Consider the following 113529-nt stretch of genomic DNA (forward strand, 5'->3'; position numbering starts at 1 on the left):
GCGGCGAACGCTCGAGAGCGCTCCACTCCTTGTCCTTGTCGACGGCCCGCGGCCACAGCAACTCATCGTTCGCAATCAGCGCCTTCTCGATCTTGGCACGCAGCGGTTCAACGAGTGCGAAGTACAGTGCGCGGTCACTTAGCGTGAGCAATGCGGCGAGCCGTGTCGCGTAGTTCACTTTCGGGACTGGAACGTAAGTCACAGGACTGGCTTGATAATGGCCCTGCTCAAGGTCGCGGATCAGCGCGACCACGAACCGGTCCGCGACCTCTCCTCCAGCTTTGTCGTCCGGGCGCTTCGGCAAGAGGTCGTTGCGTGTCAGACCGCGGGCGACGGCATCCTTGATGTTGATGCTAGCGAGCGCTGATTGGTACGCCGTGGTGACAGTCATGCTGATGGGAACTCTCTTAGCGGGGCACGGACCCGGATCTTCGCAAGTGCCGTTCGCCGCTGTCACGGCGATCGGCAAAGTAGTCGCGCGGGAGACCGACAGCGGCGCTCAGCAGCGCCTCACCTCGAGCGTGACGAAGACCGCAGGTCGGCGCAGAGGGAGCGCGTGGATCCGCCGCATACCGTCCGGGGCGCGACATTGCGCCGCGTCTGGCTGACATCCGTCCTCAAGGGGCCGAGCCGGGCCTGGCGGAACGACGCACGATGCGATGTTGGGGCACCCTGGCTTTGCGCGCGCCGAAAGCTGGAGGTTGGAGCGGTGCGCCGGTTGGGTAGAGCCGGTACTCGGATCTCCTCCCGACAAGCACCTATCTCCTCAGGATCGGTACTACGTGGGCGGCGGCTGGCAGATACGGTTTGAGCAGTGTTGGCGAGAGAGGAAACGACATGCCAGAGGAGAAGGCTCGACTGAGGGTTGGATCGTACGGTCACCGTCCGGTGCTTGAGGTGCAGCTGTTTCTGCGAGCCGTCGAAGATTCCCATGACGGCTGTCTCGCCTTCCTGAATCTCTTAGATCGCCGGGCGGATTTCTACGGCAGCGCATCGGTCGATCCGCGCCGGGCGCTACGCCTGCTACAGAAGTCGGATCGCGAGGGACGATACGGCTTGGTGAATCAGGTCGTTGGCCCTGATGAGCGCTTGGTCGTTACCGAGGTGGCCATCGCCTCACCCGGATTTTGGGAGTTTCTCGGCGCGCTGAACCCGCTGACGTTCATCAATGACTATCTAGGGGGCCGACATGAGCGACGAAAGGACCGTGATTACCGCGAGGATGCGGAGCGGCGACGTATGGATCTTGAAAACCAACTCCTCGAAACCCGCGTCGTACGAGAGCGGCTCCAGCTCGCGGCTGCACTCGGGATGGACCCGCGCGAACAGGTCGATCTTCTCTCACGGCTGGCGATAGCACCGCTCCTTGAGCTGGGTGAGGTTGCTGCGCGCGGCATGGCCTTCCCGATGTCAGCGTTGCCTGACGAACTGCAGATCGACCGCCAAGAGGAGAGCCGCGCGCTCCCGCCCTCGAGCGAACCTCCCTTGCTGAACTAGATTTTGTTCTTGGGTCTCCAACGCTCCGGCGGGTTCGCGCCTAGATGCAGAGACATGAAGGTGGCCGTCCCGGCTGCAAATAGCCAGGCTTCGGTTGCCAGAACACTCATGGCTCCTGCCGGCGGTATGGTCTGGCAGTGCGTATCGAGACCTCCGGCGCAGGCTGGACCTACGACGAGGCACACGTCCTCGGCCGTGGGACGTTTGGGGTCGTGTATGGCGGGACTGACGATGCTGGGCGGGACATCGCCGTAAAAGTGATTGAGCTGGGTAACGACAGCCGAGCAGTTTCGCACAGGCGCCGGGAAGTGAGGCTCGCGACCGCGTTAGGTGCGGACCCCGGTCCGGGAGTGATGCGCTATCTGGCGGTCGCCGAAACCGACTCGCAATGCCTGCTCGTAATGCCGCGAGCCATGCGCAACCTCAATGTGACCAAGGGGCGCTGGGGAAAGGCCGCAGCTGTCCAAGTGCTTAGAGATGTACTCACAGGCCTCCACACTCTTGAGTGTCTTGGCGTGATTCACCGCGACTTGAAGCCAGCAAACGTCCTCGAACTGGAAGGGCGTTGGGTGTTAAGCGACTTCGGTCTTTCGAGATTGTCCTCGTCAGCGACGTCAGTTAACACACTGGCGGGGTTCGGGACGGAGGCGTATATGGCGCCGGAAACGTGGCTCGGAGAAGTACCTAGCGCTCGCAGCGACCTATATGCGTTGGGGTGCATGGCGTTCGAGATGGCGACCGGCTCAGCCTTCTTTGGCTCCTCGGACCCGCACTGGGGACACCTCAACGCCGCGGTGCCGTCTATAGGCGGCGAGTTCTCTGGGACATACGAACGACTCGTGCGCCGACTGCTAGCCAAGCACCCGCAGGCACGACCAGCATCAGCGAGTGCCTGTCTGTCCTGGCTCGATGACAGCCAAGACGAAGCGGTCGACACGGTTCTGGACCGCCTTGCCACCCATCACGATGAAAGAAGGGCCACGATCGCCGCAAACGAACGGCGACGGAGCGAGGAGATGGCGCTAGAGGAGGCGGCTCGCGACGCATTACACGAAATTGTTGACAGATCCGTTGCGGCACTTCGCCGGATCGACCCGGCTGCCGAGGCAAGCAACAGCTATGGCGAAGCCGGAAGCCGTCATCTGCGCGCCCTTGACCAAGAACTTGACATCAAGGTCGAAACAATTGGCACCCGTGTTGGCGTAGACCGAGCTCGGACTGTGCTCGCTGCTCACGTCCATCACGCGAAAACCAACAACCCACTCGCCTCACTACTTTGCACGGTCTCGGACGGCGACCTGCAGTGGAAGGTTTGGCAGTTCAAGTCGTCGCGGCCCGGAGCGGATGATGGGGCGCGTTTCGGGCTTAGTCTCGAAGCACTGCTAGCGGCCGTCCAGGGTCGGCTTCCTCAGCACGTCGAGACGGCGAAGGCGCATCCGTTAACCGTCTCGACCCTCTTAGAGCTCCTTGCCCACCGAGGGTCGGGATGGATCTGAGTCGCCCGCCGATATCGCCCTAGTCGCCGACGCTTTGGCACGTCATATCGCCGCTTTGGTGTGCCACCGGGCTCCGCCACTGACCACCAGTCGATGGCTCAGTCCCCGGCATTCTCCTCGAAGTCACTGTTCTTGAGGAGGAAGGAAGACCTGCCCTAGTTGGTCCAGCACGTGGAGTCCGAGGACAGATAGTTCAGGTGTCTGCGCACATGCGATCTGAAACTCCTCCTCGCTCTTCCAGCGAGGCGCATCGGTCCAGGTGATGTGGCGATCTTCAATACTCTCGACGACATACGCGTTCCAAACGCCGAGCGTGCCGAAGTGCGCGTAATCGGAGAGGTCCTTGTACACCAGACCCAACTGCGCCACCTCGTCCGTCACGGCGTGAAACAAGGACGAGAAACTCTTACGTGCTGGCCGTCCGTGCCCCGGACCGTAAAGCACGACTTCAGCGTTTGGCCTGCCCCGGGTTCCGCGGAGTCGAGATTCCTGGATCCTCATGCCGCGATGAGTGCGGCATTGCGCCGCGAGGCGGTGCCGTTCCCTCTCATCGGATCCTCGACGCCACAGACAGGGCACCCCTCGCGCTCTAGTCTGATCGGGTGCTCACAAACCGTTCGGCACCGCACGCGCGAGTGACTCCGGTACTCATCGTGGCCGACGTCAGATCAGCCGTCGCCTGGTACACCGAGGTCTTCGGCTTCGTCGAGCACGTCCGCATAGGCGAGGGGCATCGCTCGCAGCTCGGCTTGCCGGAGGGGCCGCCGGCCGAGCTGGTGATCGCAGAGGTTCGGCCGGGACGGCGAACGCCCGAGCGCCAACGCTCGCACCAAGTGATGTTGAAGGTCGCCGACGTGGCGAATGTTGTGGCGGCTGCGGTGGCCAGGGGCGCTCAGCTGGTCGATGAGATCCAAGACTGGGAGTACGGCGAGCGGCAGGCCGCCATCGATGACCCGTTCGGCCACCAGTGGGTCCTCAACCAGACGCTGAACGACGTCGAACCCGAGCAGTGGGGCGGGAACACCGTGACTCCACGGTCGCCGTACCGGTAAGTGGCTGCGTCAAACCGCCGCCTGTCGGCGTCTCGAGTCGTACCGCCGAGATCATCGCGCTCGTAGTGAGTTGTCCAACGCCTTCATGAGGATGCTGACCCGGCTCGGTCCGACCGCCGCCGGCGGATAGCGCCGCAGCACCTCGACCACCAACGGTGTCGCCCGATCGGTTGCATGGCCTACGTGTTGCAGGCCGACGCCGGGGTCGCCAGTCAGAAGCTCCAGCGCACAGGCGGCGTGAGCATCCGCGCGCAAGATGTGGCCTACCTGGTCAGCCTTGGCGAACGGATGCAGATAGGCGGAACCCGCCGCGTCGCCCGCCGCGTGCGCCGCGTGTTTGGCCGCGACTGCGGCAACGTCTTTCGCTGCTCGGTGGGCGCCGAAGGCCGTTGATCGCTGCAGCTTGGACCGCCTTGCGCCGTTGGCGAACTCCCAGGCAGCGTCAATAGCAGCTCGCGGGCGGCGGTCGGTTGGCGCTGCTTCCTCAAAGATGCCCACAACCTGCTGAGCGCCTGAGGCAGCGAATCCCGCAACCGCGCGCAAGTCACTCATGGTCAACTCGAAGTAGTCGCCCTGATCAACCGCCACGAGGAGCAGCGTACTTACGCAGTCGTCCTCTCTGCGAGGTCTCGACGGACTGTGACGACTGCGTCTATCCGCCGCCTGACGGCGCCCTCGCAAACACCCCGGTCATGCGATGTCCGGACGACATAAGGCAGGTCTCACTGCATTCGGCGGCTTCGATCTGGGCCTCCCGTCTGCCGAGCCACCGCGACCACGTTCTCGGCGGCAGTTCCTTGCGAAGATGCTCGGAGCCGCCGCCGCGATATCGTCGTCACAAGGTCATGCGCCTACTCAGGTTCGTCCTGCTGCCTGTGTTCGTCTTCGCGGCCATGCTGGTGCCTGTGGGCCCAGGGCCGGCGTACGCGTGTTCATGTGCGTACCAGCACACCGCTGACTTCGTGGAAGGTGCTGACGAGATCTTCGCGGGCACCCTGGTCAGCATGGCGGACCCACCGGAGCACGACGTCATGAGCAGCGCCGACCCGATCACCTACACCGTGGCAGTCGACGCGGTCTATCAAGGCGATGTCGCCTCTACCACCGTGTTCGAGTCACCCATATCCGGTGCTTCGTGCGGTCTGGAGGGCATGGTTGTCGACCGTCGCTACCTAGTTTTCGTGAGCACGGATGGCTCGGGGCGGACTGCGAGCCTTTGTGGCGGCACGGCGCCTGCTACGCCTGGACGGGTGAACGCCGTCGAACGGCTGACCGGAGCACCCGCGCAACCCGCGGTCGGGATGGGCGATGCAGCAGCGGCGTCGGGAGGTGTGGCTGGAGCCACCGATGACGATGAGCCTGCGCAGCCGGCCATCTCGCGGTGGACCATCAGCACCGCCGGCATCATCGGGGTTGCTGCGCTGCTGGGCGCAGGTCTCCAACTGCGTCGCCGCGCGACCCGAGGCGGAGCGCGCCAACGCTGATGCCCTGGGTTGGGCCCAGCGGGCGGGGGTCATGGACTTGCGGATCTCCCGCGACGATTGCGTCTTATCGCCGTCTGTACCGGTGGTTCTCTGCGTCTGGGCGACATCACGACTCGAGGGACAGAAGCGGGTCTAATCGAGGGACTCCCACAGGCCGTTCTCGACCTCGCCACGGGAAAACGACTCTGCCCAACCCGCCCGGTGCGCGGCGTTGGCCTGGAACCGAGCCGGCAACTGGTTCTGCAGGTTGTACACGTCGCCCCTGGCGAAGATGTCGTCCGCGGCCGCGTTGACCTCCGAGCTCGTGCCCGTCAGGGCCGTCAAGAAGCCCTTGGGCTGGCCAGTGCCGGACCCGGTGGACGCGGTCGCCTGCAGCTGGTCGGCGGCGTCTCGCAGGACGGCTGACAGCTCTTCGGTGAACCGGGCCGGGTCCATGCCGACTTCGAAGCTGTAGGGCACGAACACCTCACCGAAGTGCACCGGGATCGGCTGGTCGTCGATCGTCGGGGATTCGTCCGCGGCTTGGGCGGCCTCGGCCTTCCACTCCGCGGTCGCGCCGGCCGACGTGATGCCCGTCCAGCCCTCGGTCGCGGTCTGCACCACCCGGGCGACCTGCCGCAGCGGGTTGATGCTTCCCGACCAAGGGCCCGGTCCGCGACTACCGGCCTGACGCCGGGCGGGTCCGTCGGCCGTGATCCGCGGGCTTTGACCATGACCTTGAGCTCGGCATGGACCTCTTCATCGTCATTCGTCCGCGACCAGATCGGCGGCGGTGCTTCTCGCTCTGGGTCAGGTGCTTGACGGCGACGCGGATGGAGTCGGCGATGGCGTGCCAGCTCGGACGCAGTGATCGCGTGGAACCTCCAGCGAGCTCCACGGTGTCGATCGCTGCGGATCGCTCGGCCATGAACCTCAATACGACCTACATCATCCCAGCCTCTTATCGACCGGACCCGATTCGCCGCCGCTGCTCAGCTCGCGATCTGAACAGCGGCGGCGACTTCGGCCACAACAGCATCCCGGCATCAGGCCGAGAGCCGCCCGGCGGCGTGGTTCGCAGCGATGTAGCCAAACACCAGACCTTGGGCGATCGTCGCACCCGGTCCGGGGTAGACCCGGCCGAAGGCGTTGCCGGCCGCGTTACCAGCCGCGTACAGGCCCTCGATGACCGATCCGTCTGGGCGCAGGGCGCGGGCGAACTCGTCGGCCTTCACGCCGCCGCAGGTGCCCAGGTCGCCAGGGACGACCTTGACCGCGTAGAACGGGCCCTGGTCGATCGGACCCAGGCACGGGTTCGGCTTGACGGCGGGGTCGCCGTAGTAGCGGTCATAGGCGCTGTCGCCGCGGCCGAAGTCGTCATCGTGCCCCGTGGCACACAGGGTATTGAAGCGTTGGACGCTCTGAGGCAGCGCCGGCATGCCCATCTCCGCGGCCAACTTCTCCAATGAGTCGGCCTTCTTGACAACGCCGGCGTCGTACCACTCCTGCGGGAAGGACTGGCGCGGGAAGATCGAGCCGCCGAAGACGTACCGGTTGCGGTAGCGCTGGTCGAAGACCATCCACACCGGCAGATCCTGGCGGAGCAGTTCCTTGCCGGCCGACATGTAGTTGACGGCCTCATTCATGAAGCGCTCGCCCGCCTGGTTGACGATGATCTGGCCCGGCAGTGAACGCTCGGCCAGCAGCGTGCCGGGCATGGGGCCGGGAATCGGCACCGCCGGGAACCACCAGGCCTCCTCCATGAAGGCCAGGTCCGCGCCCACATCCTGGGCGGCGATGGTGATCGCGTCGCCGGTGTTCGCCGGGTTGCCCAACGCCCAGTCGGTGTCGAGCTTCTCGGACTGGTACGCGTGTCGCATCGCCTCATTGCGGTCGAAACCGCCCGCCGACAGGATCACGCCGCGCTTCGCCCGGACACTGATGTCCTTGCCGTCACGATGCACCACCACGCCGACGACGCGGTCGTCCTCGACGAGCAGCTCCTTCAGGGGCGAGTCAAGCCACACCGGGATGTTCCGGTCCCGGACCCCGGCGTACAGCCCTGCGGCCAAAGCACCGCCACCGGCGATGTACTCCCGGCGAATGGCCAGGCCGCCGACGCCCATGCCCAGCAGGCGCGCCGCGACGGCGATGCCGCGCGGGGTCCGGGCGACCAGGTTGAGCCACTTGTAACTGCTGCCGGTCACCGGCATCGGGAACGGCGCTTCCAGCGCGGGCGGACGCAACTTGTCACGGTCGGTACCCAGCTTGCGGGCGTTGAAGGGTTTTGGCTCCATGGCCCGCCCGACGGCCGACCCTCCCGGGAGCTCCGGGAAGTAGTCGGCGTAGTTGGCCATGTGGCCGAACTTCAGCGGCGTCAAGCGGCGCAACGCATTCACCGCCTCGGCCCCATGAGACAGGAACGACTTCCAGCGCGCTTCGGGTGCTTCCCCGCCCGTGACCGCAGTGAGGTACTCAGTCGCCTGAGACATCGAGTCCGGCGCTCCGGCCTCGGCCAGCATCGAGTTGCACGGCACCCAGAAACCACCCCCCGACAGGGCAGTCGACCCGCCCACATACTCCGACTTCTCCACGAGCAGCACCGACATGCCTGCCTCGGCCGCCGCCAGCGCGGCGAGCATCCCTGTTCCCGTCCCAACGACCACGATGTCGAACGACTTGTTGTCCATCTCACACTCCCTTGTTTCGCAAATCTAACCACATGGCAGGTTTTCGCAGCGCCGAACCCGCCCTACATCCCGCGAGTGGCGTGGCCGTGAGAGATAGTGGAGCCGTGACGAGGGTGGTGCGCGGGCCGTACAAGGTCGGATTGGCGAAACGAGCCGCGATCCTCGACGCGGCGCTGGAGGAGTTCTCGCGAGCGGGTTTCGAGGTCGCTTCACTACGGGCCATCGCCGCTCGGGTCGGGATCACCCACGCCGGCCTGCAGCACCACTTCGCGTCCAAGGACGACCTTCTGCTGGGCGTGCTCATCGCTCAGGAGGACGCCGACCGCCAGTTCTTCGACGAGGGCGCCCTGCTAGACATTGACGACCTCATCAGTGCGTACGCACGCGTCGCTGAGCGCCGCCGCTCCACCCCTGCCTGGACCCGGCTATGGATCAGCCTCAAGCTGAACGTCGCTGCGCAACCCGACCACGTCGCTGCCGACTTCGTCCGTCAGCGCGTCGCGGCATGGGATCAGGAACTGACCGAAGTGCTGAGTCGGGCTCAGAGCACCGGTGTCATCGCAGCCGACGTCGACTGCGTCGAGGCCGCCCGCGGCCTGCTCACCCTCCACGAGGGCCTGATGATCCGACAGATGCTCGACCCGAGCACCGACGTGGACAGCCCACTGCTCTGGACGCTGACCCAACTCCGCGCAAGCGCCCGTGAGTAGGCGGGTCTGCTGTACGAACCGCTGTCAGCTCGACGAAGGAGCCTGAGTGCCAGCCGTCTGGGGACCGCGACGCCAACATCGGGTGGGTGCGCTCCCCCGCTCAAAGCGCCCCTTAAAGCGGTCGCCGGCCAACATGCAATAGGGAGCGTGCAGGCAACTCGCGCACGCGGCGCCCGCCGGCGCGGTCAACCGGCCCGAGGCAGCCTGTCACCGGATCGCGCAGCAGACCCGAACGGCCGAACGGGCGTCCTCGAACTAGGTGAGTGACTCGGCGACCGCCCCGGTCTGGACGCCATGCAACTGTGCTGATCATGGACCCAGCTCCGAGTCACACCGAGCGCCGCCCGGCACACGGGACCCTTCGCTCGCACAGGACGACGACGGCAAGGACCGGCAGCCAGAGGTAGCCCGGCCAGAACGCCAGCCGCTCGAACAGACCACCGAGCTCGGCGCTGCCGGTGCGCGCCAGAAACGCGACCAGTCCGACGAGCGAGACCGCCCCGGCCACCAGCGCCGACCCCGACACCCCGCGTCGGTGGCGCAGGACGTAGGCGATGACGAGCAGGGCCAACGACTGCGCCACGAACGCTGGCAGCGCCACGAGACTGTGCAGGTCCAGGTCCTGGTCGAGCGGTACCAGCCCGGTCGCGACCGAGCTGAGCCCCGTGATGACCCACAACCCCACCGAGGTTGTAGCCGCAGCGCCCTTGGGGAGCCACCCTCGCAGCAGCACCGCACCAATAGCGAGCAGCAGGCCGAATACGATGAACGCACCGTTCACCAGCGGGTGCAGCGGTGAGCACACCGGGACGTCGCCGTAGGGGTAGGCGATGGTGGTGCACGTGGTCGCACCGAGGTCACTGATGGTGTTGTCGAGCAGGCTGTATGGAGCCGTGGCGGCCGCGGCGGCGATGAGCTCACAGACCACGTACAGAGGCTGAGGCACCCACATCAGTGCCCCGGCCGGGGCACGAGTCGATGAGGTGGCCGGCATCGTGGGAGTTGCGGTCATGGTGTGCGTCCTCCTGACGGGACGGTCCGATCGGCGCGAAGGACCTGGATGGTCAGCTGGTCGGCGTGCGTCGTCTGCGTCGCCACGCGAGCAGAACGACGAGACCGTAGATCACCACGCCGGCGGTGACCCCCGCAACGACCCATCCGATCTCCGACGCAGACCCGGTTCATGTCCGCACTCGCGCGTGAGGCGTTCCCCTCAGCGGGGGGGCGCCACTGCTAGCCCAGGAGGACGGTTGGGCCAGCAGTGGAGAAGGCGCGCACCGAGCGCACGTCCGCACAACCGTTGAACGGGGCACGGGCACAGGGCGCAGGTGTGAGTGACGACCATGGTCGGACCCGAGATGTGCCCCGGCACGTATGTCGGGACGCCGAGCGTGTCACCGCGGGGGCGCATAACGGCGGACGCCTAGACGGTATGGATTGACCGGCTCGTCCTGAGTTGGTCGTTGAACGCAGCCGGGATCCGCCGCGAGGTCGTGGCGCCGTCGAAGCTGCAACGGCCCAGCGGCGACAGGGTCAAGACCGACGCCAAGGACATCACCGCGGTGAGCGTTCCCAGCGTCGGCCAAGAGGCCGCACGTGACCTGGTCCGCGCCCGCGAGGACGCCCGGGGTGACCTGATGCCGGCCCGGCACCGGTCGTCGAAGCTCTTGCTGCGCCAGGGTTACGTCTACTCCGGCGCGAAGGCGTGAACCGGCGCCCACGACGTGTGGCTGCGCCGCGCCGGCGCCCAACTGGACTCCGCCGCGACCAGGCTGACCTTCGAGTCCGACTACGACGCCGTGCTCCACGTGAAGGCATGCCGCGACCGCCTCGACGACGCGATCACCACCACGGCCGCAGACTGCGAAGCTCACCCCGGTGCTGCGGCGGCTGGGCTGCCTGCGCGGAATCGGGCCCCTGACCGGGCTCGCGTTGGCGGGCGAGGTCGGCGACTGGGACCGATTCACCGGCAAGACCATCGGCTCGTTCATCGGGCTGGTGCCCAGCGAGTACTCCTCGGGCCAGTCACGGGTCCAGGGGTCGATCACCAAGACCGGCAACACCCACCTGCGGCGCCTGCTGGTCGAAGCCGCGTGGCACCACCGGCCCGCCTACCGCATCGGCAAGACCATGCGGGACCGGTGGGAGCTTGCCGGGCCTGCTGCTCGCGCCCGCTGCGACGAGGGCAACCGGCCACTCCACCACCGCTGGAGCACCATGCGCGCACGACCCAAGAGGCACACGATCGCCAACGTCGCGATCGCCCGCGAGCTGGCCGGCTGGTGCTGGTCGCTGGCCGTCCTCGAAGAATGAGGACCGATCCCTGAACTGCTTCGTCGACCCAGGCCCGCTGGCAGCAGCGCGAGGAGCGACCCGCGACACAGCTATGAGCAGCACCGAGAGCCACACCAGTGATCGGCGCGACGCTCGACCCTAGACACGCGATCCGCTCCAGCCGAACAGCCCGTCCTGCGGTAACCAACCCGCGCATATCAGCCTGACCGTGCGTCGCCAACGACACGCGACCAGCCGCCACACCCCGACGAAGCACGAGGCGCCCGCCCCACCATCAGTGGGACGGGCGCCTCAACCTGCCCTTGACAAGAGGTGCCTACATATCAGCTGACCGCCTGCCTTGCATTGGCCCCTGCGCGTGCGGGTGCCTACCTCTGGGTGCTGCACGTCACCCAGGATGCCGCAAGACGCGAGCGGAGGTGCTGGCACCGACGGTGTCAGCTCGGGACGAGTCAAGCGCTTGGCGTCTTGGAACGTAGGAACGAGGTCCGCGGTAGCCCGTCCGAGCCCCGAGTCGGGTATTCGCAGACCGGCGCACTCCCGAGGATCGTCGTCCTGCCAGCGCCGCTGGGTCCAATGATGCCGAAGATCTCCCTTCGTCAACGGTGAAGGAGACGTCGTTGACGGCAACGTGCTGTCCGTACAGCTTGTACAGATTTCGGACTTCCAAATGCCATCATGCGCGAAGTTGAGGGCCACCGAACCCCGTCACATCGACTGCAGCCTCTGAGCTTGGGTTGGTTCGTGCCTCCACCGTTCGGTGGGTGGGGCTGCATCGCAGTCCCGGGTCATCTCTTAGGCGAGCAGGGCGTAAAGCGCTGCGCGGTGGGCCCGGTAGGCACGATCGCCTGGGCGCGTCATGGTGTACGTCGTGGCCGAGCCCGGTCCGCGCCCGCGCTTGTTGACTTTGACGTAACCAGCCGACTCCAGCGCAGACATTTGTTTGGACAGGTCCGAGTCGGTCAGGTCGAGTTGTTCTTTGAGGAACCGGAATGTGGCGTACTCGGTGTTCGCCAGCACGGCCATCGCTATGAGCCGCTTCGGTGCGTGTAAGACAGGGTCGAGGTCGCCCAGGCTCATGGCAGCCGCTCCCGCACGACGGCCGCCGCACGCTCATAGCGGGCTTGGAACAGCCGCAGGCCCACGGTCACCAGAGCGAACGCGGCACCGGACGCTGCCGGGACCCCGGCCAACCACATCACGCCCGCCACAAGGACGGCGATGCCCACCGCTCCGATGGCGTAGCACCGGTACTCCCGCCGGATCTCCGGCGGAGGAGTGCCACGACCGGGCATGGGGAAGGCATCGTACCGCCGGGCACACCACCCCACGAACGCGCCGACGCCGGCGGCGAGCGTGATCATCGCCAAAACGAAGGCGAACTCGCTCTCGCTCCAGAACGCGAATGCTCCCACATAGGCGGCGAACCACACGCCAAAGAGTGGTGGCACCCACCAAGGCGAAGGCCGCATCCGGATGTAGGGCGCCGCCTCGCCGCGCTCCAGCTCACGGATGCGCTCGAACGGCCCCAAAGAACTTTCCATAGGCGCAAGCATAAGAGAAGTTGCCATTTATGCAAGTAACATTCCGGGAGTCGCCCCCGGATGCGAGGGCGAGCCCGGGGGCGCGGCTAGCAGCTCAGCGCTCCGCTGGGTCTTGCTGTCACCAGAGGATGCAGCAGTCCCTCCGGCCTACTACCGGCGGTTCGGTTTCGTGCCGGCGAGTGAACTTGGACTGGCCCCCCAGACGTCGGCTACGGCGACGAGTTCCAGGTCGGTCCTCAAATGGGGCTTACATCCGCGGGCGCTCCCAGTTCACGGCCCCCCGCTCGCCTCTAATGACCAACGGTGCCGCCGGTCATCGAGTCGCTGGTCGCGCCGCGGTCCGCGACGGGTCGGGCGCGCGCGCGGGGCCTTCAATGTGCGTTGCTCCTGAACGGGCCGCATGCGCCGAGCCAACGTGGGCGGCTCCGCACCGTGACGCTGCGGCCGAGCGTCCCGGTCCGGAGGCGCTGGTGACAAGAAGTTCGGCTGTTGTTGCATACACCGCACACCCGGGGGGTACCCCCCGCTGTCCCCAACAGCCCAGCAACGGCGATCACGGGGCATCCAAATCAGGACACCAACATGTCGCACCACGCCTCCTTGTTCCATTTCGCCGGTCCCGATCACCTCATCGCACCCGCTGAGCTGGACCTAGCCGCTGTCCCCGACCTCGTGCGCTCCGTCCAGCAGGCGCATCGCAACGCCACCGGTCGGTGCCTGACCGTAGATCTGTCCGGGGTCGTGCGGATGGACCCACGCCTGGTCCGCTCGCTCACCTGGGCCAGCCGATTCACACGATGCCACGGAGGACGGATGCGGATCGTCCCACCCCGAACCGGTGTCCTGACCCCGCTTGCAACACTGGCGTTGCTACGCCACTGCGCGCCCACAGTCGTACCTCGGCACGCCCAGGTGCTCGACGTCGCTTAGCGCGTCACGCGGACCAGACAGCACAGACTGGCGAAGAGGCTTGACTGACCTCTTCGGAGTGCTTCCTCCGCTTGAAGAACGGCTTCTCCATGAGCCTGGTGACCACCGAGTCCGGCCACCCATACATTGACCCCCCATAGGGCGCCGAGGCGACCGTGGCGGCACGACGAGCATCGCCCATGCGGCAACTCCGAAGATCGATCCTGCTGATACCGCCGCGAGTCGGCTCGACGGTTCAAGGCGCGGGTCTTCCTCGACGCAGGTCCCGCGGAATCACGGACCGATCCGTTGCAATCGCGTGCATGTGCTGTGCCAGCGCCGGGGTCAACGGTCGCGTAGTCTGGAGTCAGAACCGCCCACGGACCCGAGACCGTGGGCGGTTCTTTCATGCCCGGCGGAGAACTTCAGCATCCGTCCAGCACAGCGCCGCTTCAGGCAGGGCATCAACTGTGCTCAGGGCACGCAGCGCCTCCCGCGACGCATCGGCAGGTGCGTCCTCACACCGCCTGAAAGCGCACCGATGTGCGGATGGTGTGTGCCAACGGCGTTCGGACTGACCGCGACACGCCACTGCAGTTCACTCATGAGATTTCCCCGCAGACTTGTCCGGCGCGTTGCAGCAGGGGAATGAGATTGGCGACTGACGGGGCTGGGACGGTGCCTGCGCTGTTTCGGGATCTGCCGCGACGAGTGCGTCACTCCGCCGCCTTCGAGCTACTCGGCGGACGGCGCCGTGACCTATACCCGAGCCGCACGCGCTGGCACCTTGTCCCGCGGTCATACACCCACGCAGGTTGCAGCTCGAGCCCCAGTGCAGACCGACGCCTGACGGACCAACGGCGAGTAACGCTGTCGATCTGGGCGCCGCCCGTTCGACGTACGGGTGACACCACTCTGGAGGAGCCATGCGCGACGTGACCCTGTACGCCCTGCTGTCCTTGGACGGAGTCGCGGAGGAGCCGGGCGACTGGATGTTCGAGGCGGACGAGACCGTGTTCCGCAACCTCGCTGACGTCATCGGGGTCCAGGACGACGTCGTCCTCGGTCGCGGTACGTACGACTACTGGGCCGACTACTGGCCGACGTCGGACGTGCAACCGTTCGCAGACTTCATCAACACGACCACCAAGCACGTCGTGACCTCACATCCCCTGGACAAGGGCTGGGAGCAGTCGGTCGTCGTCGACTCCCCGCTCCCGTCCTACGTCAGACGGCTGAAGGCAGGGTCGGGAGGCGACATCGGCGTCCATGGCAGCATCGCCGTCGCCCAGACTCTGCTGGCCGAGGACCTGGTGGATCGTCTCGAGCTCGTCGTCGTCCCGACGTTGGCCGGCACTGGGCGGCGTCTCTTCGAGGACGGCTCAGATCCCCTCAGACTGACCCTGACGCGGGCTGAATCGTCGCCGACCGGTTCCGTGTTCCTGAGCTACCGGCGTCCTTCGTCCGATTGAGCTCAGACGCGCTACCGGGAGATCACGACCTTCAGCGCCTTGGTCTCCGCCGCCCGGCCGAAGGTGTCGTAGGCGTCCATCATCTCGTCGAGCGTGAAGTGGTGGGTCGCGAACTTCTCGACCGCCAGCTTGTGCTGGGCCACCAGCTTCAGGAGCATCGGCGTGGTCGAGGTGCTGACCAGGCCCGTGGTGATGGTGAGGTCCATGATCCACAGGTCCTGCAGCTGCAGCTCCACGGGTGATCCGTGCACGCCCACGTTGGCGATGGAGCCACCGGGTCGGACGATCGTGGTGCAGGCGTCGAACGTCGCCGGGATGCCGACGGCCTCGATCGCCACGTCGACGCCGAGCCCGTCGGTCATCGCGAGCACCTGCTCACGCCAGTCCGCGCTGCCGCTGTCGACGGTGTCGGTCGCCCCGAAGCCCAACGCCTGTTCCAGCCGGTTGGCGTCGAGGTCGAGCGCGATGATCCGGGCCGCGCCGTAGAGCGTGGCGGTCATCATCGCGGCCAGGCCGATCGGCCCGGAGCCGACCACCGCGACCACGTCGCCGGGCTTCACCCGGCCATACCTGACACCGATCTCGAACGAGGTCGGGATGATGTCGGACAGCATGACCGCGGCCTCGTCGCTCACCCCGTCGGGCAGCTTGTAGACGGAGTTGTCCGCGAACGGCACCCGGACCAGCTCGGCCTGGGTGCCGTCGATCAGGTGACCGAAGATCCAACCGATGCCGCTGGCGCCCTCCTCGGCCAGGCAGTGCGCGTAGAGGCCCTGGTGACAGTACGAGCAGGCGCCGCACGCGCTGACGCACGAGAGCAGCACGCGGTCGCCGACGGCCACCGTGGACACCGCCGAGCCCACCTCGGTGACGGTGCCGACGCCCTCGTGGCCGAGGATCCGACCGTCGGTCACCGCCGGCACGTCCCCCTTGAGGATGTGCAGGTCCGTGCCGCAGATCGTGGTCGTGTCGATCCGCACGATGATGTCGGTGGGTTGCTGGATCTGGGGATCGGGAACGTCCTCCCAAGCCTTGTTGCCCGGACCGTGGTAGACCAGTGCCTTCATCTGTCCTCCTGATGTGCGTCGGCTGCCCGGTGGCGATCGCGAGCTCAGCTGCTCGATCCACGGGTGGTCGCTCCACTGGGGGCAGATCGCGGGGCTTCCGGCGATCGAGCGTGGATTTCGACGGTACGCCGCACCCGGACTCCGCGCACGAGGCGTATGGCCCCGGTCTTCCGCGCGCCGCCGCCGAGCCCTACCGGGTCAGCCCTCGCAGCGACTCCCTACGCAGACGGCGCGTCGGCGACCTCACGCGCTCCTCGACCCTGCCGCTCGGTGCGCCGCTGCGCGCGGCGCTCCTTGCGCCGCTCGACGAGCACGTAGAGGGCCGGCACCAGGAGGAGGGTCAGGAACGTCGAGGACAGCAGGCCGCCGATGACCACGACCGCGAGCGGCTGGGAGATGAAGGCGCTGCCGCCGGTGACGCCGAACGCCATCGGCGTGAGGGCGAGGATCGTGGCGAGCGCGGTCATCACGATGGGACGTACGCGCTTCCCGCCGCCGTCGGCCAGCGCCTCGGCGATGCTGGCCCCGGCCTCGCGGCGCTGGTTGACGAGGTCGATGAGCACGATGGCGTTGGTGACCACGATGCCCACCAGCATGAGCGCGCCGATGAGCGACGGGACGCCGAGCGGGATGCCCGTGAGGACCAGCAGCAGCATCGCGCCGGTGGCCGCGAACGGCACCGAGACGAGCAGGATCAGCGGCTGCACGAGCGACTTGAAGGTCGCCACCATGACGACGTAGACGATCGCGATGGCGATGAGGAGCGCGAGGCCGAGCTGGCCGAACGCCTCGGCCTGGTCCTCCGACACGCCGCCGATGGAGACGTCGGTGCCCTCGGGGAGGTCGAGGTCGTCGACCAGGGCCTGCACGTCGGCGGTCACCGAGCCGAGGTCGTCGGCCGCGGGCTCGGCGGTGATGGTGACCGTGCGCTCGCCGTCGGAGCGGGTGATCGCGGTCGCGACGTCCTGCTCGACCAGCTCGGCGACCTGTCCCAGCGAGGTGCCGTCGCCGACGGGCAGCTGCCGCAGCTCGGCGATCGAGCTCGGCCGCGGGCCGCCGACCACGACGACGTCGAGCTGCTCGCCGTCGATGGTGGCCTGGCCGACGGGCGGCTGCGACAGGGCCTGGGCCAGCACGCCACCGAGGAACCCTGAGGTGAGGCCGGCGGCCTCGGCCTCGGGGCGGGCCCGGACCGACAGCACCGGCTGGGCCGCTGCGGCGTCCGAGGTCACCGTGCCGATGCCGTCGACGCCCTCCAGCTCGGTGGCCACGATCTCGGCGGCCTCGCCGAGTCGGGACTGGTCGGTCGCGGTCACCACGAGCTCGAGCGCCGAGGCGAAGCCGGCGTCGCCGGCGGTGACGGTGACGTCGCCGGTGGCGTCGGCCAGGGCCGCCTCGATCCGCTCAGCGGCCGCCTCGCTGTCGGCGTCCTCCGCCAGCGTGAGGGCGAAGGTCGTCGCGCCGCCGCCGAAGATGGCGGCCACGCCCTCCCCGGTGCCGACGGTGCTCTGGACCGTCTCGACCTCGTCGTCCTCGACGAGGACCGACTCGACCTCCCGCGCTGCGGCGTCCTGCCGGTCGAGCGTGGCGCCGGGCTCGAGCTCCTGGGTCACCGTGAGGGTGTTCTGGCCGCTGCTGCCCAGGAAGTTGGTCTTGATGAAGGGGGTCAGCCCCAGCGTCGCCACCAGGACGACGACGGCGACACCGACGGTGCGCCACGGGCGGCGGACCACCCAGCGCACGGTGGGGTCGTACGCGCGGCGCAGCCACGAGCGCTCCTCCTTGGCCTCGGCGTCCGCCTGCACCCGTGCCGGGTCGACGACCGTGTCGGGGCTCTTGAGGAACCAGTAGGCCAGCACCGGGATGATCGTGAGCGACACCAGGAGCGAGGCCAGCAGGGCGAGCGCCACGGTGACGGCGAAGGGGCGGAACAGCTCGCCGACCTGGCCGCCGACGACGCCGATCGGCAGGAACACCGCGGCCGTGGCGATCGTCGAGGAGGTGATGGCACCGCCGACCTCGCGCACCGCGGTGGTGATCGCGGCGACCTTGGACTCCCCGTAGGACAGGTGTCGCTTGATGTTCTCGATCACCACGATCGAGTCGTCGACCACGCGGCCGATCGCGACGGTCAGCGCGCCGAGGGTGAGGATGTTGAGCGTGTAGCCGCCCAGCCGCAGGCCGATCAGCGTCACCAGGAGCGACAGCGGGATCGACAGGGCCGTGACGAGCGTGGACCGGACGGAGAAGAGGAACAGCAGGATCACCAGGACCGCGAAGAAGAGCCCGAGGGCGCCCTCGGTGGTCAGGTCCTCCACCGACTTCTCGATGAAGGGTGCCTGGTCGAAGGCGACGGAGAACTCGGCACCGTCGCCCAGGTCGTCCTCGAGCTCGGGGATGAGCTCGGCGACCGCGTGGGAGATGTCGACGGTGTTGCCGTCGGGCGTCTTGGTGATCGCGACGGCGAGGCTCGTCTCGCCGTTGGTGCGGGAGTACGACGTCGGCGTCGCCTGCGCGGTGCGCACCTCGGCCACCTCGCCGAGCGGTCGCGTACCGCCCTCGGGCAGCGACACCGGCACCCGGCGCAGCTCGGCGAGGGTCGTCGGCGTGGCGCCGACCTGGACCGACAGGCTCGACCCGGCGTCGTCGACGGTGCCGGCAGGCACGAGCGAGGCGTTGGTCGACAGCGCGTCGGACACGTCCGCGGCGCTCACTCCGAGCTGGCGGGCCCCGGGCGTCAGGGTGACCTCGACGCGGTCGGTGGGGGCACCGGTGACGTCGACCTGGCGGACGCCCTCGACGTCCTCGAGGGCCGGCACGACGAGGCGGTCGATGCGCTCGGCGAGCTGCGCGGGGTCGGCGTCGGAGGTGACCGCGAGCTGCACCACGGGGAACTGGTCGAAGCTGCCGGCGAAGACGACCGGCTCGACGGACTCCGGCAGGCCCTGCGCACTGCTCATCGCGCTCTCGGCCTGCTGCTGGGCGCGCTGGAGGTCGGTGCCGTACTCGAGGGTGAGCAGGACCAGCGAGACGCCGCTCGACGACGTGGAGTCGACCTGCTCGAGCCCGTCGACCCCGGAGAGTGCCTGCTCGGCGGGCGCCGTGACCTCCTGCTCGACCGCCTCCGGGGAGGCGCCGGCGTAGGGCAGGACCACGCCAACGGCCGGGAACTCCAGGTTGGGGATCAGCTCCTGCTTCAGCGCCCCCGCGGACAGCACGCCGAAGATCGCCACCATGACCGTGGAGAGGGCGATGAGGGCTCGGTTGCGAAGCGAGAAGGACGCGAGATGACCCACGGGGTGCGGCTCCTGTGTCAGGGCGGACCGGAGGTCCACGAAATCGTTAGCGCGATGCTAACGATATGGTGGTGACCGTGAGCAATCGGGACGAGGACGTCCGCGAGGTGGAGGCGCTCTCCTGCCGGCTGCAGGAGGCCTTCGCCCACGTCCGGGTCGACGAGGTCGTCGCCACCGAGCTGTCGGTCCAGCAGCTCAAGGTGCTCATGCTCGTGCAGTACCGCGCCCCGATGACGGCCCACGCCGTCGCCGACGCCCTCTGCGTCAGCGCGGCGACCGTGTCGGGCCTCGTCTCGCGACTCGTGGCGGGCGGGTTCCTCGTCCAGGAGCCGGCCCCGGACGACCGGCGCGCCCTGCTCCTGCGTACGACCGCGGCGGGCAGCGAGGCGCTCGAGGACGTCGCCGCCATGCAGCTGCGGCACTGGCGCGACGTCGTGCCCGGGCTCACCGACGCCGAGGTCGCCGGCCTCCGGCTCGGGCTCGCCGGCATCGAGCGCGTGATGCGCGGCACCCCAGGCGGCACGCGCGAGGGGTGACGACCTCCTGACCGCGGGGACGCGTGCGTCAGGACGCGCCGCCTCGACCCCTAAGAGGCGTCAGGACGCGCCGCCTCGCGGCGGCGGCGGACGAGCACCCAGCCGCCCACCCCGACCAGCACGATCAGGAGCAGGACGTCGGCCGCGAGCCCGATGTCGTGCTCGAGCGCGCGGTAGGACGCGCCGACCAGGTAGCCCCCGACCGCGACCGCGCTCGCCCAGAGGACGCCACCGACGACGTTGAAGACGGTGAACCTGAGCCGCGCCATCCCGATCGCGCCGGCGGCACCGGGCAGCAGCGCGCGCACGACCGCGATCCAGCGTCCCAGCGCCACCGCCAGGCCCCCGCGACGCCGGAGCAGGTCGTAGGTGCGGTCGATGTCCCCGGGCCGGACGACGTGGCCCAGCAGGCGTCCCGCGAGCCGACCACCGTGGCGCCGGCCGAGCTCGTACCCGGCCTGGTCGCCGATCAACGCGCCCGACGACGCGGTGAGGATCACCGCCCACAGCGGCAGCTCGCCCTCGTGGGCGACGACACCGCCGATGAGCACGGCGATCTCCCCCGGGATGAAGACCCCGACCATCAGACCGGCCTCCGCAGCGGGGAGCGCGAAGACCACGAGCAGCACCAGCCACGGCGGCAGTGCGACCAGTGCGTCGACGATGCCCGTCACGAGCCCCTCTCCCCTCACCCTGGCGCGAGGTCCGCGCGACCCGCCGGGTACCGGGCACGCTACGAGGACCCCAGCCCCTCGGACAGTGCCGAAGGACCAGTGGGTTCCGGGGCCGGTGTGCTCCGCCGGCCGGCCCCCGCAGCGACGAGCATGGCGGTGTGCCGGCCCTGACCCCTCGCACCGCCTGGGCGATCGCCGTCGTGTCGGTGGCCTGCCGCCTGGCGCTGCGGGGCACCCACGGCGACCTCGTGCCCGACGTCATCGACCTCGCCGTCTACCGCGCCGAGGGCATGGCGCTCCGGCACGGGTGGGACCTCTACGGCGCCCTGCCGGGGGTGCGCGGCCTGATGACCTACCCGCCGTTCGCCGCGATCGTCTTCTCCCCGGTGAGCCTCCTGCCGATGGGCGTCCTCGCCCCGGCGTCCGTGCTGGCCAACGTGGCGCTGCTGGCGGTGGTGGGCCACCTCTCGCTCCGTCTCGCCGGCACCGAGGGCCGCCGGCTGAGCACGGGCACGGCCGTCGTGACCGCGGTCGCCGTGTGGTGCGAGCCGGTGCAGTCCACGATCGCGCTCGGCCAGGTCGACCTGCTGGTCGTCGCCCTCGTCCTGGCCGACCTGACCGTGCTGCGCGGCACCCGGTGGGCCGGGGTGGGCACCGGTCTGGCCGCCGGGCTCAAGGTGACCCCCGCGATCGTCGTCGGCTACCTGCTGCTGGCCGGCCCCCGGCGGACCGGGGTGAGAGCCGCCGTGACGGCGCTCGGCACGGTGGCGCTCTCCGCGATCGTGGACCGGCAGGCGACGTGGGACTACTGGACGCGCCACCTCTACGACGACCGACGGGTCGGGAGTCCGGAGAGGATCACCAACCAGTCGGTCCGAGGATGGCTGGTCCGTGCCTTCGGTGAGCGCGATCTCGCGGGTTGGCAGCTCGCCACGACGATGGTGGCCGTCCTCGCCGTGCTGCTGGTCGGGACGTACGTGGCCGTCCGGGCCGGGCGCGCCGGCGACGACCTGGGCGGCCTGGTGGCCATCGCCGCCACCGGGCTGATGGTCTCGCCGATCTCGTGGACCCATCACTGGGTCTGGTGCGTGCCGATGCTGGTGCTGGGCTGGCAGCGCTCCCGGCTGCTGCTCGTCACCGTGCTGGCGACCACCGCGACGTACGTCGTCCGACGGATCGACGACGACCGACCGGAGCTGTCGTGGGACGCGCTCCAGGTGGCGGCCTCCGGTCCCTACGTCGTGCTCGGGCTCGTGGCCCTGGCCGTCGTCGCGCGGGGCGTGCCGCTGGCCCGTCGTACGGCCGGGACCTCGCCGGCTCGCGCGGCCTGACGTCGCCTCAGCCGGGCAGGACCGACCGGGCCGCGGTCACGCCGCGCACGCCGCGACGGGGAGCCCGGACGTACGCCACTCCAGCATCCCGTCCTCGAGGCGCCGTGCCTCGACGCCGGCCCCGCCCAGGATGCGGACGGCGTCGTGCGCCATCACGCAGAAGCTGCCGCGGCAGTAGGCCACCACCGGCGGCGCGTGCCGCAAGGCGTCCGTCTCGCCGTCCAGCGTCTCGAGCGGCATGCTCCGGGCGCCCGGGATGTGGCCGGCGAGGTACTCCTCGGCGGGACGCACGTCGAGGAGGGTGACCTCGCCGGACGCCAGCAGCTGCTCGAGCTCGTCGCGCGTCACCAGGCCCACCTCCCCCGAGCCGGGCAGGTCGAGGTAGGCCTCGAGGGCCCGGCCGACGTCGGCGGAGCGGTCGCGGGCGACGGCGCGCATCGCGGCGTAGAGGTCGGCCACGTCGTCGCCCGCGAGGCGGTAGAACACCTTGGTCCCCTCGCGCCGGGTCAGCACCAGGTGGGCGAGCTTGAGGACCTGCAGGTGCGCCGAGACCGTGCTCACCCCCATCCCCGCGGCCCGGGCCAGCCCGTCGACCGTGCGCTCGCCCTGGGCGAGCAGGTCGACCAGCTCGAGCCGCTTGGCGCTGCCGAAGGCCTTGCCGACGACGGCGAGCTCGTCGAACAGGTGGTGGCGACGCTCTTCGTTCATCGTTCCTCCAATGATCTTTGGAAGATCGTAGGTTGTCTTGCTACGGTCCTCGCATACCCCCCAGGGTATCCATCGGACCTAGGAGGCCCCATGCCCATCCCCGTCACCGTCGTCCCGATCGACACCCCCGGCCTCGGCGACCGCACGTACGTGGCCCACGACGGCGCCGTCGCGCTCGTCGTCGACCCGCAGCGCGACATCGACCGCGTCCTGGCCGCCGCCGACGAGGCGGGCGTGCGGATCACCCACGTCTTCGAGACCCACATCCACAACGACTACGTCACGGGCGGGCTGGCCCTGGCCGAGGCGGTCGGCGCCGCCTACCTCGTCAACGTCGACGACCCGGTCGCCTTCGAGCGCACCCCCGTCCGCGACGGCGACGTCGTCGCCGTCGGCGACACCATGCGGGTGCGCGTGGTCCACACCCCCGGCCACACCCACACCCACCTGTCCTTTGCGCTCTCGGCCGGCGACGAGCCCGTCGCGGTGTTCACCGGCGGGTCGCTGCTCCACGGCTCCACCGGCCGTCCCGACCTGCTCGGCCCCGACCACACCGACGCCCTGGTCCACGCGCAGTGGCACTCCGCCCAACGCCTCGCCGACGAGCTGCCCGACGACACGTCGGTCTTCCCGACCCACGGCTTCGGCAGCTTCTGCTCGGCCACCCAGTCCGACGCGACCGCGAGCACCATCGGCGACGAGAAGCGGACCAACCCGGCCCTGACCAAGGACGAGGCGGACTACGTCGACGGCCTGCTCGCGGGCCTCGAGGAGTTCCCCGCCTACTACACCGAGATGGGCCCCGCGAACACCGCCGGCCCGCGGGCGGCCGACCTGTCCGACCCCGAGCTCGCCGACCCGGCCGAGCTGCGCCGCCGCATCGACGCCGGCGAGTGGGTCGTGGACCTGCGGACCCGGTCGGCGTTCGCCGCCGGTCACCTCAGCGGCAGCGTCAACTTCGGCCTCGACGGCCAGTTCGTCACCTACCTGGGCTGGATCCTCCCCTACGACGCGACCATCACGCTGCTCGGCGAGACCCCCGAGCAGGTGGCCGAGGCGCAGCGCGAGATGGTCCGCATCGGCATGGACCCGGCCGCGATGGCCACCGGCACGCCCGAGGACTGGGCCGACGGCGCCCCGCTCGGCAGCTTCCCGGTCACCGACTTCGCCGGGCTCGCCGCGGAGATCCGCGAGGACCCTGCCGGCGAGCGCGTGGTCCTCGACGTGCGCCGCCCGGCGGAGTACGACGCCGGCCACATCGCCGGCGCCGTCAACGTCCCCGTCCACGCCGTCCTGGCCCACCTCGAGTCGATCCCGCAGCAGAGGCTCTGGATCCACTGTGCCGGCGGCTACCGCGCCGGCGTCGTCGCCTCGGTCCTCGCCGCGCGCGGCCACGACGTCGTCGCCATCGACGACTCGTACGACGAGAGCGCTGCCGAGGCCGGGCTCACGCTCGTCTGAACCTCGCACTCCCCCACCCCCCGATCAGGAGACACCTGCCATGACCAGCACCCCCACCGAGGCCCGCACCCTCGACGCCCACACCCTCCAGGAGCGCCTCGCCGACGGCGAGCCGCCGCGCATCCTGGACGTCCGGACCCCGGCGGAGTTCGACACCTCACACATCCCCGGCGCCTACAACGTCCCGCTCGACACGCTCCGCGAGCACCGCGACGAGCTGCGCCGCCACCTCGACGAGGACGTCGTCCTGGTCTGCCGCTCGGGCGCCCGGGCGACGCAGGCCGAGGGCGCGCTGCGCGAGTCCGGGCTCCCCGGCGTCCGGGTGCTCGACGGCGGCATGACCAGCTGGGAGGCCATCGGCGCCCCGGTCAACCGTGGCCGTCAGACCTGGGAGCTCGAGCGCCAGGTCCGCCTCGTGGCGGGCACCATCGTCGCCGGCAGCGTCCTCGCGAGCACCGCCGTCCCGCGGCTCAAGTGGGTCGCCGCGGCCATCGGCACCGGACTCACCGGCGCGGCGCTGACCAACACCTGCGCCATGAGCGTCGCGCTGTCGAAGATGCCGTGGAACCGCACCGCCGACTCGTGCGACATCGACGAGATCGTCGCCGCGCTCTCCGGGGACGACGCCGCATGAGCCCCACCGTCGCCGTCGTCGTGGTGCTGGCCGTGCTCGTCGGCGTCTCGCTCGGGATGCTCGGCGGCGGCGGCTCGATCCTGACCGTCCCGCTGCTCGTGTACGTCGCCGGGCTGGACGCCAAGGTCGCCATCGCGGCCTCGCTCTTCGTCGTCGGCGTCACCTCCGTGGCGGGCCTGGTCAGCCACGCCCGCCACGGGCGGGTCAAGTGGCGCACCGGCCTGATCTTCGGACTGGCCGGCATGATCGGCGCCTACTCCGCCGGTCTCGTCGGCGGGCACCTGCCCGGCAACGTGCTGCTCATCGCGTTCGCGGCGATGATGGTCGCGACCTCGCTGGCCATGCTCCGTGGGCGCAAGAACCCGCCGGCCCACGCGTCGGACGGCGAGCTGCCGGTCAGGCGGATCGTCGTCGACGGCCTCGTGGTCGGCGTGGCCACCGGCCTGGTCGGAGCCGGCGGCGGGTTCCTCGTCGTGCCGGCCCTGGTCCTGCTCGGCGGGCTGCCCATGTCGGTCGCGGTCGGCACGTCGCTGCTGGTCATCTCGATGAAGTCGTTCGCCGGGCTGGCCGGCTACCTCAGCTCGGTCGAGCTGCCGTGGGGACTCGTCCTCAGCGTCACCGCCGCCGCGGTCGTCGGCAGCGTTCTCGGCGGCCGGCTCGCGGGCCGGGTGCCCGAGGCCCGGCTCCGGCGGGCGTTCGGCTGGTTCGTGCTCGTCATGGGCGGCTTCGTCCTGGTGCAGCAGGGCCCGGCCTGGGCCGCCCCCGCCGCGCTGACCGTCATCGTCACGGCAGGGCTCGCCGCCGGCGCGTGCTGGCAGTTCGTCCGGGCCTGCCCGCTGCGCCGCGTGGTCGCCGGATAGCTCCGGTCGGTCAGTCCTGCCGTCCGGAGCGGTGCGGGTGGTCGTCGTGGCGCGGGTCCTGCTCGGGATAGCCCGCCTTGGGCTCGACGCCCTCTGGCTGCGGCTCCTCACCGCCCGGGCTCTGCTCCGGAGGTGCGTCGACCGGGGACCCCTGGGCCGAGGTGTCGCGGAGGCCGTCCGCCCCCTGCTGTCCCGGGCCGGTGTGACCGACCCACTCGCTGCTCGAGCCCATGCCGCCCGCGGCGCCGTCGGGCCCCGAGCTGTTGGGGGTCGACTCCCGCTCGACCTGTTCCGGCTTGTCGTTTGTCATCGGCGCCTCTTCCTGTCGCGACGACCGGTCCGGGTCGTGCGTACGCGTGACGCCCGGACGCGGCCTGCCACCGGCGGTGGTGGTGACGCCCGGTACCCCCGCTCCCCCCTCGCATGTGCGGGCGCGTCGCCGATCCGGAGAGTCCACGGGGTCACGCCAGGGCGGAACGGCGCACGCCGGAACCGTGCACGTCGCACGCCCCGGACGTGCCACCCGAGCCGGCCGGGTTGCAGCCCCCGGCCGGCTCGGGAGCTCAGGTGGCCATGTCGAAGACCAGGCGCGCCGGGACCGCTCCCGACAGCACCTCCTCGAAGCAGGCGTTGACGTCTTCGAGGCGACGCGGCTCGGCGACCACGCGGGTGCGCCCGTTGGCGTGGAGGGCGAAGCAGTCGGCGAGGTCGTTGCGGGTGCCGACCAGCGACCCCGTCACCGAGATCCCCTTGAGCACCGTCTCGAACACCGGGAGCTCGAGCCGGTTGTCGGCGGGCAGGCCGACCAGCACGAGGCGGCCGTTGGGGTTGAGCGAGGCGTGGGCGGCACGCATCGCGGCGGGCGACGGGACGGTGACGACCGCGATGTCCACCCCGCCGAGGGCCTCGAGCTCCACGGCCTGGTTGCCCCGCCCGTCCACGACGTGGTCGGCGCCGAGCTTCTTGGCCAGGTCGAGCTTGGCGTCCTCGACGTCGACGGCCACCGTGGTGGTGCCGAACACCTTGGCGTACTGCAGCGCGAGGTGGCCCAGGCCGCCGATGCCGACGACCATCGCGGTCTCGTTGGGCTGCGGGTGCGCCACCTTGAGCGCCTTGTAGGTGGTGACTCCCGCACAGGTGAGCGGCGCGGCGTCGAAGGCCGACACGCCGTCGGGCACCGGCACGGCGTGGCTGGCGTAGCCGATCGCGTACTCGGCGTAGGAGCCGTCGATCGTGTAGCCGGTGAACTCCGGGGTCACGCAGTAGGTCTCCCACCCACTGACGCAGTAGCGGCACCGACCGCAGGCACGACCGAGCCACGGCAGGGCGACCCGCGTGCCGACGACGGGCGTGTCCACGTCCGGGCCGACCGCGACGACCTTGCCGACGCCCTCGTGACCCGGGATGAGCGGCATCTTGGGCTTGATCGGCCACTCGCCGCGCGCGGCGTGGATGTCGGTGTGGCACAGCCCGCTCGCCTCGATCTTGACCAGCACCTGCCCGGGGCCGGGCTCCGGCGTCGGGATGTCGCGGATCTCCAGCGGCGCGCCCATCTCCGGGACTACTGCTGCTCGCATGTCGTTCTCCTCAGGTCGGTGCTGCGTGGGTGCTGCGTGGGCGCTACGGCGGTGCTGCGGGTGCTACTTGTTGAGCTCTCCTGCGTCCTCCAGGACCAGGTCGGCGGTCGACAGCCCGCGGTCGGACGGCACGATCCGCACCGGGCAGTGCGCATTGGCCATCACGGCGCGCGCGGTCGGGCCCAGGTGCAGGGCGGCCGCGACCCCGCGCGGCCTGCGGACCAGCACGATCTCGTCGACCCGCTCCGAGGCGCTCACCAGGGCGTGGGCCGGCTGGTCGTGGACGACGCGCACCTCGACCTCGACGTCGGGGTAGACCGCCCGCCACTGCTCGAGCTCGCGGTCGACCTCCTCGTGGGCGCGCTCGGCCCAGTCGGTCTCGGCGACGCGGTGGGCCACCACGTCCTCGTAGAAGCTGGGCAGTCGCCACGCGTGCAGGACCACCAGCCGGGCTCCGCGGGCCTGCGCGGTGGCGAACGCCTCGGCCAGGAGCTCGGGCGAGCCGTCGGGCCGCTTGATGCCGACCAGGACGGTCCCGGTGGGCTCGCCCCCGGGCCACGTCTCGGGCACCGTGACGACGGGGGCCCGCGAGCTCGCCGCGACGGCGGTCGACACGTTGCCGGTGAAGATGCGGGCGGCCACCGGACGACGGTCGGCGCCGAGCACCACGAGCGGGGCGTCCTCGCTGACCGCCAGCAGCGCCGGCACCGCGCCCTCGCGGGAGAGGCTCGTCGCGAGCCGGGTCGACTCCGGGGCCCGGGCCTCGTCCACCGTCCTCTGCACCACGGCCTGTCCGGCGGTGGTCAGGTCATCGACCGGCAGGGGGTACATCGGCGTCATCGGCACGAAGATCGGCACGGCGTGCACGACGTGCACGCCCGCCCCGAGGCGCGCAGCCTCGGCGACGGCGTAGCGCAACGCCTGGACGCCTGCCCGGGACCCGTCGACGCCCACCACCACGTCGCCGTCCCCTGCAGCCGACCTCCGGTCCTTCGACATCTCCACGCCTCCTCGTCCCGGCGGGCACCTCCCGCCCACCACCATCCTTTCGGTGGACCGCGGCCGTTGGGGAGGGCCGACGGCCCGTCAGGACATGGGACCTTGTGCCCGGACGCCCTCAGCGGAGCGGGTCGAACGCGACGAGCTCGGCCGGCGTGGCTCCGGTCGCGATGCGCCGGGCGAGCAGCCTCCCGGTGAGCGGCCCGAGGGCGATGCCCCACATGCCGTGTCCCCCGGCGACGAAGACGTCCGGCGCGTCGGTCGCACCGATCAGCGGGAGCCCGTCCGGGGTGCACGGACGGGCGCCCACCCACTCGTCGCGCCGGTCGTCGAGGTCGATGCCGTCGAGCAGCGGGCGGGTCGCCTCGACGATCGCCTCGATCCGGCGCGGGTCGAGGGGGGCGTCGGTGTCGCGGAACTCCATCATCCCCGCGACCCTCAGCCGGGGCCCGTCGGCGGTGGGCAGCGGCGTGCACGCGACGCGCTGGGCTGGGAAGTAGACCGGCGTCTCGGGCAGCCGGTCACCGCCGACGCTGAACGAGTAGCCGCGGCCCGCCTGCACCGGCCGGCGCACGCCGAACCGGCGGGCCAGGGTGCCGATCCACGCGCCATTGGCCAGCACGACGGCGTCGTAGCGCAGCGGTCCGGCAGGGGGGTCGTCGGTGGTGACCAAGGCGCCCCCAGCGGTCTGGCGCACGTCCGTCACGGCGCTCGACTCGCGGATCTCGCCGCCTCGCGCGACGAACGAGTCGGCGAGGGCCGCCAGGAACGCCGGCGGGTCGAGGTAGCGCTGCCCGTGCAGGACGACGGCGCCGCCGATGGCTGCGGTCAGCGACGGCTCCAGCGCGCGGGCCTCGCTGCCCGACAGGACGTCGTACGTCACGTCCTGTCCGGCGCTGCGCACGTGCTCGAGCTCCTCGACGAGCACCGCCCGCTCCTCGGCGGTGCGGAAACAGGCGAGGAACGGGTCCGCGAGGCGCGTGGTCGCCTCGACTCCCCCGGTGGCCAGCTCGTCGAACGCCGCCAGCGCCTGGCGGTTCATCGGGGCGTAGGCGCGCATGCCGATGCCCCACCGGCGCGCCGTGCTGTGGCGGACGAACCCGGCGAGGAAGCGCGCGAGCCGCGGGTCGAGCCGCGGCGGCAGGTAGACCGGCGAGGACGGGCTGAGGACGGCCCGCACCCCGTAGGTGAGCACGGCCGGCTCGGGCAGGGGCGCGGTCAGGGAGGGGGTGAGCCAGCCGGCGTTGCCCCAGGAGGAGCCGCCGGCGACGTGGCGGCGTTCGTGGACGGTGACGTGGAAGCCGTGCTCCTGGAGGAACCAGCCGGTGGACAGGCCCACCATCCCGGCTCCGACGATGGCGACGCGCTTGGTCATGGCTCTGCTTTCTGCAAGGGGAGGTCGGGAGGAACGCCGACGGGGCCGTCGTCGTCGCGGGGTCGGCGGGACGAGCGGCCGGGGCAGCGTGGCGCGACCCGGTGCGGGCGCGCGAGGGCTGCGTGCGGCGGGTGGGCGCGACGGTGGGCGCACCCGGGGCGGTCAGGTCAGCGGGGCCGGAGGGGCGCGGTCGACACTGCGCCGCAGGACGTCGAGGCCGCGGACGCCGCGGGCCTCCTCGCTGAGCTCGAGCGCCAGCAGCGCGGCGCCCGACGGCACCCGCGACGGCCGGTGGACGCGGTCGGCCGACGCCGCCGCCACACCCGTGCCGTCCACCATGAGGCGACCCTAGCGGGAGGGCCCGGTCGGCCCGCACCGGCCCGGGAGGGCGCGGCGACGGGCCGACGTGGTGGGACTGCGCGGCTCAGCGCCGGACGGTGAACCGCCAGCCCTCCACGGTCCGGTTGCCCAGTGCGTCCTCGGCGACGAGACGCACGGTGTGACGCCCGGGAGACAGCGCCCGCCTGGGCGTCCAGCTCATCCGCCCGCTCCGCGCGTCGTAGCGCACCCCGCCGACCTTGGTGCCGTCGACGAAGAGGGTCAGATCGCCGGCGCGCACCCGGGAGTGCCGGTCGGAGACGACCGCGCCCACGGTGGGCGTCCGGTCGCGCGTGGTGCCGGTCGGGGTCGTCCTCCGCACCGTGGGCCCCGTGCGGTCGACCGTCCAGGTCGCCGTCGCCGGCGTGGCGTCGGTGCCGCCCGCTCCCACCGCCCGGACCCGCACCCGGTGCCGCCCGTCGTCGAGGTCGCGGTAGGTCTTCGGCGACGTGCACGCCCGCCAGGCCGACCCGTCGAGGGAGCACTCGAACCTCGCTCCCCCGGCGCCGGGACCGGTGGCGGTGAACCGGATGGTCGCCGTCCGCGCCCGGGTGGCGTCACGCGGGGCGCCCGTGATCCTCGTGTCCGGGACCGGCTGCTCGGCCCTGGTGACCGTCACCGTCACGGTGCCGGTGTCGGTGTCGGTGCCGTCGGTCACGACGTAGTCGAACGTGTCGGTCCCGAAGTGGCCGGCGTCGGGGGTGTAGGTCACCGTGCCGTCGGCTGCCGCGACGGCGGTGCCGTGTGCGGGCTTGGTCACCGACTGCACCGAGAGCTCGTCGCCCTCGTCGGCGTCGGTGTCGTTGGCCAGCACGGCGACCCTGACAGCGGTGCCCTGCGGAGTGGTCGCCGTGTCGTCGACCGCCTTCGGGGCGGCGTTGCCCGGGTCGACCGGGTCCTCGCCGTCGACGAGGAAGGTGTCGAAGGAGACCTCGTCACCCTCCTGCAGCACGCCCGCGGCGAACACACCGAACCGCGGGCCGGTCATCGGGTTGACGACCGCCCGGGGCATCTCCACCCAGGTCGCGCCCCCATCGAAGGACGCCTCCCCGGTGTAGGACGTGCCGGCCTTGGTGAGCCGGAACCGCATGTCGCTCAGGTCGGTGCCGTCGGGGATGGCGAGCTCGGGCTGCGGGTCGCCACCCACGATCCGGTCGTCGACCTCCGAGCGCAGCTCGACGCGGTTGGGCGCCGTCCGGCCATCGTCGGAGATCACTACGAGCTTCACGTAGTTGGCATCGTCGCCGTAGGCCATCAGGCCGGCCTGGCTGTAGCCGCCGTCGAGTCCCTCCACGTCGGCGTGTGCCTCGAGCGTCCAGTCGTCACCGGCGTGGTCGGGCGACTGCAGGATCAGGTTGGACTTGCCGGTGCCGCCCTGGTAGATCTCGCCCCGCGTCGTGGTGAGGAACAGCCGCCCGTCGGCCACCCGGCGCGTGGCCGGATCGTCGGCGACGATCGCGTCCCACCGGCAGGTGTCGAGCGCGTCCCCGTCGAACGTGTCGTCGGGGGTGTCGGTCTCACAGGTCTCGGCGACCGTGACGGTGACGGTGCCCGTGTCGGTGCCGCCGTTGCCGTCGCTGACCACGTAGTCGAACGTGTCGGTCCCGGAGTAGCCGGCGTCGGGCGTGTAGCGGACGGTGCCGTCGGTGTTGATCCTCGCCGTGCCGTGGGCGGGCGTGCTGACGGACTCGACGGTGAGGTCGTCGCCGTCGGGGTCGGTGTCACCGGCGAGCACCGAGATGGTGACCTCCCGCCCGGCCGTGGTGACGGCGGTGTCGTCGTCGGCGACGGGCGGACGGTTCTCCGCCGCTGCCGGGGTGAGCCGGAAGTAGTCGAACGACGCGGTCCGGCCCGGTTGCTGCACGCCGAGGGCGAACAGGCCGAGGTCCAGGTCGGCCGTGGGGTGGGTGACGGTGCCCACGGCCTGCCACTCGCCGCCGTCGACGGCGACCTCACCGGTGTAGCTCGACCCGTCCTTGGTCAGCCGCAGGCGGTACGACGTCACGTTGGCCGGCAGGTCGACCTGCGGCTGCGGGTCCTGGATGGCCCCACCCAGCTCGGAGCGCAGCTCGACCCGGTTGATCCGGCCCTGCCCGGTGTCGGAGATGACGTCGAGCTTGACGTAGTTGTCGTCGTCGCCGTAGGCGAGCAGGCCGCCCTGGGCGTAGCCGTCGGTGAACGTCGCCGACAGCCTGGTCTCCGCGACGTAGTCCGTCGGGAGGTTGGCGGCCGACTGCAGCACGAAGTTGGTCGCCCCCGCCGCGTTGGGCGTCTGGTAGATGTCACCCTCCGTGGTGGTGATGGTGAGCTCGCCGTCGGCCACCTCGTAGGTGGTCGGGTCCTCGCGGACGATGGCGTTCCAGCGGCACTCGTCGAGGGAGGTGCCGGTGAACTCGTCGCTCGGGTCGGTGGCGCCGCTCGTGCCGTCGGGCTCGAAGCGGATCCAGTCGAACGTCGCGGTCGGGCTCGTCGTCGCGCCGCCCGACACCGCGGCCGGACCGATCCGCGGCGTGGCGAACGTGCTCATCGGCGCGGGCCGCCCGACCGGGGAGAACGTCTCGCCGTCGGCGGAGTAGGACGCCCGAAGGTCGGTGCCGTCGGAGGTCAGCCGCACGTAGTAGGTCGACGGGAACCCGGCAGGCACGCCGCCGAGCTTGTCGGCCGCCTCGTTGCGCGGTGCGCCCTGCGCCTCGTAGATGAACTCCACGTCGCGGTTGCCGCCGGCGGAGATGAGGTGGACCGAGGCCCAGTTCTCGTCGTCGGAGTAGAGCCGCAGCCCGGCCTGGTGGTAGTTCTCGGTCACCTCGGCGGTGACCTTCGCGGTCACCTCGAACGCGCCGTCGGGCGCCTCCTGCACGATGATGTCCTTGGCGTTGCCGCCGATGCCGTAGAGGCTCCCGGTGTCGATCGGCAGCTGGAGACCGCCGTCGGCCACGCTCCAGGTGCCGCTGTCGCGGATGACGTCCCACTTGCCGTCGAGCGAGGTGCCGTCGAACTCGTCGGACTGCTGGACCCCGCAGGCGTTGAGCACCCGGATCGGGACCGTGGCCGAGCCCGACGCGCCGGACGGGTCGGTGGCGGTCAGCCGCGCGGTGTAGGAGCCCGGCTCGGTGTAGGTGTACTGGGCGTCGAGGCTGGTGGCCGTGTCGGCGTCACCCGGCACGCCGAAGTCCCAGCGGTAGGTCAGCTCGTCACCGTCGAAGTCGGACGCGGAGCCCTCGAAGTCGACGGTCAGCGGCGCGGTGCCCTGGCTGGGGGTGCCCTGCGCGCCCACCTGCGGACGTGAGTTGACCGAGACGCCCTTGCCGGCGGCGTCGAAGAAGTTGACGTTGAACAGCCCCGTGGCGGCGGGGTCGTCGTTGGTGAAGACCAGGAACAGCTCGTGCGAGCCCTCCCGCGCCGACTCGGCGATGTCCATGTCGACGAACTGCCACTGCTGCCAGCCCCCGGTCACCGGGACGTCGACCGAGCCGGCCAGCGGCCCGGTGGGGCTGTCGAGGTGGGCCTCGATGGTGCCTCCGACGCCTCCCGACGCGACCCGGAAGCGCAGGCGCGGCACCTGGTGGAGGCTGATCGGCGCGTAGGACACGTGGTCGCCCGCGTCGATGTTGGACAGGTTGCGCGAGCCGCCGAGGGGATCGGTCGTCGCCTCGGTGGCGACTCCCTGCTGGGTGTCGAAGTGCTCGGCCTGCTTGCGCTTGGGCTGCAGGACGACCTCGTCCTCACCGGTCAGCGTGCGGACGCCGCCCCCTCCCTCGTCGGTGTAGCTGGCGTTGATCACCCCGAAGATGTCGGCGGAGGCGTCGTGGCCCTCGTCGCGGACGGTCGGCAGGACGACGTCGCAGCCGGTGCGCGAGCTGAGCGGGTGGCCGTGGGAGTCGTGGCCGAGGATGTAGTCGATCTCGACCCGGTCGCAGTCGATCTCCCCGTCCTCGGGGTCGGTCACGGTGACCTTGACCCGCACGGAGTCGCCGAACTCGAAGAACGCGCCGTCGGGCGGCATCTCGATCTCGACCGTGGGCCGGGTGTTGCCGACCGTCACGACCGCGGTGGCCACGCCGGTGCGACCGGTGGTGTCGGTGACGGTCAGACGGGCGTCGTAGACGCCGTTCTCGGTGTAGACGAACGTCGGGTCGGCCTCCCTGGAGTCGACGGTGCCGTCGTTCTGGAAGTCCCAGGCGTAGGACACGATCGAGTCGCCCTCGTCGGGGTCGCTCGATCCGGCGCTGGAGAACCGCACGGTCAGCGGGGCGGTGCCCGAGTCGGGCGTCGCGGTGGCCGACGCCGACGGCGAGCGGGCGCCCTCGTTGATGGCGTTGATCTTGTAGACGGCCGAGTTCTCGTTGCCGGTGAAGTAGCCGCCGTTGCCGTAGTCGAGGACGTAGAGCGAGCCGTCGGGTCCGAACTCCATGTCCATCGCGGCGTAGAGGGTCGAGGAGTCGAAGAACGGGTCGATGCCGGCCACGTCGCCCTCGGCGTCCATGGCGATGTCGCGGATCCAGCCGCGGGTCCACTCGCCGGCGAAGAAGTGGTTGTCGAAGTACTCGGGGAACTTCACGTCGGAGTCGAGGTCGGGGTCGTAGTTGTAGACGGGGCCCGCCATCGGGCCCTCGCCACCGCCGCCGAACTCGTTGGTGGTGACGCCGCCGTAGGTGACGCTCCCCCCGTCGTACTTGATCCAGGCGGGCTGGGCCGGCGGGAGGTTGGTCAGGCCGGTGTTGTGCGGGCTGTTGTTGACCGGCGCCGTGCAGTCGAACTTGGGGCCGGTGGTGTTGGTCGCGAAGTCCCACTCGTTGTAGGTCTCGGCCGGGGTGTTGGTGCCGGTGCAGTAGGGCCAGCCGAAGTTGCCGGCCTCGCGGATCTGGTTGAACTCCACGATGCCCCCGGGGCCACGGTTGGGGTTGGCGCCGCCGGCGTCGGGTCCGTACTCACCGAGGTAGACGTAGCCGGTGCGCTTGTCGACCGTCATCCGGAACGGGTTGCGGAAGCCCATCGCGTAGATCTCCGGGCGGGTCTTGCCCTGGGCGTCGTCGGCCTCCGGGAACAGGTTGCCGTCGGGCACCGTGTAGCTCGCGGCGGTCGGGTCGGGCGTGATGCGCAGCACCTTGCCCCGCAGGTCGTTGGTGTTGGCCGAGCTGCGCTGCGCGTCGTAGGCCGGGTTGCGGGTGGCGCGCTCGTCGAGCGGCGCGTAGCCGTCGGAGGCGAACGGGTTGGAGTCGTCGCCGGTGGAGAGGTAGAGGTTGCCGTCGGCGTCGAAGTCGATCGCTCCGCCGGCGTGGCAGCAGATGCCGCGGTTGGCGTCGACGCGCAGCAGCTCCTGCTCGGTGGAGGGGTCGAGGTCGTCGTCGACCATCTTCATCCGGGTCAGGACGTTGTAGCCCTGCCACGTCGCGAACTGCTCGGCGGTGCCCTCGTTGGGGGCGTCGCCGGCCGGCGTGGCGAGCGGCGGTGCGTAGTAGAGGTAGACCCAGCCGTCGTCCTCGAAGTCGGGACTGACGGTGAGGCTCTGCAGGCCGTCCTCGTCGTGGGAGTAGATCGGGACGTCGTGGAGGAGGGTGGTGTTGCCCTCGAGGTCGGTGAGGAAGATGCGGCCGTCGCGCGCGTTGTGCAGCACGCGGCCGTCCGGCAGCACCGAGATGCTCATCGGCTCGCCGACCTTGTCGACGCCCTTGGCCAGGGTGACCTGCTCGAACGACGCGTCGGTGGGCGGCGGCGCCGTGCAGCCGTCGGGTGCCTCGCCCGCGGCGTACTGGATGCCGCCGAGCAGGTGCAGACGGAAGAGGGGCTCGGAGAAGGACGCGTCGGTGTGGCCGCCACCGGTGTAGAAGCTGCGGCCGCCGTCGAACTCCTGGTACCAGGCGATCGGGTGGTCGTCGTCGCCCGGAGCGCCGTCGTTCTCGTCGTAGGTCGACTCGTCGAGCGAGGCGATGACGTTGATGTCGCTGTTGGTGCGGGGGCTGTAGTCGGCGCCCCCGCCGTTGACGACGGGGTCGGTCGGCGACTGGAAGTTGTACCACTCGTCGGTGCGCGTCCACCGTGCCGGCAGCGCGCAGGACGACGGCGTGCTCCGGTCCTCGACGTTGATGGTGGCGGTGGGAGTGCCGGCGGGGTGGCTCTGGAAATAGGCGCCGACGAGCCGGCCGTACCAGGGCCAGGTGTACTCGGTGTCGGAGGCCGCGTGGATGCCGACGTAGCCGCCGCCGGCACGGATGTAGGCCTCGAACGCCGCCTGCTGGGCGTCGTCGAGCACGTCGCTGGTGGTGGACAGCCACACCACCGCCTCGTACTTCGCGAGGTTGGCCTCGGTGAACTGGGCGGGGTCCTCGGTGGCGTCGACGGTGAAGCCGTACTGCGCCCCGAGCCGCCTGACGGCCCGGACGCCCGCCGGGATCGAGTCGTGGCGGAACCCGGTGGTCCTGCTGAAGACGAGGACGTCGAAGGTCGGCTCCACCGCGGCGGCCACCGCAGCCGTGGGCGCCGCCGTCCGCTGGGTGGTGCCGGCCAGCGGTGGCGGGGCGGCGGCCGCGGCGGGGGCGGTGGCGATGCCCCCGGCGGCGACGGCCACCGCCACCAGTCCCGCGAGGGATGTCCTGACACGTGCCGCGGGTGAACGGAAGCTGCGCATGCTGTCCTGCCTTCTCATGGCCGTGCGGGGTTGCTGGCGCCGCTCGGGGACCGGGCGGCGAGGCCGGCTGCGAGGGCAGCGGCGCGGGAACGGGGCCGGAACGGGAGCCGCGACGAGCGCGGCGAGGACCCGGGGCGGGGCAGAGGGGAACTCGCCATGGCGACCGTGGCCCCTCTCCCGACGCGGGTGGCCGAGAGTCACCCGTGATGCTCGTCACACTAAGGATCCCATTTCGCCGGAGTCAACACACAAGTGCCCCCACTTCTCGCGACCGGCCGCCAGAACCCTCCCGACATCCGGCGGATTGGGGCGCGCGCAGGACGAGCCGGACGTCGGCCCGGTGAGGACCGACGCCCGGCTCGGCGTGGTGATCGACCCGGTCAGGGCAGGGGCGTCGGGTCGGTCGGGTCCGGCGGCACCGGCACCGATCCGCGGATCTGGTTCTGCGCCTGGCAGTGGCTGGTGCAGTTGGTGGCGCCGGCCGAGAGCTCGATGGCGTCCTCGCCGAGGACCCCGCCGAGCCGACCACCCGGCGCGACCGACCACCGGGTCGTGCGGCCGTCCTGGAACAGCTTCGTGGCGGCCTGGGGGCTGTCCTTGCCGAGCAGCATCTGGTGCGACCCCGGACCGGACGTCACCGCGTCGACGCCGTTGCCGAAGTTGATCTTCCCGGTGTAGCTGTTGACGAAGTAGAACAGGCCCGGGCCGAGCGTGTGCACGAGCTCGACGTTGCCGGCGAACTCCGGCTCCATCTGGAGGATCCCGCCCTGGGGAGCGTCCTTGGCCTGGACCTTGAGCTTGCCCGCGGCGGTGCTGAAGATCGCCTCGAACCGGTCCTCGCGGACCTCGAGCCGTTTGAGCACGGGCGCGCGGAGCTGCGCCGGCGTCAGCACCGGGACCTTGGAGGCGAAGACCACCGTCGGCTCCGTGACCATCCGCTCCGGCGACGCAGCGCCGGTGAGGGTGTAGTCCCGGACGCCGAACGTCGCCGCGTCGAGGGTGAACCGCGTGTGGGTGCCGACGACCGTCACGACGCCCGAGACCGGGAGGTCGCGCAGCCGGACGTCGCGCCCGGGAGCCGGGTCGTAGGTGCGGCCGTTGACGGTGACGGCGTAGTTGCCGGACGACGAGCCGCCGTGGTCGCGATCGTCGTCGCCCCCGTCGCCACCGCCCTTGGCGTGGGCGATGCCGGTGGTGGGGACGAGGAGCACGGCGCTCGCGAGGGCGGCAGTGGCGAGTCGGAGCTTGTTCATGGTGGCGGTTCCTCCCGGGACGTGCCGACCCGGTGGTCGGCTGGTGACCCCAGTCAAGGCCCGGCCGGGTCCCGGTCGACAGATGTCCGATGGTGCTAGTACCGCCTCGCCCGGGCGCGGATCAGCGCCGGCGACCTCGGGCCGCCAGGCCTACTCCCCGCCGGACGCGTCCTGCTCGCCGACGACGGCGAGCGCCTGCCGGGCGATCTCCCACTCCTCGTTGGTCGGCACCACCAGGACCGCGACGTCGGAGCCGTCGGCCGACACCGTGGCGGCCTCCTTGCGCCCCACGGCCGCGTTGCGCTCGGGGTCGAGGACGATGCCGAGCCGATCGAGGCCGCCGAGGGCCGCGGCCCTCACGTCGGGGCTGTACTGGCCGACCCCGCCGGTGCAGACGACGGCGTGCACCTCGCCGAGCGCGGCGTAGTAGGCGCCGACGTACTTGCGCACCCGGTAGGCGAAGACGTCGAAGGCCAGCGCCGCAGCGGCATCGCCGTCCTCGCGGCGCTGCTCGAGCACGCGGAAGTCGTTGACGCCGGAGAGGCCGAGGACGCCCGACTCGCGGGTCAGCGCGCGGTCGATGTCCTCCAGCGACCAGCCGAGCGTGCGCTGCAGGTGGCCGAGGATCGCCGGGTCGATGTCACCGGAGCGGGTGCCCATCACCAGGCCCTCGAGCGGGGTGAACCCCATCGAGGTGTCGATCGACCGACCGCCCCGGATCGCGGCGGCCGACGCCCCGTTGCCGAGGTGCAGCACGATGAGGTTGGTGTCCTCGACCGTGCGGCCCAGCATCTCGGCGGCACGACGGGAGACGAAGGCGTACGACGTGCCGTGGAAGCCGTAGCGCCGGACGCGGTGCTCGTCGCGCCAGGCCACCGGCACCGCGTAGGTGTAGGCGTGCTCGGGCATCGTCTGGTGGAAGGCGGTGTCGAAGACCGCGACCTGCGGCACGTCGGGGAAGAGCTCGCGCGCGACCCGTAGTCCCTCCAGGTTGGCGGGGTTGTGCAGCGGCGCGAGCGGCACCAGGTCCTCGAGGGTCGCGAGCACGCGGTCGTCGACCACCGCCGGCTCCGAGAAGGAGCTGCCGCCGTGCACCACCCGGTGGCCGACCGCGGCCAGCGCGTCGCGGTCGATGGCGGGCCCGTGCTGGCGGAAGGCCTCGACGGTCGAGCGGAGCGCGTCCTCGAAGTCGGCGACAGGCCGCTCCTCGACGTGGGCCCGGCCGTCGACGGAGTGGGTGAGCCGGCCGGACTCCTCCCCGATCCGCTCCACCGACCCGGTCGCCTCGGCCACACCGGTGATGCCGTCGAGGAGGCGGTACTTCAGCGAGGAAGAGCCGGCGTTGAGCACCAGCACCTGGGTGGTCATGAGAGCTCCTGTGCCTGGATGGCGGTGATCGCGACGGTGTTGACGATGTCGCGGACCAGCGCGCCGCGCGAGAGGTCGTTGACGGGTTTGCGCAGGCCCTGCAGCACCGGCCCCACCGCCAGCGCCCCGGCCGAGCGCTGCACGGCCTTGTAGGTGTTGTTGCCCGTGTTGAGGTCGGGGAAGACGAAGACGGTGGCCCGCCCGGCGACGGCGGAGTCGGGCAGCTTGGTGCGGGCGACGGCGGCGTCGATCGCGGCGTCGTACTGGATCGGGCCCTCGACCAGCAGGTCGGGCGCCCGCTCACGCACCCGCGCCGTGGCCTCGGTGACCTTGACGACGTCGGTGCCGCTGCCCGACGTGCCGGTCGAGTAGGACAGCATCGCCACCCGCGGCTCGATCCCGAACGCGGCGGCGGTGCGGGCGGAGGCGATCGCGATGTCGGCCAGCTGCTCGGCCGTGGGGTCGGGGTTGACGGCGCAGTCGCCGTAGACGAGCACCTGGTCGCGCAGGCACATGAAGAACACCGACGACACCACCGAGACCTCCGGCACCGTGCGGATCACCTCGAGCGCCGGGCGGATCGTGTGGGCCGTGGTGTGCACCGACCCCGAGACCATCCCGTCGGCCAGGCCGAGCTCGACCATCATCGTGCCGAAGTAGGAGACGTCGACCACGATGTCGCGTGCCGCCTCGAGCGTCACGCCCTTGTGCGCGCGCCGCTGGTGGTACTCCTGGGCGAACCTCTCGCGCAGCTCCTCGTCGTAGGGGCTGAGCAGCCGGGCGCCCGAGACGTCGATGCCGAGGTGGGCCGCCTTGGCCCGCACCGACATCGGGTCGCCGAGCAGGGTCAGGTCGGCGACGTTGCGCCGCAGCAGGACGTCGGCGGCGCGCAGGATGCGCTCCTCCTCCCCCTCCGGCAGCACGATGTGGCGCCGGTCGGCGATCGCATCGTCGAGGACCTGGTGCTCGAACATCAGCGGCGTGACGACCGACGTGCGGGCCACCTCCAGGCCGCTCATCAGCTCCTCGCCGTCGACGTGGTCGGCGAACATGGTCAGCGCGGTCGCGATCTTGCGCGGGGAGTCCTTGTCGAGGCGGCCGCGCCGGTTGGTCAGCGCGGTCGAGGTGGCGTGGGTGCCGAGGTCGGTGGCCACGATCGGCAGCGCCACGTCGATCCCGTCGAGCAGCCGGTCGATCTGCTCGGGCAGCGGCAACCCGCCGTTGAGCACGATGCCCGAGATCTGCGGGAAGCTGGCCGACTGGTGCGCGCTCAGCACGCCGAGCACCACCTCGGGGCGGTCGCCGGGGGTGACCACGAGGGCGCCGTCGAAGAGCCGGTCCAGCACGTTGGGCAGCGTCATCGCCGCGACCACGAGGCCCGGCACCTCGCGCGCCAGCTGCTCCTCCTCGCCCCGCACGAGGCGCCCGTCGCAGGCCGCCATCAGGTCGGCCACCGAGGGGGCGCTCAGCAGCGGCTGCTCGGGCAGCGCGAACGCCGGCACGCCGTCTTGGCGCAGGGCCGTCGCCGTGCGGTCGAGGGCGGCGGGGTCGACGCGGTTGGCGATGACCGCGAAGAGCGTCGCGTGGTTGGCCGCGAGCTCGGCCTGGGCCATCGCGGCCGCCGTGCGCAGCTGCTCGACGCCCCGCTCGTGGCCGTTGAGCACCAGCAGCACCGGGGACCCGAGGTTGGCCGCGACCCGCGCGTTGAACGCGAACTCGGCCGGGGCGCCGACGTCGGTGTAGTCGCTGCCGACCACCACGACGGCGTCGCTCTTCTCCGCGACCTGGTGGTAGCGCGCGACGATGCGCTCCATCGCCGCGTCCGGGTCGGCGTGCACGTCGTCGTAGCTGACCCCCGCGCACTCGTCGTACGTCAGCGCGACGGCGTCGTGCGAGACGAGCAGGTCCAGGACGTAGTCGTGGACCCCGCCGGCCGACGCCTCGGCACGGACCACGGGCCGGAAGACCGCGACCCGCGCCACCCGCCGCGAGAGCTGTTCGAGAACGCCGAGCGCCACCGCCGACTTGCCCGTGAATCCCTCGACCCCCGCCACGTACACGCTGCGTGCCATGTGTCGAGACTAGACCGCTCGCCGGTGGGCTCTCCGGGGGGTAGGAGAGCCCGACCGCCCGCGCCGCTCGGACGGAGGCGGCGGGGTGGCTCCGGACCCGCGCTGTGATCTTGTACACGGTCTGTCCATGGTTTTCGCTTTTCGGCTGTTGGGCAGACCGTGGGCACGTCAGGATTCTGGGAGCTCGTACCCGAGCCACGACGCCGACAGACACCCCCGCCGGAAGGAGAACTCGTGGCCACCCTCACGACGCCCCCGCGTCTTGCGCAGGTCACCGTCCAGCCCACCACGATCGAGCGTGAGGAGCGCGCGCGCCGCACGGCGTCGATCGTCGACGACCTCCGCCGTGCGAGCACCGAGGCCGAGCGCCAGGAGCTCGTCCACGAGCTGATCGAGGCCAACCTCGCTGTGGCCCGCTCGATGGCCGCCCGCTACCGCAACCGCGGGATCGACCTCGACGACCTCGAGCAGGTCGCCCTCGTGGGGCTCACCAAGGCGGCCCGCCGCTTCGACCCGGCCGCCGGCCACGACTTCCTGTCCTACGCCGTGCCCACCGTGCGAGGAGAGCTGCGCCGGCACTTCCGCGACTCCGGCTGGATGATCCGGGTGCCGCGACGCATCCAGGAGCTCCAGGCGCGCATCGGCGCGGTCCAGCACGAGCTCGAGGCCGAGCTCGGACGTTCCCCGCGCCCCTCCGAGGTGGCGACGCACCTCGGCGTCGACCTCGACGACGTGGTCGAGGCCCTGTCGGCCGACGGCTGCTTCCGCCCCACCTCCATCGACAGCAGCGACGACGAGGGCGCCGGGTCCATCGCCGACGTCCTCGGCTTCGAGGACCGCGGGTTCGCCTCGCTGGAGGCCCGGCTCGTGCTCGACTCGGCGGTCAGCCGGCTGCCCGAGCGCGACCGCAGGATCATCCACTGGCGCTTCGTCGACGAACGCACCCAGCAGGAGATCGCCGACCTCGTCGGGCTGACCCAGGCCCAGGTGTCACGGATCCTGGCCAAGGCCCTCGAGCGCCTGCGCGGCGACCTGTCCGACCTGGCCCCGGCCGCCTGAGCCACCGCGACGGGGCGGGCAGCCGGGCTACCAGGCGACCTGCTCGACGTCGGTGACGAGCGCCGCGCCCTCGCGCCTCAGGTCGTCGGGCGCGGCGTGCTCGCGCAGGCTCGCGAACGCGAGCCCGGTGCGCTGCTCGAGCAGGTCGAGCGGCACGAGGTAGGTGTCGAACTCGTCGAGGAAGTCGGGCACCGCGCGCTCGAGCCCACTGAGGTCCTGGGTGAGCACGAACGCCTTGGCCCGCAGCTGGTCGTCGGCGACGTAGACGACCACCTTCCAGTACTCGACGGGCAGCCGGACGCCCCGGTAGAGCGGGTCGGTCGGCGCCAGCACCGGCCCGGCGAACAGGCTCAACCGGCGGTCCTGGAGCCCGTCGAGGGCGAGCACGGCGTTCTCGAGCAGGCCCCACACCCCGCCGCGACCGGACTGGTTGAAGTCCTGGTGCTGCGGGGTGATGTTGGTGAAGAAGAACGAGTCGGAGTTGGCCTGCCGGGCCTCCGCGAGGGTGCCCCACAGCAGGTCGGAGCGGCGCGCCACGTGGCCGCGGTCGAGGTCGTTGTCGGCGTACGCCGCCTCGCCGACCTGGGCGTCGGCGGGCAGGCGCGGGTCGAGCCGGAAGCGCTCGCCCGAGCGGCTGATGCTCTCCCCCGGGAACAGGCGCAGGCCGTCGATGTTCCACGCCACCCACCAGGCGAGCCTGCGCTCGGGATGCATCCGGACGGTGAAGTGCGTGTAGTCCAGCGGGGACGCCGCCACGGGGTCGTCGTCCTCGCCCGGCGCGGGCGCCGTGGGCGGGGCGAGCTCCGCCCCCGCGCCGGGATCGGCGTCGGGGTCGGGACGCAGGAACCGCGCGTCGTACCCCAGTGCCATGGGTGCCGTGTCGCGCAGTCCGGGCGGTCGTGGCGGCGGCCGGCCCGCTCGCCGCGTCAGTCGGCCTCCCAGTAGGGCCCGGGCAGGTAGCGGTCGGGCTCGACCGTGGTGACCGGGCGGCGCACGGTGCGCCACACCGTGCGGGTGGTGCCGTCCGGGTCGACCACCGTGCGACGGACCCGGAAGTTGGCGTAGGTCGTGGTGTAGGCGTTGCGGGTGTTGCGCTTGTTGTTCCACTGGTAGTTGAAGTTCCTGAGGTACTTCTTCGCCACCTTCGCGCCCCGGATGGTGAACCACACCTCGTCGTTGGCCGTGCTCAGGCTGGACCAGTTGACCGAGCCGGTGAGCACCATCGAGGTGTTGGGCACGCCGTTGTAGGTGCCCTGGATGACGAGGTACTTCTGGTGGCTGTAGTAGTCGAGGATCAGGTCGTCCACGCCGTCGTTGTTGAGGTCGAAGTTGTCCTCGGTGTTGTAGTCCATCCCGGTGGAGCGCAGCGGGATCCGGCCCCGCCTGGTCGGGGCGCCGATGATGCCCTTGGTGCGATAGCCGATGAGCCCGTAGCTCACCCGCACGTCGCAGCCCTGGATCCACTTCTGGCGGATGGCCTCGGCCAGGTAGTCGCCGCGACTGCCGCGCATGGTGTGCATCGACAGGGCCAGGCGGGTGCGGGTGACCTTCCCGGTGACGGGGTCGACGTTGCGGCACCCGACCCGGTTGAGCAGGGTGACGACCAGGTCGTCCTTGAGGGGCGCGACCCGGGGGAAGGCGACGACGGTGTGCTTGTCGACGGAGTCGTCGCACACCGGCCCGACCGGGGTGCCGCAGAACGAGATCGGCGGCTGGCGGGTGTCGTAGTCGCGGCGCATGTCGTTGAAGAGGCCGACGAACTGGCGGTACAGCTCGTGGTCGCCCGAGGTGAAGTAGAGGTCGTTCCACTGGTGGATGGCGGCGTTGCGCGTCATGTTGGCCGAGCCCACCGCGATCACGTCCTCGCTCGCGCCGGCCTGGCTGAAGAGGTAGAACTTCGAGTGCAGGTTGTTGAACTCGTTGGCCGTCCCGCGGCAGCTCTGCTTGCACTTGTAGATGAAGCTGTTGCGACGCGGGTTCTTGCCGACCTCGGCCCGGATCAGCTTCATCGCCCTGGTCTCCCAGTGGTCGTTGAGCAGCATCTGGACCCGTACGCCGCGGCGGTGCGCCGCGACCAGCGCCTGGGCGACCGGCACCCGGTCGAGCGAGTAGATCGCGATCCGGATCGTCGACCCCTTCGGCGTGTGGTTGATCGTCTCGATCACCCGTCGCTCGATCTGGAAGTGCCCCTTGCGCAGGTGGGGGTCGTTGAAGAAGGGGCCCTTGAAGGCCTCCCAGCGCGCCGGTCTGGCCGACGTGCCGGCACTCGGACCGGCCTGGGCCGCGACCGTCCCTCCGGGCACTGCCCGACCGGGGGCGACCGGACCCAGCATCGCCACCACCAGGCCGACCAGCACCAGGCAGAGGCTCCCCACGAACCTTGACTTCATCGACACGACCCCCACCTCTCGACGCGCTGTGCCCTTCAGGATAAGCAGACCGGCCCGGCTCTGGGGGGCCTCTGCGGCCACGTCCTCGGACCGCTTCTAGCACCTCGCCCGCAAGTCCGGCAGGGCAGGTCGACTGGCTTGACTCGTTCGAACGCCTGTTCGATCATGAGGACATGTCGTCCGCCCGCTCCGTCGCCCTCGACCCGGGTCGCTCCGTGGTCGAGCAGCTGCGCGAGCGGGTGGCGGCCATGGAGAGCAGGATGGAGATCAAGGCGGCCGGGGAGCCCGTCCCCACCCTCCCCGGGCTGGCCGGCCTGATGTCCCTGCACGCGGGGGCAACCTACGCCGTCGACTCGGCGTCCCTGGCGCTGGCCCTCGCCGCCGGGGCCTCCCGGGCCGGGGAGTGGGTCGGCTTCGCCGGCTGGCCCGACTTCGGCGCCGAGGCCGCCGCCGAGCTCGGGATCGAGCTGTCCCGCACGGTGCTGGTGCCCGATCCCGGCGAGCACTGGCTCGAGGTGACGGCGGCGCTGGTCGACGTGCTCCGGGTCGTGGTGCTGCGCCCGCCGGCCACCGTCGACGAGCGCACGGCGGCGGTCCTCGACTCGCGGCTGCGCACCCGGTCGGCGGTGCTGGTCGTGCAGGGCGACTGGCCGCGCGTCGAGGCGCGGTTGAGCCTCGAGGGGTCGACGTGGAGCGGTCCCGCCGCGGGCGCCGGGCAGCTGGAGCAGCGCCGCGCGCACGTCGTCGTCCGCCGCGGGGCGCGGCCGGCCCGGCGTGTCGAGCTGGCCTGGCCGGGTGTGCGGCCGGTCGCCCCTGACGTCCCGCGGCGGGTGCGGGAGATCCACCGGGCCTCCGGATGAGCTCGCGGGTGGTGTCGCAGGTGAGGTCGCGGGCGGTGTCGCGGTGAGGGTGATGGTCGTGTGGTGCCCCGACTGGTCGGTGGTGGCCGCGCTCGACGAGGCGGGCAGGTCGCTGCGCTCCCCCGCTGCCGTGCTGGCGGCCAATGCCGTCGAGGTGTGCAACGGTCCGGCGCGCGCCGAGGGCGTACGCCGCGGGCAGCGCCGGCGCGACGCGCAGGCCAGGTGCCCGGAGCTGGTGCTGCTGCCGGCCAACCCCGACCGCGACGCCCGCGCCTTCGAGCCGGTGCTGGCCACCGTGGAGGACCTGCGTCCCGGGGTCGCGGCCCTGCGCCCCGGACTGCTGGCCGTCCGCGCCCCCGGCAGCTGGTACGGCAGCGAGACGGCCGCGGCCGCCACCGCCTGCCAGGCCATCGTGGAGGGCGGCGTGTGGGACGTGCGGGTGGGCATCGCCGACGACCTCTTCACCGCCGAGCAGGCCGCCCGCACGGCCGACGTGCAGGCGTGGACGGTCGTGCCGGCCGGCGGGTCGGCGGCGTTCCTGCGCGACCTGCCCGTGCAGGTGCTGGCCGACGACGGGGCGCGCGGGCGCGAGCTCGTCGGGCTGCTGCAGCGGCTCGGGCTGCCCACGCTCGGCGACCTCGCCGACCTGCCCGGCGACGCCGTCGAGCACCGGCTCGGCGCCTACGGGGCGAGCGTGCGCCGCCGGGCACGCGGCGAGGACCCCGCGCTGTTCGCCGCCCGGACGCCGCCCCCCGACCTCGACGCGGAGGTGGCGTTCGAGCCCGCCCTCGACTCGGTGGAGGCGATCACGTTCAGCGTGCGCACCACCGCCGAGCGCTTCGTCTCCCAGCTGGCGCACCACCAGCTGCTCGCGACGGGGGTGCGGGTCGAGGCAGAGTCCGACGGCGCCGTCTGCTCGTCGCGCACCTGGCTGCACCCCCGCCACTTCACCGCGCGCGACCTCGTCGACCGCGTGCACTGGCAGCTGCAGTCGGCGACCGTGGGCGGCTCGCTGCGGGCTCGCAAGCACGCCGGTGTCGTACACGCGCCCATCGACCGGGTCAGGTTCGTGCCCGACGTGGTCGAGCCCGCGGCGGCGCACGGCGAGGCGCTGTGGGGCAGCGCCTCCGACGACCTCGTCGAGCGCGGCGTGGCCAGGGTCCAGGGGATGGTCGGCTTCGACGCGGTGCGCCGACCGGTGCTCCAGGGCGGGCGCACCCCCGCCGCACGCCAGGCCCTGGTGCCGTGGGGCGAGCGGGCCGTCGACCTCCGACCCGTCGACCGGCCGTGGCCGGGCCGGGTGCCGGGGCCGGCGCCGGTGCGGGTCTTCGCCGCTCCCCCGGCGGCCGAGGTCGTCGACGAGGCGGGCCGCGAGGTGCGGGTCACCGACCGGGGCGTCGTCACCGGCGAGCCGCGACGCTTCCGGGTCGGCGGTGGCGTGCTGCCCTGGCAGCCGGTGACCGCGTGGGCCGGGCCGTGGCCGGTCGACGAGGGCTGGTGGTCGGGCGCGTCCGGGCCCACCGCCCGCTTCCAGGTCGTCGGGGCAGACGGCCGCGCCTGGCTGCTGGTGCGCGCCCCGGACGGGTGGGCCCTGGAGGCCGGCTATGACTGAGCGCCACGTGCACCACGTGCACCACGGCAGGCGTCGGCTCGGTCGTGGGTGTGGGACCGGAGGCGTGCGCTGATGGGCTGGAACAACCCCGCCATGCGGTGGAAGGAGCTCGAGCGCCGGCTGAGCGGGCTGCCGGGCGCCGACGACGCCCCCGTGTCGCGACGCAAGCGCGCCACCCCCGAGGCGCGGGCGATCGAGCGACCCGCCACGGTGACGCCCTACGCCGAGCTGCACTGCCACAGCCACTTCAGCTTCCTCGACGGCGCCAGCTCGCCGGCGGAGCTCGTCGAGGAGGCCGTGCGGCTGGGCCTGTCCGCGCTGGCGATCACCGACCACGACGGCTTCTACGGGGCCCCGATGCTGGCCGAGGCCGCCGCGGCCTACGACCTGCCCACCGTCTTCGGCGCCGAGCTGTCGCTCGGGCTGAGCGGTCCGCAGAACGGCGTTCCCGACCCCGAGGGCAGCCACCTGCTCGTGCTGGCGCGGGGCGTGGAGGGCTACCACCGCCTCGCCGCGGCCATGACCGACGCGCACCTGCGCGGCGACGAGAAGGGCCGGCCCGTCTACGACCTCGACGAGCTCGGCGAGCGCGGGCGCGGGCACTGGGTGGTGCTGACCGGCTGCCGCAAGGGCACCGTGCGGCAGGCGCTGGCCGCCGGCGGCGAGCCCGCGGCGGCCGCGGCGCTCGACCGGCTGACGTCGCTCTTCGGCCTCGACGACGTGCTCGTCGAGCTCTCCCCGCGACCGGGGTCCGACGCCACCAACGCCGCGCTCGCCGGGCTCGCGGCCGTCCACGGGCTCGACGTCGTCGCCGCCGGCAACGTCCACCACGCCACCCCCCAACGGCACCGGCTGGCCTCGGCGATGGCGGCGGTGCGGGCCCGCCGCAGCCTCGCCGAGCTCGACGGCTGGCTCGACCTGTCGGGCTCGGCCCACCTGCGCAGCGGCGCCGAGACCGCCGCCGCGCTGGCGTCCCACCCCGGGGCGGTCGAGCGCAGCGTCGCCCTGGCCGAGGAGCTGGCCTTCGACCTGCGCAAGGCCTCCCCCGCCCTGCCCAAGCGGCAGATCCCCGAGGGCCACACGGCCGACTCCTGGCTGCGGGTGCTCGCCGAGCGCGGCTTCGCCGAGCGCTACGCCGGGGTGCCCCACGAGCGCGAGGCCCGCGAGCGGCTCGAGCACGAGCTCCGGGTCATCGCCGAGAAGGACTTCGCCGGCTACTTCGTCATCGTCCACGACATCGTCGCCTTCGCCCGCGAGCGGCGCATCCTGTGCCAGGGCCGCGGCTCGGCCGCGAGCTCGGCGGTCTGCTACGCCCTGGGCATCACCGCCGTCGACGCGGTCTTCTACAAGCTGCCCTTCGAGCGCTTCATCTCCGCCCACCGCGACGAGGAGCCCGACATCGACGTCGACTTCGACTCCGACCGCCGCGAGGAGGTCATCCAGTGGGTCTACGACACCTACGGGCGGCGCAACGCCGCGCAGGTGGCCAACGTCATCGCCTACCGCCCCCGCATGGCCGTGCGCGACGCCGCCAAGGCGCTCGGCTTCTCCCCCGGCCAGCAGGACGCGTGGTCCAAGCAGATCGACGGGTGGAGCTCGGTCGTGTCCGGCGACCTGGGCGACCCGGCGGCCCACGACGTGCCCCCGGCGGTGGTCGCGCTCGCCGACGAGCTGATGGGCGCGCCGCGCCACCTCGGCATCCACTCCGGCGGCATGGTCCTCACCGAACGCCCGATCGGCGAGGTGTGCCCCATCGAGCGGGCCCGGATGGACCGGCGCACCGTGCTGCAGTGGGACAAGGACGCCTGCGAGTCGATGGGGCTGGTGAAGTTCGACCTGCTGGGCCTGGGCATGCTCGGCGCGCTCGACCACATGATGCGCCTGGTGGGCGAGCACCTCGGCGAGCACTGGGACCTCGCCACCATGCCCAAGGAGGAGCCGGCGGTCTACGACATGCTGTGCCGCGCCGACTCGATCGGGGTCTTCCAGGTGGAGAGCCGGGCCCAGATCGGCACGCTGCCCCGGCTGCGCCCGCGCGAGTTCTACGACCTCGCCATCGAGATCGCCCTCATCCGTCCCGGTCCGATCCAGGGTGGTGCCGTCCACCCCTACGTGCGCCGGGCCACCGGGCAGGAGCCGGTGACCTACGACCACCCCGAGCTGGTGCCGGTGCTCGAGCGCACCAAGGGCGTGCCGCTGTTCCAGGAGCAGCTGATGGCGATGGCGGTGACCCTCGGCGACTGCAGCCGCGACGACGCCGACCTGCTGCGCCGCGCCATGGGCTCCAAGCGCGGCGTCGAGCGCATCGAGTCGGTCAAGGCCAAGCTCTACGCCGGCATGCGGCGCCGCGGCATCACCGGCGAGCTCGCCGACTCGATCTACGTCAAGATCCTCTCCTTCGCCAACTTCGGCTTCGCCGAGTCGCACGCCCTGTCCTTCGCCCTGCTGGTCTACGCCTCGTCCTGGTTCAAGCTGCACTACCCCGCGGCGTTCCTCGCCGGCCTGCTGCGCAACCAGCCGATGGGCTTCTACTCCCCGCAGTCGCTGGTCCACGACGCCCGGCGCCACGACGTCGACGTACGCCGTCCCGACGTCACGTGCTCGGCCGCCCAGGCCGACCTCGAGCCCCTCGAGCCCACCGAGTCCACCGGTGCCGGGCCGGTGGCCGCGACCGGGCTCGACGCGTGCCGCCGGCCGCGCTTCGAGCGGGTCGAGTGGGTGCCCGGCACGCCCGACCCGGTGCCCGCCCACCGGCGCGACGGCGCGCTCGCCGTACGCCTGGGCCTCGACTCGGTGCGCGGCATCGGCCTCGACGTGGCGCGCCGCATCGTGGCCGCGCGTGAGGAGGCCCCCTTCACCGACATCACCGACCTCTCCCGGCGCGCCGGGCTGACGTCGGCCCAGCTCGAGGCCCTGGCCACCGCCGGCGCGTTCGAGGCGTGGGGGCTCGATCGTCGTTCGGCGCTCTGGGCGGCCGGCTTCGCCGAGGGTGCCGAGCACCTCCCCGGCACCACCCCTGCCCCGGCCGCGCCCACGCTGCCCGGGATGTCCGAGCCCGAGATCACCCTCGCCGACCTCTGGGCCACCGGCGTCTCCCCGGAGCGGCACCCCGTCGAGCACCTGCGCGCCCAGCTCCGGCGAGCCGGCGTGCGCTCGATCGCCGAGCTCGCCACCGCCGAGGCGGGGCGGCGCGTCCACGTCGGCGGCCTGATCACCCACCGGCAGCGTCCCGGCACCGCCATGGGGGTCACCTTCCTCAACCTCGAGGACGAGACGGGCATGCTCAACGTCGTCTGCTCGATCGGGGTGATGAAGGCCCACCGGCAGGCCGCCCGCAACTCGGTGGCCGTGGTCGTGCGCGGCCGCCTCGAGCGCAACGAGGGGGTCACCAACCTCGTCGCCGACCGGGTCGAGGGCATCGACGTCGTCGTCCCCGGCGCCGGCGCGGTGCTGCAGGCCCGCGCCTCGTCCCGCGACTTCCGCTGACCCGGATCCCGTGGTCGGTGCGACCACGAGGCGACGCTCCCCCACCGTGGGTCCACCGCCGGGCGTCCCATCGCTGAGCCCAGCGTGGCGCCGCGGTCTGTGGACGACGTCGAGCTTCGTGGGGTGGTCCGACACCTGGTGGGGGTTGCAACGGCCTCCAGGTGTCGGAGTCCCCGCTCGAGCGGGGACTCCGACCCGGGGACTCCGACCACGGGCGAAACGAGACGCGCCACGCCCGTCGTCGCCCCTATGCTCGACACGAGCCGACCGTCCGGGTCGTGTCGCCGAGGGAAGGGAAAGCGTGAGCCCCGCCCCCACCGACCCCACCGACTTCTCCTACTCCGTCGTCATCCCGGTCTACAACAGCCAGGACGTCGTCGGGCGCACCGTCGCCGCCGTGCTCGAGGTCTTCGAGGCCGCCGGCCTGCGCCACCAGGTCGTGCTGGTCAACGACGGCAGCCGCGACGGCAGCTGGGACGTCATCGCCGCCCTCGCCGCCCAGTCGCCCCACGTCGTCGCCCTCGACCTGCTGCGCAACTACGGCCAGCACCACGCCAACCTCGCCGGCATGCGGGAGGCGAGCGGCGACTACGTCATCACCCTCGACGACGACCTGCAGAACCCGCCCGACCAGGCGCTGCTGCTGATCGACAAGGCGATGGAGGGCCACGACGTGGTCTTCGGCCGCTTCGAGCGCAAGCAGGCCCGTGGCCACCGCCGGCTCGGCAGCAAGGTGATCAGCATGATCAACCGCCGCGTCTTCGACCAGCCTGCGGGCCTCGCGGTGTCCAACTTCCGGATCCTGCGCCGCGACGTGGTGGACCGGATCTGCGCCTCGCGCACCGCCCACCCCTACATCACCGGCCAGGCGCTGATGTATTCCAGCGACGCCGCCGACGTGCTGGTGCGCCACGACCCGCGCCCGGTCGGCACCAGCTCCTACGGCCTGCGCCGCATCGCCTCGCTCGTGCTGACCATCCTGTTCAGCTACTCCGTCTTCCCGCTGCGCCTCGCCGCCGGCGTGGGGTTCGCGGTCGCCGGGGGCAGCTTCCTGCTCGGGCTCTTCTACCTCGTCCGGTCGCTGTTCGTGGACTCCCCCGTGCCCGGCTGGACGACGATCGCGGTGCTGCTGGCGCTGCTCAACGGCTTCGTCATCATGCTGCTGTCGATGCTCGGCGAGTACGTCGTGCGCACCCTCAACGCCGTCAGCGCCGTCAGCACCTACCACGTCGCGCGCCGGGTCTCCTCGTGAGCGGGTGCACCCACCGGCACCTGCTCGTGGTCGGCGCGCAGCGGTGCGGCACGACCTACCTCGCCACCGCGCTCGACGCCCACCCCGACGTGGCGATGGCCCGCCCGTCGCCCCCCGAGCCCAAGGTCTTCTGCGACGCGGAGCTGTCGACGCGCGGTGCCGAGTGGTACGACCGGACGTGGTTCGCGCACGCCACCGACGAGGACCTGCTCGGCGACAAGAGCACCAGCTACCTCGAGGACCCGCACGCCCCCGCCCGCGCCGCGGCGATGCTCGGCGAGCCGCACGTGGTCGTGCTGCTGCGCGACCCGGTGCGCCGGGCGGTGTCGCACTGGCGCCTCAGCACTGCGCACGGGATCGAGACCCGCGGGCTCGAGGAGGCGCTGCTCGCCGACCTCGGCGACGACCAGCCGTGGGACCGGCGGCGCTCGTCGGTGTCCCCGTTCGCCTACCTGCGGCGCGGTCGCTACGCCGAGCAGCTGGTCCCGTGGACGACGACGTTCCCGGCGACGACCCACGTGCTGTTCCTCGAGGAGCTGCTCGCCGACCCCGCCGTCCTGCCCGCACTGGTGGGCGACCTGGGCCTCGACCCGGCCCGTACGCCTCCGCCGGCGGCCGGGCCGGTCAACGCGAGCGCCGGCGACCGGCCCGACCTCGACGCAGGCGTGAGCGAGGCCCTCGCGGGGTACTTCCGGGAGAGCAACGCCGACCTCGCGGCCCGGCTGCGGCGTCCGCTGCCGTGGTGAGCGGGAGCGGGATCGGCGACGACGAGAGGGAGGTGCCGGTGGTGGCACACGCACAGCAGCCGGGACCCGGCGGCACCGGCGGCCTGCCGGACATCGCCTTCAACGTGCCCGCGGTCGTGGGACGCGAGCTCGACTACGTCCAGGAGGCCGTGCTCGGCGGCCACCTGTCCTCGGGGGGCGAGTTCGCCCGCCGCGCGGCGGAGATCCTGGCCGCCGACACCGGGTCCCCCGAGGTGCTGATGACCACCTCCTGCACCGCGGCGCTCGAGCTCTCGGCGATGCTGATGGACCTCCAGGAGGGCGACACCGTCATCGTGCCGTCGTTCACCTTCACCAGCACCGGGCTGGCCTACGCCCGCCAGGGGGCCGGGCTGCTGTTCTGCGACATCGAGCGCCGCACCCTCGGCCTCGATCCCGAGCACCTCTCCACCCTGCTCGACGAGCACGTCCGGGCGGTCGTGGTGGTGCACTACGCCGGCGTCGCCTGCGACGTCGAGGCGATCCGCGAGGTCCTCGCCGAGTGGCCCGAGGTGCGCCTGGTCGAGGACAACGCCCACGGCCTGTTCGGCACCTGGCGCGGCGAGCCGCTCGGCAGCCTCGGGCGCTACGCGACGCTGAGCTTCCACGAGACCAAGAACTTCACCTGCGGCGAGGGCGGGGCGCTCGTCCTCAACGACGCACGCGACGTCGACCGGGCCCGGGTGCTCTACGACAAGGGCACCAACCGCCACGCCTTCATGCTCGGCCAGGTCGACAAGTACACCTGGAAGGACACCGGCTCCTCGTTCGGCCTCTCCGACGTGCTGGCCGCCTACCTCCTCGCCCAGCTCGAGCAGCGCGAGGCGGTGCAGGCCGTGCGGCGGCGCATCCACGACCACTACGAGGCCGCGCTCTCGCCCCACGGCGACGAGCTGGGCTTCGAGGTGATGCGGGTGCCGGAGGAGCGGGAGCCGGCCCACCACATGTACTACGTGCTGCTGTCCGACCACGGCCGCCGCAACGACGTCCTGGAGCTGATGCGCAAGTCGGGGGTGCAGGCGACCTTCCACTACCAGCCGCTGCACACCTCGGACGCCGGGCGGGCCTTCGCCGTCCGGGCGACGCAGTGCCCGGTCGCCGAGGACGTCAGCGGCCGGCTGCTGCGCCTGCCGTTCCACAACACCCTCACCGACGGGGACCTCGACCGGGTCGTCGCGGCCTTCCTCGAGGCGGGCGCGGCCACCGCCCCCGCCCGGTGAGACCCCGATGAGCACCTCGATGAGCGCCGAGACGCACGCGCAGCCCGGCTCCTCCTCGCTGCGCCGCGAGGGCTACTGGTGGCACCGGGCCCGCGCCGACCTGCTGGACGCCGTGATGGCGCCCCACCTGGGCACCCCGCGGCGCACCCTCGACGTCGGCAGCGCCGACGCGCCCAGCGTCGCGTGGATGCGCGGCGCGCAGCAGCACGTCGCGCTGGACCTGTTCCCCGACGGGCTGAGGCCGGGCGAGGGCGTGGTCGGCTCGGCCACCGAGCTGCCGTTCGCCGACGCCACCTTCGACGTGGTCTCGGCGTTCGACGTCGTCGAGCACTGCGCGGACGACGCCCGCGCGGTCGCCGAGCTGCTGCGCGTCCTGGCGCCCGGAGGCCGGATGCTGATCTCGGTGCCCGCCTACCAGTGGGCGTGGTCGGACCACGACGTCCAGGCCGGCCACCACCGGCGCTACACCAGGCGCTCGGTCGTCGCGCTGGTCGAGGGTGCGGGTGCGCGGGTGCTGCGCACAACCTACGCCTTCGGTGGGGTCTTCCCGCTCTTCGCCGCCGAGCGGCTGCGCCGCCGGGTCCGGCCCGCACCCGCGGGCGACTCGCGCCTGCCCGAGGTGTCGCCGGCGCTCGACCGGGTGCTGAGCGGCGTGTGCCGTGCGGAGGCGCGGGTGCTGCGCCGCGGCGACCTTCCCTTCGGCTCCTCGGTGTTCGTCGCCGCGGTCAGGCCGACGTCCTCCGACCCGGCCTGAGCGCGCCGGACGCCACCACCGCGAGGAGCGCCGTGGCCACGACCTCGGCGGCCAGGAAGGCGACGGCCACGCGCTCGAGGGGCGCCGCCGCGCCGGTCGTGAGCAGCACGAGCGCCCCGGCGACGACGGCCAGGCACCAGGCGCCGCTCACCCGGCCCGGACGCTCCAGCGCGAGGGCGACCACCATCAGCACCACGTTGACCAGGGCCAGGGCGCACCCCGCCGCCACGAGCGTCGCGACGCCCGGCCCGACCTCGACGGAGCGACCGAAGACGGCCCGCACGAGCGGCGACCCCGCGACGAGCCCGACGACGGCGCCGATCGCCACGGTCGCGACAGCGAGCACGGCCAGCCGCCCCGCGAGCGCGCGAAGCGCCTGCCGGTCCTCCGCCGCGACGAGCCCGGTCACGTGGTGGGTGAGCTGGGGCAGCGTGCCCAGCACGACCATGTAGGGCGCCCGGAACAGCGCCAGCGTCGCGAACATGACCGTCACCTCGGCCGGCGACCCGCCGACGAGGGCCACCACCACCGCTCCCCCGGTGAGCACGCCCTGGGCGAGCAGCTGGGCGGTGGCGGCGCCGCCCAGGAAGGCCAGCGACCCCGCCCGGCCCGCCTCGTCGTCGGCCGCGTGGAGGCGCCAGGCCGCCGGCCAGAGTGCGACCAGCGAGCCGGCGACGAGGGCCAGGCCGTGGGCGACCGGGTCGTGCACCCCCGCCAGCAGCAGCACGCCGACGAGCACGCACCGCAGCGCGTTCTCCGCGACCAGGCTCCACGCCACCGCCCCCATCCGGCCGCGGCCGGCCAGGCCGCCACGCAGCACGCCGACGCACGCAGAGCCCCCGAACACCAGCGCGACGAGCACCGGGAACCAGCCGTCGTCGCGGCCGAAGAGCCGCTCGCGCAGCAGCCACGACAGCACCCCGGCGGTCACCGAGACGAGCACCACCACCGTCGCGACGCCCCCGGCCGAGCGGCCTACGACGCCCTCACGCCCGGCGGCGACGCACCGGGTGATCCAGTGCTGGAGCGGGAACGTGAGGGCGGCGCCCGCCAGCGCCCACGCGGTCCACAGCACCGAGACCGGAGCCGCCGCGGTCGCCCCCAGGGCGCGGGTGACCAGGACGAAGACGAGGTAGGCCAGCAGCCCGCTGACCACCGAGCCGGCGGCGAGCAGGATCGGTGCCCGGCGGCTGCTCATCCGGCTGGCACCGGTGCGCGGGCGAGCGGACTGCTCGGGTCGTAGCCCGCCGCCGCCCGCAGGTCGGCGATGGTCGCCGGCCCGAGCGAGGCGCGGGCGTACCAGTCCCACAGCGGCGCGCTGCCGACGTAGACGTAGGCGGGCCGCAGCGACTCGCGCCACCCGGTCGAGACCGTCTCCCCCACCGCGACGAGGTCGGTGCCGTCGGCGACCAGGTCGCTGCGGAAGCCGGCCAGGCCTCCGGGCCAGGTGTCGTCCATGTAGTCCTGAAGGCCGCTGCGGAACATCTGGTAGCGGGTGGGGTTGGTGCGCCCGGCCAGGACGAGCGGCTGCGGTGCCTCGATCGAGGTGAGGGTGGCGCCGGGAGGCAGGGTCGCCAGCACGGCCTCCGTCGCCTCGCGCTGCTCGCGCAGCGTGTCGTCGCGCGAGGTCAGCGAATAGGTCAGGGCGAGCGCCACCCCGCCGACGGCCAGGGCGGCCGCCACCGCCGCCCGGCGCCGCGGCGCGAGCCCGTGCGCGGCCACCGCGTAGGCCGCGCCGAGACCGAGGGCGGCGAAGGGCAGCACCGCGAACAGGTCGGGCCAGGCGTCGTACTCCCGCCAGATCCAGGCCAGCCCGGCCACCAGGCCGGCCGCCATCGCGGGCAGCACCCGGAGCCCCGGCTCGGCGTCGCGGGCCCGGCGCGACACCGCGGCGAGGGAGACCAGCACCAGCAGCACCGTGCCGGCGAGGAGCAGCCACACCGTCACGCCGTAGGCCACCTGCAGGTCGTCCCACACCCGTTCCAGGTCCTCGGCGAGCGGATCGGGAACCGTGTAGCGGCGGTTGATCCCGTAGAAGCCGTCGTAGGCCTCGCGCAGCGAGCCGGCCAGGGCGAACCAGGCGGCGAGCACGGCGACGGGCACCAGCCCGCCCACGCCCACCTGCACCAGGGCGCGCACCCGTCGTCCGTGGGCGAGCAGCAGCGCCGCCGCGACCACGGCGGTGACGGTGCTGAAGAACGCCGTCTGCAGGCACAGGGTGGCGAGGCTGGTGAACAGCCCCGCGGTGAACCAGCGGCGCCGGGTCGCCGCCCACAGCGCGACGAGGACGAACAGCGTCATCGGGGTCTTCTCGCGCGGCCCGCTCGAGGCGTACTGGATGAAGCCGTGGAAGGCGAGCATCGCGCTCGCGGTGACGAGGCCCGCCGGGCGGGAGCCGAGCAGGTCGCGACCGAGCAGGTAGGACACGCACACCGCGGCCGTGGCGAGGAGCATGAACAGCACGCGCATGGTGACCACGTCGTCGAGGCCGCCGACGCGCGCCACGAGCGCCCCTGCCCCCGGCAGCACGTGCGCCAGCGGCCCGGCGCGGTTGAGCACCCCGAGATAGGGCGGCACCCCGTCCGCGACCTGCTGGCCGGCATAGCTGTAGATGCCCAGGTCACGGGTCAGCGCGCCGTGGAAGCCGTGGAGCACGTAGACGACGACCGCGACGATCCCGACCACCGGGACGAGCGGGTCGACGGCGCGCAGCCGGGATGCCCCGCCGCGCCGGACGCCGTCGGACCGGTCGGGACGAGGAGGCACGCCCGCCACCCTACGGGGGCGCCACCCTGATTCGGCGGTGGTCCGATCGGCCTCCTAGGATGGATGCCAGCAGAGGGTTCAACGCGTCCTTGGAGGTGGGTTCGGCGCGTCGTACCGACGCACCCTGAAGGATCCCGTGAGCCCCCTCGCCTCCTACCGCCGACTCCTGTCGATCGCCGGCCCCTCCTACGTCCTCGTGGCCTTCGTCGGCCGCCTGCCGTTGGCGATGAGCCAGCTCGGCACCCTCCTGCTCGTCTCGACGGCCACCGGCAGCTACGGCCTCGGCGGGCTGAGCGCCGGCGCCCTGGCCGTCGCCAACGCCGCGGGCGCGCCGGTCGCGGGGTCGCTCGCCGACCGCATCGGGCAACGCCCCGTCGTCCTCGTCCAGTCGCTGCTCGGCGCCGCCGGGCTGGCCCTGCTCGTCGCGGTCGTGGGCGCCGACGCCGCCGACGGGCTGGTCGTCCTCACCGCGGCCGCCACCGGACTGGTGCTCCCCCAGGTCGGGCCGCTGGCCCGGGTGAGGTGGCGCCCCCTGACGCGCGCGACCGGTGCCCACCAGCGCCGGCTCGTCGACGCCGCCTTCTCCTACGAGGGCGCCGCCGACGAGGCGTCGTTCGCGATCGGCCCGGCGCTGGTGGGCCTCTCGGTCGCCGTCGTCTCGCCGTCCGGGGCGCTCCTGCTCGCCGCGGTGCTGCTCGCCGTCTTCGGCTCCGCGTTCGCGCTCGACCCGTCCGCCCGCCTGACCCACGAGACGGAGCGGGCCGTCGGCTCGGGCCGGCTCATCGCGCCCGCCTTCGTCGTGCTGGCCGCCGCGCAGGTCTCGATCGGCATGCTGTTCGGCGCCACCCAGACCGGCGCCACCGTGCTCGCCACGGAGGCCGGGACGCCGGGCGCCGCCGGGCTGGTGCACGCGACCCTCGGCGTCGGCAGCGCGGTCGCCGGTCTCGCCACGGCCTTCGTCCCCGAGCGGATCGGTCACGAGCGCCGCGCCCTCGTCGCCGCCTGGGTGCTGCTCGTGCTGTCGCTGCCGCTGCTGGCCGTCGGCTCGTTGGGCACCGCGACCGCGACCGTGCTGGTCCTCGGCTGCGCCGTCGCGCCCTACATGATCGCCGTCTTCTCGCTCGCCGAGCGGGCCGTGCCGCCGGCCCAGGTCGGCGCGGCGATGACGACGCTGGCCAGCGCGACCGGGCTGGGCTACGCCCTCGGCTCGAGCCTCGCCGGCCGCCTCGCCGACGAGTCGGGCGCCACTGCCGCGTTCGCCGTCACCGTCGGCGCGACGGTGCTCGCGGTCGCGCTGATGTCGACGCAGCAGCGCCGTCTCCGCGCGGCAGCAGCCGACCGGAGCATCCCGCCGGCGACGCCCGGCGAGCACCGCGCGGACGTCCCGGTGGGCGGCAGCCGCTAGGTTGGACCCGTCCACCACGCGGAGGCACCGGGTCCCCGCCCCTGGCTGGACAGGTCGGACAAGCCATGGTGGAAGCATCAGGACGACAGCTCGATCCCGGCCGGCACGAGCAGCTGGCCGCGCTCCTCGACGACGTGCTCGTGGCCCGGCGCACGCTCGACCAGTCGCGGCACGCCACCCGGCTCGGCGAGCAGCAGCAGCTGCGCCAGGCGCTGCTCGACGCGCTGGAGGCCTACGCCGCGGCGCTGGCCGCGGCGGGCGCCCCGCTGCCACCGCGGCTGCGGTCGGAGATCGACCTCTACAAGGGCCTCCGCGGCCGGATGTGACCCACCCGGGGGCCGACGACGCACTCCGTGGGGAGGGCGACCCGGGTGCCCGCTTCTTGAGCACCCGGGTCTGGGGGCCGGTGACCTCCGGAGGTCACCCGCACCTGTGACTGGCGGTACCCCTGTGTCGACGACTCATGCCGCGTGCCGGCCGCGCGATGCCCGACCCGGATCGCGGCGCCGGTCACCGCGGGCGTCGGCGGCATGACGCCGCGCCTCGCGGGGTACGACACGAGCGTGGAACCGATCCCCGAGACGCTGCGCGCCCTGGACGACCTCGGTGCCCACGTCGACGACGACGCCGCACTGGCGACGAGCCTGTCGGCGGCCACCGAGACCGCGCGCCGCGTCGCGCCGGGGCTGGTCGGGGTGAGCCTGGCGTCCCGCGAGCTCGGCGTGACCTTCACCCTGGTCGCGTCCGACGACGAGATCGCGACCCTCGACGCGGTGCAGTACGTCGACAGCGGACCGTGCGTCGACGCCATCGACCTCGGCCACGGCATCACCACCTCCCCCGGCGGCCTGCTCAGTGAGTCGCGCTGGCACGACTTCGCCCGCGCGAGCGCCGCTGCCGGGGTGCAGAGCACCCTCACGCTCCCGGTCGTGCTCGACGACGAGGTGGTCGCGACGGTCAACCTCTACGGGGCCGCCACCGACACCTTCGCCGGCCGGCACCAGCAGCTGGCCGACGCCTTCGGGGCGTGGGCTCCCGGCGCGATCACCAACGCCGACCTCTCGTTCACCACCCGCACCCTGGCGCAGGAGGCCCCGGCGCGCCTCGAGGAGCTGGCGCTGCTCGACGCCGCCACCGGGCTCGTCGCGGCCCAGCGCGACATCCCGGTCGCGCAGGCCCGCGCCCACCTCGAGGACGCCGCCCGTCGCGCCGGCGTCCCCGCCGTCCGGTTGGCCCGCGTCATCGTCGGGCTCCACGACGGCTGACCCGCGCACGGGTCAGCCCGACCGGCCATCCGCAGGGACCGCGGCCCTACGCCGGCGTGACGTGGGTCTCGGGCGCGGGCGGCGAAGCGGAGGTCGGGGCCGCGGGCCGGTAGGTTCGCGCGGTGCCCGACACCCGCCCTCGCCGGACCTTCGCGGTCATCAGCCACCCCGACGCAGGCAAGTCCACGCTGACCGAGGCGCTCGCCCTGCACGCCCGGGTCATCACCGAGGCGGGCGCCGTGCACGGCAAGGGCGACCGGCGGGCCACCGTGTCGGACTGGATGGCGATGGAGAAGGCCCGCGGCATCTCGATCACCTCGGCCGCGCTCCAGTTCGTCTACCGCGACCACGTGGTCAACCTCGTCGACACCCCCGGTCACAGCGACTTCTCCGAGGACACCTACCGCGTGCTGTCGGCCGTGGACTCGGCGGTGATGCTGGTCGACGCCGGCAAGGGGCTCGAGCCGCAGACGCTCAAGCTCTTCAAGGTCTGCGCCCTGCGCGGCATCCCGGTGATGACGGTGATCAACAAGTGGGACCGTCCCGGCCTCTCCGCACTCGAGCTGATGGACCTGATCCAGGAGAAGATCGGGCTGCGGCCCACCCCTCTCACCTGGCCCGTCGGGGAGGCCGGCGACTTCCGCGGCGTGCTCGACCGGCGTACGGGTGAGTTCGTGAAGTACACCCGCACCGCGGGGGGCGCGACCCGCGCGCCCGAGCGGCGGATGGGCGCCGACGAGGTCGACGACGCCGACGCGGCGACCTGGGCGGCCGCCGTGGAGGAGCACGAGCTGCTCACCCTCGACGAGGCCGACCACGACCAGGACCGGTTCCTGGCCGGCGAGACCACGCCCGTGATGTTCGCCTCGGCGCTGCAGAACTTCGGCGTGGCCCAGCTCCTCGACCTGCTGCTCGACATCGCGCCCGACCCCAGCGCGACCGCCGGCGTCGACGGGTCGGTCCGCGAGACCGGCGACGACTTCAGCGCCTTCGTGTTCAAGGTGCAGTCGGGGATGAACAACGCCCACCGCGACCGCCTCGCCTACGCCCGCGTCGTGTCCGGCACGTTCGAGCGCGGCATGGTGGTCACCCACGCCGGCAGCGGCCGCCCCTTCGCGACCAAGTTCGCCCAGTCGGTCTTCGGCCGCGACACCGCGGCGGTCGAGACCGCCGAGCCCGGCGACATCATCGGCTTCGTCAACGCCCAGTCCCTCCGGGTGGGCGACACCGTCTACGTCGGCGACCCGATCGAGTACCCGCCCGTGCCGAGCTTCGCGCCGGAGCACTTCGTCACCGCCAGCGCCAGCGACATCGGCCGCTACAAGCAGTTCCGCCGCGGCATCGAGCAGCTCGACCAGGAGGGCGTGGTGCAGGTGCTGCGCTCGGACCTGCGCGGCGACCAGAACCCCGTCCTCGCCGCCGTCGGCCCGATGCAGTTCGAGGTCGTCGAGGACCGGATGACCAACGAGTTCAACTCGCCCATCCGGCTCTCCCGGCTCGACTACCAGGTCGCCCGCCGCACCGACGCCGACGGGGCGAGCGCCCTGGCCGGCAAGCGCGGCGTCGAGGTGCTCGAGCGCAGCGACGGCACCCGGCTCGCCCTCTTCGTCGACCAGTGGCGGGCCATGGTCACCGCCCGCGACAACCCCGACATCATGCTCGAGCCCCTGCCCGCCGGCGGCGGCTGACGCACGGGCCGTCCCCGCCGTCGGCGTACAGTCGAGGAGGTGACCTCGGCTCCCTCCCCGACCCTCGTCCTCGACGGCCGCTTCGCGCGCGAGCTGCCCGAGCTGGCCCTGCCGTGGCAGGCCGTCGCCACCCCGGATCCGCGGCTGCTCGCCCTCAACGCGCTGCTCGCCGCCGACCTCGGCCTCGACCCCGACTGGCTGCGCGCCGACGGCCTCGGGCTCCTCACCGGCACCCTCCTCCCCGAGGGCGCCACTCCTGTGGCCCAGGCCTACGCCGGCCACCAGTTCGGCGGCTACTCACCGCGCCTGGGCGACGGCCGCGCCCTCCTGCTCGGCGAGCTCGCCGACGACGACGGGCGGCTGCGCGACCTGCACCTCAAGGGCTCGGGCCGCACGCCGTTCTCCCGCGGCGGCGACGGTCTCGCCGCGGTCGGCCCGATGCTGCGCGAGTACGTCGTCAGCGAGGCCATGCACGCACTCGGGATCCCCACCACCCGCAGCCTCGCGGTCGTCGCCACCGGGCGTCCGGTGCAGCGCGAGACGGTGCTGCCGGGAGCCGTGCTGGCGCGGGTGGCGAGCAGCCACCTCCGGGTGGGCACGTTCCAGTACGCCCGCGCGAGCGACGACGTCGACCTGCTGCGCCGCCTCGCCGACCACGCGATCGCCCGCCACCACCCGGCCGCGGCCGAGGCAGACCACCCCCACCTCGCGCTCCTCGACTCCGTCGTCGCCGCCCAGGCCTCCCTGGTGGCGCAATGGATGCACGTCGGGTTCGTCCACGGCGTGATGAACACCGACAACATGACGATCTCCGGCGAGACGATCGACTACGGCCCGTGCGCGTTCATGGACGCCTTCGACCCCGCGACGGTCTACAGCTCCATCGACACCGGCGGGCGCTACGCCTACGGCAACCAGCCCGTCGTCGCCGAGTGGAACCTCGCCCGATTCGCCGAGTCGCTGCTCCCGCTGCTGGCCGACGAGCAGGACGCGGCGGTGGCGCTCGCGGTCGAGTCGCTCGGCAGGTTCCGCGACCTCTACTCCACCGCATGGTCGACCGGGATGCGCGCCAAGCTCGGCCTGCCCGACGACGTCGACCCGGCCGAGGCGTCGAGCATCGTCGCCGACCTGGTCGGCCTGCTCCAGGCCGAGCACGTCGACCACACGTCGTTCTTCCGCAGCCTCGGGGCCGCCGCCCGCGGGGACACCGAGCCCGCTCGCGGCCTGGTCCTCGACCTCGCCGCCTTCGACGCATGGGCCGCCCGCTGGCTGCGCCTGGGACCCGACGCGACCGCGATGGACCGGACCAACCCGGTCTACGTGCCGCGCAACCACCTCGTGGAGGAGGCGCTGGACGCCGCCACCGCGGGCGACCTCGCCCCGTTCGACCGGCTGGTCGAGGCCGTCACCTCGCCCTACGACGAGCGTCCGGGGCTGGAGCGCTACGCCGAGCCGGCTCCCGAGTCGTTCGCCGGCTACCAGACCTTCTGCGGCACGTGAAGGGCCCCGCGGACGTTCCGCGCTGAGCAGAACGCGTGAGGGCAACCGACCCCGAGGAGCTAGGTTCGAGCACATGGGAGACATCGTGCGGTTCCCCGATCCCGCGACCGGTCGCCTCGCCCGCCCGGCGGACGAGTCGGCAGACCAGGCGCCCGAGCCGCTGTGGCGCGAGCTCGTCGGACGCGAGCTGCACCGCGAGCGCCGGCGGCGCGGCGAGCGGCTCGTCGACGTCGCGGGCCGCGCGGGAGTGTCGGTGCAGTACCTCTCCGAGGTGGAGCGCGGCCTCAAGGACCCGTCGTCGGAGATGCTGCACGCCATCGCCGGCGCGCTCGAGCTGAGCGTGCGGCGGCTCGCGGTGCGTGCCGGCCGACCGGACGCCCTCGCCCTGGCCGCCTGACCCGCCCGGGCCCGCCCCGTCGGCGCCCTCCCCGCCCTCCCTGCCCGCCTGTCAGCCCAGCGCCGGGCCCTGCTCGTGCAGCACGGTGTCGACGATCCCGTAGTCCACGGCGGCCGCTCCCGGCAGCACGAGCGTCCGGTCGGTGTCCTGCCGGATCTGCTCCGCGGTGCGGCCCGTGTGCCGGGCCAGCACCTCCTCGAGCAGCAGCCGCACGCGTGCCACCTCGTCGGCCTCCAGGATCAGGTCGGGGATGGTGCCGCGTCCCTGGGTGGCGGGCTGGTGCAGCACGACCCGGCCGTGGGGCAGGATCGCGCGGCGACCGGGTGCTCCGCCGGCCAGCAGGACCGCGGCGGTCCACGCGGCCTGTCCGACGCAGACGGTCTCGACCGGCGGCCGCACGAACTGCATCGCGTCGTAGACGGCCAGCATCGCGGTGATCGACCCGCCGGGCGAGTTGACGTAGAGGCTGATCGGGAGCTCGGAGTTCTCCGAGGCGAGGTGGAGCAGCTGGGCGATGACCGTGTTGGCCACGCCGTCGTCGATCTCCGTGCCGAGGTAGACGATCCGCTCGGACAGCAGGCGGGAGTAGAGGTCGAGGGTGCGCTCGCCGCGCGGCGTCTGCTGCACGACGTACGGGATCGCGTAGCTGCTCATCGCACACCCGCCAGGCCGACGGTGCGGGCGCGCGCCGGCGTCACGTGGTCGACCGAGCTGATCACCTGGTCGACGAAGCCGTAGGCCAGGGCGTCGGGAGCGCTGAACCATCGGTCGCGGCGCGAGTCGCGCTCGACGGTCTCGCGGTCCTGCCCCGTGTGCTCGGAGATCAGCCCGAGCACGGTGTCGCGGGTGTGCCGCAGGTCGTCGGCCTGGATCTCGATGTCGACGGCCGTGCCGCCGATGCCCGCGGATCCCTGGTGGAGCAGGACCCGGGAGTGCGGCAGCGCGTAGCGCTTGCCGGGTGTGCCGGCGGAGAGCAGGAACTGCCCGGCGCTGGCGGCCATGCCCATCGCGAGCGTGCTGACGTCGTTGGGGATCAGCCGCATGACGTCGTGGACGGCGAGCATCGACGACACCGAGCCGCCCGGGGAGTTGATCCAGAGGCTGATGTCGGCGCGGGGATCCTCGGCCGACAGGAGCAGCAGCTGGTGCATGAGGCGGTTGCCGTTGTCCTCGCGCAACTCCTCGCCCAGGACGATGATCCGCTGGAGCATCAGGCGGCGGACGAGCTCGTCCTCGATGCCGGAGGTGGTGTGGGTGGTCATGCCGCCAGCCTGACGGGCGCCGGGCGTGCGCCACAGGGCGTTCCGCGGGGGGCGGATCCGCTCCGGGCGGAGCCGGCTCAGTCGATCGGTGCGGAGGTGTCGCACACGAGCGCCGCCGGCGCACGCGTCAACCGACGCGCACTCCGCTACGTTGCTGCTCCATGTCGACAGTCTCGGAGACCCAGGAAGAACGCGGCCTCGCCCGCCTCGCCCAGCGCAGCGCCGCATGGACCGAGAAGTGGTTCCCCGACGCCTACGTCTTCGCCCTCGCCGGCGTCGTGCTGGTGTCGGTCGCGGCGATGGTCAACGGCTCGAGCCCGGTCACGGTGGCGGAGACCTTCGGCGGCGGCTTCTGGGACCTCGCGACGTTCACGCTGCAGATGGCGATGGTCGTGCTGACCGGCTACGTCGTCGCCACGTCCCCGCCGGTCGCGCGGATCATCGAGCGCATCGCGCTCTACCCCTCGACGCCGCGCGGTGCCGTGGCGTTCGTCGCGCTGCTGTCGTGCGTGGTGTCGATGCTCAACTGGGGGCTCAGCCTGGTCTTCAGCGGCTTGCTGGCCCGGGCGATCGCGCGCCGCGCCGACCTGCGCGCCGACTACCGGGCGCTCGGCGCGGCGGCCTACCTCGGCCTCGGCGCGGTCTGGGCGCTCGGCCTGTCCTCGTCCGCCGCCCAGCTGCAGGCGACCCCGGCGTCGCTGCCGCCGGAGCTGCTCGAGATCACCGGTGTCCTCGACTTCGGCGCGACGATCCTCACCTGGCAGTCGCTCGTGATGGCGGTCGTCCTCATCGTCCTCAGCGTCGCCGTCGCCTGGGCGTCGGCGCCACAGGGCGACGCGGTCCGCACGGCCGAGGACATGGACGTCGACCTCTCCGACGAGGTCGAGCCGATGGCGCCGCGCACCCGTCCCGGCGAGCGCCTCGAGTACTCGCGGGTGTTGCCGGCCCTCGTCGGGCTGCTGACCCTCGGCTGGCTCGTCCACCAGCTCGCGACCCTGCCCTTCCTCACCGTGATCAGCAGCCTCAACGGCTACCTCATGGTGTTCCTGATCCTCGGCCTGGTCCTCCACGGCACCCCGCGCGGGTTCCTCAACGCGGTCACCAAGGCCGTGCCGACCACCGCCGGCGTGCTGGTGCAGTTCCCGCTGTACGCCGCGATGGCCGCCGTGCTGACCCGCGCCGAGGGCCGCGGCGGGATCACCGTCTCCGAGCACCTCGCCGACCTGTTCACCGACATCGGCGGCGGCGGCGCGTTCGCCGTCGTCATCGCGATCTACACGGCGCTGCTCGGGCTCCTCGTCCCGTCCGGTGGGGGCAAGTGGCTGGTGGAGGCGCCGTACGTCATGCAGTCGGCCACCGACGTCGGGATGAACCTCGGCTGGACGGTGCAGATCTACAACGCCGCCGAGGCGCTGCCCAACCTGGTCAACCCGTTCTTCATGCTGCCTCTGCTGGCGGTGCTCGGGGTGCGTGCCCGCGACCTCGTCGGATTCACCTTCCTGCAGTTCGTCTTCCACCTGCCGGTCGTGCTGATCCTGCTGTGGCTGCTCGGGATGACCTTTGAGTTCGTCCCGCCCGTGATGCCCTGACCGGGCGCCGACGCGTCAACGCCGCAGCCGGATGCGGATCGGTCCGGCGGCCGCGGCCGGGTCGACGACCCGGCCGCCCTGGGTGATCTCGACCCGGCCCCGGTCGACGAGGCGACGGGCCGCCCGGCGCGCCGGCTCCATCAGCTCGCGCCACGAGTCGGCGTCGCCGACGGCCCGCGCCGCGTCGGACGGGCAGATCGTCGAGGTGGGGCCGCGGCGGGCCAGCAGCTCGAGGATGCTCGCCTCGAGCCGCCGATCCACATCGGCCGTCGCGGGCCGGCCCGACGGCGCGTCGGGTGTCGGGTCGCCGGGCATGCCCCCAGCGTGCGCCGCTCGCGCCGCTCCGACCTCACCCCCATGGGCACGGTCCGGCATAGCCGGCCCGGATCGGTGGTTGTGCCCTCTGTCCGTTCGACCTTCATCCGAGAGGCAGTCCCATGCGCGCACTCGTCCAGCCCAGGTTCGGCGACCCCTCCGAGGTGCTCTCGGTCCAGGAGGTGCCCGACCCCGAGCCCGGCCCGGGCCAGGCCCTCGTGCGCGTGCTGCTCTCGCCGATCCACAACCACGACCTCTGGACCGTGCGTGGCAGCTACGGCTTCAAGCCCGAGATGCCGGCCCGTGCCGGCACCGAGCTGGTCGGCGTGGTGGAGGCGCTCGGCGAGGGCGTCGACGGTCTCACCGTCGGCCAGCGCGTCGCCACGGGCGGCACCTTCGGCGCCTGGGCCGAGCGGGTCGTCGCCCCGGCAGCCGGGCTGACCCCCGTGCCCGACGGCATCAGCGACGAGGCCGCCGCGCAGCTGGTCTCGATGCCGTTCAGCGCCATCGCGCTGCTCGACTTCCTCGAGGTCTCCGAGGGCGACTGGATCGTGCAGAACGCCGCCAACGGCGCGGTCGGCCGCCTGGTCGCCCAGCTGGCCGCGGCGCGCGGCGTCAACGTCCTCGGCCTCGTCCGCCGCTCCGACGGCGTCGGCGAGCTGCGCGAGCAGGGCATCGAGCGGGTCGTCGCGACCGACGACGACGGCTGGCGCGAGCGGGTGCGCGAGATCGTCGGCGAGGCGCCCGTCGTCGCCGGCGTCGACTCGGTCGGAGGCACCTCGGCCGGCGACGTCGTCTCCCTCCTGGCGGAGGACGGGGTGCTGGTGGTCTTCGGCGCCATGGCCTCGCCCACGATGGAGATCAGCTCGGGTGACGTGATCTTCAAGCAGGTCGTCATCAAGGGCTTCTGGGGCAGCAAGGTCTTCCCCGCCATGGCGCGCGACAAGCGGGCAGCGCTGATGGGTGAGCTGGTCACCGGCATCGCGTCCGGGACGCTGACGCTGCCGGTCGAGAAGGTCTACGGCCTCGACGAGATCGCCGACGCCGCGCGTGCCAGTGCGGCGCCGGGGCGACGCGGCAAGATCCTGCTGCGCCCGTGACACCACGCCGCGGGGTCACGCGCGCCCGACGCCGCGGCCCCTAGGCTGGGCGCACGGGGCGCGAGGAGCGACCCGACGGCCACCGAACGACGGGACGGGGACGATGATGAGGCGTGGTGTGGGAGCGGCACTCGCCGTGACGGCGGGCGGGCTGCTGCTGGCCGCGTGCGGCACCGGCGTCACGCCCACCGGGGTGAGCGCGACCGATCCGCCCGCCACCGAGCCCACCAGCGAGCCCACCGAGCCCAGCACCGAGCCGCCGAGCGAGCCCAGCACGGAGCCGGCGACCGAGCCCAGCACGGAGCCGCCGACCGAGCCCAGCACGGAGCCGCCGACCGAGCCGGCGACGCCCGACGGGCCCGCATTCGGTCCGGCCACCGAGGTGCAGCTCAGCGAGCCCTCCGGCGAGTGGGACCTGCAGCTGGCCGACGTGCGCCTCGGCGAGCACGACGGCTTCGACCGGCTGGTGCTGGAGCTCGCCGGCAGCGGTGCGCCGGGCTGGGCCGTGGAGTACGCCGACCAGGCAGTCGCCGAGGGCAGCGGTGAGGTCGTGCCGCTCGAGGGTGACCGCGTCCTGACGATCAGCGCGTCCGGCACCGCCATGCCCGAGCCGGGGTCCTACGAGACCCCCCGTCGCCTCGGCCCGTCCGGTGACCTGGCCGAGGTCCGCGTCGGCGGCTGGTTCGAGGGATACCTCCAGGTGTTCGTGGGCCTCGACGGCGACGCGCGCCCCTTCCGGGCGTTCGCGCTCACCGATCCGCCGCGCCTCGTCGTCGACGTCAGCCACCCGCCCTCCTGACCGGGCCGCGGCGCCTCACCCACCCACCGGTCAGCCGACCCGCATCTCGCCGAGCTCGTTCCAGCCGTCCTGGTCGACCTCGGTGCTCACGATGTCCGGGGTGCGGGTCAGGTACTGCGGGAGCTCGGCCTGGGCGGCCTTGAAGTGCTCCGAGCCGACGTGGGCAGCCCCGGCCGCACCGTCGCGGAAGGCCTCGACGAGGACGTACTCGTGGGGGTCGGCCAGGCTCCGCGACCAGTCGAACCACAGGCAGCCCTCCTCGGCGCGCGTCGCCTCGGTGAAGGCGCGCGAGATCTCGGGCCAGTCGTCGGCGTGATCGGGCTTCACGGAGAACTTCGCGGTGATGAAGATCAAGGTCTCACTCCTGGGGTGGACGGGGTTGTCACCCCCGAGCCTAGGACGCTGGCCGCTCGCTATCGTGGGCGCATGACCGGCCCGGCGCACCCCACCGCCCGATGACCCGGTCCCGTCGCCTGCTGCTCGTCGTCGACGCGCCGTCGCTGCTCCACCGCAACCACCACGCCCGCTCGCACACCGGGCTCCGCGACCGCCAGGGCCGGCCCATCTGGGCACTGCACGGGATGCTCCGCCAGATCCTCGAGTCGATCGACTCGTTCGCCCCCGACGCCGTGGTCTTCGGCCTCGACGACCGCACGGGCTCGCTGCGGCGCGACCGCTACCCCGACTACAAGGCCGGGCGGGCCGAGAAGGACCCCGAGCTCGTCGACCAGCTCGACCGGGCCGGTGCCCTCCTCGACGCGCTGGGGCTCGCGACCGTGACCCCGGCCGGGCTGGAGGCCGACGACGTGAACGCGTCAGGGGCCACCTGGGCCACCGCCAACGGCTGGGACTGCGTGATCATCACCTCCGACCGCGACGCCTTCGCGCACATCAGCCCCCACACCCGGGTGCTGCGCCTGATCGACGGCGGCATCCACGGCTCGCCGATGCTCACCCCCGCGCGGCTGTTCGACCTCTACGGGGTGCGCCCGGCCAACTACCTCGCGTTCGCGGCGCTGCGCGGCGACTCCAGCGACAACCTGCCGGGCGTGCAGGGCATCGGCGAGAAGACGGCCGCGATCCTGCTCGACGTCGCCGGGTCGATGGACGCCGCCTGGGCCGACGTCGACCACAACGACGGCGACGGGCTGCGTGCGGCCCTCGACGACTGGGCGGCCGAGACGGGCGGTCGCCGCGTCGGCAGCACCGTCGTACGCCGGCTGCGCGCCGACGGCGCCCGCGAGCGCTACGACTTCAACGTCGCGATGATGTCGGGCCGCGACGACCTCGACCTCGGGCTCACCCCCGACGTGCCCGGCTCGCGCGGGCTGCTGCCGCTCGACCTCGACCGGGTGACCAAGGTGGTCGGCTTGCTCGACAACGACTTCACCACCGACTTCGCGGTGCGGGTGCTCACCGGCCGGCCGGCGTCAGGCTGACTCCCGCCGCTCATCTCCCGACTCATCTCCCGACTCATCTCCCGACTCATCGCCCGACTCATCGCCCGACTCATCGCCCGCCTCGTCGAGCCGCGCCCGGAGCCGGTCGACCTCGTCCTCGAGGTCCAGCACCCGGGCGACGCCGGCGAGGTTGAGCCCGTCGGCCAGCAGGTCGCGGATCCGCGCGAGGCGCGCGACGTCGTCGGCGCTGTAGAGCCGGGTGCCGCCCTCCGTGCGGTCGGGGCGCAGCAGCCCGCGCCGCTCGTAGACGCGCAGGTTCTGGATCTCCATCGAGACCATCGAGGCCGCCACCGAGATGGCGTACACACCGTGGTCGTCAGCCGCCACGCGGGCACCTCCTCGGGTCGTCGGGATCGCGTCCCTCGTCGGTGTCGCGAGGGGCTTGCACCAAGTCTGACAGATGGGCTATAAGAAACCTATAACCATCAATACAGGTTGTGGACCCACGGTCCACCCGGCACCGAACCAGGAGGAGACGATGTTGCTTCGCACCACTGACCCGTTCCGTGACCTCGACCGGCTCACCCAGCAGCTGCTGGGCACGACCAACCGTCCCGCGGTGATGCCGATGGACGCCTGGCGCGAGGGTGACCGCTTCGTCATCGAGTTCGACCTGCCCGGCGTCAACGCCGACACCATCGACCTCGACGTCGAGCGCAACGTGCTCACCGTGCGCGCCGAGCGCGTCGCCCGCAACGGCGACTGGGAGCCGCTGGCCTCCGAGCGCCCGCGCGGCGCGTTCAGCCGCCAGCTCGTGCTGGGCGACAACCTCGACCTCGAGCGGATCGAGGCGTCCTACACCGACGGCGTGCTGCGGCTGATCGTTCCGGTCGCCGAGAAGGCCAAGCCCCGCAAGATCGAGATCACCCAGACGGGATCGGGGCGCGGCAGCGAGCACGCCGAGCTGAGCGCCTGATCCTCGCCCGATCCGTCGCCCGATCCCTCGCCCCTGGTCGCGGGACCGCAGCCCTTGCGCAGTGTGCTGCGGTCTCGCGACCGCTCCACGTCCGGACCCGGCAGACCACGGCGGCGCCGCGATCAGTTGCCGCTCGTCACCACGATCGGCACGACGACGGCGGTCATCATGGCCACGTTCATCGCCGCCACGGCCTTCGCCACCGCCTCGCCGGCGACGACGTCGGTGGAGATCTCCGCGATGCGCCGCTTGAGGCCCTTCCTGCCCAGGGCCCCCGACTCGTCCTCGAGCACCTTCGGCGCCACCTCGAGACCCTGCAGGATGCAGAGCAGGCTCGCGTCGGCGGGCGTCGGGGTGCTGCCCAGCAGGACCGCACGCAGCCGCTCGCGGACCCGTCGCTCCGGCTCGGGATCGCGCACGGGGTACTTCTCCGGCACCAGGCCGAGCGCGCGCTTCTCCTCGATGTCGATCGTCCCGGCCGCCTCGAGTGCCACCGCCACCTCGCGCTCGACGGCGAGCTTGCCGTCGGTCACCAGCGACGACAGCTTCTTGCCGTCCTTCTGCTCCAGGCGCGCCATCGCCGCGTCGAGCGCCGGGTGCCCGACCGGTCCCGGCACGAGCACCGTCATCCGGGGGTCCTTGTCGTCGCTCAGGGTGATCCGCCCCGCGACCACCAGGTCGGTGACGACGGCCGCGGCCAGGCCGTAGCCCCGGTGCGCCATGGCGCTCTCGGGCTTGCCGTCGTCGCGTCGCAGCAGCAGGAACAGCTCCTCGCAGATCAACATGGCGCTCAGACTAGGTCGCCCGCTGATCGGCGGGATCCGCCTCCTGGTGGAGATCCAGCGACAGGATCCGCGCCGTGAGGTCCACCGCTGGACCGAGGAGCAGGATCACCGCGAGCGTCCCCACCCCCACGGTCGCGCCGAGCAGCCAGCCGCCCAGCGCTCCCCCGCCCTGCACGACGCTGTAGCTCCACCGGAAGGGCACCGGCGGGTCCCACGCGAGAGCTGCCGCCTCCGCCGGACCGGCGCCGGTGTAGCTGCCGAGGTAGAGCGCGATGCCCACCGCGAGCACCGGGAACGCCGCGACGAGCAGCGCCACGCGCCACCCCAGCGCGTCCGGCGTCGCCAGCAGGTCGAGCACCGCCGACACGACGATGCCCACGAGCACCACCTGCACGACGGTGCCCACCCCCGGGCGGACCCCGCGCAGCATCGCCAGCAGCACCAGCACCACGCCGACCACCAGGTTGACGATCCAGAAGGCCACCCCGGAGGTGAGGGTGAGGCCGTTGACGAACGTCGAGTACCCGTCGGAGCCCAGGTCGGCCGCCAGCAGCAGCGCGACGCCGGTGCCGAGCACGACGCACCCGACGAGGAGCATGGCCGTACGCCGGGGGCTGGGGATCACGGGCGACAGCATCGCAGGGCCCGTCGTGGGGTCGGTGCCCTGGCAGCGATGTGGACGGCCGCACCCGTCTTCCACGACCGGGCGGCTGCGTCGTACGTTGGCGACCCCCTGACTCGGAAGGCACCCACCCCCATGCGCTCTCGGCACGCCCGCCTCGCCCTCGCCGCCGTCGCGGCCCTCACCGTCGCCGGACTCGGCGGGCCCGCGCTCGCCTCGCCGGCCGCAGGGCCGGGCGGCACAGCCAGCGCCAAACCCGGCAATCCCACCAAGCCCGGCAAGCCCGGCAAGCCGCCCCGGTCCACCGAGGTCCGCTTCGCCACCTTCAACGCCTCGCTCAACCGCGGCACCGAGGGCGGGCTGGTCGCCGACCTCTCGACGCCCGGCAACCCGCAGGCCGCCGGAGCCGCGGAGACGATCCAGCGCGCCGACGCCGACGTGGTGCTGGTCAACGAGTTCGACTACGCGCCGGACGGTGAGGCGGCCGAGCTGTTCCGCGACAACTACCTCGCCGTGGGCCAGAACGGCGCCGCCCCGGTGGACTACCCCTACTACTACGTCGCGCCGAGCAACACCGGCGTGCCGAGCGGCTACGACCTCGACAACAACGGCGTCGTCGGCGTCCCCGGCACCCAAGCCGGCGGCGACGACTCCCTGGGGTTCGGGCTGTTCCCCGGCCAGTACGGCATGGTCGTCTACTCGAAGTACCCGATCGCCACCGACGAGGTGCGCACCTTCCAGCGATTCCTGTGGAAGGACATGCCGGGCGCGGTGCTGCCCGACGGCTGGTACTCCCCCGCCGAGCTCGACGTCCTCCGGCTGTCCTCGAAGTCGCACTGGGACGTGCCGATCCGCATCCCGGGGCGCAAGCCGGTCCACTTCCTCGTCTCCCACCCGACGCCGCCGAGCTTCGACGGCCCGGAGGACCGCAACGGGCGGCGCAACCACGACGAGATCCGCTTCTGGGCCGACTACGTCAGCGGCGGCCGGGCTGCGTCCTACATCTACGACGACGAGGGCGCCACGGGTGGCCTCGGTCGCGGCCAGGACTTCGTGGTCGCCGGAGACCAGAACGCCGACCCGTTCGACGGCGACTCCTACGCCGACGCGATCCTCCAGCTGCTCGACCACCCGGGCATCCAGGATCCCCACCCCACCTCGGCCGGCGCGGTCGAGGCCACCGCACGCGACCGGGGCGCCAACCTCACCCACACCGGCCCGGCGGCCGAGGACACCGCCGACTTCGCCGACAACGCCCCCGGCAACCTGCGCGTCGACTACGTGCTGCCGAGCAGCCGCCTCGCGGTCGCGGGCGCCGGCGTGTTCTGGCCGGTCGCGGCCGACCCCCTGTTCCGCCTCGTCGGCACCTACCCGTTCCCGGTCACCGACCACCGCCTGGTCTGGCTCGACGTGCGGACCGGGCACGGGCACGGGCACAGCAACGGGCACGGGTACGGGCACTGACGGTCCCCGAGGGGCCGGCGGACGTTCACGCACTGTCCACCCGCCGGTCCCTCGAGGCGTCACCCCGGATGAGGAGAGTCGGGCCGTCCGCCCGTCCCACTCCTCCGGAGGCCGCCATGCCCGAGCGCCCCACGCAGCACCCCACCCCGAGCCCCACCCGTGCCCCGCTGCCGATGGCGGGGCTCACCCACGGTGCCCGCAGCGCGGTGACCTGCCACCTGCGGTGCGGTGACGCCTGCGCGGCCCCGGCGCCCAACACCACCGAGACCACCTACTTCCGCGACATCGCCGCGACCGTCCTCAGCCGCCGCTCGGTGCTCGGCACCGGCCTGTCCGTCGCGGCGCTCACCGCCGTGCCCGTGGCGCACGCCGCAGCCACCCCGCGCCCGCCCGCCGGCCCGACTCCGGGCAAGGGCGGGCACGGCAGGCCCGGCCGGCTTGCCTTCACCCCCATTGCGCCCGCCGCGACCACCGTCGACGACGTCACGGTGCCCGCCGGATACCGCTGGAACGCCATCGTGCGGTGGGGCGACCCGATCCTCCCTGGCGCCCCGGCGTTCGACGGCAGCCGCCAGACGCCCGAGGCGCAGGCCGGCCAGTTCGGCTACAACAACGACTACCTCGACATCATCGAGACCAACCGCGCCGGCACCGAGGCGCTCCTGGTGTGCAACCACGAGTACACCAACGAGGCCATCATGTTCCCGCCCGGCACCGACCAGCAGACCGTGGTGCGCACGGCGTGGGCCGCGCACGGCATGTCCGTCGTGCAGCTGCGCCGTCGCCGCCGCGGGGACGTGTGGACCTACGTCCCCGGGGCGCCGCTGAACCGGCGCATCACCCTCGAGACCCCGTTCGCGGTCGACGGTCCCGCCGCCGGGTCCGACCTGCTGAGGACCGCGGCCGACCCGTCCGGGCGCACCGTGCGCGGCACCATGAACAACTGCGCGGGTGGGACGACGCCGTGGGGCACCGTCCTGTCCGGCGAGGAGAACGTCAACCAGTACTTCCGCGCCACCGGCACCGACCCGCGGGAGACCCGCTACGGCCTCTCCCCCACCCAGGACTCGCGCAACTGGCGCTCGGTCGACCCGCGGTGGGACGCGACCACGGCCGACTACCGCAACGAGCCCAACCGGTTCGGCTGGATCGTCGAGGTCGACCCGACCGACCCGAGCTCGACGCCCGTCAAGCACACCGCGATGGGTCGCTTCAAGCACGAGGGCGCCAGCGTGGTCGTCAGCTCCGACGGGCACGTCGTGGCCTACATGGGCGACGACGAGCGCTTCGACTACGTCTACCGGTTCGTCTCGCGCGACACCATGCGCCGCGGCGCCGGGACGAAGGCCCGGCGGCACAACCTCCGGCTGCTGTCCGAGGGCGACCTGTCGGTGGCCCGGTTCAGCGGCGACGGCCTCGCCGACGGGGTGAGCGACGGCACCGGGGAATGGATCCCCCTCACCCGCGGCGGCCGCTCGATGGTGCCCGGCTTCTCGATCGAGGAGGTGCTCGTCTACACCCGCCTCGCCGCCGACACCGTGCAGCCGACGAAGATGGACCGTCCCGAGGACGTCGAGCCCAACCCGCACAACGGCCGCGTCTACGTCGCCTGCACCAACAACACCGACCGCGGCAAGGTCGGCAAGGAGGGACCGACCGAGCCCAACCCGCGCGCGGCCAACAAGGACGGCCACGTGGTGGAGATGATCCCCACCGGCGGCGACCACACGGCCGACACGTTCGGCTGGAACCTGTTCCTCATCTGCGGCGACGCCTCCTCGGCCGGGCGCTACTTCGGCGGCTGGACCGGGCCGGTCTCACCCATCTCCTGCCCCGACAACGTCGCCTTCGACAGCCGCGGCAACCTGTGGGTCTCCACGGACGGCCAGCCCAGCGCCATCGGGCTCGGCGACGGGCTGTTCAAGGTGCCGGTCGAGGGCCCCGAACGCGGTCGCGTGCAGCAGTTCCTGGCAGTGCCGACGGGGGCGGAGACGTGCGGCCCGGTGATCCGCGACCGGGACGACTCGGTGTTCGTCGCCGTGCAGCACCCCGGCGAGGACGGCTCGTGGGCGGCGCCGCAGTCCCGCTTCCCCGACTACGTGCCCGTCGGCGCGCGGCCCGTGGCCGGGACGTTCGCCGGCCCGCGGCCGGCCGTCGTGCAGGTCACCCGCGCCTGAGGACTGCGGGCGGGCTCCCCACGAGCGCCCGCGGCCCGCACGTGCGCGACGGCTCGCGGGGCAGGTCAGACGTAGTCCTTGGCCACGTAGCGGCCGTCGGGGGTGATCGGGTCGTCGACGTTGATCGCCTCGACGGCCTCGGTGAGCTCGGCCTCCGCCAGCGGCGGGCGCCGGTCGAGGTGGATGCCGGCGATCATGCACCGCACCGACCCGCCGGCCAGCTCGATGGTCGGGATCTCGACCGAGACGATCTCGCACGTCTCCTCGATGGCGGCCACCTGCGCGGGGCGCAGCGAGCGTCGGGCGCGGCCCGACATCGCCATCACGTAGCGACGCCTGCCGTCGGGCGTACGGCCGCACAGCTCGACGGCGTTGCCGGCGAACTCGCGCACCTGCGCCTCGGTGAGCTCGACGATGGTCCGCCCGGTGACGGCGAGCCGCTCGCGCACCTGCTCGCGGCGGTGCTCGTCGGGGATCATCTCCAGGGCGATCAGCGCGACGTCGGTGCCGATGCAGGCCAGCACGTTGGTGTGGTAGACCGGCACGCCGTCGGAGTCGACGGCGTCGAAGGCCATCGGCTCGTAGTTGAAGTCGGTGCAGAAGCGCTCGAGCACGGCGACATCGGCGCGGTGGCTGCGCGCGGTGTAGGCCACCCGCGAGACGTGGTCGAGCACCATGGCGCCGGTGCCCTCGAGGAAGACGCCGTCGGGCTCCAGGCCGGAGTAGTCGATGATCGCCTGCACGCGGTACTCCGACTTCAGCAGCTCCAGGACGTCGGCACGCCGCTCGTGGCGGCGGTTGGAGGCGTACATCGGGTAGACCGCCACGGTGCCACCGGCGTGGGTGGACACCCAGTTGTTGGGGAACACGCTGTCGGGGCGGGTGTGGTCGTCGTCGTCGAAGACGTGCACCCGTACGCCGACGTCGCGCAGCGCCGCGGCCAGCGCGTCCATCTCGGCCAGCGCCTTCTCGGCCGTCGTGTAGTCGGTCTGCCCCGCGGGGGCCTCGGACTGGAACGCGTTGTCGGCCGCGGTCGCGGGGTTGGGGACGAAGCTGGTCGCGCGGACGAGGATCACCGCGGTTGGGGCCTGGGCACTCACGGGAGGAATGTAGGCCACGGCCCCGCGACGCCCGGAGGCGCGGCGACCACGCCGGGCTAGGGGTGAGCCGCGCCCAGCCCGACGGCCGCGGCCATGGTGTCGGCCACCTCGGCCGGGTCGCGCCGGGACGCCGACTCGTAGCAGGTCAGCTCCGTCTGCACCCAGCCCGGCACGTCGGCGCCGCTCCACAGCCCGCACGGGACGAGGCCACGCTCCTCGACGAAGGCGATGACGCGCTCGTTGACCTCCTCGGCCGTGCCGGGCGCGTAGGCCAGGAAGGTGGCGATGTGGGGCTCGTCGGGCACGGTGCGGAAGCCGCGCTCGCGCAGCGCCACCGCCAGCGCGACCGCCCAGGCCCGATGCTCTGCGAAGTCGGACAGGTGCTCGTCGAGGCCCTTCAGCCCGCCGAGCGCCGCCGTCGTCATGGAGTAGATCGTGCCGCCCATCCGCTGCCGCCACGACCGCAGCTCGCCGGCGAGGTCCTCGGGGCAGGCGACCAGTGCCCCGCTCGAGCCGCCGAGCCCCTTGTAGAGCGAGACGTAGACCGAGTCGAACAGCTCGGCCACCTCGGCCAGGTCGCGGCCCCAGTAGGAGACCGACTCCCAGATCCGGGCCCCGTCGGCGTGCAGCCGCACCCCGCGCTCGCGGGCGGCGGCGGAGAGGGCGACGAGCTCGTCCCACGGCGGCAGCAGACAGCCGGCGTCGCGCAGCGGCAGCTCGACCAGCGCCGCCCCGAGCCGGCCGCCGACGGCGGCGAGGTCCTCGTCGGTGGCGGTGCGGGGGCCGGTGGTGAGCCACTCCAGCTCCAGGCCGAGCACCCGCCGGGGACCGTCCTGCTCGTGCCGCACGAGGTGCGACAGGTCGGGCAGGGCGACGCGGCGTGAGCCCGCACGGTCGCACCACGCGCGCAGGGTGGCCTGCTGGGCCATCACGCCGCTGGGGAACATCACCGCCGCCGGCTTGCCGAGCAGGCCGGCGACCCGCGCCTCGAGCTCGGCGACGGCCCCGCGCTCGCCGTAGCGGTCCCACCCGATGTCGTGGGCCTCGGCGAAGTCGGCGAGGTCGCGCAGCATCGCCGCGGGCGTCGACGGCGGACGGTGGAAGATCCACTCGGCGCCCGCCGACGCCGACCGGAAGCGGTCGTGGACCTCGCTCACGCCGGGATCAGGACTGGCGCTTGAACCAGTAGGTGGTCTCGACGCCCGGGATGACCTGCACCAGCTCCCAGCCGCTGAGGCCGAGGGTGGACAGCAGGTCCTCCCACGACTCGGTGTCCTCCACGAGGGCCTCGGGGTCGGCGTTGTAGCCGCCGACCTCCACGTTGCCCTGGTCGTCGACGGTGATCTCGAGGTGTGCCCAGGTAGCCATGCGGTGATCCTCGCACGTCCGGTCACCGACCGAGCGGCCACTCCGCCAGCACATGGCAGCGGTCGGTCTCCCACCAGGCGAGCTGGAGCCGGTCGAGCACGACGTCGACGGGCACGACGTCGGCGAGCAGCGCGGCGGTGGAGGCCAGGTCGACGTCGTCGGAGGCCGCGTCCACGGTCAGGTGGGGGCGCACGTCGCTGCCGAACTCCCCGCCGTACGGCGGCCACGCGGGGAACGCCGCGACAAGGCGCGCGGTCAGGTCTCGGAGCGCCTCGTCGGGCTCCGGCACGAGGTGGATGATCCCGCTGGGGAACTGGTCCAGCCGCGCCAGCCTGACCGCGACCGGCGGGGTCGCGGCCGCGATCGCCGCGACCGTGCCGAGGTCCGCGTCGGTAGGGCTGGGCGCGAAGGGACCGAGCGCGGTGATGTGCGCGTGCCCGAAGCGCGCGTCGGTCGAGACGAAACCGGCGTCGTAGTGGGCGGTGCGCTCGCGCACCCACTCCTCGAGCGCCGGCACCGGGAGCTGCAGGACGGAGTGGCCGGTCACCCGGGCAAGACTCGCAGGCCGTCCGGGCGCGCGCCTCACTAGGCTGGTGGCGCCATGACCCAGTCGCCGCGCATCGCCCCGCCCCCGTCCGAGATCGCCACCCTCGCCCGCGATCGCGTCGCCGCACTCGCCACCCCACCGGGGGCGCTCGGCCGCCTCGGCGAGCTCGGGGCGTGGCTGTGCGCCGCGCAGGGCGTCGTGCCCCCGCGCCCGCTGACCGACGTACGCCTCGTGGTGCTGGCGGGCGACCACGGCGTCGCCGCCCACGGCGTGTCCGCCTACCCGGCGGCCGTGACCGAGGCGATGGTGCGCACCCTCGTGGCGGGGAGCGCGGGCGTGAGCGCGCTGGCGCGTGCGCACGGCGTCGCGGTGAGCGTGGTCGACGTCGCCGTCGACGCCGACCTCGACGACCTGCCCGACGCGGTCACCGCCCGCAAGGTGCGCCGCGGCTCCGAGCCCATCCACCTGGCCGACGCCCTCACGCGCGACGAGGCCGAGCGCTCGCTCGCCCTCGGCGCCGAGCTCGCCGCGGAGCAGATCGACGACGGCGCCCAGCTGCTCATGACCGGCGACCTCGGCATCGGCAACACCACGGCCGCGGCGGCGCTCGTCGCGGCCGTGCTCGGGCTGCCCGCCGACGAGGTGACCGGTCGCGGCACCGGCATCGACGACGACGGGTGGCGCCGCAAGCGCGACGTGATCGAGCAGGCGCTGGCCCGCGCGCAGGGCCGCACGTCCGACCCGGTCGAGGTGCTCGCCGCGCTCGGCAGCGCCGACCTGGCCGCCACCGTCGGCTTCCTGGTCGAGGCGTCCACGCGGGGCGTCCCGGTCCTCCTCGACGGCCTGATGTCGCTCGCCTGCGCGGTCGTGGCCGAGGCGCACGCGCCGGGCGCCGCGGCGTGGTGGCTGGCCGGGCACCGCTCGACCGAGCCGGCGCAGGCGCACGCCCTGAAGTCCCTGGGACTGGAGCCGGTCCTCGACCTCGGCATGCGGCTGGGCGAGGGGTCCGGTGCGGTCGCCGCCGTCCCGGTGCTGCGCTCGGCGATCGCCGTCCTGCGCGACGTGGCGCTGCTGTCGGAGATCATGCCTTCGTGATCGTGCGCGACGCCTGGCTGCTCGCGACCGGGACCCTCACCGCCGTGCGGGTCCCGCCCCCGAGCCGGGTCGACCGCGGGGTCGCCGGGCTGGCGATGGCTCTCGCGCCGCTGGCCGTGCTGCCGCTCGCGGCCGCCGCGGCGGTCGTGGTGCTGGTCGGCGGCTGGATCGGCCTGCCTCCGCTCGCGACGGCGTACGTCGTGGTGCTGACGCTGGCCCTCGGCACCCGGGCGTTCCACTGGGACGGGCTCGCCGACACCGCCGACGGGCTCACCGCCTCCTACTCCCCCGCCCGCTCGCTGGAGGTGATGCGCACCGGCCCGGTCGGCCCGGCCGGGGTGGTCGCCGTGGTGCTCGTCGCCGGGCTCCAGGCGGCCGGGCTGACGGCCGTGGTGCGCGACGACCGGGGCTGGTGGGTCGTCGGGCTGCTGGTGTGCGTCTCGCGCGTCGCGCTGACCGTCTCGTGCGTGCGCGGTGTGCCCGCGGCACGCCCGGACGGCCTGGGAGCGACGCACGTCGGCTCGGTGCCGGTCGTCGCGGCCGTCGCGTCGCTCCTGGTCTGCGGCGCGGCCGCGGCCCTCGCGGGCCACGGGCTCGGCTCGGCCGCATCGACCGTGGTGGGACTGGCGGCTGCGGTGGCCGTCGTGCTGGCCCTGCTGCTGCGGTGCGTACGCCGCCTCGGCGGCATCACCGGCGACGTGCTCGGCGCGGCCGTGGAGGTCACCTTCGCCGTGCTGGTCCTGGCCGCCGCCACTGGCTGACGGCTGCTGCGCGCGGCCCTCTCCCGGGGTCGGTCAGTCGCCGGAGCCCGGCTCGGCCATCCTGCGGTGCATCGCCGCCTTGAGCTTGTCGGGCATCGCCTTGCCGGCGGCCTCCTGCACCTTGGTCTTCAGTCCGCCGCCGACCACCCGGGCCTTGCCGTCCATCAGCGCCTCGAAGCCCTGGCGGGCCACCTGCGCGGGGTCGTCCTTCTTCGACGTGCCGACCGCGGTGTCGTCGGCCATGTCGGCGCGCTCGAAGAAGTCGGTGTCCGTCGGTCCGGGCATCAGCGAAGTCAGCGTGACGCCGGTGTCCTTGAGCTCGTCCTGCAGCGCCTCGGTGAAGGACTGGAGGAACGACTTCGACGCGTTGTAGACCGCCTGGAACGAGCCCGGCATCGTCGCGGCGATCGACGACGTCACCAGCACCCGGCCCGCGTCGGCGGCCACCATGTCGCGGAGCACGAGCTTGGCCAGGCGCACGGTCGAGACGACGTTGAGGTCGATGATCGAGAGCTCGTCGGCGAGGTCCGTGTCGACGAACGCGCCGCCCTGGCCGTGGCCGGCGTTGAGCGCGATGGCGGCCACGGGGCGACCGTCCGCACGGATGGCGGTGTAGAGGGCGGCCACTCCCTGCTCGTTGCGCAGGTCGACCTGCACCGCCTCGACTTCCCCGTCGCCCTCGGCCCGCAGGACGGCCGCGGCGACCGTGATCTCGTCGTCCTCGGCCGCGACGAGGAGGTCGAAGCCGTGCTCGGCGAACTGCTTGGCGAGCTCGAGACCGATGCCGCTCGAGGCGCCCGTCACGACCGCGAGCGGACGACCGCCTCCCGAGGCGGTGTCGCCGGTCGTGTCGCCGGTGGTGTCGCCGGTCGTCTCTGCGGTGGCGTCGGCGGGACTGGACGGGGTCGGGTCGTCGGCGGTCATGTCGACCCGTACCCATGCGGCTGCGTCCGATCCGCGGCGACCTGACAGGATCGCGCCATGCGGATCCTGGTCACCGGCGGCGTGCGGTCGGGCAAGTCCACCCACGCGGAGGACCTGATCGGAGGCGCACCGGCCACCTACGTCGCCACCGGGACGCCCCCCGACCGCGAGCAGGACCCCGACTGGGCGGCCCGGATCGACGCCCACCGCGCCCGGCGCCCCGACTCCTGGGGCACCCTCGAGACGCAGGACCTGGCCGGGGCGCTCACCGCGGCCCGCGACCCCCTCCTCGTCGACTGCCTCGGCACCTGGCTGACCGCGATCATCGACACCCACGACGCGTGGGAGGACGACTCCGACGCCGTCCACGACCTCGTGCTGGCGCGCACCGACGAGGTCGTCGAGGCGCTGGTGCGGTGCGAGCAGGACGTCGTCCTGGTCACCAACGAGGTCGGCCTCGGCGTGGTGCCCGAGCACCGCTCCGGTCGCCTCTTCCGCGACCTGCTCGGCGTGGTCAACCAACGCGTCGCCGCCGCCTGCGACGAGGTGCACCTCGTCGTCGCCGGGCGCGTGCTGCGACTCTGATCGGACCCGTCCCTGCGTGACGACCGCGATGACCACCGCAGGTTCGTCCGCGCTGTGGTGCAATCGCGCCATGGTGAACATGCTGGCCGTCCCCGCAGGGCTCTACCGAGGGACGGTGACCGGGCCGGAGAGCGGGGACTGCGAGTGCCGCATCGATGTACGCCGACTGACCGAGCACGCGATGAGCGTCGACTACGAGGCCGTCGGTGTCTCCGGACTCCAGCACGTCGAGCACACCATCGTGACGGCATCGGCTCTGCACGTCGCCGCCAGCGAGTTCCCCACTGTCGTCACATTCCAGCGAACGGGTCCCGAGCGCTACGTCGCGGACGCTGAGGGACCTGCCATGGAGATCCACCCCGGCTGGGACGGCGCGTCCCTGACGTGGGCGTGGCACTGGGCTCCTCCGGGGGAGGAGCCACGCGAGCAGTCGCGCGCAGTCGCGCGCCAAGTGCGCTGACGCCAGGAGCGGGCTCATCTGCCTGCGGGTTCAGGCTTCGGGAGATCGCCGAATGAGCGTGCGTGTGCACCGCTCAGCCAACCGTCGTCGCCGCCGCGGTTGCAGAACGGACTGGTTCTGCGGCTCGCCGCCTTCAGGTGACGGCGCCCGCCGGATGGTTGGGCTTGATCATCGCGCACCGCAAGGAGCCGTCGATCCCCGGAAGCGACGCCTCGTGCGCCATCGTCCGGGCCAGTTCCGGGCCGACGTGGTTGCTTGCGAGAACCTGATAGCCGAGACGGAGGTAGTAGGGGCCGTTCCACGGGACGTCTCTGAAGGTCGTCAACGTGGTGGCAGGAAGCCCGGCGTCGCGACCCCACGCTTCCACGAACTCGAGCAAGGCCCGACCGATACGTCGACCGGCGTACGCGGGTGCTACCGACACCTGGGCCACGTGCGCGTTCCCGTCGAGCACCTCCGCGGTGATGTAGGCCGCGACCTCCGCGCCGATCTGCGCCACCCAGACCTGCCCTCGCTCGATGGCCTCGCGCAGATCGTCCCTGTCCGGCACGTCCTCAGCGACCAGTGGCATGCCGACGGTGTGGAACAGCTGCCCGGCCTCGACCTCCACCTCGACCAGACGCTCCATGTCGGCCTCATGAGCAGGACGAATGGTCGGGACGGTCACGGCTCCCACGCTCCCACACGTCGTGGACGGGCCCTCCACCTCGGGTGACCGGGGCGTCCGCACCTACGTCGGCGCGTACGTCAGGGCGGCCGGCTACAGGGGCGAGGATCAGGTGTTGCCCACGTTCGACCTTCACGGTGGTCCGGGGATGCGGAGTCTGGTGGCCTCCGACGACGTGGAAGGTTCGCTGAGGCTGGGTCTGGTCCCCGGGGCGAGTCGTCCGTGCGGGTCCAGTCAGTCAGCGCGCGAGCCAGATCTCGGTGCTGTCGCAGTAGGACGGGACGACCAGCCCGCCGACCCGACCCGTGGTGCTCCTGTCCACGCCTCCGTCGACGGAGACCTTCTCGCCGACAGCGATCTCGCCAACGCCGGGGAGCTCGATGGTGGTGGGGGCGTCGCTCGTCACCTCGGTGCCGTGCGGCCATACGACGACCGTGTCGCGATACGTAGTGACATCAGTGATGCCCAAGCACCCATCGACGACCGCAAGGGTTCCCTCGAGGCGTGCGTCCATGCCTCCACCAGTTCGTTCGGCAACCAGCACGGTCGCGTCACCGCCGTCGACGGCTCGTGCCCCGCCGCACGCGCTGAGCGAAATCACGACACAGGCAAGAGATACGGCTCTCCCCATCCGCCCGGCGCTCACTGAGGCAGTGTGGCGCACTCGCGCGACGCCTGCAGGGAGGTCGCTTGAAACTCCGGACCCGCCGCGAACCGAGCGCCCGCTCATCCCGGTGCTCTCAAGGGGTCAGCGCAACACTTCCTTAACTCGAGGAGGTTGCGGTGGGACGTGGTGACTACGAGAAGCTGACGCCAGAGACGATCGACGCGCTGTGGGCGAGGCTGCGTGAGGGGCAGGCAGCGAAGCCGACAGCGCGGCAACTGGGTCTGTCACCGAGCACGGTGCGTACCTACCTGCTGCGCTGTGGTGGGGTCAGACCCGATCCTCGGCGTCGATCACGTTGTCGCCTGTCGATGGCGGAGCGCGAGGAGATCTCTCGGGGCTTGGCGGCCCAGGAGTCGATCCGAGCCATCGCGACTCGATTGGGTCGAGCGCCCTCGACGGTTAGCCGAGAGATCAACACCAACGGCGGGCCCAGGCGATACAGAGCAGCCAGAGCCGATCGTGAGGCGTGGTCGCGTGCGACCCGTCCCAAGGCGTGCAAGCTGGCTCTGAACCCGGTGCTGGCTGGCATCGTGGCCGAGAAGCTTCAGCGACGATGGTCACCCCAGCAGATCGCAGGCTGGCTCAAGTCCACCTACCCCGACGACCCGGAGATGCACGTGTCCCACGAGAGCATCTACCGCACCCTGTTCGTCCAGTCCCGCGGCGCGCTGCGCAAAGAACTGACCGCTCACCTGCGCACCGGGCGGGTGATCCGGCGACCCAAGGGAGTTCGGTTGCCCGACGGTCGTGGCGGCCGGCCCAACACGCTGCACATCTCCGAGCGACCGGCCGAGGTAGAGGACCGGGCGGTACCCGGCCACTGGGAAGGCGACCTGGTGTTCGGCAAAGGGATGAGCCCCGTTGCCACCTTGGTGGAGCGCTCGACCCGGTTCCTGATGCTGGTCGCGCTACCTGGTGGCAATCACAAGGCTGACGCGGTCGCCGATGCGCTGGCTGCCGCAGTCACGACGCTGCCGCAGCAACTGACGAAATCCCTGACCTGGGACCTCGGCCACGAGATGGCCCAACACCAGCGGTTCACCGTCGCCACCGGTGTGCAGGTCTACTTCTGCGATCCGAAGTCGCCGTGGCAGCGTGGCAGCAACGAGAACACCAACGGACTTCTGCGTCAGTACCTGCCCCGCCGGGTCGACTTCCGCACCTTGACCCAAGACGACTTCGATGCCATCGCTCAAGAGCTCAACGAACGCCCTCGACAGACCCTCGGCTTCAAGACACCATCACAAGCACTAGCCGAGGTGTTGCGCTGACCGCCTGAACCCGCACCGAGATGCGCGCGTAGAGGCGCCATGTCCTGAGGTGTTTTCGGAGGTCGCCGCCCACTGAGGGACGGCGCCTCCTGGGGCCTGGTCCGACTCGAACGGTGCCGTCATCCTTGGGTTCAGTGACGCCCAGTACCAGCGCTGGGCGTTGAGCAGGCTGGCCGCTAACGATAAGGCAGGGTGCCAGAGTCGTCATCCGTGATGCACCCGGATCTGGCACCCCTCTGTGTCAAGGAGCGGCTTCGGCGTGGGTCTTCCGGGTGGCTGGGGGTGGGCGTCGACACACCCCCCGGATCGCCCCCTACCTTGGGTCGCGTGACCTTCTGGCAGCTGGCCTTCGACGCGAACGACCCGCGGCGGCTCGCGCGGTTCTGGGCAGCCGCGCTGGGCTACCAGCCGTCCCCGCCTCCCGGCTCGGCCACCACCTGGGACCGGCACTACCGATCGCGCCTCGGTGACGACGACGCCTTCGACGACCGGATCTTCGACCCGGCAGGTCTCCGCCCGCCCATCTGGTTCCAGAAGGTCCCCGAGCCGACGACGGGCAAGAACCGACTCCACCTCGACCTCTATCCAACGGGTCGTGACGACACGATGTCCATGGAGCGGCGAGTCGAGCTGGTCGAGGCACGTGTGGTCGAGCTGGTCGGCCTCGGAGCAGCTGTGGAGCGAAGGACGCAAGGCCTCGGCCCCGGTGAGTCGTTCTACTGCGTCGTCATGCGCGACCCCGAGGGCAACGAGTTCTGCGTCAGTTGAGGCCTGTACCAAGGCGAGGCAGTGCGATGCGGTCGTAGCGTCGACCTCTCCATCTGCCGGAGCCGGGGAACGAACCCGGGCCTGCAGCAGATCCGGTGCTGCGTCGCCGTGAGGGACGAACCCCGTGAGGTCTCCCGCTCGGCTGCGGACGTCAGCCCGGGCCGTGGGGGTGGGCGAGGTCGTAGGCGCGCGAGACCTTCTGCGGCACGACCAGGCGCCAGGCGTCGACGACGAGCTCGCGGGCCTCGGCAGGGTCCAGCGTCGCAAGGTCGGCGTGGACCCAGTGGAAGCGCAGGTCGGCCTGCGGGGGCAGGTGGAACCTGTGCGGCTCGCTCTCCACGAGTGCGGCGCGCTCCTCCTTGGGGAACCCGAACCCCATCACGCGCTCGTCGAGGGAGAACGCGACGTAGACGATCTGCTTGACCCGGAACTTCAGGCGCCCTCGTACGTAGACCTCGTAGGAACGTTCGAGCTCCGACCCGAGCGCGCGGACGTCGTCGATCACCGCCACTCTCGCACCACCACCGCACCGGCCCCTCAGGACGCGGCCGCGGGGATCGCGAGTCGGCCCATCGAGACATCGTCCTCCCTCGTTGACCGGGTGTCACCGGCTCCTGCTCGCCCGATGACCGACCGAAACTGTCCCGCCCGTGCCTCCTATCTGCGTCGATGGAAGCGGAGGTCGCCGTTGGGGAGCCGGTCGACCCGGTGTCCGGCGTCGTGGACGCGGTGATGGTGGTGGGTGCAGAGCAGGAGGCCGTTGGCGAGGTCGGTGGGTCCGCCGTGGTGCCAGGGCTCGAGGTGGTGGGCCTCGCACCAGGTGGCGGGGATCTCGCAGCCCTCGGCACGGCAGGTGCGGTCGCGGACCAGGAGCGCCTTGCGCTGCGCGGGGGTGAAGAGGCGCCGGACACGGCCGAGGTCGATCGGCGGGCCCTCGCCGCCGAGGACCACCGGAAGGATCCTGGCGCTGCACGCCAGGCGGCGCGCCTCGGCGGCGGTGATCCGGTCCCCCGTGAGCTCGTCGCCCGGCACCAGTCCCGAGCCGAGCAGGTCCGCCGTGGCGAGCTCGGCCCTGAGCGACTCCAACGAGATGGTGACGACCACGGTGGTCGCGTCGCCGCCGTGGACCGGCAGCCGACCGGCGTCGAGGGTCTCGAGGAGCTGGATCCACGCCTCGCCCATCCGGCGCGGGTGGGGAAGCCGCTCGGCGACGTCGCCCCCGGCGGGACCAGCCAGTCGCGGGTTGGTCAAGGCCTCCAGGTAGGTCACCCACCGTGTCGCCGCGGCGTCGGGGAGCCGGCCGGAGATGCGGGTCGTGCCGTCGCCGAGCCGACGCATCGTCAGCCGGGTGTGCTCGCGGGCGTGGGCCTCGAGGTCGGCGAGCCGAGCGGCTTCGGCTCGCTCGGCGACCTCGGGCGCGACGACGTCGAGGATGCGGCGCCCGATGCGACCGAGCTCCTTGGGACCGAACTCCCCCGCCCGGTCGACGAGGTGCGCCTCGGCCAGCGACACGGTCTCGGCGGCGACGGCACCGGGCAGCGCGGTGAGCGCACGATCGATCACCCGCGCCTGCGCCAGGCTCGCGGCGCCCTCCCGCATGGCGGCCGCGAGGACCGGCCGGTGGCGGTCCAACGACTCGGCCAGGCGCAGGTCGGACCGCGCGTCCGCGAACGACGTGCGGGTCTGCTGCGCCAGCCAGCCGGCGGCGTCCCGGGCCGCGGTGTCGGCAGCGAGGTCGCCGGCCTCGGCGAGGATCCGCAACCGCAGCTCGGCCAGCTGTCCCTCGGCCCGACCCAGCTCACGCAACGCGCTCGCCTTCTCGGCGGTGGTCATGAACGTCGGGTTGGCCCCGGACACCGACTTGAGGCGCGCGCGGACGTCGCAGGCGGCGGCGATGATCGGGTGCACCACCACGGACCTCCTCCACGTCGACGACGAGCCGATCGCGCACGCGCGCGATCGATCGATGGTCGTCGCTCCTGGAGGCCCGGGTCCCCGGACTATTACGTCACCCTCGCAACTCGCTCCACTCAGCCATGGCCCGGGCGACGCCCTGGAGCCATGGACCTATGGTGCGTCCGATCAGACTACGCGCTCTTGCGCATATTCGCAAGCGTGTTCGATCGCGGACGAGCGGCGCGGAGCCCACCGTCGCGGGGACGGACGCCGCAGCGCCGCACCCGCCCGGGCGTCTCCCCCTCCGCAGGGAGCGGCTGCTGCTCGTACCGCCCGCGGGGCGGCCCGCCCCGACCTGAGGTCCCCGCTCGCCGCCCGAGGCAGACACTCGCGCGGGGTGCGCCTATCGTCACAGGGTGACGGCACGGGTGGCAGAGGTGATGCTGCGGTCCCCGATCGTCCTGGACGGGGAGGCGACCGTGGCCGACGTACAGGAGGTCCTCGCCAGCCCCCACGTCCACATGGTGCTGCTCACCGGCACGGGCCGGGTCGGCGAGCAGCTGCTCGGCACGCTCGTGCGCCGGGACCTCGCCGCCGCCGGGTCCGGGGAGCAGCCCGCTCTCGCGCATGCCGTGCTCGAGGGGCGCACCATCGGCGCCGACCTGCCCGCGGAGCAGGTACGCCGGGCGATGCGCGCCGTGGGCGAGCGGCGCGTCGCCGTGGTCGACCGCCAGGGGCTGCTGGTCGGGCTGCTCTGCCTCAAGCGCCACGGAGGTGGCTTCTGCACCGACGCCGGCGTCGCCTCGCGGCGCGCCGAGCGCACCGACGGCCCCGGCGCTCAGGCCAGCAGGACGTAGGAGCCCAGGGCCACCAGCCACGACACGAACGACCCCAGCAGGAAGTACTCGGTGAGCTGGTGGATCCGGTCCTGGTCGCGCCGCGACGAGAGCTCGGGGAAGCGCAGCAGCCCCTTGGCGGCGACGACCACGCTGGCCGCCGTCACCTGCCCGCCGAGGGCGAGGGCGAGGATGAAGACGCGCTCGAGCGGACCCAGCAGGCGCCCGCCCTTGAGCCGGGTGGGCGGCATCGCGCCGTCGGCCCGCGGGTTGATGGTGCCGGTCGCCTTGAGCACCAGCCGGACCAGCACGTTGCCGGTGGAGAGCTGGATCGCGAACGCGCCGAGAAGCAGCAGGAACCGGTCGGGACCGACGCCGTCGAGATCGCCCACGGCGAGGGAGTCGAGCCACCGGGCCAGCGGGCCGGAGGCCTCCGGCGCCAGCCCGGAGCAGGCGATCGCGCCCACCAGCGCCACCAGGAACACGCCGAGCGGCAGCCGGGCCGCCTTCGGTCCCGGGTGGCCGAAGCCCCACGTGACCGTCAGGCCCCACAGCAGCACCACGACCGCGATGCCCAGGAGCGCCGCCACGTCCCGCCCCGACGTCAGCCCGGCCAGCAGGCCGGTGCACAGCGCCACCAGCGCCCCGACGCACTCGGGCAGGTAGCGCGTGCGGCGCACGGCGTGGATCAGGTCGGTGACCGCGAACCCGATCAGCAGGATCCCGAGCCAGCTCATCGGTCTCCTTCCTCCGGGTCGTCGCCCCCACTGGCGGGCGCGAGCAGGTCGTGGGCCGCGACGATCGCCGCGAGCCCGTCGGCGCGCACCCGCTGCGACACCGCGGACGCGCTGATCCCCAGGGCGTCGGCGACGTCGCGCTGGGTCTCGTGGGACAGCAGACCACGCAGCACCGACACCGAGCGCGCCGACAGGCCGCTGACCCGCTCGTCACGCAGCACCAGCCCGGCGTTGACCAGGGCGGGGTCCGCTCCCCCGGCGGCGCCGTCGGCCACGACGTACGCCGTGCGCAGCCACCGCTGGGCCGGGCTGTGCTCCGCGCTGGCGGCGGCCTCGATCGCCACCCGGGCCGCCCACCACCCGGGTCCGTCCTCGATGCCGGTGTCCGCGTCGAGGACGGTCGTCGCCCCCCAGCCGATGCCGTGGCGCACGTCGTGGTCCGGGAGCAGCCGCGTCCGGACCAGCAGCGTGGCCCGCACGGCCTCCGCGACCGTCGCGAAGGCACCCTGGTACTCGTCCCCGACGGTGACCCACAGCGGCCGGAGCGGGTGCATCAGGTCGTTGACCTCGCCCAGCGCCGACTCGAGGCGCTGGTGGAGGTCGGCGCGGTCGTGGGAGGCTCGAGACCCCACGAGGTCGCCGATCAGCGTCGCGACGGCAGTCCTGGGCACTCCTCGATAATGAAGGTAATTGCTTCATTTGTCCATCGATGAAGCATATCGCTTCATTCCCAGAAGACCCGCTCGACCACGGCGTGGGCGCGGCGGGTGGTGCGCAGGTAGTCGTTGACCATCTCGTCCGACGCGCCCTGCGGGTAGCCCAGCACCCGCGCGACCGCGGCGCGCTCGCGGGCGTCGCTGGGCAGCTGGTCGGCCGGTCTGCCGCGCACGAGCGTGACGGCGTTGCGCACCCGGCTCACCAGCCGCCAGGCCTCCGCCAGCGTCGCCGCGTCGGCCTCGGCGACCAGCCCCGCCCCGGCCGCCGCCTCCAGGGCGGGCAGCGTCTGCGTCGTGCGCAGCCCCTCGACCCGCCCCGCGTGCCGCATCTGCAGCAGCTGCACGGTCCACTCGACGTCGGCCAGCCCGCCGCGACCGAGCTTGAGGTGGGTGTGCCGGTCCGCGCCGCGCGGCAGGCGCTCGTCGTCGACGCGTGCCTTGATCCGACGCACCTCGAGCACGGCGGACTCCGCGATGCCGTCGAGGGGGAAGCGCAGCGGGTCGATGAGCTCGGTGAAGCGGGCGCGCAGGTCGGGGTCGCCGACCACCGCGTCGGCTCGCAGCAGGGCCTGGAACTCCCACACGTCCGACCACTTCGCGTAGTAGGCGGCGTAGGACTCCACGGTGCGCACCATCGGGCCGTTCTTGCCCTCCGGGCGCAGGTCGGCGTCGATCTCCAGCGGCGGGTCGCTGGCCGGCAGCGAGAGCAGGCGACGTACCTCCGAGACGACCGCGGTCGCGAACGACGCCGAGGCCTGGGTGTCCGCACCGTGGGCGGCCTCGTGCACGAACATCACGTCGGCGTCGCTGCCGTACGACAGCTCGAACCCGCCGTAGCGACCCATCGCGACCACGGCGATCCGGCTCGGCGGCGCGTCCAGGCCACGCTGGCGCCGCACCGCCTCGATCGCGATGTCGAGCGTCGCCTGCAAGGTGGCGTCGGTGAGCCGGGTCAGCCCCTGGCCGACCACTGCCACGTCCGTGCCCGCGACGAGGTCGCCGCAGGCGATGCGGAGCAGCTCGCGCCGGCGCACCGAGCGCACAGCGGCGACCGCGGCCTCGGGCGAGTCGGCGCGCTCGGCGACCGCCTGCATCTCCGCCAGCGCCGCCTCGGCGGTCAGCGGCACCAGCGACTCCCCCAGCATCCTCACGCCCTGCGGCTCGCGCTCGAGCAGGTCGGTGGCGTAGCGCGAGGTGCCGAGGACGACGGCGAGCCGCTGGGCGACCTCGCCCTCGTCGCGCAGCATCGTGAGGTACCACGGGGTGCGGCCGAGGCTCTCGCTGATCCGCCGGAAGCCGAACAGCCCTGCGTCGGGGTCGGGCGAGTCGGCGAACCACCCCAGCAGCACCGGCAGCAGGGTGCGCTGGATGTCGGAGGTGCGCGAGACCCCGCTCGTCAGCGCCTCGAGGTGGCGCAGCGCGGCCCGCGGGTCGGCGTAGCCCAGGGCGGACAGCCGGGCCTCCGCGGCCTCCAGCGACAGCCGTGCCTCCGAGCCGGGGAGCTTGGCGACGGCCCCGAGCAGCGGTCGGTAGAACAGCTTCTCGTGGAGCCGGCGCACCTCGCGGCGGTGGTGGCGCCAGCGCCGGTCGACCTGGGTGGCCGGCTCGGAGAAGATGCCGATGGAGCGGCCGAGACGACGCAGCGACGCCTCATCCTCGGGCAGCACGTGCGTGCGCCGCAGCTGGTAGAGCTGGATCCGGTGCTCGAGGGTGCGGAGGAACGTGTAGGCCTCGTGCAGCTTCTCGCCGTCCTCGCGACCGACATAGCCGCCGTCGGTGAGGCGGCTCAGCGCGCTCAGCGTCGCGCCCTCGCGCAACGACGGGTCGGCCCGGCCGTGGACGAGTTGGAGCAGCTGCACCGCGAACTCGACGTCGCGCAGGCCGCCGGAGCCGAGCTTGAGCTGCCGCTCGGCCTCGTGCGCCGGGATGTGGTCGACGACTCGTCGGCGCATCGCCCGCACGTCCTCGACGAAGCCGTCGCGACCCGCGGCGCTCCACACCATCGGGGCCACCATCTCGCGGTAGCGACGGCCCAGGTCGGCGTCCCCCGCGACCGGTCGCGCCTTGAGCAACGCCTGGAACTCCCAGGTCTTGGCCCACTTCTCGTAGTAGCCCTGGTGGCTGGCGAGGGTGCGCACCAGCGGGCCCTGGCTGCCCTCGGGTCGGAGGTTGGCGTCGACCGGCCAGATCGTCCCCTCGCGCGTGTGGTCGGAGCAGATCCGCATCAGGTGCGAGGCCAGCTGGGTGGCCGCGCGCAGGGCGGCGCCCTCGTCGGCCCCGGGTGCCGGCTCGTGGACGAAGACGACGTCGACGTCGGAGATGTAGTTGAGCTCGTGGCCGCCGCACTTGCCCATCGCGACGACCGCGAGCCGCACCGTGCGGGCGCCGTCGCCGACCCGCGCGCGGGCCACGGCCAGCGCGCCCTCCAGGGTGGCCGCGGCGAGGTCGGAGATCTCGGCCGCCGCGTCGTCGAGCGCCACGTGGTGGGAGAGGTCGCGCGAGGCCAGCCGCAGCAGGTGCCTGCGGTACTCCACGCGCAGCGCGTCGACGGCCTCGGCGTCGGGGAGTCCGGCCACCGGCTCCCCAGCGTGCGGGTCGGCGCCCACCGCGCGCAGCATCGCCTCGCGCAGGGCGTACGCGGCGGCCCGGGTGGTGCCGAGGGTGGGGTCGGTCAGCTCGCGCCAGTGCTCCGGGTGGCGGACCAGGTGCAGGGTCAGGGCGGCGCTCGCGCCGAGCACGCTGCACAGTCGCATCGCGGTGCCCTCGTCGTCGGCCACCTCGGTGAGCATCTCCGCGCCGGTGCCCTCGGCCTGCTCGTCGAGGGCCTCGGCGAGCCGGAGCAGGCCCTCGAGCGCGGCGTCCGGGTCGGCCGACGCGGCGAGCTCGTCGGTCAGCGGCGGACCCGCCTCGCCGAGCCGCGCGATCCCGCGGGCAGCGGCGGCGCCGTCGACGAAGCCCTTGCGGACGTACGACCCCGGCGTGTCCCCCATCTGCGTCAGTCCGCCGGGCTCAGAGGACCGGCAGCATCCGGTCGCGCTCGTAGGCGGAGACCTGGGTGCGGTACTCCTCCCACTCGGCGCGCTTGTTGCGCAGGAAGAAGTCGAAGACGTGCTCGCCGAGCGTCTCGGCCAGCAGCTCGGAGTCCTCGGCGATCCCGATGGCGTCCCACAGGCTGCGCGGCAGCGGCGCGATGCCGAGTGCCCTGCGCTCCCGCTCGGTCAGCGACCAGACGTCGTCCTCGGCCTCGCGGGGCAGCTCGTAGCCCTCCTCGATGCCCTTCATGCCCGCGGCCAGGACGACCGCGAAGGCGAGGTAGGGGTTGCAGGCCGGGTCGATCGTGCGCAGCTCGATGCGGGTGGACTGGCCCTTGTTGGGCTTGTACATCGGCACCCGGATCATGGCGGACCGGTTGTTGTGGCCCCAGCACACGCCGGACGGGGCCTCGCCCCCACCGAGCAGGCGCTTGTAGGAGTTGACCCACTGGTTGGTGACCACGCTGATCTCGCCCGCGTGGCGCAGGATCCCGGCGATGAACTGCCGGCCGGTCTTGGAGAGCTGGTACTGCGCGCCGGCCTCGAAGAAGGCGTTGCGATCGCCCTCGAAGAGCGACACGTGGGTGTGCATGCCCGACCCAGGGTGGGTGGTGAACGGCTTGGGCATGAAGGACGCCCAGATCCCGTGGCCGAGGGCGACCTCCCGGATGACCGTGCGGAAGGTCATGATGTTGTCGGCGGTGGTCAGCGCGTCGGCGTAGCGCAGGTCGATCTCCTGCTGGCCCGGGCCGCCCTCGTGGTGGCTGAACTCGACCGAGATGCCCATCGCCTCGAGCATCGTGATGGCGTCGCGGCGGAAGTCGGCGCCTCGCGACTGGGCGGTGTGGTCGAAGAAGCCGCTGCGGTCGACCGGCTCCGGCTCGTCGCCCTTCCCCGGCACGTCCTTGAACAGGTAGAACTCGATCTCGGGGTGGGTGTAGAAGGTGAAGCCCTTGTCGGCGGCGGTGCTCAGGGTCCGCTTCAGCACATGGCGCGGGTCGGCGTAGGACGGGCTGCCGTCGGGCATCACGATGTCGCAGAACATCCGCGCGGTGGCCGGGCCGCCCTCGTCGCCGGTGCGCCATGGCAGGATCTGGAACGTCGAGGCGTCGGGGTGCGCGAGCATGTCGGACTCGTAGACGCGGGCGAATCCCTCGATGGCCGAGCCGTCGAACCCGATGCCCTCCTCGAACGCGTTCTCGAGCTCGGCCGGTGCGACGCTCACGCTCTTGAGGAAGCCCAGCACGTCGGTGAACCACAGCCGCACGAACCGGACGTCACGCTCCTCGAGCGCCCGGATCACGAAGTCCTCTTGCTTGCCCATGCCACCAGCCTAGGGCCAGCGCGACACGAGGGTCGGAGGGTGTCAGCAGCCGAGTCAGAAACCCGCGTCCGACGGCATCCCGCCGCCGATCAGCGCCTCGCGCCGGGCCCTGTCGGCGATGTGCAGCTCGCGAAGCAGGCGCCGCAGCTCGGCCTCTTCGGCCACCAGCCCGACGCGCAGGTGGATGCCCGGCGGGTCGGGCTCGCGGTCGAGGGGAAGCAGTAGCCGGCTCGGTCGCCACCGGTACGACGGCGCGCCCGCCGCGGCGGTCAGCACCAGCGCGGCCCAGCGGGTGCCGAGGCTGTCGGGCACCACGGCGCCGACGTCGTCCCACGCCAGCTCGCTGTCGATGCCAATGCCGTGCAGCTCGACGAGGTCGGCCGAGATCCGCAGCTCGGGTCGCCGCGACCACGCACGCCACATCTCGGCGGCCAGCACCAGCACGAGCAGCGCCGGGACGCCGGCCACCACACGCACCCCGGTGCGCTCGTCGAGCACGGCCGCCAGCCCCAGGCCGATGCCGAGCGTCGTCAGCACGACGGCGACCGCGGGGGCCTGGCCGCGCTCGCCGAGCGCCAGCGCCCACGCGGGGCGTCCGCGCAGCTCGGTGCGCCGCCACGTCGAGGTGCTGCGCCGTTGGCCGAGGCCGACCATCGCGGCCACCGACACCATGAACGCGCCGAGCACGAGGTTGAGCAGGCGCTGCTCCGCGCGCGTCGCGGCCAGGTAGAGGGCGCCGACGCCGATCACGCCCGTGACCACGACGGTGAAGACACCGACGGGGCGCGAGGTGAACGCGTGGCGCCCGCTCATGCGCTCGGACGCTAGCACCACCGTCAGCGGCAGATGTTGATGTCTTGCGACCCGAGGACGCCGTCCCAGACCTCGCGCATCGGCGCGAGCCAGCTCTGGGTGGTGGGCACGAAGGCGATGCTGCCGTTGACCTCCTCGTGCACGCCGCCCACCCGCACCTTCTCCACGACGAGCGGCACGGTGACCCTCCGGCTGCGGACGCCCTCCCAGCACGCCGACGCGCGCCGCTTGGTCACGGCCTCCTCCACGGTGACGGGGTCGCCGACGCGCTTGCCGTTGTAGCGCCACGCCACGGTGGCGAGATAGCCGGTGTGGCCCTCCCAGGGCGCGACGACGGTGGCCGACATCCCCCACGTGCGCCGGGTCGCGACGCGGAAGGTCACCGATCCGTCGCGCACCTTCCTGGTGCGCGACTGCCACACGTGGACCACGTGGGCGTCCAGCGTGCGCCGGGCGTTGACGAGCTGGATCCGGCAGCCCTCGCAGTCCTCGACGGTGAAGGTCAGGGTCGTACGAGCGGCAGCGCGCTCGGCGGGCTCAGCGGGGGCCGGCCGGGCGTGGGCGGGCGCGGACGCCAGCGAGCCGGCGAGCAGCGCGACGCCCGCGAGCGCGGTGGCCAGCGACCGGAGGGCGCCGGATGGGACGGTGGGACGGGCGGTGGATCGGTGGGTCATCTCTGTCTCCCCGTGAGGTGGTGTCAGCGATGGGGACGCGGGCTGCGGTCCATCGGGTGACACCGAGACTGGCACAAGGATCAGTCGTCGCCCAGCGTGTTTCGCTCGAGGTCGCCGAGCGTGGGCCGTCCGCGGTTGCAGAAGACGTCGAGCTCGACCGAGCTGCGACCGTCGCTGAAGACCGCCTCGACGTCGTCGTCCGGGCCCTGCTCCCAGCTCACGGCGCGCCAGCCCGCCTGCTTGTCCGCGCGCACACCGACGCCGTACGCCCAGGTGTCGCGGCACTCGACGAGGAAGGCCCCCCACTCCCCCGTGATCTCGTCGGACACGGCCGGACCGTCGGGCTCGGGCACGGTGGGGGACGGCACAGAGGCGTCGCGGGCGACCTCGTCGCCCACGGGACCGCGGTCGCGGATGGTGGCGCCCACGGTCGACACCGCGAACACGCCGGCGACCACGGCGAGGAGCGTGGCCGCGACCCACAGGCCCACGAGCAGCATCCGACGTCTCACGGGGCGCATCTTGCCGGTTCGCCGGTCAGCGTGGGGTGAGGAGCCGGTTAAGGCGCGGCTAAGGCCGCGGTGGCGCGCGTCGGGGACGGTACGGTCGATGGGTGGCCGAGGTGCTGATCATCGAGGACGACGACCGGATCAGGCCGTTGCTGGTGCGGGGCCTGCGCGAGTGCGGCCATACGGTCACCTCGGCGCCGACCGGGATGGGCGGGCTGCAGCTCGCCGTCGACTCCTCCCCCGACCTGGTCGTGCTCGACCTCGGCCTGCCCGACGTCGACGGCACCCAGGTGCTGTCGATGCTGCGGGCGGTGAGCGAGGTGCCGGTGATCATCGCCAGTGCCCGCGCCGACGACCCGTCGCTCGTCGGGGCCCTCGACGCCGGCGCCGACGACTACGTCGTCAAGCCCTTCACCAGCGCCCAGCTCGACGCCCGCGTCCGCGCGGTGCTGCGCCGCGCCGCGTCCGGCCGGCGGCGGCCCACGACCCTCACCGTCGGCGGCCTGTCCGTCGACCTGGCCGGTCGCCGCGTGCAGCTCGACGGCCGGGCGATCGACCTGACGCCGCGCGAGTTCGACCTGCTCGCCCACCTCGCCGAGCGACCCGGCGAGGTGGTGACCAAGCGTGACCTGCTGGTCGACGTGTGGCGCCAGCCGTGGGGCGGCTCGGACAAGACCGTCGACGTGCACCTGTCGTGGCTGCGCCGCAAGCTCGGCGAGACCGCCGGCTCGCCCCGCTACCTGACCACCGTGCGCGGCGTCGGCGTACGACTCGCCGCGCCCGGGCCCGACCAGGCCGAGGACGACTGAGGTGCGCCGCAGCCTCCTCGTGACGGCGGCGGCCGCGATCTCCATGGTCCTGCTCGCGATGCTCGTGCCGATGATGATCCTGGTGCGCAGCTACGCCCTGGAGGACCGGCTGGCCCGCGCCGCGCTGGAGGTCCAGGCGGTGGAGACCGTCGTGTCGGGCCAGGACGCGGGCGCGGTCGCGCAGTACGTCGACCGCGTCAACGACAGCGACCGCGACGCACGGGTGACCGTGCTCTACCCCGACGGGCCGGAGATCGGCCCCGACCCCGGACAGGGCGCGCTGGTCCTCGACGCCCGCAACACCGGTCGGGCGCGCGTGGACGACGTGCCCGGTGGGTCGCAGCTCCTCGTGCCGGTCTCGCGGGGCGGCAACTCCGCGCTCCCGTCGCAGACCCCGGTGATCCGTGTCGTCGTGGACGAGCCCGGCCTCGACTCGGCCGTCGGGGCGGCGTGGGGGCTCCTCGCGCTGCTCGCGCTCGTGCTCCTGGCCGGCTCGCTCGCCGTGGTCGACCGCCTGGGGCGCTCGTTCGTGCTTCCGATCCGGCAGCTCGCCCGGCACACCCGCTCGCTCGGCGGCACCGGCGTCGTCACCCCGCTCCCTGCGGTGTCGGGCCCGCCCGAGGTGCAGGAGCTCGCCAGCGCGGTGGACCGGCTGGTCGGGCGCATCCAGCTGCTCCTCGCGCGCGAGCGGGCCAACGTCGCCGACCTCTCCCACCGCCTGCGGACGCCGGTCACCGCCCTGCGGCTGCGGGTCGAGGCGGTCGAGGACCCGTTGCTGCGCCACCGGCTCGGCGGCGACCTCGACGCCCTGCAGGCCACCGTCGACGAGATCGTCCGCGAGGCCCGGCGCTCCGAGCGCGAGGGGCTGGACCCCCGCACCGACGCGGTCGCGGTGATCACCGAGCGCGTACGCCACTGGGAGCCGCTGGCCGAGGACCAGGGCCGCCCCTACGAGGTCCACCTCGCACCGGCGGGGCCGCTCCTGCGGGCCAGCCGCGCCGACCTGGAGGCGCTGGTCGACGTGCTGCTCGACAACGTCTTCTCCCACACCCCCGACGACGCGGCCGTGCGGATCACCCTCGACGCGCAGGACGACGTGGTCGAGCTGGTCGTCGAGGACGCCGGCCCGGGCCTGCCGCCCGGGCTCGACGCCACCGGCCGCGGGTCGAGCGGAGGCGGCTCCACCGGGCTCGGCCTCTCGATCGCGGCCCGCACGGCCGAGAGCTGCGGCGGCGCGTTGGAGGCGGGCACCTCGGACATGGGAGGAGCCCGGGTCGCCGTCACGTTGCGGACGGCCTGACCCGGGCCCCTGCGGAGCCGTCGCTCAGCGCACGGTGACCTTCAGCGAGCAGGACTTCCCGCCGGCGGGCGTCACCGTCAGCTTGAAGGTGTCCTTGCCGGGGGTGTTGCGGCGGAACGTGTCGAGGCTGAGCTCGCCCTCGTCGTCCGCGCGCAGCACGCGGGACACCGCCAGCTTGCCGTCGTGACGGATGGCCACGCGCCACTGGCTGCCCGGGCGGGCCCGGTCGATGTCGGCGTCGACCTCGAAGCCGCGGCGGCCCTCGCGGTCGACGTTGAGCTCGAAGGTCGCGCCGGCGCAGGTGCCGCGCCGCTCGACGTCGGCGCTGGCGGGCGACGCGACGAGGACGGTGGTGCCGGCCGCGGCGGTGGCGACCAGGGCGGTGGTGGCGATGAGCGTCTTCTTCATGGGGTACTCCTCAGGTCGGGTGGCCCGGACGGGCCGCGCTTCGTGGTGGGTCAGGAGCCGATCGTGGCCGTGCAGGGCTCCCCGTCGGCGGGGGTGAAGGTGACGGAGTAGGACGCGTCGCCCGAGTCGCCGGAGCTGAAGGCGTCGACGTCGATCTCGCCGTCCTCGTCGGTCGTGCGGACGCCGCTGAGCAGGGACGTGTCGTCGCGGGTCAGCTCGACCTGCCACTCCTCGCCCGGTCCGGCCGACTGCAGCTCGGCGCTGACCTCGGTGCCGCCGTCCTCCCGCTCGGTCGTGAGCTCCCAGGTGGCGCCGCCGCACGTGCCGCGCTCGGTGGCGCTCTTGTCGGCCGCGTCGTCCACGGCCCACCACACGCCCAGCCCGATCGCGACCGCCACGACCACGACCACGGCGATGACCACGTTCCTCCGCACATTTCCTCCTTCGTCGTCGGACGCCCGGGTGGCGTCCGTCGACCACGAGGTTGGCGGGCGGGGGGCTAAGCGCGCTCCAGCCGGCCGTTAAGGGCAGGCAAAGACCTCAGGAGGTCGGCACGTCCCGCTCGATCTCGGCGAGCCACGCGGTGCCCTTGGCGTCGCTGGGCATCCGCCAGTCGCCGCGCGGGCTCATGGTGCCGCTCGGGCTGACCTTCGGCCCGTTGGGCAGCGCCGAGCGCTTGAATTGGTTGGCGAAGAAGCGCTTGACGAAGACCTGCAGCCAGGTGCGGACCTCCTCGAGCGAGTACGCCACCCGCGCGTCCTCGGGGAACCCGGGCGGCCACTCCCCCGCCGCGGCGTCCTGCCACGCGTGCCAGGCCAGGAAGGCGATCTTGCGGGGCCGGAAGCCGTGGCGCACGACGAGCGCGAGCGTGAAGTCCTGCAGGTTGTAGGGACCGACGGTGTCCTGCGTGGCCTGCGGCCGCTGTCCCTCCTCGACCGGGATCAGCTCGGGGGTGATCTCCTGCTCCAGGATCTCCGCGAGGACCTCGTTGGCCTCCTCGAGCTCCCCGTGGCTGATCACCCAGCGGATGAGGTGCTGCACGAGCGTCTTGGGCACGCCGGCGTTGACGCTGTAGTGCGACATCTGGTCGCCGACGCCGTAGGTGCACCAGCCGAGCGCGAGCTCGGAGAGGTCGCCGGTGCCGACGACGATGCCCCCGCGCTGGTTGGCCAGCCGGAAGAGGTAGTCGTAGCGAAGCCCGGCCTGGACGTTCTCGAACGTGACGTCGTAGACCTTCTCCCCCTCGCTGTAGGGGTGGCCCATGTCGGCGAGCATCTGCTCGGCGGCGGGCCGGATGTCGAGCTCCTCGAACGTCACCCCGAGCGCCTGCGAGAGCCGGGTGGCGTACGACTTGGTGGTCGAGCCGGTCGCGAAGCCGGGCATCGTGAAGGCCAGCACGTCGCTGCGCGGGCGCCCGAGCCGGTCCATCGCCTTGCACGCGACGATCAGCGCGTGGGTGGAGTCGAGACCGCCGCTCACGCCGATCACGGCCTTCGGCGCGCCGATCGCGGTGAGCCGCTGCTCGAGCCCGGAGACCTGGATGTTGTAGGCCTCGTAGCAGTCGAGCTCGAGGCGCTCGGGGTCGTCGGGGACGAACGGGAAGCGGTCGACCTTGCGCATCAGCCCGATGTCGCCGACGGGCGGCTCGAGCTCCCACTCGACGGTGCGGAAGCGGTTGACCCGCTCGTGGTGGGTGCGCCGGTTGTCGTCGAAGGTGACCTGCCGCATCCGCTCCTGCCGGATCAGGTCGAGGTCGACGTCGACCACTGTGCGGCGCGGGCCGTCGGGGAACCGCTCGCTCTCGCCGAGGAGCGAGCCGCACTCGTAGACCATCGTCTGGCCGTCCCAGCTCAGGTCGGTCGTCGACTCGCCCTGGCCGGCGGCGGCGTAGACGTACGCCGCGGCGCACCGCGCGCTGGCGCTGCGCACCAGGAGCCGGCGGTCCTCGGCGCGGGCGATGGTGATCGGCGAGCCGCTGAGGTTGGCCAGCACGGTGGCGCCGGCCAGCGCGGCCTCCGCGCTCGGCGGCACCGGCACCCACAGGTCCTCGCAGACCTCGACGTGCAGGTCGAGGCTTGGCACGTCGAGGCACCGGAAGATCAGGTCGGGCCCGAAGCGGACCTCCTGGCCGGCGACCGTGATCCACTCCAGCTCGCGGTCGTCGCCCGGGGCGAACCAGCGGCGCTCGTAGAACTCGCGGTAGTTGGGCAGGTACGACTTCGGCGCCACCCCGAGCACCGACCCGCGCTGCACCACGACCGCGCAGTTGAAGACCCGGTTGCCGTGCACGACCGGGGCCCCGATGACGAGCATCGTCATCAGGTCGGCGCTCGCCGCCACGATGTCGGCGATCGCCTCCTCGACCGCGGCGAGCAGGGTGTCCTGGAGGAAGAGGTCGTCGACCGAGTAGCCCGTCAGGCCCAGCTCGGGGAACACCGCGATCGCGACCGAGTCGTCGTGGCAGGCCCGCGCCTGCTCGATCACCTCGGCGGCGTTGGCGGCCGGGTCGGCCAGGTGCACGGGCACGGTGACGGCGGCGATGCGGGCGAAGCCCTGGGCGTAGGCGGAGTAGAAGTCCACGCCGCCACTCTAGGGAGGCGGGCCGGGCCGAGATCCCACCCCTCGGGGCACGCGGGCCGGCAAATGGGTGGGAGGACCGGGCCGGCACGTCCTACGGTGCGGTCATGGCCCTCGTCATCACCCCGTGTGCCTCCGACGAGGACCTCGAGGCGTGGCGACAGGTGCGGATCGCGGTCGTGCCCTACGAGCGCGCCCAGTCGGTGGAGGAGATGCGCGCGCACGCCGGGCCCGATCGGCTGATGGTGCTGGCCCGTGAGGACGGCGTGGTGGTCGGCTCCGGCCTGGCCGACCGCTCGGAGACCAGCGGCGGCGGCTCGGTCGTGCCGCGCGTGCTCCCCCAGCACCGCAGGCGCGGCGTGGGCACGGCCCTGCTCGACCGGCTCGTCGCGCACGTCGCCGGCCTCGGCGTCCCGACGCTGCGCGCGGGCGCGGACGACGAGGGCTCGCTCGCCTTCGCACAGCGCTTCGGGTTCGAGGAGGTCAACCGCGAGGTCGAGCAGACCTTCCGCATCGACGCCCCGATCGCGGTGGCGCCGGCTCCTGATGGGATCGAGGTCGTCACCGCCCAGGAGCGGCCCGGGCTGTGGGAGGCGGCGTACGACGGCCTCGGGCTCGAGGCGCTGGCGGACTTCGCCGTCGACACCCCGCTCGACGTGACGCCGGAGCGCTGGGCGACGTCCTGGCTCGCCGACCCGATGTTCCTCGCGCTGCACGAGGGGGAGGTCGTCGGCTGCGCGGGCCTGGGCCGCGACCCCGACCAGCCGACCCGCGCCGAGAACGGCCTGACCGCCGTGCGCCGTGCCTGGCGCGGGCGCGGCCTGGCAGTCCACCTCAAGCAGCGCGCCCTCGCCTGGGCGGCCGACCACGGGATCCACGAGGTCTACACCTGGACCCAGGACGGCAACGCAGCGATGCGCGCCCTCAACACCCGGCTCGGCTACGCCACCACCCGGGTCGGCATCCAGCTCGCCCGTCCCCTGCCGCCCGGCGAGCCACCCTTTACCGGCGCCCTCGCGCAGTCGTAGCGTCGGCGCCGTGCGCCAGCCCCTCCGCAGCACCCGGTGGTCCCTGTCCGTCGCCCTCGCCGCGCTCGTCGCCGGGCTCGTCACCCTTCCGCCGCCGGCGACCGGGGCCGGCGAACGTGCCGCCCCTCGCGACGAGCGAGCCCCACAGCTGCGGGTCCGCACCGTCGTCCGCGGGCTCCAGCACCCCTGGGACGTCCAGCAGGGACCGGGTGGCCGGCTGCTCGTCTCCGAGCGCGACCGCGCCCGGCTCAGCGTCGTACGGAAGGGAAAGCGCCGGACCCTCGCCGACCTCTCGACGCAGGTCTGGGTCTCCGGCGAGACCGGCCTGCTGTCGATCGCGGTGGACGCCGGCTCGCGGACGCTGTGGGCGTGCCACGGCGCCTCGACCCGGCGCGGCACGGAGGTGCGGGTGACGCGGTGGCGGGTCGACCCGCGGTGGCGCAGGCTCTCGCAGCCGCGCCTCGTGGTCGGCGACTTCCCGGCGACGTCGGGACGCCACGGTGGCTGCCGGCTGCTGCTCGACCGCGACAGCGACGCCCTGTTCGTCGGCACCGGCGACGCCGCCGTCGGCACCAACCCGCGCTCCCTCGACTCCCTCGGCGGCAAGGTGCTGCGGGTACACCGCCGCACCGGCGCGCCGATGCCCGGCAACCCGTTCGCGGACGCGAGCGGTGCCCGCCCGCTCGTGTGGACCTACGGCCACCGCAACGTCCAGGGCCTGGCCCAGCGCGACGACGGGACCCTCTGGTCGGTCGAGCACGGCAGCGACCGCGACGACGAGGTCAACCTGCTCGTCCCGGGCGGTGACTACGGCTGGAACCCGGTCCCGGGCTACGACGAGACCGTGCCGATGACCGACCAGTCGCTCCCGGGCCAGCAGCAGGAGGCCGCGTGGTCCTCCGGTACCCCGACGATCGCGACCTCCGGCGCCGCCTGGGTGCGCGGCTCCCAGTGGGGACCGCTCGAGGGGACGCTCGCCGTCGCCGCGCTCAAGGGATCCGAGGTCCTGTTCCTCCGCTTCGACGCCGCCGGTCGGCTCACCTCCGTCACCCGTCCGCCCCGGCTGCAGCGCCTGGGCCGACTGCGCTCGGTCACCGCGGCGCGCGACGGCGACCTCCTCCTCACCACCGACAACGGCGCGCGCGACCGGGTCGTCCGCGTCTCGCCGCGCTGACGTCCGCCGCCGAGCGTGACGGCCGCCACAGCGCCCTACCGACCGGTCGCCACTAGCCTGACGAGTGGTCCGTGGACTCCAGCAGGGAGCCGCGAGATGACGAGGAGCGAGCATGCCCGAAGAGACTGCCCCCTACGGCTCCGGCCCGGCACCGTCGGCGCCCGTGAAGCGCGTACGCACCCATCACCTGCGGGAGATGAAGGAGCGCGGCGAGAAGATCACCATGCTCACGGTCTACGACATGTACACCGCGGCGGTCTTCGACGAGGCCGGCATCGACATCCTGTTCATCGGTGACTCCGCGGCCAACAACGTCCTCGGCTACGAGACGACGCTGCCCGTGACGGTCGACGAGCTCATCCCCCTCGTCCGCGCCGTCTCGCGCGCCGCGCGGCGCGGACTGGTCCTCGCGGACCTGCCGTTCGGCTCCTACCAGGCGTCGCCGGAGCAGGCCTTCCACACGGCCGTCCGCTTCATGAAGGAGGCCGACGCGCACGCCGTCAAGCTCGAGGGCGGCGTCGAGGTGGCGCCCCAGGTGGAGAAGCTGTCGACCAACGGCATCCCCGTCATGGCCCACATCGGCTTCACCCCGCAGAGCGAGCACGCCCTCGGCGGCTACCGGGTCCAGGGGCGCGGCGAGGCGGCCGACCGGATCCTGGCCGCCGCGCACGCGATGGAGGACGCGGGCGCGTTCGCCGTGGTGATGGAGATGGTGCCCGGCGACGTCGCCGAGCAGGTCAGCAAGGAGCTGACCATCCCCACCATCGGCATCGGCGCCGGTCCGGCGTGCGACGGCCAGGTGCTCGTGTGGCAGGACGCGTTCGGCCTGCGCACGGGCCGGATGGCGCGCTTCGTCAAGCAGTACGCCGACGTCCACGGCGTGCTGCTCGAGGCGGCGCGGGCCTACGCCGACGACGTCCGCGGGGGCACGTTCCCCGGCCCCGAGCACACCTTCTGAGGTCCCCGGTCCGGCCCGCCGCGCTGCCGCCGGCGGGCCGGTGGCGGTGACAAGTCGGCCCCGGCACGGAAGGATCGAGGTCCCGACGACGCGAGGAGCCCGACGTGAGCGAGACCCCGGCCGGCAGGACGGCAGCCAAGAAGTCCCCGGCGAAGAAGTCGACCGCCACCAAGTCCGCGGCGAAGAAGTCCGCCACCACCAAGTCCGCGGCGAAGAAGTCGACCGCCACCAAGTCCGCGGCGAAGAAGTCCGCCACCACCAAGTCCGCGGCGAAGAAGTCCCCCGCGAAGTCGACGGCCAAGAAGTCGACCGCGACGAAGACCCCCGCCACCAAGTCTGCGGCGAAGAAGTCACCGGCCACGAAGTCCGCCGCGAAGTCCGCCACGAAGAAGTCGACAGCCACGAAGAAGTCGACAGCCACGAAGACCACAGGCACGAAGTCGTCGTCGGCCACGGCGCCGGCGCGCCCGTCGGCCTCCCCGCCCGCTGGGCGGTCGGCCCAGCAGTCGACGCCGAGGCCAACGGCCAAGCCCATCGCGTCGTCGGCGCGGCGCTCGCCCGCCGAGCGCGCGGTCGACGTCGGCGCCCAGGCCATCAGCACCGCCGCGGTGATCCAGAAGGTCGCGCAGGAGACCGCCGAGCGGGTCGCGGCCGAGACCGCAGCGCGGGTGAGCAAGCAGTACGAGGCGGCGATCGCCGACCTCACCCGCACCCTCGACAAGAACACCAAGCGCGCCCTCAAGAGCGTCCGCGCCGCGGCCGACCTGGCTCAGGCGGCCAACCCCGTCACCGGCAAGAAGGGCAGGAAGAAGTGATCACCTGTCGGGAGTCGCGTCGCTGACGCCGTCCCCCGGGCTTGCGGCGTCGTCGTTCCAGGCCGGGTCGTTGTCCCACTCCTCGTTGCGCTCCTCGACCTTCTCGAGCGCGCGCGAGGCCTCGGCGGCCGAGGCGTAGGGGCCGAGGCGGTCGCTGTTCTTGCAGCCGTCTCGTCCCTCGACCGTGCGGTGGGTCAGGCAGAACCAGTATTCGTTCTCGCTCATGGGCCGAAACTACACTCGGGCCGTGCCAGCCGTATCCCCCGCAGAGGTATCCGCACGCCGTCCCGTGCCCGCCCACATCGTCCGCCCGGAGTACGTCGACCAGCCGGCGCCGCAGCGCTTCACCGGCGAGGAGGTCAAGGACGCCGAGACGATCGAGCGGATGCGGGTCGCCGGCCGGCTCGCGGCCCAGGCGCGCGAGCTCGTCGGCTCGCACGTCGTGCCCGGCGTGACCACCGACGAGCTCGACCGGATCGGCCACGAGTTCCTCTGCGACCACGGCGCGTACCCGTCGACCCTCGGCTACCGCGGCTTCCCCAAGTCGCTGTGCGCCAGCGTCAACGAGGTCATCTGCCACGGCATCCCCGACAGCCGGGTCGTCGAGGACGGAGACATCGTCAACATCGACATCACCGCCTTCCTCGACGGCGTGCACGGCGACACCAACGCCACCTTCCTCGCCGGCGACGTCGACGAGGAGTCGCGGCTGCTCGTCGAGCGGACGAAGGAGGCGCTCGACCGGGCGATCAAGGCCGTCAAGCCCGGTCGCCGCGTCAACGTCATCGGCCGGGTGATCGAGGCCTACGCCAAGCGCTTCGGCTACGGCGTCGTGCGCGACTTCACCGGCCACGGCATCGGCACGGCGTTCCACTCCGGCCTGATCATCCCCCACTACGACGACGCGCGCTTCGACGACGAGATCCGGGTCGGGATGACCTTCACCATCGAGCCGATGCTCAACCTCGGCACCCCCGACTACGACATCTGGGACGACGGCTGGACGGCCGTAACCAAGGACGGGCTCCGCTCCGCGCAGTTCGAGCACACCTTGGTCGTCACCGACGATGGCGCCGAGGTGCTCACGCACCCCTAGACTTCCCCCTGAGTGGGTCGGCCGGGCGGCCGCGGTCCACCGCCTCGGTGAGAGCCGGGGTGGCGGGTCGAGGAAGGTCCGGGCTCCACAGGGCAGGGTGGTGGCCAACAGCCACCCGGGGCAACCCGCGGGATCAGTGCCACAGAGAACAGACCGCCTCCCTCTCCGGAGGGCGGTAAGGGTGAAACGGTGGTGCAAGAGACCACCAGTGCGCCGGGCGACCGGCGCAGCTAGGCAAACCCCACCCGGAGCAAGATCAGACAGGATGCGTTTGAGGGCGGCCCGCCCGAGCATCCGGGTAGATCGCACCAGGCGGCCGGCAACGGTCGTCGCAGATGGATGGTCGCCCCCGCGCGAGCGGGACAGAACCCGGCCTACAGGCCGACCCACTCCTCACCCCATCTGCCCCTCGGCAACGCCCGAGGCGATCAGCGGTTCGGCTTCACCAGCGGGAACAGGATGGTGTCGCGGATGCTGTGCCCGGTGAGGTTCATCACCAGGCGGTCGATGCCCAACCCCATGCCGCCGGTCGGCGGCATGCCGTACTCGAGTGCGGCGAGGAAGTCCTCGTCGACCTGCATGGCCTCCACGTCGCCGGCAGCGGCGAGCAGCGACTGCGCCACCAGCCGCGCCCGTTGGTCGACCGGGTCCACCAGCTCGGAGTAGGCCGTGCCCTGCTCCGCGCCGAACATCACGAGGTCCCACTTCTCGGCCAGCCGCGGGTCGTCGCGGTGCGCGCGCGTCAGCGGGGCGTTCTCCTTGGGGAAGTCGGTGTAGAAGACGGGAGTGGTGGTCCGGGCCTCGCAGAGCTCCTCGTAGATCGCCTCGAGCACCGGGCCCCAGGAGGGCTCGAGGTCGACCTCGAGCCCGATCCGCTCGGCGTGCCGGACGAGCTCGGCCAGGGGGGTGTCCGCGGTGACCTCCTCCCCCAGGGCCCCGGACACGGCCTCGCACACGGTGCGAGCCGGCCACTGGCCCGAGAGGTCGATCTCCACGATCGTGCCGTCCGCGTCCGCGCGCCGGGCGACCGGTGAGCCGTAGACGGCCGTCGCGGCCTCCTGGACGAGCTCCTGGGTCAGGACCCGCATGCTGTCGTAGTCGCCGTAGGTCTCGTACACCTCGAGCGAGGTGAACTCCGGGTTGTGCTTGACGTCGGCGCCCTCGTTGCGGAACTGCCGACCGATCTCGAAGACCCGCTCCATCCCACCCACCACCAGCCGCTTGAGGTGCAGCTCGGTCGCGATGCGCAGGTAGAGGTCGAGGTCGTAGGCGTTGATGTGGGTCTCGAACGGCCGCGCGTTGGCCCCGCCGTGGATCGTCTGGAGGATCGGCGTCTCGACCTCGGTGAAGCCCCGCTCGTGCAGGCTGTCGCGGACGCTGCGGACGATGGCGGCGCGCCGGTAGGCCATCGTGCGGGAGTCCGGCCGCACGATCAGGTCGACGTAGCGCATCCGCACGCGAGCGTCCGGGTCGGTGAGCCCCCTGTGCTTGTCGGGCAGCGGGCGCAGCGCCTTGCCCGCCAGCAGGACCGACGTCGCCCGCACGCTGAGCTCGCCCGCGTGCGTCGTGACGACCTCGCCCGTGACGCTCACGTGGTCGCCGAGGTCGACGGAGTGCTCCCAGAACGCGAGCTGCTCGCGCCCGCCGTGGTCGGCGTCGACCATCACCTGGAGGTCACCGCTGCCGTCGCGCAGGGTCGCGAACCCCACCCCTCCCATGTCTCGCTTGAGCAGCACCCGGCCGGCCACCGAGACCCGGTGGCCGGTGTCGACGTCGGGGCCGACGTCGCCGACGAGCGAGCGCACCTCCGCCAGCGTGTGCGTGCGCGGCACGGTGACCGGATAGGGCTCCACGCCGTCGGCGCGCAGCCGGTCGAGCTTGTCGCGCCGCACCCGCATCTGCTCCGGGAGGTGCGCACTCGACAGCGCCTCCGCGACCACGTCGCGCTCGGGACGCATCAGCGCCAGGACCTCCGCGGCGTGCTCGTCCCCGCCCGTGGCGAGCAGGTGCTCCTTCGTGTGGTGACGCAGCAGCGCGATGGACGGGGCGGTCAGGAAGCCCTCGGCGCTGCCCGCCGCCGTCCCGACCCGGGGCAGGTCGGAGGCGTACTCGAAGCCCATGTAGCGGGGCTGCCACTCCGGCTGGTACTTGGCGTTGGAGCGGTAGAGCGACTCCAGCTGCCAGTTCTTGCTCGCGAGGAGGAGGCCCTGGCGCCACAGCCGGGCCACCGGTCCCGCCCCGACCTCCGCACCGCGCTCGAAGGCCTCGCGGAACATCGCGAAGTTGAGCGAGACCGGCCCGACGCCGAGGCGCGGGGCCTGGTCGGCGAGACTGGCGACCATCAGCTCGACGAGTCCGTTGTCGGCGGTGGGATCGCGACGCATCAGGTCGAGCGACAGCCCGGTGCGACCCCACGGGACGAAGCTCAGGAAGCCGCGCAGCCGACGGTCGGCGTCGTGCGCACGCACCAGCACGCACTTCCCGTCCAGCGGGTCGCCGAGTCGTCCGAGCGCCATCGAGAACCCCCGCTCGTCCCCACCGTCACCGCGCCACTGGCCGGCGGCGACGGCCAGGGTGGCGAAGTCGTCCTCGCCGAGCGTGGCGTGGCGGACGACCGTCGCGGTGTAGCCGCGGCGGCGCAGACGCGACACCGACTGGCGCACGGGCTTCATGCCGGTCCCGTGGAGGGAGAAGGCGGCCAGGTCGACGATCGCCTCGTCGCCGATGTCGAGCATCGTCAGGCCCGCGTCGGCGAAGGCGAGCGCACCCTCGTGGCCCGCCCCCATGACCGCGAGCGACCACCCGCTCCGACGCGCCTCCTGGCGCCAGCGCCCGATCGCGTCGGGCCAGTAGCGCGGGTCACCGATCGGGTTGCCGCTGGCGAGGCTCACCGAGCCGACGACGCGGTACGACACCCCGGCTCGGGCGGTCGTGGGGGCGCCGGTGTCCCAGACGACCGACTTGTCGCGCCGCGTCGCGAAGTAGCCGAGCGAGTCGTGGTCGCCGGCGTCGCGCAGCATCGAGCGCACCGTGGCCTCCTCGGCGACGTCGGGCACCCGGCTGTCGCGGGGCGAGCGGAACAGCAGGACCGCGGTGGACAGCACGACCACCGTGCCGACCGCGCCGATGAGTGCACGCACCCACCAGGGGGCGGTGACGTCGGTGCCCGGACCGACCCGTCCGACGTCGACAAGCGTGGCGTTCAGGACGTACGTCACCGCCTCGCCGAGGCCGGACGCCGTGCCGAAGCGCTGGGAGAGCAGCCCTCCACCCACGAGCAGGATCGCGCTGCCGGCGAGGAAGAGCGCCGCCGCCGACCGGAGGGTGCCGGCGGCGCTGCGGGCGACGAACTGGTGCCGCACCCGCACCGCGAGCACGAGGACCGCGGTGATGACCACGAAGCCGATGCTCGCCGGCACGACCCGCTCGCCCTGGACGATCCACACCACCCGGCCGATCTGCGGCACGACCAGCAACCAGACCACCAGGACCCACCACGCGGCCCGCATCCGGCGTCGTAGCGCGACCGCGACGACGAGCACGAGCGAGGCGTAGACGACGCTGGGCACCACCGGCAGCAGGAGCAGCGACACGACGTCGTCGTTGCGTGCGAAGTGGCGCCCCCAGGAGGGGACGAGCGCCACGACGAGCACGAGGAACGCCCATGCGTAGGCGGCCGAGGCGAACAGGTCCGGCCACCGGTCGTCGGCAGGCGCGTGCTGCGGGACGCTGCGCTGGGGGGACGCCTCGGCGGGCGACCAGCGGGACCTCGTGCTCATCGGTCATCGGTCCTTGTCTCTGACGCGGCAGGTCTCTGCTCGTCCGGTCCGGCCGGGCGCTCGGGCCTCGAGCTCGGGTCGAGGTGGTGGGGGTGGGCGGCGACGACACCCAGGCAGACGATCCAGGCGCTGACGAAGAGGATGTGGATCCGTTGCGCGGCGCTGGCGATCCACATCGCGTCACTGAAGTAGCCGAAGTAGGCGAACAGGCTGGTGAAGACGACCCCGCCGATCCAGAAGTCCCAGAAGGCGACCCGGCGCAACCACACGGGGCCGGTCGCGTGGGTCGCGCGCCACACCGCCGCCATGCCGACGAAGAGCGCACCCTCCGAGACGAGGCTGGCACCGTTGTGGATGAGGGACTGCACCAGCTGGCGCGGGGCGTCGCAGGTCTCGCCCGGTCCGCAGGGCGTCGGGACCGCAGCCGCAGCGGCCGCTCCGATCGCGAACACGACGGTCCCCCAGACCGCGACCTCGCGCCACGGCCCGGGCGGGAGCAGCGAGCGTACGCGCGGCAGGAGCGCCAGGACCAGCACGCCGCACACCACGTCGGTAACCCGCAGCGCGACCGCGTGGGGCTCGCCGGGCGCCCCGAGCGTGCTGACGACCAGGTCCATCCCCTCGAACCCGCGCAGGATCCAGTCGAGGATGAAGTTGGCGTAGAGCAGCGCCGCCACGCATCCGACGACCAGCAGCCCGGGACGACGATCCGACCGCGCGCGGCTCACGGGTGCCCGCTTCGTGTCCGAGCACGACGGGCGACGGCGGACGCGTCGCGCGGCACGAGGTGGCTCGAGGGCGCGGCAGCCAGCGGGTCGGCCGGTTGCCAGCGCGCCACCTCGTGGCGCTCGCTGTCCGTGAGGGACATATCGACAGTGTGCCGGACGACCGACCGGGCCGGTCGCGTCGCAGCCGCGCTCCCCGGCGCGTCGGACAGGACGAACTCAGCTGGGGCGCCCGCCTCACGCGGTGGCCGCGAGCCCGCCGTCGACTTCGTCCTGTCCGACACCTACGAGCTGGGCGAGGGTCCAGCGGACATAGGTCCGCTCGAGCCTCACCTGCTCCCACGTGAACCGGAGCACCCGCCACCCGTGGAGCACCAGCAGGTTGTAGCGGGCGCAGTCGCGCGCATGGGCCCCTCGGGTCGCGTGGAAGGTCCACGAGTCGGCCTCGAGGACGACCTTCAGGGCCGGCACGACCAGGTCGGGATGCACGGTCCCCGACCCCAGGTCGACTGCGAGCTGCGGGTGCACGTCCAGCGAGGCATCGAGGCACAGCGCCCGGAGGACGGACTCGAAGGGGTTGGCGGCCCGGGGGTCGGCCTGGCGCAGGACCCGCCTGACCGCGGCGGCCCCCGCACCGCGCACGCGTACGCCGTCGAGCTCCGCCCGGGTCACGTCCCCCGCGCGGAGGGCCGAGTCGGCGATCGCTCGGCGGCCGCGCGGCGGGCGTCCTCGGCGGTGGGCAGCGCGTAGCGCGCCCGCGCGCGACCCGCACCACCTGACCGGTCTCGACCGCGGCCCGGACCAGGCGACGTGTCGTCAGCTGCAGGAGCTGCTGGTGCGAGGCGTGGCCGCCGTAGCGCCGCAGCGCCTCGACGGGTCCCCATGCCCGTCAGCCTGCCGACATCGGGCCGCGCCCGCTCGCGCTCCCCACAGCCGGGCCTCAGACGAGGCGGAACGCCACCGTCCGCGTGCGCGGGTCTGCCTCGACCAGCTCGACGGTGACCTCCTCGCCGAGGGGCAGGTCGGTGGTGGCGATGACCCGGGCCTCGATGGCAGGGTCCTGGATGGTGATGTCGCCCTTCTGCCTGCTCTTGTCGTCGAGGTCGACGACGACGGCGGCGAAGCGCTCGCCCACCCGCTCGTGGAGCAGCTCGGCCTCGCAGAGGTCGACGACGGCGTTCTCGTAGCGGTTGGCCCGCCGCCCCGACTCGGTCATCGCGTCGGGCAGCCCGGCCATCGCCTCGACCACCCACGCCGGGACGTCCGTGCCCGCACACAGCGCCACGCAGATCTCGCCGGCGTAGCGGTCGGCGAGCCGGCGCAGCGGCGCCGTGACGTGGGCGTACTCGGAGGCGAGGGCGGAGTGCTGGGCCTGGGCGGGCAGCTCGCCGTTGAACACGACGTAGCCGGCGCCGCGCAGCAGGCGCGTGCACGCCACGATCATCGCGGCGTGCGTCGGCTTCGACGGGTCGAGCGTGCGGATGAAGTCGGGGTAGAGCTGCTCGGCCGGCCACGCGATGCCGAGGGCGCGGGCGGTGCGGTGGAGTCGCTGCACGTCGCGGGGGTCGGCCGGCGGCAGGGTGCGCAGGATGCCCGTGCGGGCGTAGACCATCAGCGACGCGGCGGCCATCCCGGTGAGCAGCGAGATCTGCGCGTTCCACGTCTCGACCGGCGTGAGTCGCCGGAACTCCAGCTCCCAGTGGCCGCCCTCGCTCTCGACGAGCTCCTGCTCGGGCAGCGGCAACGAGACCCCGCCGCGGGCGGCCTCGCGGGCCAGGCGCAGCTCGCCGACCTCCCGCAGCAGGCCGACGAGGTCGGAGGCCTTGCCGGCGTCGAGCTCGGCCTGCACGCCCTCGTAGGA

The 113529-nt window shown here is 72.5% G+C and carries 104 protein-coding genes and 1 other RNA gene (2 of these 105 only partly in view); 49 read left to right on the forward strand and 56 right to left on the reverse strand.

Translation table 11 applies throughout. The features are described from left to right. Nucleotides 1-391: the beginning of an RNA-directed DNA polymerase gene (locus tag AC3X7Z_RS12895; RefSeq protein WP_489976159.1), read on the reverse strand. 1262 nt of this gene lie to the left of the window's left edge; only the first 391 of its 1653 coding nucleotides appear in the window; the start codon lies at nucleotides 389-391; its stop codon lies off the left edge, out of view. 497 nt (nucleotides 392-888) lie between these two features. Here AC3X7Z_RS12895 and AC3X7Z_RS12900 point away from each other — a divergent pair, with 497 nt between their 5' ends. After that, a complete protein-coding gene (locus AC3X7Z_RS12900; RefSeq protein WP_489976160.1) occupies nucleotides 889-1497 on the forward strand; it encodes a hypothetical protein in 609 nt (202 codons plus the stop codon). Nucleotides 1498-1634: 137 nt separating this feature from the next. Further along, nucleotides 1635-2993, forward strand: coding sequence for a serine/threonine-protein kinase (locus AC3X7Z_RS12905; protein ID WP_489976161.1), 1359 nt, complete (start codon nucleotides 1635-1637; stop codon nucleotides 2991-2993). A gap of 123 nt (nucleotides 2994-3116) precedes the next feature. Here AC3X7Z_RS12905 and AC3X7Z_RS12910 read toward each other — a convergent pair whose 3' ends face one another. Beyond that, nucleotides 3117-3374: a hypothetical protein gene (locus tag AC3X7Z_RS12910; protein WP_489976162.1), complete on the reverse strand. Its 258-nt coding sequence runs from the start codon at nucleotides 3372-3374 to the stop codon at nucleotides 3117-3119. A gap of 272 nt (nucleotides 3375-3646) precedes the next feature. Here AC3X7Z_RS12910 and AC3X7Z_RS12915 point away from each other — a divergent pair, with 272 nt between their 5' ends. Beyond that, nucleotides 3647-4045, forward strand: a complete 399-nt coding sequence (locus AC3X7Z_RS12915) for a VOC family protein (RefSeq protein WP_489976163.1) — start codon at nucleotides 3647-3649, stop codon at nucleotides 4043-4045. Between the two features lie 51 nt (nucleotides 4046-4096). On the opposite strand, the gene AC3X7Z_RS12920 is transcribed toward AC3X7Z_RS12915, so the two are convergent. Further along, nucleotides 4097-4633, reverse strand: a complete 537-nt coding sequence (locus AC3X7Z_RS12920; RefSeq protein ID WP_489976164.1) for a putative immunity protein — start codon at nucleotides 4631-4633, stop codon at nucleotides 4097-4099. Between the two features lie 257 nt (nucleotides 4634-4890). Between AC3X7Z_RS12920 and AC3X7Z_RS12925 the strand changes: the two genes are divergently transcribed. Continuing rightward, nucleotides 4891-5529, forward strand: coding sequence for a hypothetical protein (locus AC3X7Z_RS12925; protein ID WP_489976165.1), 639 nt, complete (start codon nucleotides 4891-4893; stop codon nucleotides 5527-5529). Between the two features lie 132 nt (nucleotides 5530-5661). Here AC3X7Z_RS12925 and AC3X7Z_RS12930 read toward each other — a convergent pair whose 3' ends face one another. Both AC3X7Z_RS12930 and AC3X7Z_RS12935 read right to left on the reverse strand, forming a co-directional pair. Further along, the gene (locus tag AC3X7Z_RS12930) at nucleotides 5662-6225 is read right to left on the reverse strand and encodes a phage major capsid protein (protein WP_489976247.1); all 564 of its coding nucleotides are present in this window, start codon (nucleotides 6223-6225) and stop codon (nucleotides 5662-5664) included. 329 nt (nucleotides 6226-6554) lie between these two features. Then, on the reverse strand, nucleotides 6555-8198 hold the full coding sequence (locus tag AC3X7Z_RS12935) for an FAD-binding protein (protein ID WP_489976166.1): 1644 nt from the start codon (nucleotides 8196-8198) through the stop codon (nucleotides 6555-6557). A gap of 104 nt (nucleotides 8199-8302) precedes the next feature. Here AC3X7Z_RS12935 and AC3X7Z_RS12940 point away from each other — a divergent pair, with 104 nt between their 5' ends. After that, a complete protein-coding gene (locus AC3X7Z_RS12940) occupies nucleotides 8303-8908 on the forward strand; it encodes a TetR/AcrR family transcriptional regulator (protein WP_186341896.1) in 606 nt (201 codons plus the stop codon). A 328-nt stretch (nucleotides 8909-9236) separates the two neighbouring features. On the opposite strand, the gene AC3X7Z_RS12945 is transcribed toward AC3X7Z_RS12940, so the two are convergent. Next, complete coding sequence (locus AC3X7Z_RS12945) at nucleotides 9237-9836, reverse strand: DUF998 domain-containing protein (RefSeq protein ID WP_186341895.1); 600 nt, start codon at nucleotides 9834-9836, stop codon at nucleotides 9237-9239. A gap of 535 nt (nucleotides 9837-10371) precedes the next feature. On the opposite strand from AC3X7Z_RS12945, the gene AC3X7Z_RS12950 reads away from it, so the two are divergent. Together AC3X7Z_RS12950 and AC3X7Z_RS12955 are read left to right on the forward strand one after the other, a co-directional pair. Beyond that, on the forward strand, nucleotides 10372-10617 hold the full coding sequence (locus AC3X7Z_RS12950) for a hypothetical protein (RefSeq protein ID WP_206054556.1): 246 nt from the start codon (nucleotides 10372-10374) through the stop codon (nucleotides 10615-10617). A 169-nt stretch (nucleotides 10618-10786) separates the two neighbouring features. Then, nucleotides 10787-11221 carry a transposase gene (locus AC3X7Z_RS12955; RefSeq protein WP_489976167.1) on the forward strand — a complete coding sequence of 145 codons (435 nt, stop codon included), beginning with the start codon at nucleotides 10787-10789 and terminating at the stop codon, nucleotides 11219-11221. Between the two features lie 777 nt (nucleotides 11222-11998). On the opposite strand, the gene AC3X7Z_RS12960 is transcribed toward AC3X7Z_RS12955, so the two are convergent. After that, nucleotides 11999-12283 carry a transcriptional regulator gene (locus AC3X7Z_RS12960; protein ID WP_186341894.1) on the reverse strand — a complete coding sequence of 95 codons (285 nt, stop codon included), beginning with the start codon at nucleotides 12281-12283 and terminating at the stop codon, nucleotides 11999-12001. Then, nucleotides 12280-12747, reverse strand: a complete 468-nt coding sequence (locus AC3X7Z_RS12965) for a UbiA prenyltransferase family protein (protein WP_489976168.1) — start codon at nucleotides 12745-12747, stop codon at nucleotides 12280-12282. Before AC3X7Z_RS12965 ends, AC3X7Z_RS12960 begins: the two co-directional genes overlap by 4 nt. Before the next feature lie 1835 nt (nucleotides 12748-14582). Here AC3X7Z_RS12965 and AC3X7Z_RS12970 point away from each other — a divergent pair. Next, nucleotides 14583-15128, forward strand: a complete 546-nt coding sequence (locus tag AC3X7Z_RS12970; protein ID WP_489976169.1) for a dihydrofolate reductase family protein — start codon at nucleotides 14583-14585, stop codon at nucleotides 15126-15128. Nucleotides 15129-15139: 11 nt separating this feature from the next. On the opposite strand, the gene AC3X7Z_RS12975 is transcribed toward AC3X7Z_RS12970, so the two are convergent. Beyond that, nucleotides 15140-16195, reverse strand: a complete 1056-nt coding sequence (locus tag AC3X7Z_RS12975; RefSeq protein ID WP_186341890.1) for a zinc-dependent alcohol dehydrogenase family protein — start codon at nucleotides 16193-16195, stop codon at nucleotides 15140-15142. A gap of 218 nt (nucleotides 16196-16413) precedes the next feature. Next, complete coding sequence (locus tag AC3X7Z_RS12980; protein ID WP_489976170.1) at nucleotides 16414-19491, reverse strand: efflux RND transporter permease subunit; 3078 nt, start codon at nucleotides 19489-19491, stop codon at nucleotides 16414-16416. Between the two features lie 77 nt (nucleotides 19492-19568). On the opposite strand from AC3X7Z_RS12980, the gene AC3X7Z_RS12985 reads away from it, so the two are divergent. Further along, on the forward strand, nucleotides 19569-20027 hold the full coding sequence (locus AC3X7Z_RS12985) for a MarR family winged helix-turn-helix transcriptional regulator (protein ID WP_186341888.1): 459 nt from the start codon (nucleotides 19569-19571) through the stop codon (nucleotides 20025-20027). 50 nt (nucleotides 20028-20077) lie between these two features. Here the strand turns inward: AC3X7Z_RS12985 and AC3X7Z_RS12990 are convergent, their stop codons facing one another. Beyond that, nucleotides 20078-20701: a DedA family protein gene (locus AC3X7Z_RS12990; RefSeq protein WP_206054554.1), complete on the reverse strand. Its 624-nt coding sequence runs from the start codon at nucleotides 20699-20701 to the stop codon at nucleotides 20078-20080. Between the two features lie 158 nt (nucleotides 20702-20859). Between AC3X7Z_RS12990 and AC3X7Z_RS12995 the strand changes: the two genes are divergently transcribed. After that, nucleotides 20860-22032, forward strand: a complete 1173-nt coding sequence (locus tag AC3X7Z_RS12995; protein ID WP_489976171.1) for a glycosyltransferase 87 family protein — start codon at nucleotides 20860-20862, stop codon at nucleotides 22030-22032. 36 nt (nucleotides 22033-22068) lie between these two features. Here the strand turns inward: AC3X7Z_RS12995 and AC3X7Z_RS13000 are convergent, their stop codons facing one another. After that, on the reverse strand, nucleotides 22069-22740 hold the full coding sequence (locus tag AC3X7Z_RS13000; RefSeq protein ID WP_489976172.1) for an ArsR/SmtB family transcription factor: 672 nt from the start codon (nucleotides 22738-22740) through the stop codon (nucleotides 22069-22071). Between the two features lie 90 nt (nucleotides 22741-22830). Here AC3X7Z_RS13000 and AC3X7Z_RS13005 point away from each other — a divergent pair, with 90 nt between their 5' ends. The 3 genes from AC3X7Z_RS13005 to AC3X7Z_RS13015 are packed head-to-tail and all read left to right on the forward strand — an operon-like array spanning nucleotide 22831 to nucleotide 25695. Next, on the forward strand, nucleotides 22831-24201 hold the full coding sequence (locus tag AC3X7Z_RS13005; protein ID WP_489976173.1) for an MBL fold metallo-hydrolase: 1371 nt from the start codon (nucleotides 22831-22833) through the stop codon (nucleotides 24199-24201). 40 nt (nucleotides 24202-24241) lie between these two features. Then, nucleotides 24242-24835, forward strand: a complete 594-nt coding sequence (locus AC3X7Z_RS13010; RefSeq protein ID WP_489976174.1) for a rhodanese-like domain-containing protein — start codon at nucleotides 24242-24244, stop codon at nucleotides 24833-24835. After that, the gene (locus tag AC3X7Z_RS13015; protein ID WP_186341883.1) at nucleotides 24832-25695 is read left to right on the forward strand and encodes a sulfite exporter TauE/SafE family protein; all 864 of its coding nucleotides are present in this window, start codon (nucleotides 24832-24834) and stop codon (nucleotides 25693-25695) included. Before AC3X7Z_RS13010 ends, AC3X7Z_RS13015 begins: the two co-directional genes overlap by 4 nt. A gap of 10 nt (nucleotides 25696-25705) precedes the next feature. Here the strand turns inward: AC3X7Z_RS13015 and AC3X7Z_RS13020 are convergent, their stop codons facing one another. The 9 genes from AC3X7Z_RS13020 to pta all read right to left on the reverse strand — a co-directional run bounded on the left by AC3X7Z_RS13020 (nucleotide 25706) and on the right by pta (nucleotide 41342). Beyond that, nucleotides 25706-26005, reverse strand: coding sequence for a hypothetical protein (locus tag AC3X7Z_RS13020; RefSeq protein WP_186341882.1), 300 nt, complete (start codon nucleotides 26003-26005; stop codon nucleotides 25706-25708). A 253-nt stretch (nucleotides 26006-26258) separates the two neighbouring features. After that, nucleotides 26259-27272: a zinc-dependent alcohol dehydrogenase gene (locus tag AC3X7Z_RS13025; RefSeq protein ID WP_186341881.1), complete on the reverse strand. Its 1014-nt coding sequence runs from the start codon at nucleotides 27270-27272 to the stop codon at nucleotides 26259-26261. 63 nt (nucleotides 27273-27335) lie between these two features. Continuing rightward, entirely contained in the window at nucleotides 27336-28271 is a 936-nt protein-coding gene (locus AC3X7Z_RS13030) for a universal stress protein (protein WP_489976175.1), read from the reverse strand. 118 nt (nucleotides 28272-28389) lie between these two features. Further along, entirely contained in the window at nucleotides 28390-29646 is a 1257-nt protein-coding gene (locus tag AC3X7Z_RS13035) for an NAD(P)/FAD-dependent oxidoreductase (protein ID WP_489976176.1), read from the reverse strand. A 162-nt stretch (nucleotides 29647-29808) separates the two neighbouring features. Continuing rightward, nucleotides 29809-29985, reverse strand: a complete 177-nt coding sequence (locus AC3X7Z_RS13040) for a hypothetical protein (protein ID WP_186341878.1) — start codon at nucleotides 29983-29985, stop codon at nucleotides 29809-29811. Nucleotides 29986-30070: 85 nt separating this feature from the next. After that, nucleotides 30071-36649: a ThuA domain-containing protein gene (locus tag AC3X7Z_RS13045; protein ID WP_489976177.1), complete on the reverse strand. Its 6579-nt coding sequence runs from the start codon at nucleotides 36647-36649 to the stop codon at nucleotides 30071-30073. Nucleotides 36650-37029: 380 nt separating this feature from the next. Beyond that, entirely contained in the window at nucleotides 37030-37902 is an 873-nt protein-coding gene (locus AC3X7Z_RS13050; protein ID WP_489976178.1) for a hypothetical protein, read from the reverse strand. Nucleotides 37903-38052: 150 nt separating this feature from the next. Beyond that, entirely contained in the window at nucleotides 38053-39270 is a 1218-nt protein-coding gene (locus tag AC3X7Z_RS13055; RefSeq protein ID WP_489976179.1) for an acetate/propionate family kinase, read from the reverse strand. Further along, nucleotides 39267-41342: a phosphate acetyltransferase gene (gene pta, locus AC3X7Z_RS13060; protein ID WP_489976180.1), complete on the reverse strand. Its 2076-nt coding sequence runs from the start codon at nucleotides 41340-41342 to the stop codon at nucleotides 39267-39269. Before pta ends, AC3X7Z_RS13055 begins: the two co-directional genes overlap by 4 nt. 234 nt (nucleotides 41343-41576) lie before the next feature. Between pta and AC3X7Z_RS13065 the strand changes: the two genes are divergently transcribed. After that, a complete protein-coding gene (locus tag AC3X7Z_RS13065; protein WP_489976181.1) occupies nucleotides 41577-42401 on the forward strand; it encodes a SigB/SigF/SigG family RNA polymerase sigma factor in 825 nt (274 codons plus the stop codon). Between the two features lie 27 nt (nucleotides 42402-42428). Here the strand turns inward: AC3X7Z_RS13065 and AC3X7Z_RS13070 are convergent, their stop codons facing one another. Both AC3X7Z_RS13070 and AC3X7Z_RS13075 read right to left on the reverse strand, forming a co-directional pair. After that, nucleotides 42429-43271 carry a DNA/RNA non-specific endonuclease gene (locus tag AC3X7Z_RS13070; protein ID WP_489976182.1) on the reverse strand — a complete coding sequence of 281 codons (843 nt, stop codon included), beginning with the start codon at nucleotides 43269-43271 and terminating at the stop codon, nucleotides 42429-42431. A gap of 56 nt (nucleotides 43272-43327) precedes the next feature. Continuing rightward, nucleotides 43328-44791 (reverse strand): phospholipase D-like domain-containing protein, encoded by a 1464-nt coding sequence (locus tag AC3X7Z_RS13075; RefSeq protein WP_241005435.1) that lies wholly within the window; start codon nucleotides 44789-44791, stop codon nucleotides 43328-43330. A 173-nt stretch (nucleotides 44792-44964) separates the two neighbouring features. On the opposite strand from AC3X7Z_RS13075, the gene AC3X7Z_RS13080 reads away from it, so the two are divergent. From AC3X7Z_RS13080 to AC3X7Z_RS13110, 7 genes are all read left to right on the forward strand, one after another. Then, nucleotides 44965-45651: a hypothetical protein gene (locus AC3X7Z_RS13080; RefSeq protein ID WP_186341871.1), complete on the forward strand. Its 687-nt coding sequence runs from the start codon at nucleotides 44965-44967 to the stop codon at nucleotides 45649-45651. 52 nt (nucleotides 45652-45703) lie between these two features. Then, the gene (locus tag AC3X7Z_RS13085) at nucleotides 45704-47263 is read left to right on the forward strand and encodes a Y-family DNA polymerase (protein WP_222129723.1); all 1560 of its coding nucleotides are present in this window, start codon (nucleotides 45704-45706) and stop codon (nucleotides 47261-47263) included. Between the two features lie 72 nt (nucleotides 47264-47335). Next, on the forward strand, nucleotides 47336-50749 hold the full coding sequence (locus AC3X7Z_RS13090) for an error-prone DNA polymerase (RefSeq protein WP_489976183.1): 3414 nt from the start codon (nucleotides 47336-47338) through the stop codon (nucleotides 50747-50749). A gap of 301 nt (nucleotides 50750-51050) precedes the next feature. Continuing rightward, nucleotides 51051-52001, forward strand: a complete 951-nt coding sequence (locus tag AC3X7Z_RS13095) for a glycosyltransferase family 2 protein (protein WP_489976184.1) — start codon at nucleotides 51051-51053, stop codon at nucleotides 51999-52001. Beyond that, on the forward strand, nucleotides 51998-52747 hold the full coding sequence (locus AC3X7Z_RS13100; protein ID WP_489976185.1) for a sulfotransferase family protein: 750 nt from the start codon (nucleotides 51998-52000) through the stop codon (nucleotides 52745-52747). The genes AC3X7Z_RS13095 and AC3X7Z_RS13100 overlap by 4 nt, the downstream gene beginning before the upstream one ends. Beyond that, a complete protein-coding gene (rffA, locus tag AC3X7Z_RS13105; RefSeq protein ID WP_489976186.1) occupies nucleotides 52744-53985 on the forward strand; it encodes a dTDP-4-amino-4,6-dideoxygalactose transaminase in 1242 nt (413 codons plus the stop codon). The genes AC3X7Z_RS13100 and rffA overlap by 4 nt, the downstream gene beginning before the upstream one ends. 19 nt (nucleotides 53986-54004) lie before the next feature. Then, nucleotides 54005-54739 carry a class I SAM-dependent methyltransferase gene (locus tag AC3X7Z_RS13110; protein WP_489976187.1) on the forward strand — a complete coding sequence of 245 codons (735 nt, stop codon included), beginning with the start codon at nucleotides 54005-54007 and terminating at the stop codon, nucleotides 54737-54739. Here the strand turns inward: AC3X7Z_RS13110 and AC3X7Z_RS13115 are convergent. Further along, nucleotides 54711-55937: a lipopolysaccharide biosynthesis protein gene (locus tag AC3X7Z_RS13115; RefSeq protein WP_489976188.1), complete on the reverse strand. Its 1227-nt coding sequence runs from the start codon at nucleotides 55935-55937 to the stop codon at nucleotides 54711-54713. The two genes, AC3X7Z_RS13110 and AC3X7Z_RS13115, sit on opposite strands and share 29 nt — an antisense overlap. Further along, entirely contained in the window at nucleotides 55934-57505 is a 1572-nt protein-coding gene (locus AC3X7Z_RS13120; RefSeq protein ID WP_489976189.1) for a hypothetical protein, read from the reverse strand. Before AC3X7Z_RS13120 ends, AC3X7Z_RS13115 begins: the two co-directional genes overlap by 4 nt. A 136-nt stretch (nucleotides 57506-57641) precedes the next feature. Here AC3X7Z_RS13120 and AC3X7Z_RS13125 point away from each other — a divergent pair, with 136 nt between their 5' ends. From AC3X7Z_RS13125 to AC3X7Z_RS13150, 6 genes are all read left to right on the forward strand, one after another. Continuing rightward, nucleotides 57642-58910, forward strand: coding sequence for an MFS transporter (locus tag AC3X7Z_RS13125; protein ID WP_489976190.1), 1269 nt, complete (start codon nucleotides 57642-57644; stop codon nucleotides 58908-58910). Between the two features lie 68 nt (nucleotides 58911-58978). After that, on the forward strand, nucleotides 58979-59236 hold the full coding sequence (locus tag AC3X7Z_RS13130) for a hypothetical protein (protein ID WP_186341861.1): 258 nt from the start codon (nucleotides 58979-58981) through the stop codon (nucleotides 59234-59236). Between the two features lie 237 nt (nucleotides 59237-59473). Next, a complete protein-coding gene (locus tag AC3X7Z_RS13135; protein ID WP_489976191.1) occupies nucleotides 59474-60175 on the forward strand; it encodes a hypothetical protein in 702 nt (233 codons plus the stop codon). A 122-nt stretch (nucleotides 60176-60297) separates the two neighbouring features. Then, nucleotides 60298-61863: a peptide chain release factor 3 gene (locus tag AC3X7Z_RS13140; protein ID WP_489976192.1), complete on the forward strand. Its 1566-nt coding sequence runs from the start codon at nucleotides 60298-60300 to the stop codon at nucleotides 61861-61863. 39 nt (nucleotides 61864-61902) lie between these two features. Further along, nucleotides 61903-63363, forward strand: coding sequence for a protein adenylyltransferase SelO (locus AC3X7Z_RS13145; RefSeq protein WP_186341858.1), 1461 nt, complete (start codon nucleotides 61903-61905; stop codon nucleotides 63361-63363). A gap of 73 nt (nucleotides 63364-63436) precedes the next feature. Further along, complete coding sequence (locus tag AC3X7Z_RS13150) at nucleotides 63437-63760, forward strand: helix-turn-helix domain-containing protein (protein ID WP_489976193.1); 324 nt, start codon at nucleotides 63437-63439, stop codon at nucleotides 63758-63760. A gap of 51 nt (nucleotides 63761-63811) precedes the next feature. Here AC3X7Z_RS13150 and AC3X7Z_RS13155 read toward each other — a convergent pair whose 3' ends face one another. Next, nucleotides 63812-64414: a ClpP family protease gene (locus tag AC3X7Z_RS13155; protein ID WP_186341856.1), complete on the reverse strand. Its 603-nt coding sequence runs from the start codon at nucleotides 64412-64414 to the stop codon at nucleotides 63812-63814. After that, nucleotides 64411-65022: a ClpP family protease gene (locus AC3X7Z_RS13160; RefSeq protein WP_489976194.1), complete on the reverse strand. Its 612-nt coding sequence runs from the start codon at nucleotides 65020-65022 to the stop codon at nucleotides 64411-64413. Before AC3X7Z_RS13160 ends, AC3X7Z_RS13155 begins: the two co-directional genes overlap by 4 nt. 161 nt (nucleotides 65023-65183) lie before the next feature. Between AC3X7Z_RS13160 and AC3X7Z_RS13165 the strand changes: the two genes are divergently transcribed. Continuing rightward, complete coding sequence (locus AC3X7Z_RS13165; protein WP_186341854.1) at nucleotides 65184-66611, forward strand: short-chain fatty acid transporter; 1428 nt, start codon at nucleotides 65184-65186, stop codon at nucleotides 66609-66611. A gap of 15 nt (nucleotides 66612-66626) precedes the next feature. On the opposite strand, the gene AC3X7Z_RS13170 is transcribed toward AC3X7Z_RS13165, so the two are convergent. Then, nucleotides 66627-66926, reverse strand: coding sequence for a DUF3253 domain-containing protein (locus AC3X7Z_RS13170; RefSeq protein ID WP_489976195.1), 300 nt, complete (start codon nucleotides 66924-66926; stop codon nucleotides 66627-66629). Nucleotides 66927-67048: 122 nt separating this feature from the next. On the opposite strand from AC3X7Z_RS13170, the gene AC3X7Z_RS13175 reads away from it, so the two are divergent. Both AC3X7Z_RS13175 and AC3X7Z_RS13180 read left to right on the forward strand, forming a co-directional pair. After that, nucleotides 67049-68026, forward strand: a complete 978-nt coding sequence (locus AC3X7Z_RS13175) for a zinc-binding dehydrogenase (RefSeq protein ID WP_186341852.1) — start codon at nucleotides 67049-67051, stop codon at nucleotides 68024-68026. A 118-nt stretch (nucleotides 68027-68144) separates the two neighbouring features. After that, entirely contained in the window at nucleotides 68145-68825 is a 681-nt protein-coding gene (locus tag AC3X7Z_RS13180; protein ID WP_489976196.1) for an AMIN-like domain-containing (lipo)protein, read from the forward strand. A gap of 30 nt (nucleotides 68826-68855) precedes the next feature. On the opposite strand, the gene AC3X7Z_RS13185 is transcribed toward AC3X7Z_RS13180, so the two are convergent. Continuing rightward, entirely contained in the window at nucleotides 68856-69179 is a 324-nt protein-coding gene (locus AC3X7Z_RS13185) for a putative quinol monooxygenase (protein WP_489976197.1), read from the reverse strand. Nucleotides 69180-69280: 101 nt separating this feature from the next. On the opposite strand from AC3X7Z_RS13185, the gene AC3X7Z_RS13190 reads away from it, so the two are divergent. Further along, complete coding sequence (locus tag AC3X7Z_RS13190) at nucleotides 69281-70264, forward strand: 5'-3' exonuclease (protein ID WP_489976198.1); 984 nt, start codon at nucleotides 69281-69283, stop codon at nucleotides 70262-70264. Here the strand turns inward: AC3X7Z_RS13190 and AC3X7Z_RS13195 are convergent. After that, nucleotides 70256-70612 (reverse strand): MerR family transcriptional regulator, encoded by a 357-nt coding sequence (locus AC3X7Z_RS13195; protein ID WP_489976199.1) that lies wholly within the window; start codon nucleotides 70610-70612, stop codon nucleotides 70256-70258. The genes AC3X7Z_RS13190 and AC3X7Z_RS13195 overlap by 9 nt on opposite strands. 151 nt (nucleotides 70613-70763) lie before the next feature. Between AC3X7Z_RS13195 and AC3X7Z_RS13200 the strand changes: the two genes are divergently transcribed. Then, nucleotides 70764-71201, forward strand: a complete 438-nt coding sequence (locus AC3X7Z_RS13200; RefSeq protein ID WP_186341847.1) for an Hsp20/alpha crystallin family protein — start codon at nucleotides 70764-70766, stop codon at nucleotides 71199-71201. Between the two features lie 122 nt (nucleotides 71202-71323). Here the strand turns inward: AC3X7Z_RS13200 and AC3X7Z_RS13205 are convergent, their stop codons facing one another. Both AC3X7Z_RS13205 and AC3X7Z_RS13210 read right to left on the reverse strand, forming a co-directional pair. After that, nucleotides 71324-71986, reverse strand: coding sequence for a GOLPH3/VPS74 family protein (locus AC3X7Z_RS13205; protein ID WP_489976200.1), 663 nt, complete (start codon nucleotides 71984-71986; stop codon nucleotides 71324-71326). A gap of 10 nt (nucleotides 71987-71996) precedes the next feature. Continuing rightward, on the reverse strand, nucleotides 71997-72611 hold the full coding sequence (locus AC3X7Z_RS13210; RefSeq protein WP_489976201.1) for a DUF6198 family protein: 615 nt from the start codon (nucleotides 72609-72611) through the stop codon (nucleotides 71997-71999). Between the two features lie 132 nt (nucleotides 72612-72743). Here AC3X7Z_RS13210 and AC3X7Z_RS13215 point away from each other — a divergent pair, with 132 nt between their 5' ends. Both AC3X7Z_RS13215 and AC3X7Z_RS13220 read left to right on the forward strand, forming a co-directional pair. Beyond that, nucleotides 72744-74072 (forward strand): endonuclease/exonuclease/phosphatase family protein, encoded by a 1329-nt coding sequence (locus AC3X7Z_RS13215; protein WP_489976202.1) that lies wholly within the window; start codon nucleotides 72744-72746, stop codon nucleotides 74070-74072. Nucleotides 74073-74188: 116 nt separating this feature from the next. After that, the gene (locus AC3X7Z_RS13220; RefSeq protein WP_489976203.1) at nucleotides 74189-76249 is read left to right on the forward strand and encodes a PhoX family protein; all 2061 of its coding nucleotides are present in this window, start codon (nucleotides 74189-74191) and stop codon (nucleotides 76247-76249) included. Between the two features lie 65 nt (nucleotides 76250-76314). On the opposite strand, the gene ctlX is transcribed toward AC3X7Z_RS13220, so the two are convergent. From ctlX to AC3X7Z_RS13240, 4 genes are read right to left on the reverse strand one after another with little or no spacing between them, the layout of a single operon-like run. Beyond that, nucleotides 76315-77349, reverse strand: a complete 1035-nt coding sequence (ctlX, locus tag AC3X7Z_RS13225) for a citrulline utilization hydrolase CtlX (RefSeq protein ID WP_186341843.1) — start codon at nucleotides 77347-77349, stop codon at nucleotides 76315-76317. A 56-nt stretch (nucleotides 77350-77405) separates the two neighbouring features. Further along, complete coding sequence (locus AC3X7Z_RS13230) at nucleotides 77406-78506, reverse strand: threonine aldolase family protein (RefSeq protein WP_489976204.1); 1101 nt, start codon at nucleotides 78504-78506, stop codon at nucleotides 77406-77408. 7 nt (nucleotides 78507-78513) lie between these two features. Then, complete coding sequence (locus tag AC3X7Z_RS13235; RefSeq protein WP_186341841.1) at nucleotides 78514-78717, reverse strand: hypothetical protein; 204 nt, start codon at nucleotides 78715-78717, stop codon at nucleotides 78514-78516. A gap of 22 nt (nucleotides 78718-78739) precedes the next feature. Continuing rightward, entirely contained in the window at nucleotides 78740-79264 is a 525-nt protein-coding gene (locus AC3X7Z_RS13240) for a 2'-5' RNA ligase family protein (RefSeq protein ID WP_489976205.1), read from the reverse strand. A 54-nt stretch (nucleotides 79265-79318) separates the two neighbouring features. On the opposite strand from AC3X7Z_RS13240, the gene cobT reads away from it, so the two are divergent. Both cobT and AC3X7Z_RS13250 read left to right on the forward strand, forming a co-directional pair. Next, on the forward strand, nucleotides 79319-80359 hold the full coding sequence (cobT, locus tag AC3X7Z_RS13245) for a nicotinate-nucleotide--dimethylbenzimidazole phosphoribosyltransferase (RefSeq protein ID WP_489976206.1): 1041 nt from the start codon (nucleotides 79319-79321) through the stop codon (nucleotides 80357-80359). Continuing rightward, on the forward strand, nucleotides 80356-81120 hold the full coding sequence (locus AC3X7Z_RS13250; RefSeq protein ID WP_241005379.1) for an adenosylcobinamide-GDP ribazoletransferase: 765 nt from the start codon (nucleotides 80356-80358) through the stop codon (nucleotides 81118-81120). The genes cobT and AC3X7Z_RS13250 overlap by 4 nt, the downstream gene beginning before the upstream one ends. Nucleotides 81121-81153: 33 nt before the next feature. Here AC3X7Z_RS13250 and AC3X7Z_RS13255 read toward each other — a convergent pair whose 3' ends face one another. Further along, entirely contained in the window at nucleotides 81154-82044 is an 891-nt protein-coding gene (locus AC3X7Z_RS13255; protein ID WP_489976207.1) for an SDR family NAD(P)-dependent oxidoreductase, read from the reverse strand. 57 nt (nucleotides 82045-82101) lie between these two features. Between AC3X7Z_RS13255 and cobU the strand changes: the two genes are divergently transcribed. Beyond that, a complete protein-coding gene (cobU, locus tag AC3X7Z_RS13260) occupies nucleotides 82102-82629 on the forward strand; it encodes a bifunctional adenosylcobinamide kinase/adenosylcobinamide-phosphate guanylyltransferase (RefSeq protein ID WP_186341837.1) in 528 nt (175 codons plus the stop codon). A 70-nt stretch (nucleotides 82630-82699) separates the two neighbouring features. After that, nucleotides 82700-83089 carry a hypothetical protein gene (locus AC3X7Z_RS13265; protein WP_489976208.1) on the forward strand — a complete coding sequence of 130 codons (390 nt, stop codon included), beginning with the start codon at nucleotides 82700-82702 and terminating at the stop codon, nucleotides 83087-83089. A 133-nt stretch (nucleotides 83090-83222) separates the two neighbouring features. On the opposite strand, the gene AC3X7Z_RS13270 is transcribed toward AC3X7Z_RS13265, so the two are convergent. Further along, the gene (locus tag AC3X7Z_RS13270) at nucleotides 83223-83756 is read right to left on the reverse strand and encodes a GNAT family N-acetyltransferase (protein WP_489976209.1); all 534 of its coding nucleotides are present in this window, start codon (nucleotides 83754-83756) and stop codon (nucleotides 83223-83225) included. 238 nt (nucleotides 83757-83994) lie between these two features. After that, entirely contained in the window at nucleotides 83995-84402 is a 408-nt protein-coding gene (locus AC3X7Z_RS13275) for a hypothetical protein (RefSeq protein ID WP_186341834.1), read from the reverse strand. Between the two features lie 137 nt (nucleotides 84403-84539). On the opposite strand from AC3X7Z_RS13275, the gene AC3X7Z_RS13280 reads away from it, so the two are divergent. Together AC3X7Z_RS13280 and AC3X7Z_RS13285 are read left to right on the forward strand one after the other, a co-directional pair. Further along, a complete protein-coding gene (locus tag AC3X7Z_RS13280; protein ID WP_489976210.1) occupies nucleotides 84540-85694 on the forward strand; it encodes an IS30 family transposase in 1155 nt (384 codons plus the stop codon). A 327-nt stretch (nucleotides 85695-86021) separates the two neighbouring features. Beyond that, nucleotides 86022-86462, forward strand: a complete 441-nt coding sequence (locus AC3X7Z_RS13285; protein WP_489976211.1) for a VOC family protein — start codon at nucleotides 86022-86024, stop codon at nucleotides 86460-86462. A gap of 151 nt (nucleotides 86463-86613) precedes the next feature. On the opposite strand, the gene AC3X7Z_RS13290 is transcribed toward AC3X7Z_RS13285, so the two are convergent. Both AC3X7Z_RS13290 and AC3X7Z_RS13295 read right to left on the reverse strand, forming a co-directional pair. After that, entirely contained in the window at nucleotides 86614-86967 is a 354-nt protein-coding gene (locus AC3X7Z_RS13290) for an MmcQ/YjbR family DNA-binding protein (RefSeq protein WP_241005378.1), read from the reverse strand. Nucleotides 86968-87119: 152 nt separating this feature from the next. Beyond that, on the reverse strand, nucleotides 87120-88373 hold the full coding sequence (locus AC3X7Z_RS13295) for an HNH endonuclease signature motif containing protein (RefSeq protein ID WP_489976212.1): 1254 nt from the start codon (nucleotides 88371-88373) through the stop codon (nucleotides 87120-87122). A 401-nt stretch (nucleotides 88374-88774) separates the two neighbouring features. Between AC3X7Z_RS13295 and AC3X7Z_RS13300 the strand changes: the two genes are divergently transcribed. Next, nucleotides 88775-89215, forward strand: coding sequence for a CBS domain-containing protein (locus AC3X7Z_RS13300; protein WP_186342626.1), 441 nt, complete (start codon nucleotides 88775-88777; stop codon nucleotides 89213-89215). Here the strand turns inward: AC3X7Z_RS13300 and AC3X7Z_RS13305 are convergent. The 7 genes from AC3X7Z_RS13305 to AC3X7Z_RS13335 all read right to left on the reverse strand — a co-directional run bounded on the left by AC3X7Z_RS13305 (nucleotide 89197) and on the right by AC3X7Z_RS13335 (nucleotide 97002). Next, nucleotides 89197-89931: a hypothetical protein gene (locus AC3X7Z_RS13305; protein WP_186342627.1), complete on the reverse strand. Its 735-nt coding sequence runs from the start codon at nucleotides 89929-89931 to the stop codon at nucleotides 89197-89199. The two genes, AC3X7Z_RS13300 and AC3X7Z_RS13305, sit on opposite strands and share 19 nt — an antisense overlap. Then, nucleotides 89928-90602, reverse strand: coding sequence for a SatD family protein (locus tag AC3X7Z_RS13310; RefSeq protein ID WP_489976213.1), 675 nt, complete (start codon nucleotides 90600-90602; stop codon nucleotides 89928-89930). The genes AC3X7Z_RS13305 and AC3X7Z_RS13310 overlap by 4 nt, the downstream gene beginning before the upstream one ends. A 53-nt stretch (nucleotides 90603-90655) precedes the next feature. Beyond that, nucleotides 90656-93637, reverse strand: coding sequence for a bifunctional [glutamine synthetase] adenylyltransferase/[glutamine synthetase]-adenylyl-L-tyrosine phosphorylase (locus tag AC3X7Z_RS13315; protein WP_489976214.1), 2982 nt, complete (start codon nucleotides 93635-93637; stop codon nucleotides 90656-90658). 19 nt (nucleotides 93638-93656) lie between these two features. Then, nucleotides 93657-95003 carry a glutamine synthetase family protein gene (locus AC3X7Z_RS13320; protein ID WP_186342629.1) on the reverse strand — a complete coding sequence of 449 codons (1347 nt, stop codon included), beginning with the start codon at nucleotides 95001-95003 and terminating at the stop codon, nucleotides 93657-93659. Between the two features lie 54 nt (nucleotides 95004-95057). Next, nucleotides 95058-95816, reverse strand: a complete 759-nt coding sequence (locus tag AC3X7Z_RS13325) for a hypothetical protein (protein ID WP_186342630.1) — start codon at nucleotides 95814-95816, stop codon at nucleotides 95058-95060. A 23-nt stretch (nucleotides 95817-95839) separates the two neighbouring features. Continuing rightward, nucleotides 95840-96490 carry a hypothetical protein gene (locus tag AC3X7Z_RS13330; RefSeq protein ID WP_489976215.1) on the reverse strand — a complete coding sequence of 217 codons (651 nt, stop codon included), beginning with the start codon at nucleotides 96488-96490 and terminating at the stop codon, nucleotides 95840-95842. Nucleotides 96491-96570: 80 nt separating this feature from the next. Next, a complete protein-coding gene (locus AC3X7Z_RS13335; protein WP_489976216.1) occupies nucleotides 96571-97002 on the reverse strand; it encodes a hypothetical protein in 432 nt (143 codons plus the stop codon). Between the two features lie 101 nt (nucleotides 97003-97103). On the opposite strand from AC3X7Z_RS13335, the gene AC3X7Z_RS13340 reads away from it, so the two are divergent. Together AC3X7Z_RS13340 and AC3X7Z_RS13345 are read left to right on the forward strand one after the other, a co-directional pair. After that, nucleotides 97104-97808, forward strand: coding sequence for a response regulator transcription factor (locus AC3X7Z_RS13340; RefSeq protein ID WP_186342633.1), 705 nt, complete (start codon nucleotides 97104-97106; stop codon nucleotides 97806-97808). A gap of 1 nt (nucleotide 97809) precedes the next feature. Beyond that, the gene (locus AC3X7Z_RS13345; protein ID WP_489976217.1) at nucleotides 97810-99108 is read left to right on the forward strand and encodes an ATP-binding protein; all 1299 of its coding nucleotides are present in this window, start codon (nucleotides 97810-97812) and stop codon (nucleotides 99106-99108) included. 24 nt (nucleotides 99109-99132) lie between these two features. Here AC3X7Z_RS13345 and AC3X7Z_RS13350 read toward each other — a convergent pair whose 3' ends face one another. The 3 genes from AC3X7Z_RS13350 to AC3X7Z_RS13360 all read right to left on the reverse strand — a co-directional run bounded on the left by AC3X7Z_RS13350 (nucleotide 99133) and on the right by AC3X7Z_RS13360 (nucleotide 102096). Beyond that, on the reverse strand, nucleotides 99133-99516 hold the full coding sequence (locus AC3X7Z_RS13350; RefSeq protein ID WP_186342635.1) for a hypothetical protein: 384 nt from the start codon (nucleotides 99514-99516) through the stop codon (nucleotides 99133-99135). A gap of 50 nt (nucleotides 99517-99566) precedes the next feature. Continuing rightward, complete coding sequence (locus tag AC3X7Z_RS13355; RefSeq protein WP_489976218.1) at nucleotides 99567-99950, reverse strand: hypothetical protein; 384 nt, start codon at nucleotides 99948-99950, stop codon at nucleotides 99567-99569. 106 nt (nucleotides 99951-100056) lie between these two features. Continuing rightward, the gene (locus AC3X7Z_RS13360; RefSeq protein WP_489976219.1) at nucleotides 100057-102096 is read right to left on the reverse strand and encodes an NAD(+) synthase; all 2040 of its coding nucleotides are present in this window, start codon (nucleotides 102094-102096) and stop codon (nucleotides 100057-100059) included. Nucleotides 102097-102200: 104 nt separating this feature from the next. Between AC3X7Z_RS13360 and AC3X7Z_RS13365 the strand changes: the two genes are divergently transcribed. From AC3X7Z_RS13365 to AC3X7Z_RS13380, 4 genes are all read left to right on the forward strand, one after another. After that, nucleotides 102201-103121 (forward strand): GNAT family N-acetyltransferase, encoded by a 921-nt coding sequence (locus AC3X7Z_RS13365; protein WP_489976220.1) that lies wholly within the window; start codon nucleotides 102201-102203, stop codon nucleotides 103119-103121. Between the two features lie 10 nt (nucleotides 103122-103131). Beyond that, complete coding sequence (locus AC3X7Z_RS13370) at nucleotides 103132-104295, forward strand: PQQ-dependent sugar dehydrogenase (protein WP_489976221.1); 1164 nt, start codon at nucleotides 103132-103134, stop codon at nucleotides 104293-104295. Nucleotides 104296-104407: 112 nt separating this feature from the next. After that, complete coding sequence (gene panB / locus AC3X7Z_RS13375; RefSeq protein ID WP_186342640.1) at nucleotides 104408-105253, forward strand: 3-methyl-2-oxobutanoate hydroxymethyltransferase; 846 nt, start codon at nucleotides 104408-104410, stop codon at nucleotides 105251-105253. 104 nt (nucleotides 105254-105357) lie between these two features. Further along, complete coding sequence (locus tag AC3X7Z_RS13380) at nucleotides 105358-106068, forward strand: hypothetical protein (RefSeq protein ID WP_489976222.1); 711 nt, start codon at nucleotides 105358-105360, stop codon at nucleotides 106066-106068. On the opposite strand, the gene AC3X7Z_RS13385 is transcribed toward AC3X7Z_RS13380, so the two are convergent. Next, nucleotides 106069-106293 carry a hypothetical protein gene (locus AC3X7Z_RS13385; RefSeq protein ID WP_489976223.1) on the reverse strand — a complete coding sequence of 75 codons (225 nt, stop codon included), beginning with the start codon at nucleotides 106291-106293 and terminating at the stop codon, nucleotides 106069-106071. It abuts the gene before it with no gap. On the opposite strand from AC3X7Z_RS13385, the gene map reads away from it, so the two are divergent. Both map and rnpB read left to right on the forward strand, forming a co-directional pair. Continuing rightward, nucleotides 106292-107164, forward strand: a complete 873-nt coding sequence (gene map, locus AC3X7Z_RS13390; RefSeq protein WP_489976224.1) for a type I methionyl aminopeptidase — start codon at nucleotides 106292-106294, stop codon at nucleotides 107162-107164. The genes AC3X7Z_RS13385 and map overlap by 2 nt on opposite strands. A 13-nt stretch (nucleotides 107165-107177) precedes the next feature. After that, nucleotides 107178-107557: RNase P RNA component class A (gene rnpB, locus AC3X7Z_RS13395), an RNA gene on the forward strand. 35 nt (nucleotides 107558-107592) lie between these two features. Here rnpB and lysX read toward each other — a convergent pair. The 4 genes from lysX to AC3X7Z_RS13415 form a co-directional block, all read right to left on the reverse strand. Beyond that, complete coding sequence (lysX, locus tag AC3X7Z_RS13400; RefSeq protein WP_489976225.1) at nucleotides 107593-110943, reverse strand: bifunctional lysylphosphatidylglycerol synthetase/lysine--tRNA ligase LysX; 3351 nt, start codon at nucleotides 110941-110943, stop codon at nucleotides 107593-107595. Continuing rightward, nucleotides 110940-111671, reverse strand: coding sequence for a DUF998 domain-containing protein (locus tag AC3X7Z_RS13405; protein ID WP_186342645.1), 732 nt, complete (start codon nucleotides 111669-111671; stop codon nucleotides 110940-110942). Before AC3X7Z_RS13405 ends, lysX begins: the two co-directional genes overlap by 4 nt. A 234-nt stretch (nucleotides 111672-111905) precedes the next feature. Then, on the reverse strand, nucleotides 111906-112340 hold the full coding sequence (locus AC3X7Z_RS13410; protein ID WP_489976226.1) for an endonuclease domain-containing protein: 435 nt from the start codon (nucleotides 112338-112340) through the stop codon (nucleotides 111906-111908). Nucleotides 112341-112608: 268 nt separating this feature from the next. After that, on the reverse strand, nucleotides 112609-113529 hold the 3' portion of the coding sequence (locus tag AC3X7Z_RS13415) for an RNB domain-containing ribonuclease (RefSeq protein ID WP_489976227.1). 531 nt of this gene lie beyond the right edge of the window; 921 of the gene's 1452 nt are visible here — the last part of the coding sequence; its start codon lies off the right edge, out of view; the stop codon is at nucleotides 112609-112611.

Source organism: Nocardioides sp. Z24_21 (assembly GCF_058134345.1).

Excerpts from the sequence above, each read along its gene's own strand:
- AC3X7Z_RS12925 (WP_489976165.1), top strand. The coding sequence starts at position 4,891 with ATGCGCCTACTCAGGTTCGTCCTGCTGCCTGTGTTCGTCTTCGCGGCC.
- AC3X7Z_RS12935 (WP_489976166.1), bottom strand. The coding sequence starts at position 8,198 with ATGGACAACAAGTCGTTCGACATCGTGGTCGTTGGGACGGGAACAGGG.
- AC3X7Z_RS12960 (WP_186341894.1), bottom strand. The coding sequence starts at position 12,283 with ATGAGCCTGGGCGACCTCGACCCTGTCTTACACGCACCGAAGCGGCTC.
- AC3X7Z_RS12965 (WP_489976168.1), bottom strand. The coding sequence starts at position 12,747 with ATGGAAAGTTCTTTGGGGCCGTTCGAGCGCATCCGTGAGCTGGAGCGC.
- AC3X7Z_RS12970 (WP_489976169.1), top strand. The coding sequence starts at position 14,583 with ATGCGCGACGTGACCCTGTACGCCCTGCTGTCCTTGGACGGAGTCGCG.
- AC3X7Z_RS12975 (WP_186341890.1), bottom strand. The coding sequence starts at position 16,195 with ATGAAGGCACTGGTCTACCACGGTCCGGGCAACAAGGCTTGGGAGGAC.
- AC3X7Z_RS13000 (WP_489976172.1), bottom strand. The coding sequence starts at position 22,740 with ATGAACGAAGAGCGTCGCCACCACCTGTTCGACGAGCTCGCCGTCGTC.
- AC3X7Z_RS13005 (WP_489976173.1), top strand. The coding sequence starts at position 22,831 with ATGCCCATCCCCGTCACCGTCGTCCCGATCGACACCCCCGGCCTCGGC.
- AC3X7Z_RS13010 (WP_489976174.1), top strand. The coding sequence starts at position 24,242 with ATGACCAGCACCCCCACCGAGGCCCGCACCCTCGACGCCCACACCCTC.
- AC3X7Z_RS13015 (WP_186341883.1), top strand. The coding sequence starts at position 24,832 with ATGAGCCCCACCGTCGCCGTCGTCGTGGTGCTGGCCGTGCTCGTCGGC.
- AC3X7Z_RS13020 (WP_186341882.1), bottom strand. The coding sequence starts at position 26,005 with ATGACAAACGACAAGCCGGAACAGGTCGAGCGGGAGTCGACCCCCAAC.
- AC3X7Z_RS13025 (WP_186341881.1), bottom strand. The coding sequence starts at position 27,272 with ATGCGAGCAGCAGTAGTCCCGGAGATGGGCGCGCCGCTGGAGATCCGC.
- AC3X7Z_RS13030 (WP_489976175.1), bottom strand. The coding sequence starts at position 28,271 with ATGTCGAAGGACCGGAGGTCGGCTGCAGGGGACGGCGACGTGGTGGTG.
- AC3X7Z_RS13035 (WP_489976176.1), bottom strand. The coding sequence starts at position 29,646 with ATGACCAAGCGCGTCGCCATCGTCGGAGCCGGGATGGTGGGCCTGTCC.
- AC3X7Z_RS13040 (WP_186341878.1), bottom strand. The coding sequence starts at position 29,985 with ATGGTGGACGGCACGGGTGTGGCGGCGGCGTCGGCCGACCGCGTCCAC.
- AC3X7Z_RS13045 (WP_489976177.1), bottom strand. The coding sequence starts at position 36,649 with ATGCGCAGCTTCCGTTCACCCGCGGCACGTGTCAGGACATCCCTCGCG.
- AC3X7Z_RS13050 (WP_489976178.1), bottom strand. The coding sequence starts at position 37,902 with ATGAACAAGCTCCGACTCGCCACTGCCGCCCTCGCGAGCGCCGTGCTC.
- AC3X7Z_RS13055 (WP_489976179.1), bottom strand. The coding sequence starts at position 39,270 with ATGACCACCCAGGTGCTGGTGCTCAACGCCGGCTCTTCCTCGCTGAAG.
- pta (WP_489976180.1), bottom strand. The coding sequence starts at position 41,342 with ATGGCACGCAGCGTGTACGTGGCGGGGGTCGAGGGATTCACGGGCAAG.
- AC3X7Z_RS13070 (WP_489976182.1), bottom strand. The coding sequence starts at position 43,271 with ATGGCACTGGGGTACGACGCGCGGTTCCTGCGTCCCGACCCCGACGCC.
- AC3X7Z_RS13075 (WP_241005435.1), bottom strand. The coding sequence starts at position 44,791 with ATGAAGTCAAGGTTCGTGGGGAGCCTCTGCCTGGTGCTGGTCGGCCTG.
- AC3X7Z_RS13080 (WP_186341871.1), top strand. The coding sequence starts at position 44,965 with ATGTCGTCCGCCCGCTCCGTCGCCCTCGACCCGGGTCGCTCCGTGGTC.
- AC3X7Z_RS13085 (WP_222129723.1), top strand. The coding sequence starts at position 45,704 with ATGGTCGTGTGGTGCCCCGACTGGTCGGTGGTGGCCGCGCTCGACGAG.
- AC3X7Z_RS13090 (WP_489976183.1), top strand. The coding sequence starts at position 47,336 with ATGGGCTGGAACAACCCCGCCATGCGGTGGAAGGAGCTCGAGCGCCGG.
- AC3X7Z_RS13110 (WP_489976187.1), top strand. The coding sequence starts at position 54,005 with ATGAGCGCCGAGACGCACGCGCAGCCCGGCTCCTCCTCGCTGCGCCGC.
- AC3X7Z_RS13115 (WP_489976188.1), bottom strand. The coding sequence starts at position 55,937 with ATGAGCAGCCGCCGGGCACCGATCCTGCTCGCCGCCGGCTCGGTGGTC.
- AC3X7Z_RS13150 (WP_489976193.1), top strand. The coding sequence starts at position 63,437 with ATGGGAGACATCGTGCGGTTCCCCGATCCCGCGACCGGTCGCCTCGCC.
- AC3X7Z_RS13155 (WP_186341856.1), bottom strand. The coding sequence starts at position 64,414 with ATGAGCAGCTACGCGATCCCGTACGTCGTGCAGCAGACGCCGCGCGGC.
- AC3X7Z_RS13160 (WP_489976194.1), bottom strand. The coding sequence starts at position 65,022 with ATGACCACCCACACCACCTCCGGCATCGAGGACGAGCTCGTCCGCCGC.
- AC3X7Z_RS13165 (WP_186341854.1), top strand. The coding sequence starts at position 65,184 with ATGTCGACAGTCTCGGAGACCCAGGAAGAACGCGGCCTCGCCCGCCTC.
- AC3X7Z_RS13170 (WP_489976195.1), bottom strand. The coding sequence starts at position 66,926 with ATGCCCGGCGACCCGACACCCGACGCGCCGTCGGGCCGGCCCGCGACG.
- AC3X7Z_RS13175 (WP_186341852.1), top strand. The coding sequence starts at position 67,049 with ATGCGCGCACTCGTCCAGCCCAGGTTCGGCGACCCCTCCGAGGTGCTC.
- AC3X7Z_RS13190 (WP_489976198.1), top strand. The coding sequence starts at position 69,281 with ATGACCCGGTCCCGTCGCCTGCTGCTCGTCGTCGACGCGCCGTCGCTG.
- AC3X7Z_RS13200 (WP_186341847.1), top strand. The coding sequence starts at position 70,764 with ATGTTGCTTCGCACCACTGACCCGTTCCGTGACCTCGACCGGCTCACC.
- AC3X7Z_RS13205 (WP_489976200.1), bottom strand. The coding sequence starts at position 71,986 with ATGTTGATCTGCGAGGAGCTGTTCCTGCTGCTGCGACGCGACGACGGC.
- AC3X7Z_RS13215 (WP_489976202.1), top strand. The coding sequence starts at position 72,744 with ATGCGCTCTCGGCACGCCCGCCTCGCCCTCGCCGCCGTCGCGGCCCTC.
- AC3X7Z_RS13220 (WP_489976203.1), top strand. The coding sequence starts at position 74,189 with ATGCCCGAGCGCCCCACGCAGCACCCCACCCCGAGCCCCACCCGTGCC.
- AC3X7Z_RS13235 (WP_186341841.1), bottom strand. The coding sequence starts at position 78,717 with ATGGCTACCTGGGCACACCTCGAGATCACCGTCGACGACCAGGGCAAC.
- cobT (WP_489976206.1), top strand. The coding sequence starts at position 79,319 with ATGACCCAGTCGCCGCGCATCGCCCCGCCCCCGTCCGAGATCGCCACC.
- AC3X7Z_RS13255 (WP_489976207.1), bottom strand. The coding sequence starts at position 82,044 with ATGACCGCCGACGACCCGACCCCGTCCAGTCCCGCCGACGCCACCGCA.
- cobU (WP_186341837.1), top strand. The coding sequence starts at position 82,102 with ATGCGGATCCTGGTCACCGGCGGCGTGCGGTCGGGCAAGTCCACCCAC.
- AC3X7Z_RS13265 (WP_489976208.1), top strand. The coding sequence starts at position 82,700 with ATGGTGAACATGCTGGCCGTCCCCGCAGGGCTCTACCGAGGGACGGTG.
- AC3X7Z_RS13305 (WP_186342627.1), bottom strand. The coding sequence starts at position 89,931 with ATGAGCTGGCTCGGGATCCTGCTGATCGGGTTCGCGGTCACCGACCTG.
- AC3X7Z_RS13315 (WP_489976214.1), bottom strand. The coding sequence starts at position 93,637 with ATGGGGGACACGCCGGGGTCGTACGTCCGCAAGGGCTTCGTCGACGGC.
- AC3X7Z_RS13320 (WP_186342629.1), bottom strand. The coding sequence starts at position 95,003 with ATGGGCAAGCAAGAGGACTTCGTGATCCGGGCGCTCGAGGAGCGTGAC.
- AC3X7Z_RS13325 (WP_186342630.1), bottom strand. The coding sequence starts at position 95,816 with ATGAGCGGGCGCCACGCGTTCACCTCGCGCCCCGTCGGTGTCTTCACC.
- AC3X7Z_RS13330 (WP_489976215.1), bottom strand. The coding sequence starts at position 96,490 with ATGACCCACCGATCCACCGCCCGTCCCACCGTCCCATCCGGCGCCCTC.
- AC3X7Z_RS13350 (WP_186342635.1), bottom strand. The coding sequence starts at position 99,516 with ATGAAGAAGACGCTCATCGCCACCACCGCCCTGGTCGCCACCGCCGCG.
- AC3X7Z_RS13365 (WP_489976220.1), top strand. The coding sequence starts at position 102,201 with ATGGCCCTCGTCATCACCCCGTGTGCCTCCGACGAGGACCTCGAGGCG.
- panB (WP_186342640.1), top strand. The coding sequence starts at position 104,408 with ATGCCCGAAGAGACTGCCCCCTACGGCTCCGGCCCGGCACCGTCGGCG.
- map (WP_489976224.1), top strand. The coding sequence starts at position 106,292 with ATGGGCCGAAACTACACTCGGGCCGTGCCAGCCGTATCCCCCGCAGAG.
- AC3X7Z_RS13385 (WP_489976223.1), bottom strand. The coding sequence starts at position 106,293 with ATGAGCGAGAACGAATACTGGTTCTGCCTGACCCACCGCACGGTCGAG.
- lysX (WP_489976225.1), bottom strand. The coding sequence starts at position 110,943 with ATGAGCACGAGGTCCCGCTGGTCGCCCGCCGAGGCGTCCCCCCAGCGC.